This is a genomic window from Streptomyces niger, from assembly GCF_000718305.1.
GTDB lineage: Bacteria > Actinomycetota > Actinomycetes > Streptomycetales > Streptomycetaceae > Streptomyces > Streptomyces niger.
In genome coordinates this window covers 342,526-452,958 of record NZ_JOFQ01000002.1, presented here as the reverse complement: position 1 = coordinate 452,958, position 110,433 = coordinate 342,526, and the positions used below count along the sequence as shown (strand labels likewise).

Below are 110,433 nucleotides of genomic sequence, written 5' to 3'. Positions count from 1 at the left end.
TCAGGCCGCCGGACGTGGCCGCCTCCGGGGTCCGTACGGACAGTCCGATCAGCGCGCCGATCCACGAGAAGGCGTAGCCGAGCAGGAGCAGCAGGCCGAAGCCGGCCAGCACCTTGCCGAGGTTCTCGTGCGTGCGCCAGCCGATGATCAGCGCGACGACGGCGAGCACGACGAGGGTGAGCGCCGTCTGCACGAGGTCGGCGAGGGTACGGCCGGTGAGGACCGCGCCGCGGGCCATCGGCAGCGATCGGAAGCGGTCGATGAGGCCCTTGTGCATGTCGTCCGCGATGCCCGCGCCCGCGCCCGCCGTGGCGAAGGTGACGGTCTGCGCGAAGATGCCGGCCATCAGGAACGCGCGGTACTGCGCGGGGTCGATCGGCCCCTGCTGGCCCGGGAGCGCGATGGCACCGCCGAAGACGTAGCTGAACAGCACCACGAACATGATCGGCTGCACCAGTCCGAAGATCACCATCTCCGGGATGCGCGCCATTCTGATCAGGTTGCGCCGGGCGACCACCAGCGAGTCCCGTACGGACCTGATCGTGCCGCCGCCCGGCCGCGGGGCTCCGGCCCGCCGTGCCGCTTCCGTCACCGTGCTCACTTCGCCGCCTCCCGTGCCGCCCGCCGCTCGCCGCCCTGGTCCGCGGCCTTCTTCCCGCGCTTCCGCCGGCCTCTGCCGCGGCCGGTGGCCCCGGCCGCGGCGGCGTCGCCGTCCCCCGTGCCGTCGCCGTCCCCCGCGCCCTCGGCGGGCGTCTCGGCCGCGTGGCCGGTCAGCGAGATGAAGACGTCATCCAGGGTCGGTCGGCGCAGCCCGACGTCGTCCATCTCGACACCGCGGAGGTCCAGTTCGCGGATGACCTCGGCGAGCAGCTTCGCGCCACCGGTGACCGGCACGGTGATCTTGCGGGTGTGCGGCTCGATCTTGGACGCGCCCTTGCCGAAGCCGCGCAGCACCTCGTCGGCCGTGCCCAGCTGCTCGGGCGTGTGCACGACGACCTCGACGCGTTCGCCGCCGGTCTGCGCCTTGAGCTGGTCGGAGGTGCCGCGCGCGATGACCCGGCCGTGGTCGACCACGCAGATGTCGTGCGCCAGGTGGTCGGCCTCTTCGAGGTACTGGGTGGTGAGCAGCAGCGTCGTGCCGCCCGCGACCAGCTCCTGGATGACGTCCCACAGCTGCTGGCGGTTGCGCGGGTCCAGGCCGGTGGTCGGCTCGTCCATGAACATCACGGGCGGGCTGACGACCAGCGCGGCGGCCAGGTCCAGCCGGCGCCGCATGCCGCCGGAGTAGGTCTTCGCGGGCCGGTCGCCGGCGTCGGCGAGGTGGAACCGGTCGAGCAGCTCCCCGGCCCGCGCCTTCGCCTCCTTCGCGCCCATCTGGTACAGCCGGCCGACCATGGTGAGGTTCTCCCGGCCGGTCAGGTACTCGTCGACGGCGGCGAACTGGCCGGACAGGCCGATCGCGCGCCGTACGTCGTCGGGGCGTTCCAGTACGTCGATCCCGGCCACTTCCGCCCGGCCGCGGTCGGGCCGCAGCAGGGTCGTCAGGACCCGGACCGCGGTGGTCTTCCCGGCCCCGTTCGGACCGAGCAGACCGAGGACGGTCCCTTCGGGGACGTCGATGTCGACGCCGTCCAGAGCCCTCACATCGCCGAAGGTCTTCACAAGGCCCTCGGCGTAAATAGCGCCTGGCATCCAGGCCCTCCCGGAGTTGGGGAATTCGAGGTAAATCTTACGTTTGCCGGTTTTCACCCGCGCGGCGGACGGCCGGCGGGCGACCAGCGGTACGGAACGCCACGATTGCGCCACAGGGACTCCCGCGCCGGGCGGCACTTACGGCGACCGTCCCCCGGATGTTACGCCGGACGCGATACAACGCGTTAGGGCTTGAGTGTGGGGAGGTGAACGCGACGACGGCCGGTGCCTCCGTGAGGCACCGGCCGTCGGTACGTACGCGTCGTCTCCGGGCGGCGCGCCCGGGCCGGCGAGCGGTCAGGTGATCACCGTGTAACCCGCCTCCCGCAGCGCCGTGCCGACCTCCGTGCAGTGCTCCGGACCCTGTGTCTCCAGGTGCAGCTCGACCTCGGCCTCCGTGATGCCGAGCCGCGGATCGGTCCGTACGTGCTGGACGTCCAGCACGTTCGCGTCCGCTTCGGACAGCACGCCCAGCAGGGTCGCCAGCGCGCCCGGACGATCGGTCAGGCGCAGCCGCAGCGAGAGGTAGCGGCCGCCGGCGGCCATGCCGTGGCGCAGGATGCGCTGCATGAGCAGCGGGTCGACGTTGCCGCCGGACAGCACCGCGACCACCGGGCCCTGGAAGGCCTCGGGCGCGGCCAGCAGCGCGGCCACCGGGCTGGCCCCGGCGGGCTCGACCACCATCTTGGCCCGCTCCAGGCAGAGCAGCAGCGCGCTGGAGAGCGCGTCCTCGGAGACCGTACGGACCTCGTCGACCAGGTCGTCGATGATCTCGAAGGGTACGTCGCCCGGCCGCCCGACCTTGATCCCGTCCGCCATCGTCGCCGGCGACGGGATCGCGACCGGGTGCCCGGCGGCCAGCGAGGGCGGGTACGCGGCGGCGCCCGCCGCCTGCACGCCGACGATCCGCACATCGGGACGGACCGCCTTCACGGCCACCGCGATGCCCGCGGCGAGCCCGCCGCCGCCGATGCCGACCACGATCGTGCGGACCTCGGGGCACTGCTCCAGTATCTCCAGGCCGACCGTGCCCTGACCGGCGATGATGTCGCGGTGGTCGAAGGGGTGGATGAAGACCGCGCCCGTCTCGCGCGCGTACTGCTCCGCCGCGGCCAGCGTCTCGTCGACGACCTGGCCGTGCAGCCGCACCTCGGCGCCGTACTCGCGGGTCGCGGCGACCTTGGGCAGCGGCGCACCTTCGGGCATGAAGACGGTGGAGCGGACGCCGAGCAGGGAGGCGGCCAGCGCCACGCCCTGGGCGTGGTTGCCCGCGCTCGCCGCGACCACCCCGGCGGAACGTTCCTCCGGCGACAGCCCGGCGATCCTGACGTACGCACCGCGGACCTTGAACGAGCCGGTCCGCTGGAGGTTCTCGCATTTGAGGTGGACCGGCGAGCCCACCAGGCCGGACAGGTAGCGGCTGCCCTCCAGCGCGGTGGACCGGCTCACCCCCGAGAGCAGCTTCTGCGCACCGTGGACGTCGTCAAGCGTGACAGCGGGAAGCACCCCTGTCTCTCCTGCGGCCCCCGTGGCAGGAGCGGCCATCGCGGAACCGGCGGCACCGGGAGCGGCGGAAGCGGGTGTCTGCGGCGTGTGGTCGGCCATGGCGCCAGTCTTACAGCTCGCGCCGGGGCGGGCGTCCACAGACCGCGTACCCGCCCGCAGCCGTACATCTTTGGTCAGCGCCGGTACGGTCCTCGCGCGGGCCGCGTACTCTGTCCCCCAATCCGTACGCACCTCCATGAAGCGAGCAACCGGCCATGCCCACCTCTTCGGACATGACGACCCACATCGATTCCGCTCTCCTCGACGCGCTGCAACACCAAGTGGCCGTCTTCGCCCGCCGCGCCGAACAGAGCCGGCTCGGCGGTGTCGGGCAGGCGCGCAACTCCATGGACCGCGCCGCCTACCTGCTGCTCAACCGGCTCGACCAGGAGGGCGCGATGGGCGTCAAGGCCCTGGCCGCCGGCATGGGCATCGACTCCTCGACGGTCACCCGTCAGGTCGCGCCGCTGGTCGACGGCGGACTGGTCACCCGCGCCTCGCACCCCGAGGACGGGCGCGCAGTCGTCCTGCAGCTCTCCGAGCGCGGCCGCGCCCGCCTGGAGGAGGTGCGTGCCTCGCGCCGTGAACTGATGGCACTGGTCACAGAGGAGTGGAGCGAGGAGGAGCGCAACGCCTTCACCACGCTCCTGACGCGCTTCAATGTCTCGCTCTCGACGGTGACGGCCTCGCTGTCCCCGGGGACGCCGGCTTCCTGAGCCCTCCTGGGGCGCGCCCCCAGGACCGCGCCGCCTGCCGCACGGCTCTTGACCGCCGTGCCCGCGCTGCCGTGCCATGGAGCCATCGCCGGGCCGCCGGGCCCGCGAGGCCCTGGGCCGGCCCCCTGGGCCGGGCCCCTAGGCGGGAGGCGCTGTGCGAGAGCGGCAGTCTGCTCGGGAGTGCCGTCGTGCCCGGGAGTTCGAAGCCTTCGTGGCGGGCGCGGCGGGCCGGCTGCTGCACACGGCCACGCTGCTGACCGGCGAACCGCCCGGCGCCCCGGCCCCGGTCGCCGAGGAGCTGCTGACCGTCGCGCTGTCCCGTACGTACGCGTACTGGGACCGGCTGCGCGGCGAGGATCCCTACGACCGCACCCGCCAGGAGCTGGCCGCGGAGTTCACCCGTACGGCCCGGCGCCACCGGCGACCGCGCGGCGGCCTGCTGGACCGGCTCCCGCCCCAGGAACGGCTCGTTCTCGTCCTCCGGCTGTACGAGGGCGTGGCCGAGGAGCAGACCGCTGCCCTGCTGGGCCTGCCCGCCGAACGGGTGCACGCGCTGTGCTTACGGGCGATCGCCGAGATGCGCAGCATCCGGCGCTCCACCGCGCCCCCGGCCGCCTCCCCGGGCGCCGGGGCGGTGGCGCCGTGAGCCCGCCCGACCGCAAGGAGGCCGAGGTGCGGCGGATGCTCGACGGGCCGCACCCCCTCGTCCCGCCCGACCTCGCGCTGCGCGCCGCCGTACGCGGGCGCCGCCTGCTGGCGCGGCGCCGCGCACTGAGCCGGGCCGGCTGGCTGCTGCTGTTCCTGGCGGCCCTGGCCCTCACGGTCTGGGCCGCCACCCAGCAGCCGTGGACGCCGCCGCCGACACACACCACACCGCCGCTGGAAGGGTGGTGAGGGGCGCGCCGGGACGACCGCTCCCCGGGACGACCGGCTTCCGGGGCGCTGCCGCTCGTGGTGCGGCGCCCCGGAGCACCCGTCACGCCGCACGGCCGGTGCGCCCCGGAGCACCGTTTCCGGTACCTCCTGGGTCACCCCAGGCCCTGCGTCCTGAAGGGTCAGCCCAGTGCCTGCGTCAGGTCCGCGAGCAGATCGTCGACGGACTCGATGCCGACCGAGAGGCGGACCAGGTCGGCCGGTACCTCCAGCGCGGAGCCCGCCGCCGAGGCGTGCGTCATCCGGCCGGGGTGCTCGATCAGCGACTCCACGCCGCCCAGCGACTCGCCCAGGGTGAAGAGCTGAGCGCGGTCGCAGACGTCGACCGCGGCCTGCTCGCCGCCCGCGACCTGGAAGGACACCATGCCGCCGAAGGACCGCATCTGCTTCGCCGCGATCTCGTGGCCGGGGTGGTCGGGCAGGCCCGGGTAGTAGACCTTGGTCACCTTCGGGTGCGCGGTCAGCAGCTCGGCGACCCGCGCCGCGTTGGCGCTGTGCCGGTCCATCCGTACGGCGAGCGTCTTGATGCCGCGCATCACGAGCCAGGCGTCGAACGGCCCGGCGATCGCGCCCATGGCGTTCTGGTGGAAGGCCAGCTCCTCGCCGAGCGCGTCGTCGTCGACGACCAGCGCGCCACCCACCACGTCGGAGTGGCCGCCCATGTACTTGGTGGTGGAGTAGACGACCACGTCGGCACCGAGGGCGAGCGGCTGCTGCAGATAAGGGCTGGCGAAGGTGTTGTCGACCACCAGCTTGGCGCCCGCGGTGCGCGCCACGTCGGCGAGGGCCGCGATGTCGGTGATGCCGAGCAGCGGGTTGCTGGGCGTCTCGACCCAGATGGCCTTCGTACGCGGCCGGATCGCTTCCCGTACGGCCTGCGGATCGGAGGAGGAGGCCACCGACCACTCCACGCCCCAGCGCTCGGCGACCTTGGCGAAGAGGCGGAACGTGCCGCCGTAGGCGTCGTCCGGGATGACGACGTGGTCGCCGGGGACGAGCAGGGTCCGCAACAGGCAGTCCTCGGCGGCGAGTCCCGAGGCGAAGGCGAGGCCGCGGCGGCCGCCGTCCAGGGCCGCGAGGTTCTCCTCCAGGGCCGTACGCGTCGGGTTGGCGCTGCGGCTGTACTCGTAGCCGCCGCGCAGACCCCCCACTCCGTCCTGCTTGTACGTCGAGACCTGGTAAATGGGCACCGATACCGCGCCCGTCGTCCGGTCCGCTTCCTGCCCCGCGTGGATGGCGAGGGTTTCGAAGTGCTGATGGCGCTGTCCGCGCTGATCACTCATGTCTGCCGAGGGTAGTCGTACCGGCGCCGGCGCACGCCCAGGAACTTTCTGGTTCGCTGGAGAGTGGATACAAGTGGACACCCACGAGCCCGCCCCCACGGGCCACCGCCCCCCGCCACCGACCACCGCCCCCGCCACCGACCGCCGACCACCGACGAGCCCGGAAAGCCACCGCACCGCCCGCGCCGCCCGGCGCCGCGCGCCTGACGACCCGATCGGGAAACCACTCCTCATGGACGTACTGCTCCTTCTCCTCGCCCTCCTCGCCTTCGCCGGGGTCGTCGGCTACCCCCTGCTCCGGCGCCGGCGCGCGTTGCAGCAGGCCGGCCGGGGCATGGCGGCGGCCGCCGACCCGATGGCGGACTACGGCTTCGTCCCCGCCGAGCAGCTGGACGTACGGCTGCCGGGGCCCGACCCGGAGCTGGCGGAGACGCTGGCCGAGATCGCGCGTACGCAGGACTGGCAGCCGGCGTCCCGGCTGCTGGCGGGCACGCCGGAGGGCGACGAGCGCCGGTGGCAGCGCGTGCAGACCCTGGCGGGCGCGGCGGCCTTTGCGGCGGCGCCCGCACAGGACGGCGCGCCGGGTCCGCACACCGACGCACCGGGCGGCTCCCGCGGCGGCATCTGGCTGCGCACCTGGCGCTCCGAGAAGCCCAAGGACTCCGGCGGCGCGCAGACGCACGCGCAGTTCCTCGTCGTCCAGGCGCTCCGCGACCCCGGCTCCCAGGACTTCCGCATGATCCTCGAGGAGGCTCGCACGGTCTGCCAGGAAGCCCGCCTGCTGGCGCCCGGCAGCCCGGTCCCGTACATCATCGAGCTGGCCGTGGCCCGCGGCCTCGGCGACCGCCGCCCCGACTACGAAGAGCTGTGGTCCAAGGTCGTCCAGCGCGCACCGCACCACATGGGCGCGCACCTCGCCGCGCTCCCGTACTGGTCGGAGAAGTGGCACGGCAGCAAGGAGGACGCGGACGCGTTCACCGAGCGCGCCGCCGCGGGCGCCCCCGCGAAGTCGCTCCTCCCCGCCCTCCCCCTCTTCTCCGTCTTCGACCACCTCCCCGAGGCCAACATGGTCCGCAGCCTCTTCCAGAGCGCGGTGGTCGAGCGCGCCATCGAGGGCGCGCACTACGCGCTGCGCCAGGCGCCCGCCGACCATCCGGTGGCACCGCACGTACGCCATCTCCTGGTCTGGTTCCTCGTCCAGGCGGAGCGGTACGCCGAGGCCATGGAGCAGCTGCGTCACGTCGACGGCCACGTGGGCGCCGTGCCCTGGTCGTACGCCGCGCAACCGGCCGCCGTCTACGCCACCTACCGGGCGCTGGCCGTCGACGGCTGGGAGTCCCAGGGCGGCTCCCCGGCCACCCTCCCGCCGTCCTGACGCCCGCCCCTGGGCTCCCACCCGGGATTTCCGCCCTGGAATTCCCGCCCCGCCCGGAACGTTCCCGGAACGACGCCCGTCCCTCCCTCTCTTCTCCGGAGCCTGATCGCGATGCTGTTCTCCCGCTTCAAGAACCACCTCCCCTCCGCCGAGGAGGCACTGAAGGGCCGCGCCGAGCCGGAGTTCACGGTCCCCGAGCGCCACACCGTCCTCGGCAATTCCCTTCTCGGGCCGTACCCGGAGGGCTTCGAGGTGGCCGACTTCGGCCTGGGCTGCTTCTGGGGCGCCGAGCGCAAGTTCTGGCAGACCGACGGCGTGTGGACCACCCTCGTCGGCTACCAGGGCGGCCACACCCCGAACCCCTCGTACGAAGAGGTCTGCAGCGGCCACACCGGCCACACCGAAGCGGTCCGCGTCGTCTTCGACCCGTCGAAGGTCTCCTACGAGACCCTCCTCAAGGTCTTCTGGGAGTCCCACGACCCCACCCAGGGCTTCCGCCAGGGCAACGACGTCGGCACCCAGTACCGCTCCGCGATCTACACCCACTCCCCCGCCCAGCAGCAGACCGCCGAGGCCTCCCGCGACGCCTACCAGAAGGTCCTCGCGGCCTCCGGCTACGGCGACATCACCACCGAACTCCTCCCCGCGGGCCCCTTCTACCCCGCCGAGCCCTACCACCAGCAGTACCTCGACAAGAACCCCGCGGGCTATTGCGGCATCGGCGGCACAGGCGTCTCCTGCCCGGTGGGAGTGGCCCGCGCGGACGGCTGACAGTCGCCCCGCCCCTCGGTCCGGTCCTGTGCCTCACAGCGGGCACGGTGCCGACAATTCGCCCCTGAACCGAACATGGCGATAAAGGGCCCCATAAGGGCCCGAAAGTCAGCCGGCAGCTCCCCTCTGTCGTGCGCAAGGCATCGGCACCGCCTGCGATCCGAAGAATAGGAATGCGGCATTGGTAGGGTCGGTGCCCGCCGTCCATGTCGGCTGCGGCTTCCATGCGGCGAGTTCGGCGAGCCACGAGCCTTACCACCGCAGGGAATTGCCACTCCATGTCGGAAACATCACCACAGGGCGCTTTGCACGACCCGGATACGCTGCGGGCATGGCGCAGAGCAAGGCGGCAAGTCCTGTGGTCGTTGATCCTCTTGACCGTCGCGACCTTCGTGCTCCTGGTTGTCGCGGTGGAGATCGGCGGTGATGCGAGCCCGCTCATGTACCTGTACTGCCTGCTGGCCGTCCCGCCGGTACTGTGCATAGCTGCGCTCTCGCGCCGCCAGGACCAGTTGAAGGGCATGAAACGGGTCCTGGCGGCCTACCCCTGGCAAGACGTCACGCCCGCACCCGTCCGCATGGCGAAAGCGGGCGGATCGGGCCACGGGGACGAGTACAAACGCCTTCACATCCCCAATCCGGACGAGCCTGAGAAGAACGTCACGGTGATTGCCCGGCGGTCCACACCGGGACCGAAATGGCGCCGCACCTTGAGCAAGGCGTCCGAGCAGGGTTTCCAGTTTGCCGGCGACCCTCGATTCGGCGGCGTCATCACGCTGCGCGGGCGACCGGATTACCTCATCGCCGTACTTCCGCGGCACGAATTCTTGAACGTGCAGGGGCGCCCGAAGGGCGTGAGCGAAGCGGCGTGGCACCGCGCCAGGTCGGCCTGGATCAGCGGCGAGCCCATCACCGAGGAATTGGTCCGAGAATTCGACCGCAAGGGTGGCCACAATGCCTGAGTTCCGCTTCACCGTACATCCCGATCAGGACGACATCGCCGACGGAATGTTCATGGGCCATCTCGACGTGATGGGTAATTCAGGGAAAATCACGACCCGGCGATCATCGAGCGCGGTCACGGAACATGGCGCGGTTGGGGTGCCGGTCACCCTGGGCGGCCGCCGACAACCGCGATGTCGCGATCACCACGGTGTCGCGGACGCCGGTGTGGCCCGGATGCTCGGGTCGGTGCGGCTCAGGCGGGCGGCCGGGAGGTGGTGCCGGTGGGGGTGAGGGTGGTCTCGGGTGGGGTCCGGCGGTCGTGCAGTGCGTAGTAGTGGTCGCCGAGGGTGTCGGCTGCTTCCGGGGTTTTCGGTGGGGCGGTCAGGGTGACGGTGCCGACGTGGATGTCGTGCGGGGCGAGTTCGGCGTGGAGTGAGTGGGCGTAGTTGCGCAGCGCGGCCATGGCGAGGCCGGCGTTGGCCTCGGACGGGGCCGCGGTGGTGGCCGCGGGGCCGGTGGTGAACAGGAGGGTGCCGGAGCCGCGGGCCAGCATGTCGGGGAGGACCTGGCCGACGGCGGTGATCGCGCCCAGGGTGTAGAGGGTGAACTGGGCGGTCGCGGAGGCCGCGGTGGTCTGCACGGCGTGCGTGATCGGGCCGGACGGGCCCGGGCCGTAGTCCAGGACGTCGGGCGGGCCCAGCGTCTCGGTCGCCTGCGCGAGCGCGGCGGCGAGCGCGTCCCGGTCCCGGATGTCGGCGGGGAACGCGGCCGCGGGGATGTCCAGCCCGGCGAGCTCGGCGACCTGGGTGTCCAGCCGGTCCTTCGTGCGGGCGATGAGGGCGATGCGGAAGCCCTTGCGCCCGAAAGCGCGGGCCACGCCCATGCCCCGTCCCGGCCCGGCACCGACCACCACGAGTGTCCTGGCCACCGCTGCTCCTCTCCGCGCCGGCGGGGACCCGGAACTGCCACGGCCGCGCCGGCTGATCACTTGTCGGGTGCGCTCCCTTTGTGTGCCCGGGCGGGTGCGTGCGTACGCGTCCTCACGGCCGATAGGGCTCGGTGGCCGGCGCGGAGGGCGGCGCCGGCGTACGCGAGGAGGACGTGTGCGGGGACTCCGCGGAGCCGGAAGGGTTCGAGGGCCCGGAGTACGCGGGGGCGGGGCGGATACCCGTGCCGTCGTCCCGGCAGGCCGCCAGGGTCAGCGCCGCCACGGCCAGCACCGAGGCCAGGGCGGTGCGGCGGGCGCGGGAGCCGCTGCGGGCGGGGACGGTGATCGGCATGGCGGCAGCCTGGCCGGGGCAGCTGGTGATCCACTAACGCCTCGCTAACGCCCGCACCCGGGCCCCCGGTTGGCATCCCGCCGGTGGGCGCACCGGCCGCGCGTCAGGGCTTGCGGGCCACCAGGGCGTACTGGGCGACCTCGGGCGGCTCGACGGAATCGCCGTCGGAGGCCGGGTCCGGGCGCCAGCGGGTGCAGGAGACCAGGCCGGGCGGGAGCAACTCCAGCCCCTCGGCGAAGCGGACGATCCGCTCGCCGGTGCGGGCGGTGATCGGCGGGGTGGCGTTCTCGTTCCAGAAGCGCATGGCCTCGGCGTTGCCCGCGCCGCCCAGTTCGAGGGTGGGGTGGGTGAGGACGAGGTGGCTGCCGGACGGCACGGCGGCGAGCAGCCGGTCCACGGTCCGCTGCGCCTGTTCGGTGTCCACGATGAAGTTGAGGATGCCGAGGAGCATGACCGCGACGGGCCGGGAGAAGTCCAGAAGGTGGGCGGCCTCCTGGAGGATCGCCTCCGCGTCCCGCGCGTCGGCGTCGATGTAGTCGGTGGCGCCGCCGGGTGCGCTGGTGAGCAGCGCGCGGGCGTGCGCGAGGACGATCGGATCGTTGTCGACGTAGACCACGCGGGCGTCGGGCGCGACGCGCTGGGCGACCTCGTGGGTGTTGTCGGCGGTGGGCAGGCCGGTCCCGATGTCGAGGAACTGCCGGATGCCGGCCTCCCCCGCGAGGTGGCGCACGGCGCGGCCGAGGAAGGCCCGGTCGGCGCGGGCCACGTCGCCGATGCTCGGGTACAGCCCCGTGACGTGGTCGCCGACCTGCCGGTCCACGGCGTAGTTGTCCTTGCCGCCGAGCCAGTGGTTCCAGACCCGCGCGTTGTGCGCGACCCCGGTGTCGATCCGGGATCCCGACTCCGCCTGCCCGCCGCCGTCCGCCATGCCGCGTCCGTTCCCTCCCGGCCGGCACCGCGCGCACCGGCTCATCGGTAAGTGACGTTACCAGTGGGGTAGTTGGTGTGGGTGTGGTAATTGGGGTGGGAGAGACAACTAGGGTCGGTGGGGCTGTTGGGGTTGGTGTGGCTTTCGAGTCGGGGAGTCAGCGCTCGCGGGGGTGCAGGCGGGCGCGGTCCGCGGCGGCCATGCCCTGGTACAGGCCGTCCGCGTCCCGTACGCCGCGCATCCGTACGGCGGTGGTCTCGGGGAAGAGCGCGCCGGTCCGTTCCTGGACCGCGAGGTCCCGGGCGGCGAGCACCGGGAGCAGGTCCGGCGTCTCCTCGGCGGCCTCGGCGGTGACGTGGTCGGTCGCGTCGGTGAGGCGGTCGCGGATGCGGGACGCGTAGCCGGCGAGGAAGGACTGGCGGAAGTCCTTGGTACGGCGGGACCGGCCGCCGCGCTTGTGCTGCACGTCGGCCGCGCGCTGCATGGCGGCGGTGGCCTGTACGAGCAGCGAGGTGTAGAGCAGCTCGGCGGCGTCCAGGTCGGGCGCGAAGCCGACCAGGGTCGTGAAGGCGGCGTCCTGGGACCAGACGGCCTGGCAGCGGTTGGCGAGGGCCACCGCGTCCAGCAGCAGCGCCTTGGTGCTCTCGTACGGGCCGTCGATGCCGATGCGCAGGGTGTCGGGTCCGTCGTCGGCGGCGCCGGCGAGCAACGCCTCGGAGACGCTGTGCCGGGCCATCAGCTCCTGGGCCTTGGCGGAGAGCGCCTCGGCCTCGTCGGGGAACTCGGTGGACTCGGCCTTGGCGAGCAGGCCGCGGATGCGCCCGAGGACGCGGGGCTCGCCGGCCGCCGGACCGGCGTCGGCGGCCGTACGTGCCGTGCGTGCCGTGGCGGTCCGAGCGCCCGGCTCTCCTGGCAGCGGACCGGACGGCGTGATCCGGGGCAGCCGGCCGAGGACGCGCAGGACCTCCAGGACGTCGCAGAGCGTCTCGAAGCGGGTGGCGCGGCGGCGCCGGGCCAGCGCGTCCAGGTAGCCGCCGTCGTCGGGCCACCACACGTCGGCGTCCGCCTCGCGCAGCTGGGCGGCCCAGCGGGGCGGGAGCCCCTCGGCGGGGTAACGGCGCAGCTCGGCGGCGAGGAGGTCGGTGGCGAGCTCCGGGGCTGCACCCGCGCGCCGTACCAGGCGTACCAGGTCGGCGGGGTGCCAGCCGCCCTCCCAGCAGCCGCGTACGGTCGTCGCCGCTGCGGTGAGCAGGGCCCGGCTCACGGCCTCGGGACCCGCCGGGTCCGCGCTGAGCACGGAGGCGCCGGTCTCCACGGTGTCCTCGGCGGCCCGGCCGTCGGCGGCGTACCGGACCGTGCCCAGCACGCGTGCCACGGCCTCCGCCGTCGCGTCCCCGGTGGTGTTCTCCCGGCGCCCGCCGCGCCCCGTGTTCTTCTCGCCCACCGGGTCACTGTACGTACACGTACGGTGCGGCGCGGAACGGCGGCGGGCGGCACCCGGACACCGGTCCGGAGTGCCGCCCGCGTACGGCCGTGGAAGCCGTCAGGTCTTCAGCCGCCGGGGCCCGGCGGACATCCGGGCCCCGGCCGGGTCCTCAGGTCGTCCGGGTCACTGGAGGGCGCTGCCCGCCTTCCACTGCGTCCAGTCCATGTTCCAGCCGTTGAGGCCGTTGTCGGGCTGGACGGTCTTGTCCGGGGAGTTCTTCATGACGACCACGTCACCGAGGAGGGAGTGGTCGTAGAACCAGGCGCCGTCGGTCTTGGCGTCCTTGGCGCCCTTGGCGTCCTCCAGGCCGATGCAGCCGTGGCTGGTGTTGGCCTTGCCGAAGATGCCCTTCCCCCAGTAGTTGCCGTGGATGAAGGTGCCGGAGTTCGACAGCCGCATGGCGTGCGGGACGTCGGGGATGTCGTACTCGCCCTTGCCGTCCTTCTTCTTGAAGCCGACCGTCGAGCCGTCCATGCGGGTCTGCTCGAACTTCTCGGAGATCACCAGCTGACCGTTGTAGGTCGGGTTCTCCTTGCCGCCCGCGGAGATCGGGATCTGCTTCACCGTCCTGCCGTCGCGCTGGACGGTCATCCGGTGGGTCTTGGCGTCGACCGTGCTGACCTGGGAGCGGCCCACGTCGAAGCTGACGGTCTTGTCCTGGATGCCCTGCACGCCGGGCGACGCCTCGGCGCCGTCCAGGTCGAGGTCCATGGTGACCTTCGTACCGGCCTTCCAGTACTCCTGCGGACGGAAGTCCAGGCGGGTGTCGCTGAACCAGTGGCCGACGACCTTCTGGTTGCTGCTCGCCGCGACCTTGATCTTCGATTCGATGGCGGCCTTGTTCTTGACCGGCTTGTCGAAGTTCAGGGAGACCGGCATGCCGACGCCGACGGTCGAGCCGTCCTCGGGCGTGAAGTTGGCGATGAAGCTGTTGGTGGGCGAGACGGTGGTGAAGGTGGAGTGCTCCACCGCCTTGCGGCCCTTGGAGTCCTCGGCGTGCGCGGTGATCTTGTACTGCGTCGAGCGCTGCAGCGGGGACTGCGGCTTCCAGGACTTGCCGTCGGCCGCGAGGGTGCCGGCCACCTTCTCCTTGGTGGCGAGCGAGGTCATCGTCACGTCGGTGAGCTTGCCGTGGGCGACGGTGACCTTGGTGTCGTTGTTGATGCCCGCGTTGGCGGCGCCGCTCTTCGGGGCGATCTTGATCGTGGCGTCCGAGGCGTCCTCGGCCGCCGCGCGGTCGACCTGCTCCTGCTTCTGGTGCTTCTCGGGTGGCCCCGAGCCGCCGCTGTCGCCGCTGGCCTTGCTGCCGCCACCGCAGGCGGCAGTGAGCGTCACCGCCCCGCCTAGCAGCGCGGCGCCGGCTATGAAGCCCTTGCGGCGCTTGCTGTCCGTCATCAGTCACTTCTCCATTGCTACGGAACCTGAGGTCCTCCCCGAGCCATCTGGGCACACTTGGTCCCAGTCGCTCCCATGATGAACGCCTGTTCCCTTTTTGCCGTTCCATGCACGGGAAAGTGTGGGAAAGGACACCTCAGGTTCCGCACGCCGGAGGCGGACGTCAGACCTCTTCGTCGTCCCCCGCGTCCCCGAGGTCCCACTCCTCCGCGTCGGGGTCGTAGTCGATCTCCTCGCTGCTCCACGACGCCTGCGCGAGCTCGACGCCCGGCACGTCGTTGACCAGGTCGAACGGGTCGATGAGGTGCGCGACGGCCTCGGCCGGCTCGGCCTGCACCGCCTCCCGCGCGTAGCTGCGCTCCTGGTCGGTCATGTGCTCCTCGCCACTGATCCCGTCGAGAGCCGCGCCGGTCAGCAGATCGGGCTCCGTGATCTCCATGACCAGCTCGACGGTCAGGCGGACAAACCGTGATGTGTCACCGTTGCTCATGCCACGGAGCGTAAGCACGTCGGGGCCCTGGCTTCCCCGCGACCCGCGGCTGTTACTAACATCTGCGTAACGGCCAACGCGCCGAGCCGTGAAGGGGGATCGTTCCGTGACCGCACGCCGACCACTGGTGACTGCAGCTGCGGCGGGCTCGGTGCTGATCGCGCTGTGTTTCGTCCCCTCGGCCAACGCCTCGGTCGAGCACCACACCGGCAGCCACGCCGCCGCCCCCGCGGTCGGCCAGGACGCGCCGGCCGGCTCGGGCACGACGGCCGGGAGCTCCACCGCGTCCGGCGAGCAGGCGCGCGCCGTGCCGGGCACGCAGACCGTCGGCACGGCCGGCACGCAGGGCGCCGACGAGGTCCGGCTCGCCGACTCCGGCTCGATCGACACCACCCCGTACGCCGTCGGCGGCACGGCCTTCCTCGGCATCGGTGCCGCCCTGGTCACCCTCGCCGTGCGCCGCTCCCGCGGCGAGACGGCCTGAGGCCGGGCCCGCTGCAGGCTTGAACACGCCGAGGAGCCCGCGTCCCCCTGGAGGGCGGACGCGGGCTCCCGCCGTACCGGGCGGCCCGGCGGCGCCGCGAATCAGTCCAGCGGGCCCGTGACCGGCTCCACGGCCGCGACCAGCTTGCCGCTCCGCACGAACTCGTACGCCGCCGCCAGGTCGGGCGCGAGGAAACGGTCCTGACCCGGGCCCGCCACGCCGTCGGCCCGTACGGCGGCCAGCACCGCACGGGTGGCCGGGGACGGCGTCAGCCCCTCGCGCATCTCCACCGCGCGGGTCGCGGCGTACAGCTCGACGGCGACGACGCGCGTGAGGTTGTCGACCGCGGTGCGCAGCTTGCGCGCCGCCGACCAGCCCATCGAGACGTGGTCCTCCTGCATGGCGGAGGACGGGATGGAGTCCACCGAGGCGGGGGCCGCGAGCCGCTTCATCTCGCTGACCAGCGCGGCCTGCGTGTACTGGGCGATCATCAGGCCCGAGTCCACGCCCGGGTCACCGGCCAGGAAGGCGGGCAGGCCGTGGCTGCGGTTCTTGTCCAGCAGCCGGTCCGTGCGGCGCTCGGCGACCGAGCCGAGGTCGGCGGCGGCGATGGCGAGGAAGTCCAGCACGTACGCGACCGGGGCGCCGTGGAAGTTGCCGTTGGACTCCACCCGGCCGTCCGCCAGGACGACGGGGTTGTCGACGGCGGCGGCCAGCTCGCGCTCGGCGACCAGCCGGGCGTGCGCCAGGGTGTCCCGGCCCGCGCCCGCGACCTGCGGGGCGCAGCGCACGGAGTAGGCGTCCTGGACGCGCGGCGCGCCCTCTTGTCCATCAAACCCAGTCTGGTGGTGGCCGGTGAGCTCGGAGCCGTCCAGCACCTTGAGCATGTTGGCGGCCGAGGCGGCCTGACCGGGATGCGGGCGGATGGCGTGCAGCTCGGGCGCGAGGACCTTGTCGGTGCCGAGCAGCGCCTCCAGGGAGAGGGCCGCGGTGATGTCGGCCGAGGTGAAGAGCCGGGCCAGGTCGGCGCAGGCCATCACGAGCATGCCGAGCATGCCGTCGGTGCCGTTCAGGAGGGCCAGGCCTTCCTTCTCGCGCAGTTCGACGGGCTCGATGCCGTGGGCGGCCAGCAGCTCGCCGGAGGGCCGTATGACGCCGTCCGGGCCCTCGGCCTCGCCCTCGCCCATCAGGGTCAGCGCGCAGTGCGAGAGCGGCGCGAGGTCGCCGGAGCAGCCGAGCGAGCCGTATTCGTGGACGACGGGGGTGATGCCCGCGTTCAGCAGCGCCGCCATGGTCTCCACGACGAGGGGGCGTACACCCGTACGGCCCGAGGCGAGCGTCTTCAGGCGCAGGAACATCAGCGCGCGGACCACCTCGCGCTCCACGCGCGGGCCCATGCCGGCCGCGTGCGAGCGGACGATGTTGCGCTGCAGCTGGGCGCGGAGCTCCGGGCTGATGTGCCGGACGGCCAGCGCGCCGAAGCCGGTGGAGACGCCGTAGACCGGGTCCGGCTTGGCGGCGAGGTCGTCGATGAAGGCGCGGGAGGCGGCGACGGCGGCGAGCGCGTCGGCGGACACCTCGACGCGCGCTGCGCCGCGGGCCACGTCGATGACGTCCTGAGCGGTCGTGCCGGTCGTGTCCAGCACCACGGTGTGCATATCCATATTCAGGCACCCTAGAGAGTGAAAGCACAGATGTCATCAGCGGGGTACGGGAGCACCCCTTACCTCGCGGGACGCGTGCGGCCCCGGCCCGGCGTCGGCCCGACATCGGCCCGGCATCGGCCCGGCACGGCCGCGCCCGGCTCAGCGGCGGAAGCGCCGCCGCTCGCCGCCCGCGGCCGCCGGGCCGCGCTCCGCCGCGTCGGCCATCCGGACCACCGGGTCGTCCGCGCCGCCGTCCCGGCCCGCGACCACCGGGCCCGGCGAGCGGGCGGCCTTGGCCCGGTACTGCGCGGCGTCCGCGAGCCGGAAGAGGCGGCGCGCGGACGGCACCGGGCCGATCGGATCACCGGTCGAGGCGACGCCGACCGCCACGCCCTCGCCGAGGTCCGACGTGCCGGCCCGGCGGCACAGTTCCGCCGCGACCCGCACCACGTCGTCGGCCGGCGGCCCGGCCGCCAGCAGACAGAACTCGTCGCCGCCGAGCCGGGCCGCGAGCGCGCCCGGCAGTATCGCGCCGCACAGGGAGAGCACCGAGCCGAACCGCTCCAGCAGGCGGTCGCCCGCGGTGTGCCCCTGGGTGTCGTTCACCCGCTTCAGCCCGTTGAGGTCGCAGATCACCAGGCTGACGACCGTGCCGTCGACACGGTGCCGCTCCAGCGCCTCGTCCAGCCGCATGTCGACCGCGCGCCGGTTGGCCAGCCCGGTCAGCGCGTCGGTGAAGGCCAGCCGGCGCGCCTCGGCCAGCCGCTCGGTCTGGGCGATGCCGGCCGCGGCGACCGCGGCCAGCACGGTCGCGAAGGCCGCGTCGTCCGGGCCGAAGACCGACGCGCCCCGCGGCCTGGCGACGTACAGCTCGCCCCATGCCCGGCCGTGCAGCACGAGCGGCGCCACCACGCAGCTGCCCCGGCCGCGGCGGCGCAGGGTGGCCACCCGGCCCCCGCCGCCGGACGGCGCCCCCGGGCGGCGGTACCCGGTCTCCGCCGGCGGCCCGTCGGCGGTCTCCACCCAGGCCTCGGGCTCGCCGCCGCCCGCCCAGCGTTCGTGCAGGAAGCCGACGATCTCGGGGAACTCGTGCACCGGGTAGGACTCGTCGTCCGGGTACTCCTGCTCGCCCTCGGCCAGGTCGCCGACGTTGACCAGCACCCGGAGCCGGCCGCGCTGGCGCTCCCACACGGAGACCGCGGCGAAGGAGCCGCCCAGCGCCCGGCACGCGCCGTACGCGGCGGCCCTGGCCGACTCCCTGGGGTGGTGCGCGGCGGCCAGGGACTGGGCGAGCGCCACGACGGCCCGCAGCCGGGCGTCGCACCCGCCCTCGCCACCGCCCACCGCTTCGCCCGTCACCGGCCTCACACTCCGTCGCCGTCGGCGCGCCCTGACCTTACAGAGTAGGAAGGTATGCGGGATTTCGCCCTTTATGAGGTGACGGAGCGTGCTGCTCGGCCCGGAGGTCGCTCCCCGGGCCGGGGCGCGGGCCGGTGCGGGCCCGCCGTCACTCCCCCGGCCAGTCCGGGGTGCGCTTCTCGTTGAACGCGGCCACGCCCTCGGCCCGGTCGCCGGAGAACGCGACGCTGCGCCAGGCGCCGTCCTCCACGTCCAGCCCGGTACGCAGGTCCAGGCCGTGCCCCAGGCGCATGGCGCGCTTGGCGGCGCGCAGCCCGACGGGCGAGTTGCGGGCGATCCGCGCGGCCAGCTCCAGCGCCTCGCCGCGGTCCTCGCCCGCCCCGACCAACTGGTCGACCAGGCCCAGCTCCGCGGCCTCGGCGGCCTCGACGCGGCGCGCGGTGAAAACCAGCTCGGCGGCGCGGGCCGCGCCCACCCGGCGCGGCAGCAGCTGCGTACCGCCGCCGCCGGGGATCACGCCGACCGACACCTCCGGCAGGCCCACCACGGCGGTGCGGTCGGCCACGATCAGGTCGCAGGAGAGCGCCAGCTCGAAGCCGCCGCCGAGCGCGAAGCCGTGCACCGCCGCGATGGTGGGCATCGGCAGCTCCAGCACGCCGGTGTAGGCGGCGCGGGTGTACGGGCGCTGGCGCATCAGGTCGGCGTCGGTGAAGGAGTTGCGCTCCTTGAGGTCGGCGCCGACGCAGAAGGCGCGGTCGTGGGTGGAGGTGAGCACGACGACCCGTACGGAGCGGTCGGCGGCGAGCGCGTCGCAGGCGGCGGTGAGGGCGCGGGCCATGTCCGTGGAGACGGCGTTCATCGCCTTGGGGCGGTCCATGGCCAGTTCGGTGACGTGGTCGCCGTGGCGCCGGACCACTACGTGCTCGCCGTACCGCTGCTCATCCTGGTCGGCCATGGGTATCGCCCCTCCCGGTTAACGATCGCTTACGGGGCGATCGTAGCCGGGAGGGAGCGGCCGGCCGCGGTCAGGACTTCGGTGGACGCCGCGTCAGCAGCCACGGCTCGACGACGCCCAGGCCGCGGACCGGGCGCTGCCACATCGGCTGGAGCGCGAACCGGTACGCGGGGACCGGGCCCTCGCCCTCCTTCTCCGCCGCTGCCGCCTCGGCCTCGGAGACCGGTGCGTCGCCGTTCCGGCTCAGCTCCTCGGCGAACGCCTCGTCGACCAGGACGGTGTCCTTGGGGGCTATGGAGGTGAGCCGGCTGGCCAGGTTCACGGTGTTGCCGAAGACGTCGCCCATGCGGGTCGTGACCGTGCCGAAGGCGATGCCGACGCGCAGCTCGGGCATGGTCTCGTCGTTGGCCATGGTCTCGATGAGGCGCAGCCCGATCTCGGCGGCGGTGCCCGCGTCGTCCGCGGAGTACAGCACCTCGTCGCCGAGGGTCTTGATGAGCCGGCCGCCGTGCGCAGCGACCAGGTCGGCGGCCGTGGTCTCGAACGCCTCGACCAGCTCGCCCAGTTCCTCCTCCTCCAGGCGGCGGGTGAGGCGGGTGAAGCCGACCAGGTCGGCGAAGCCGACGGCGAGCCGCCGGTCGACCATCTCCGCGTCGTCCTGGGCCTGGACGACGCGGCCGGTCGCGGCGGCGAGCTGCCGGCGCCAGACGTAGACCAGGAACTCCTCCAGCTCGGGCAGGAGCAGTTCGACCAGCGGGTAGGTGATCTCCGTACGGGTCAGGCCGGAGTCCTGGGGTTCGGTGAGCCCCTCCAGGAACGAGTCGATCTGCCAGTCGGCGAGCCGCGCCGTGGTCTGGCCGGTCGAGCGCGCCACCTGCACCGCCATCGCCTCGCTCAGCAGCCCGGCCTCCACGAGGCCGGAGAGCCGGCGCAGGGCCAGCACGTCGGCCTCGGTGAGCGCCTTGACCTGGCCGATGTCCGCGAAGCCCATGGCCCGCCAGAAGCGGGACGCCAGGTCCATGGAGACGCCGGCGCTGCGGGCCGCCTGGAACGGGGTGTAGCGCCGTTCGGACCCGAGGATCAGCTGTTCCAGGCGGATGGCGATGGTGTCGTCGCCGGACTCCCCGTCGGAGCCGTCGGCGGTGTCGGCGTCACGCGGTACCGCTTCCGCGTCGCGCGGCGATGCGCCCGAGTCGTCGAGGGTCACCGCGCCCTCCTCTTCCGATCCCTGCGCACTGCCCTTCCGATCACTGTTCGCCCGCGGCCCGCTGCCGGACCGATCGCGTCAACGATACGGCAGGTGTGTGCTGGCTCACTCTCACATTCCACACATAACGCACCATTCGCATGTGTGGAATGTCGTCAACAGCCACCCACCGCCTCCGGTGGTACCGCACCGGCCCCGGAACCCGACAGGCCGGCCGCCGGCTGCGGCCGCCCCGGCTACCCGGCCGGCCGCAGATGGACGATGTCGCCCGCCGAGACCGGCCGCTGCACCCCGTCCCCGGTGGCCAGTACCAGCCGTCCGTCGCCGTCCACGGCCACCGCCTCGCCGCGGATCTCCTGGTCGCCCGGGAGAATCGCGCGGACCGCGCGGCCGAGGGTGGCGCAGCCCGCCGCGTACGCCTCCTGCAGCCCACAGGCCGCCGGGTCACCGTCGGCCGCCCGCCAGTCGCCGTACCACTTCTCCAGCGAACGCAGCACGGCCCGCAGCAGCGGATCGCGGTCGGTGCCCTGCGCCCCGGCCAGCGCGAGCGAGCCCGCGGTGGGCACCGGCAGCTCGTCGGCGCGCAGCGAGACGTTCAGGCCGATGCCGAGGACGACGCCGTCACCGGCCGCCTCGGCGAGGATGCCGCCCGCCTTGCGCTCCTCCCCCTCCACCGTGAGAAGGAGGTCGTTGGGCCACTTCAGCGCGGTGTCCACGCCGGCCGCGCGGGCGAGCGCGGTGGCGGTGGCCACCCCGGCCAGCAGCGGCAGCCACCCCCAGCGCGCTGTCGGCACGCCGGGCTCCAGGTACACGGAGAGGAAGATGCCCGAGCGGGGCGGCGCCGACCACTGGCGGTCCAGCCGGCCGCGGGCCGCCGACTGCTCCTCCGCGAGGAGCACGCTGCCCGCTTCCGCCTCGCCCTTGGCCGCGCGGGCCGCCAGGTCGGTGTTGGTGGAGCCGGTGGCCTGGACCACGTCCAGGGAGGTCCACAGGGAGCCGGGCCGGACGAGCGCCTTGCGCAGCGCCGCCTCGTTCAGCGGGGGACGGTCGAGGTCGGTCCACCGGCCGCCACGTTCTTTGTCTGAGTTGGCAGAGCTGTCGGAGTTGTCGGGGTTTTCGGGTGGTTGAGGCGTCATGGTGCCCAGCCTATGAGGCTCCGCGGCCCGGCAAGTGTGGTCAACGACGCAGTGCCGCTGAGCAGCCCCGCGGATACGCTACGAGTCGGTAGGCAACTCCCCCGTTACGAATCGGTCCCCCCGTACGAGCACCAGTCCAGGACGAGCAGGAGCCGCATCCCGATGCCCGAGCCGGAAGCACCCTCGTTTGACAATGCAGCCAGCCACACCACAGCGGGCAAGCTGGCGGATCTTCAGCGCCGCATCGAAGAGGCCACGCACGCCGGTTCGGCGCGCGCCGTGGAAAAGCAGCACGCCAAGGGAAAGTTGACCGCCCGTGAGCGGATCGACCTGCTGCTGGACGAAGGATCCTTCGTCGAGCTGGACGAGTTCGCGCGGCACCGCTCGACCGACTTCGGAATGGCGGAGAACCGCCCCTACGGCGACGGCGTGGTCACCGGCTACGGCACCGTCGACGGCCGCCCGGTCGCGGTGTTCAGCCAGGACTTCACCGTCTTCGGCGGCGCGCTGGGCGGCGTCTTCGGCGAGAAGATCGTCAAGGTGATGGACTTCGCGCTGAAGAACGGCTGCCCGGTCATCGGCATCAACGACTCCGGCGGCGCGCGCATCCAGGAGGGCGTCGTCTCGCTCGGCGCGTACGGTGAGATCTTCCGCCGCAACACCCACGCCTCCGGCGTCATCCCGCAGATCTCGCTGATCGTCGGCCCCTGCGCCGGCGGCGCGGTCTACTCCCCCGCGATCACCGACTTCACGGTCATGGTCGACCAGACCTCGCACATGTTCATCACCGGGCCGGACGTCATCAAGACCGTCACCGGCGAGGACGTGGGCTTCGAGGAGCTGGGCGGCGCCCGCACCCACAACGCCACCTCCGGCGTGGCCCACCACATGGCGGGCGACGAGAAGGACGCCGTCGAGTACATCAAGGCGCTGCTGTCCTACCTGCCCTCCAACAACCTCTCCGAGCCCCCCTCCTTCCCCGAGGAGGCGGACCTGGAGACGTCGGACGAGGACCGCGAGCTGGACACGCTGATCCCGGACTCGGCGAACCAGCCGTACGACATGCTCTCCGTCATCGAGCACGTGCTGGACGACGGCGAGTTCCTGGAGGTCCAGGCGCTGTACGCGCCCAACATGGTCACCGGCTACGGCCGCGTCGAGGGCCACTCGGTGGGCATCGTCGCCAACCAGCCGATGCAGTTCGCGGGCACGCTGGACATCAAGGCGTCCGAGAAGGCCGCGCGCTTCGTGCGCACCTGCGACGCCTACAACATCCCCGTCCTGACCTTCGTGGACGTGCCCGGCTTCCTGCCGGGTACGGACCAGGAATGGGACGGCATCATCCGGCGCGGCGCCAAGCTGATCTACGCGTACGCCGAGGCCACCGTGCCGCTGATCACGGTCATCACGCGCAAGGCGTTCGGCGGCGCGTACGACGTCATGGGCTCCAAGCACCTGGGCGCGGACCTCAACCTCGCCTGGCCGACCGCCCAGATCGCCGTCATGGGCGCCCAGGGCGCGGTCAACATCCTGCACCGCCGCACCCTCGGCGCGATCGAGGACCCGGCCGCGCAGGAGGCCCGCCGCCAGGAGCTGATCGCCGAGTACGAGGAGGCGCTCCTCAACCCCTACGCGGCGGCCGAGCGCGGCTACGTGGATGCGGTGATCATGCCGTCCGAGACCCGCCGGCACATCGTCCGCGGCCTGCGCACGCTGCGCAACAAGCGCGAGCAGCTGCCCCCGAAGAAGCACGGCAACATCCCGCTGTAGGACACACGCGCCCGACGGATCAGAGGAGGCTGACGGTGATCAAGGTCGTACGGGGCAACCCGACCCCCGAGGAACTGGCCGCCGCGGTCGCGGTGGTACAGGCCCGCGCGGCGGCCGCCGCTGCCGCCGCGCCCGGCGGCCCGGCGCAGGGCGAGGAGTGGTCCGACCCGGCGTCCGTCGTCCCGCGGCGGATTCCGCACCCGGGCCCGCGCGCCTGGCGGACCAGCTTCTGGCCACGCTGACGAAACGGCGGGAACGCCTCTTGTGGCCGCCGGGTGGACGCCCGGCGGCCACGGTTCACCGCGGCGCTTGAGTACGCGTACTCAGGCGCCGCGGCCGGTCCGGGCGCAGGATCGGAAGCATGCTCTGGTCCGACCCGTCCGACGATCCCTCCGAGGAGCTGCGCAAAGCAGAAGCCATGCTCCGTCGGGCCGGCATCGTGCTGGCGGTCGCCGCCGTGCTGTTACTGCTGCTGCTCGGCCTTTCCGGCTGACCCTGCCGCCTCGCGCGCCGGCACGACCGTGCCGCTGACCTCGCCGAACCCGATCCGCACCCCGTCCGCGCCCGGAGCCGTGGCCCGCAGGATGACGGTGTCCCCGTCGGCCAGGTAGGCGCGGGTGGAGCCGTCGGCGAGTTTGACCGGTTCGGTGCCGTTCCAGCCCAGTTCCAGGAACGAGCCGCGCTCGTCCGCCGCCGGGCCCGAGACCGTGCCGGAGGCGTAGAAGTCACCCGTGCGCAGGCTCGCCCCGTTGACCGTCATGTGGGCGAGCATCTGCGCCGCGGTCCAGTACATGGTGCGGAACGGCGGCCGGGACAGCACCGTGCCGTTGCACTCCACCTCCAACGCCAGGTCCAGCCCCCACGGCGCGTCCTCGCGCAGATACGGCAGCGGCTCCGGCTCCTGGGCCGGCGGCGCCACCCGCGCCTCCGCCAGCGCGTCCAGCGGCACCACCCACGGCGAGACGGAGGTGGCGAAGGACTTGCCGAGGAACGGGCCGAGCGGCACGTACTCCCACGCCTGGATGTCGCGCGCGCTCCAGTCGTTGACCAGCACCACGCCGAAGACGTGGTCGGCGAAGTCCGCCGTGGCCACCGGCCGCCCCAGCTCCGAGGGCGTGCCCACGACGAAGCCGACCTCGGCCTCGATGTCCAGCCGTACGGACGGGCCGAAGCCGGGCGCCTCGGCGTCCGGCGCCTTGCGCTGCCCGCACGGCCGCACGACCGGCGTGCCGGAGACCACGACGGTGCCGGCCCGCCCGTGGTAACCGACCGGCAGGTGCTTCCAGTTCGGCATCAGCGGCGGCTGGTTCGGGCGGAACACCCGGCCCAGGTTGGACGCGTGGTGCTCGGACGCGTAGAAGTCGACGTAGTCGGCGACCTCGAACGGCAGGTGCAGGGTCACCGTGTCCCGCGGGACCAGATGCGGCTCGACGGCCGGGCGGTGCGCCTCGTCGGTCAGCAGCTCGGTGAGGCGGGCCCGCACCTCCCGCCAGGCGTCCCGGCCGCGCGCCATGAAGGGGTTCAGGGTCGGCGCCGCGAAGTCCGCCGCGTACGGCAGCCCGCCGGCCTCGCCCAGTCCCGCCAGGTCCAGGACGTACGCGCCGATCGCCACGCCCGCGCGCGGCGGCTCACCGGGCTCGCCCGCGCGGGAGAAGATCCCGTACGGCAGGTTCTGCACGGGAAAGTCGGAGTGCTCCGGTACGGGCACCCAGGATCGGGTCGTCATGCGTCCAGCTCCCTGTCGGTCGAGGTCTTCGCCGTTTTCGCGGTCTTCGCGGTCTTCGGATGCGGGCGGGCGCCGGCCAGCCCCAGCGCCCGCAGGTCGGCCAGCGGCTCGCGGGTGCTGCACGAGCCGTACCCGGTGAACACCGTGCGGGTGCGCGCGGCGAGCGCCGGGGTCACCGCGCGGGCCTCGGCGGCCAGCGCGACGGGGTCGGTGGAGCGCAGCACCGCCTCCACGCCGTCGACCGCCGCGCCGTCCGCCGCCCGGCACGCCGCGAGCAGCAGGTTCAGGAAGCCGTGGTGGGTGAAGCCGGTGACCGCGTCGCGGTACCGCACGGCGTGGTGCAGTCCGGCGGTCGCCTTGAACGGCAGCCCGCGGCGCACGCACGCGCAGACGAACGCCGCCAGCTGCGCCACCGAGGGGAACAGCTCGGCGCGCACGCCGCCGCAGCGCACCTTGGCTGCGAGCCCGGCCGTCACCAGCTCGTCCAGGGCGGCCTCCCAGCCGTCGGTGAGCGGAACCTCGACGTGCTGCGGGAAGCCCGGCGGCGGCCCGTACGGCAGGTTCTTCAGCGCGTCGGCGGCCTGCCGGACGGCGGTCACCAGGTCGGGTCCCGCCGGCAGCGGGCCCTCCAGGGCGACCAGCCGCAGCCGGCCTTCGGCGCTGATCCGGCGGTGCGCGTCGACCAGCGTCTGCCACTCCAGCGGGCTGATCAGCCCCAGCCGGAAGCGGTCGTCCTCGGCCAGCTCCGCCGACAGCTCCGGCAGCCGCCCCGCGGGGCAGAGGAACCGGTGGCTGAGCACCGGATCCCCGTCCGCTGCGTCGGCCCGGTGCCGCGCGACGGCCGCCGCCATGTCCAGCTGCTCGGGCGGGAAGAGCCCGGCATCGTCCACGAGTCGTCCGTACAACGCGGATGTGGTCATCGCTCACGCCTCCTGAGGTCCGTGGCCGCCTGCCCACGTCCACGCATACCCGCGCCCGCGCGTGTGCAGCGGGACGGGAGCCGTACGGGGCGGCAACTCCTCGTCGTACAGGCCACCGTGGAGGCGGCGGCGCCGAACGCGACGTCCGGATATCGGACATGATTCTTTGCTATCCGAACGCGCCACTGCACTGTGGCCGCAGGCCGCACGCCTGTCAATAGCCGCCGCCTACGATGAACCGCATGACCGAACAGCGCCGCCGCCTCGTGCTCGCCTCCCAGTCCCCCGCCCGCCTCGGCCTGCTGCGCCAGGCCGGCCTGGCCCCCGACGTCGTCGTCAGCGGCGTGGACGAGGACGCGATCACCGCCGACACCCCGGGCGAGCTGGCCCGCGTACTGGCCGAGGCCAAGGCCGACGCCGTCGCCCGCCGCGACGAGGCCGCCGGCGCGCTGGTCGTCGGCTGCGACTCGGTACTGGACCTGGACGGGCGGGCGCTGGGCAAGCCGGCCGACGCCGAGGACGCCACCACCCGCTGGAAGTCGATGCGCGGCCGGTCCGGCGTGCTGCGCACCGGGCACTGCGTCATCGACACCGAGAACGGCCGCCGGGTCTCGGCCACCGCCGCCACCACCGTCCGCTTCGGCGAACCGTCCGACGCGGAGATCGCCGCCTACGTGGCGAGCGGCGAACCGCTCCACGTGGCGGGCGCCTTCACCCTCGACGGCCGCTCGGCCCCCTTCATCGACGGCATCGACGGCGACCCGGGCAACGTCATCGGCCTGTCCCTGCCGCTCCTCCGCCGCCTCCTGGCCGACCTGGACGTGCGGATCACCGACCTGTGGGCCTAGCCCAGGGACGGCTCGGCGCCGGGGGTCCCCGCCTCGGAGGTCTCGGCCTCCGGGGCCGCGGCAGCCGGGGAGTAGGCGACCAGCGTGTGGATGAGCAGGCCGAGCACGACCAGCGCACCGACCAGGGCGACCCAGCTGACCAGCCCGTAGACGAACGCGCCGACCACGCCGTGGACGACCGCACAGCTGATCAGGACGATACGGGCGAAGGTGCCGGGCGCCCGGTCGCGCACCGCGCAGCGGGCCACGAGGAACGCGCACCACAGCAGGTAGAGACCGAAGACGAGGCCGGCCACGACCGCGCCCTTGGACATCGCGTCCGCGTCCAGCCCGGCCAGTGACATCTTCTGCCGGTCGACGAAGACGCTCAGGATCCAGTTGAGCAGCACGATTCCGGCCGCTTCCAGGACCAGTACCGCCGCCGTCACCCCGGCCACCGGCCTGCGTGCCGCCACCGCGCCCACCCACTTCCGCTGAGTTCCGACGCGTTCGCGCGCCTGTTACCGCGAGTACAGAAGACGGGTGCACGCTACTGCTGGGTAATAGCCAGGACAAGGGGCGTGCAGCGGGCGACTTTCCCGTACGCCACACCCGACACCCACTCGGCAAAGTTTCACTCCGCCATTAGTGGGATCCCCACAAAGAAACGGTGCCGATCGGGGATCGAGTGAGGCGAGACGTTGCCCACACCGATCCTCGATCGTGCGACCGAACTCCCGGGCATACCCTGGGAATGGAGGGGACTTCGGCGTGCGGCCGGCGTCGGACGGTGACGCCTTGTGGGCAAGCTCACCCGCTGGGGCGACTCGGCACGTGGTGTCGTCAGTCCCTAAACTCAGCTTGTTTCGAGGAGGGAGCCATCGTGCGCAAGGTGCTCATCGCCAACCGTGGCGAAATCGCTGTCCGCGTTGCCCGTGCATGCCGGGACGCCGGGATCGGAAGCGTAGCCGTCTACGCCGAGCCGGACCGGGACGCCCTGCACGTCCGCGCGGCGGATGAGGCATACGCCCTGGGCGGTGACACTCCTGCCACCAGCTACCTGGACATCGCCAAGGTGCTTGCCGCCGCGGCCGATTCCGGTGCCGACGCGATCCACCCGGGCTACGGCTTCCTCTCCGAGAACGCCGAGTTCGCCCAGGCCGTGCTGGACGCCGGACTGATCTGGATCGGGCCGCCGCCGCACGCCATCCGCGACCTGGGCGACAAGGTCGCCGCCCGGCACATCGCCCAGCGCGCCGGCGCCCCGCTGGTGGCCGGCACCAAGGACCCGGTCTCCGGCGCCGAGGAGGTCGTGGCCTTCGCCGAGGAGCACGGCCTGCCGATCGCCATCAAGGCCGCCTTCGGCGGTGGCGGCCGCGGCCTGAAGGTCGCCCGCACCCTGGAGGAGGTCCCCGAGCTGTACGACTCCGCCGTGCGCGAGGCGGTCGCCGCCTTCGGCCGCGGCGAGTGCTTCGTGGAGCGCTACCTGGACCGCCCGCGGCACGTGGAGACCCAGTGCCTGGCCGACAAGCACGGCAACGTGGTCGTCGTCTCCACCCGTGACTGCTCGCTGCAGCGCCGCCACCAGAAGCTGGTGGAGGAGGCCCCGGCGCCGTTCCTGACGGCGGAGCAGAACGCCGAGCTGTACCGCGCGTCCAAGGCCATCCTGAAGGAGGCCGGCTACGAGGGCGCCGGCACGTGTGAGTTCCTGGTGGGCCAGGACGGCACGATCTCCTTCCTGGAGGTCAACACCCGCCTGCAGGTCGAGCACCCGGTCACCGAAGAGGTCACCGGCCTGGACCTGGTCCGGGAGATGTTCCGGATCGCCGACGGCGAGGAGCTGGGCTACGACGACCCGCCGGTGCGCGGCCACTCCTTCGAGTTCCGCATCAACGGCGAGGACCCGGGCCGCAACTTCCTGCCGGCCCCCGGCACCGTCACCAAGTTCGAGGCCCCCGCCGGCCCGGGTGTCCGCCTGGACGCGGGCGTCGAGTCCGGCAGCGTCATCGGCCCGGCCTGGGACTCCCTGCTGGCCAAGCTGATCGTCTCCGGCGCCACGCGTGAGCAGGCGCTGCAGCGCGCCGCCCGCGCGCTGAACGAGTTCACCGTCGAGGGCATGGCCACCGCCATCCCCTTCCACCGGACGGTCGTGAAGGACCCGGCCTTCGCGCCGGAGCTGACCGGCTCCACCGACCCCTTCCAGGTCCACACCCGCTGGATCGAGACCGAGTTCGTCAACGACATCAAGCCGTTCGCCGCGCCGGCCGCCGACGAGGCCGAGGACGAGGCCGGCCGCGAGACCGTCGTCGTCGAGGTCGGCGGCAAGCGCCTGGAGGTCTCCCTGCCCTCCTCGCTCGGCATGTCGCTGGCCCGCACCGGGCTGGCCGCCGGCGCCAAGCCCAAGCGCAAGGCCGCCAAGAAGTCCAGCTCCGCCGCCTCCGGCGACAGCCTGGCCTCCCCGATGCAGGGCACCATCGTGAAGATCGCGGTGGAGGAGGGCCAGGAGGTCAAGGAGGGCGACCTGGTCGTCGTCCTGGAGGCCATGAAGATGGAGCAGCCGCTGAACGCGCACCGCTCCGGCACCATCAAGGGCCTGTCCGCCGAGGTCGGCGCCTCCCTCACCGCCGGCGCCGTCATCTGCGAGATCAAGGACTGATCAGGAGCGAGGGCGACACGGCCTCGCCCGTACGCACCGTCCCGAGGGGCGCCCGGCCGACCGTGCCGGGCGCCCCTCGGCCGTACGGGCTTCGGCCACGGACCGGGTCCGGATGTTCGGCCACCCGATACCGTTGAGGCGAGCCCTGCCTACGGAAGGGCAGGTACAGGAAGGACGGCGATGGCCACCGAAACGGCGCCCACCGATTCCGCACGCCCCATGCGGGCCGACGCGCGCCGGAACTACGAGCGGCTGCTGGCGGAGGCCCGGACGGCCTTCACCGAGCGCGGTACGGACGCCTCGCTGGAGGACATCGCACGCCGTGCCGGTGTCGGCATCGGCACGCTCTACCGCCACTTCCCGAACCGCACGGCTCTGATGGGCGCCGTCTTCCAGTGCGAGGTGGACACCCTGCTGGCCCGCGCACGGGACCTGGGGGATGCGCCGCAGCCCTGTGCCGCGCTGGTGGAGTGGCTGCGTGCGATCATCACGCACGCCAGCACCTACCGCGGGCTGTCGCGCGCGCTGATGGCGGCGCCGGCCGACGAGAGCTCCGGGCTGGCCAGATGCAGCCGGCCGATGCGCGAGGCGGGCAGCGTCCTGCTCACCCGGGCCCAGGAGTCCGGGGCCGTACGTCCGGATGTGGACATCCGGGACCTGATGCAGCTGACCAACGGCATCGCGCTGGCCGCCGAGGAGTCGCCGGACGACCCGGAACTGGCCGACCGGCTGCTGACACTCACCCTGACCGGCCTGAAGGCCGGCCGGTGAGCGACGTCGTCGTACGGAGGTACGTGCCGAGCGGCTGAGACCCCGCGGTCCTCAGCGCTCAGCGCCGTCGTGGCGCCAGGTCGGCGACCCGGCCCGACTGCGGGTCGGGGGCGAGCGCGGCCGAGCGCAGCTGTGGCGCGGTGCCGGGGGAATGGCTGCGCCGCTGTCCCGGCAGTGGTACCTCCCTTCTCGGACCCCGGCGGTCCGCCGCCGGGGTACCTTCCGCACTCCCCTGGCCCTGGGCGGTCGCCGCCGCGGCCCCGCCGGCGACCGTGATCTGCACGCCCTGGTCGGCCAGGGCCTGCAGTTCGGTAGCGGCACGGTCGTCGTGGCCGGGCGGTTCGTCCGTCACCAGGCGTGTGATGACATCGGTCGGCACGGTCTGGAACATGGTGTCCGTACCGAGTTTGGTGTGGTCGGCGAGGACGACCACCTCCGCCGCCGCCTGCACGAGCGCTCTGTCGACGCTGGCGGAGAGCATGTTGGAGGTGGAGAGTCCGCGCTCGGCGGTCAGACCGCTGCCCGACAGGAAGGCTCGGGACACCCGCAGCCCCTGGAGGGACTGCTCGGCGCCGCTGCCGACCAGCGCGTAGTTGGAGCCCCGGAGCGTGCCGCCGGTCATGACGACCTCGACGCGGTTGGCGTGCGCCAGGGCCTGGGCGACCAGCAGGGAGTTGGTCACGACGGTCAGACCCGGGACCCGGGCGAGCCGGCGGGCCAGCTCCTGTGTGGTCGTCCCCGCGCCGACGACGACGGCCTCGCCTTCTTCGACGAAGCTCGCGGCGAGATCGGCGATGGCCGTCTTCTCCGCGGTTGCTAGATGGGATTTCTGCGGAAAGCCGGATTCGCGGGTGAAGCCACCCGGCAGCACCGCACCGCCGTGCCGGCGGTCGAGCAGTCCTTCCGCCTCCAGTGCCCGCACGTCCCGCCGTACGGTCACTTCTGAGGTCTGGACGACGCGGGCGAGTTCACGGAGCGAAACCGCTCCGTTTGCTCGCACCATTTCAAGGATCAATTGGCGACGTTCTGCAGCGAACACGAAACTGACAGTAACGCCAACGACCGTCTGTTTTCAGCAGGTTGCACCAATTATCGGAAGTTGTTCGTCTGCGACACCCGCGAGTGATATAGGGCGGTCGTTCGTGCGAAACCGCTGACCGCGGGCCGCCGGGGTCACTCCCCGGCGGACTTGCGCGTGTGCAACTGCCGCGCGACCTCGGCGATCGAGCCGGAGAGCGAAGGATAGACCGTGAAGGCGCTGGCAATCTGCTCAACCGTCAAGTTGTTGTCCACCGCGATCGAAATCGGATGAATCAGTTCGCTCGCGCGCGGTGATACGACCACACCGCCGACGACGATGCCCGTGCCGGGACGGCAGAACAGCTTGACGAAACCGTCGCGAATGCCCTGCATCTTTGCGCGCGGGTTACGCAGCAGCGGCAGTTTCACGACCCGTGCGTCGATCTTGCCGTTGTCCACGTCGGCCTGGCTGTAACCGACGGTGGCGATCTCCGGGTCGGTGAAGACGTTCGCGGAGACGGTCTTCAGGTTGAGCGGGGCCACCGCGTCGCCGAGGAAGTGGTACATCGCGATGCGGCCCTGCATGGCCGCGACCGAGGCGAGCGCGAAGACACCGGTGCAGTCGCCGGCCGCGTACACGCCGGGGGCCGAGGTGCGGGAGACCTTGTCGGTCCAGATGTGGCCGGAGTCCTTGAGCTTGACGCCCGCCTCCTCCAGGCCGACGCCCTCCGTGTTCGGGATCGAGCCGACGGCCATCAGGCAGTGCGTGCCGGAGATCGTACGGCCGTCCGACAGGGTCACCTCGACGCGGTCGCCGACGCGCTTGGCGGAGGCGGCGCGGGAGCGGGACATCACGTTCATGCCGCGACGGCGGAAGACGTCCTCCAGGACGGCGGCGGCGTCCGGGTCCTCGCCCGGCAGCACGCGGTCGCGGGAGGAGACGAGGGTGACGCGGGAGCCGAGGGCCTGGTAGGCGCCGGCGAACTCGGCACCGGTGACGCCGGAACCGACCACGATGAGCTCCTCGGGGAGCTCGTCCAGGTCGTAGACCTGCGTCCAGTTCAGGATGCGCTCGCCGTCGGGCTGCGCGTCGGGGATCTCGCGCGGGTGCGCGCCGGTGGCGATCAGTACGGCGTCGGCGGTCAGCGTCTCCTCGCTGCCGTCCGCCGCGGTGACCGTGACCTTGCGGGAGCCGTCCACGGCCTGGCCCGGCTCCAGCCGGCCGCGGCCGCGCATGACCCGGCCGCCGGCGCGGGTGACGGAGGCGGTGATGTCGTGCGACTGGGCGAGCGCGAGGCGCTTCACCCGGCGGTTGACCTTGCCGAGGTCGACGCCGACGACGCGCGCGGGGCGGTCGATGTGCGGGGTGTCGTCCTCGACGATGATGCCGAGCTCTTCGTACGACGAGTCGAAGGTGGTCATCACCTCGGCCGTCGCGATGAGCGTCTTCGAGGGCACGCAGTCGGTGAGCACCGATGCGCCGCCGAGGCCGTCGCAGTCCACGACGGTCACCTCCGCGCCGAGCTGGGCGCCCACCAGCGCCGCCTCGTAGCCGCCGGGTCCGCCACCGATGATCACGATCCGGGTCAAGGGATTACGCCTCGCGCTCTCGTTTCCGGCCCAACCGGCGCGCTTTCGGCCGGGGGTCCGGGGGTCGCCCCCCGGGAGATGCAGTACGTACTCCATTGTCCCGCACCCGCCTCCCGCGTTCAGCGTGGGGGCCGCCGTACGGACCGGCGTCCACGGGAGCGCAGGCCGGACGCGGTGGCCCCGGCGGATCCACGGGGCACGCGCCGCCCTCCCGTACCCTCTGAGCCATGTCGCTCTACGCCGCCTACGCCGGCAACCTCGACGCGCGGCTGATGTCCCGCCGCGCCCCCCACTCACCACTGCGCGGCACCGGCTGGCTGAACGGCTGGCGGCTCACGTTCGGCGGGGAGCAGATGGGCTGGGAGGGCGCGCTCGCCACGCTGGTGGAGGCACCGCGTTCCCAGGTCTTCGTCGCGCTGTACGACATCGCTCCGATGGACGAGGAGTCGATGGACCGCTGGGAGGGCGTCGGGATGGACATATACCGCCGGATGCGGGTGCGCGTGCACACGCTGGACGGCGACGAGGCGGCCTGGCTGTACGTCCTGAACGGCTACGAGGGCGGGCTGCCCTCGGCCCGGTACCTCGGCGAGATCGCGGACGCGGCGGAGTCGGCGGGCGCACCCCACGACTACGTGATGGAGCTGCGCAAACGGCCCTGCTGAGCGGGGCCGGGGCCGGCGGCGCGGGGGTGGGCGCGCCCGGTTCATAGGAAGACACGAATCGGACCGTGGCACCTCCGTGACGATCCACATCTACGCGCGTAGGCGATTACCGGCTACCCTCGTCCGCGTGAACGCATCTGTTACCCCGGACCTGGCGAGCGACCCGCGTACCGCCGCCACCGACGCCGCCGACCGCCTGCGCGAGCTGACCGGCGCCGAGACCCACGACGTTGCCCTGGTCATGGGCTCCGGCTGGGCTCCGGCCGCCGAGGCGCTGGGCGAGCCCGAGCACGAATTCCTCGTCACCGAACTGCCCGGCTTCCCGCCCCCGGCCGTGGCGGGCCACGGCGGCAAGATCCGCTCCTACCGCCTCGGCGACAAGCGCGCGCTGGTCTTCCTCGGCCGGACGCACTACTACGAGGGCCGCGGAGTGGCGGCCGTCGCGCACGGCGTCCGTACCGCCGTGGCCGCCGGCTGCAAGACGGTCGTGCTCACCAACGGCTGCGGCGGCCTGCGCGAGGGCATGCGTCCCGGCCAGCCGGTGCTCATCAGCGACCACCTGAACCTCACCGCCACCTCCCCCATCGTCGGCGCGAACTTCGTCGACCTGACCGACCTGTACTCGCCGCGGCTGCGCGCGCTGTGCAAGGAGGTCGACCCGACCCTGGAGGAGGGCGTCTACGCCCAGTTCCCCGGGCCGCACTACGAGACCCCCGCCGAGATCCGGATGATCCGCACGCTCGGCGCCGACCTGGTCGGCATGTCCACCGTCCTGGAGGCCATCGCCGCACGTGAGGCGGGCGCCGAGGTGCTGGGCCTGTCGCTGGTGACCAACCTCGCCGCGGGCATGACCGGCGAGCCGCTCAACCACGAAGAGGTGCTGCAGGCCGGCCGCGACTCCGCGACCCGCATGGGCAGCCTGCTCGGCCAGGTGCTCGGCAAGATCTGACGCGGTGACCCGGCGGGGAGCCGGCCGGTGGCCGGTTCCCGCCGCTCGGGCCGGGCGCAGGGTATGGGTGACATGCAGGGGCGTACGCGGGAACCAGGGCGTACGCCGGTCCGTCCGTACGGCACCGTGCGCGCGGCGCCGCGGCCGCCGGACGTCGTGCGCGCCGCCCGGCACGGCTCCCGTACCCCCGGCGCCCGAGCACCGGTCCCGCACCCCGCGCACCGCACCGCACCGCACCCAGAGGCACCTCTCACGCACCCCACAGGCAGGAGCATCACGTGGCAACCGTCCCCGCGGAGCTGATCGGCCGGGCGAAGGCCTGGCTGGCCGAGGACCCCGCCCCCGAGACCCGCGAAGAGCTGGCGAAGCTCATCGAGACCGAGGACATCGACGAGCTGGCGGACCGGTTCGCCGGCACCCTGCAGTTCGGCACCGCGGGGCTCCGCGGCGAGCTGGGCGCGGGCCCGATGCGGATGAACCGCGCCGTCGTCGTCCGGGCCGCGGCCGGCCTGGCCGCGTACCTCAAGGACCAGGGTCAGGGTGACGGCCTGGTCGTCATCGGTTACGACGCGCGCCACAAGAGCGCCGACTTCGCCCGGGACACCGCCGCCGTGATGACCGGAGCCGGCCTGAAGGCCGCGCTGCTGCCGCGCCCGCTGCCCACCCCCGTGCTCGCCTTCGCGATCCGGCACCTGGGCGCGGTGGCCGGCGTGGAGGTCACCGCCAGCCACAACCCGCCCCGCGACAACGGCTACAAGGTCTACCTCGGCGACGGCTCGCAGATCGTGCCGCCCGCCGACGGTGAGATCGCGGCCCGCATCGACGCGGTCGGCCCGCTGGACGGCGTGGCGCGCCCGGAGAGCGGCTGGGACGTGCTCGGCGAGGACGTGCTCCAGGCGTACCTGGACCGTACGCAGGCGGTGCTCACGCCGGACTCGCCGCGGGACACCCGCGTCGTCTACACGCCGATGCACGGCGTCGGCCGTGAGGTGCTCGTCGGCGCCTTCGAGCGGGCCGGTTTCCCGGCGCCGGTGGTGGTCGCCGAACAGGCCGAGCCCGACCCGGACTTCCCCACGGTCGCGTTCCCCAACCCCGAAGAGCCGGGCGCGATGGACCTGGCCTTCGCGGCGGCCCGCGAGGCCGCGCCCGACATCGTGATCGCCAACGACCCGGACGCGGACCGCTGCGCCGTGGCCGTACCGGACCCGGCGGCGGACGCCGGCTGGCGGATGCTGCGCGGTGACGAGGTCGGCGCGCTGCTGGCCGCGCACGTGGTCGGCGCGGGCGCGCAGGGGACGCTCGCGACGACCATCGTCTCCTCCTCGCTGCTCTCCCGGATCGCCGCCGCGGCCGGCCTGCCGTACACCGAGACACTGACCGGCTTCAAGTGGCTGGCCCGGGTGGACGGCCTGCGGTACGCGTACGAGGAGGCGCTGGGGTACGCGGTCGACCCGGCCGGGGTGCGGGACAAGGACGGGATCACCGCCGCGCTGCTGATCACCGAGCTGGCGGCCGTCCTCAAGCGGGACGGCCGGACGCCGGCCGACCTCCTGGACGACCTGGCGGTGGAGCACGGGCTGCACGCCACCGACCAGCTCTCCGTGCGCGTCGAGGACCTGTCGGTCATCTCCGACGCGATGCGCCGGCTGCGCGAGCAGCCGCCGGCCGCGCTGGGCGGGCTCACGGTGACCGAGGCCGAGGACCTGTCGCAGGGCTCGGCGTCGCTGCCGCCGACCGACGGCCTGCGCTACACCCTCTCCGGGGCCGGCGAGGTGGCAGCGGGCCGGGTCGTCGTCCGCCCGAGCGGCACCGAGCCGAAGCTCAAGTGCTACCTGGAGACCGTGGTGCCGGTCGCCTCCCGGGACGCCCTCCCGCAGGCCCGCCGCACGGCCGCCGAGGCCCTGGCCGCGGTGAAGACCGACCTGTCGGCGGCGGCAGGTCTCTGACACCGGGCCTCTGGGAGGCGGGCCGCCGGGCCCGCCTCTCCAGGGGCGCGGGGAACCGCGCGACCGGCCACGACGGCGCCGCAGCCGCCGACGGCCCCAGGGGGCTCCCCGCCGGGCGTTCCCGGCGCTCAGCCGCGCGTCAGAGCGCGAGCAGCACCACCAGCGCCACCGCGCCCACCGCGAGCGGCGCGAGGATCTCATAGGACCAACGGACGGCGACGGCGCCCTGCGCCTCCTCACGCCCCGCGTTGCGCTCCCGCAACTCCCGCAACTCGTCCAAGGACTGGTCGGCCGAAGCGCGCTGCACGTCCACCGGCTCGGCGCCGCGGACAGCGGCCCCCACCTTGGCGGCCCTCCGGTTGGCGCGCTTGCGCTGGCGCAGCGAGACCGGGATCGACCACAGCTGGTACTTCTTGTCGCCCGCGAACACCTCGCAGGAGAAGGACGCGCGCAGGTCCTCGACCGAGCCCCAGGGCAGCGTGATGGTGCGGAAGGGGTTCCGTACGGTCAGCCGCTCCGCGTTGGCGCGCACCACGGGCCGCAGCGTGAACGCGGTGATCAGCGGCACGCCGAGGAGCAGCCCGGCCACCGCCAGCAGGCGGGTCCTGGCGACGCCGTTGACCAGCGCGTCGATGCCCAGCCAGGCGAGGAGCGCGAGCAGCAGGACGCCGCAGACCAGGGCCGCGGGCGACCGGTAGCTGCGGTCCGCGTAGGTCTGCGCGGGCCGGCTGGGGGAGTTGTCCGGGCTCGTCATACCGGCGATTGTGCCCGAGAGTCCGGCATCCGGACGTTGCGGTCCGGCATCGATGCGCGGCCGCCGGGCCGGGGCGGCGCGGCTCCGCCCGGAATTCCCGGTCCCATCTGGAGGGGTGACACACCGCTACGCGCGTAGATATGCTCCCCTCGTGACCATGCCCTCAGCCTCTGCCTTTCCGGCAGTCCCCGCATTCAGCAAAGAAGCCGCGGGCCGTCTGGCGACGATGGCGGACGTGACCGCCGACGACCGGGCGCTGCGCCGCTTCCTGCACGGCCTCCCGGGCGTCGACGCCGTCGGGCTGCAAGCCCGCGCCGCCGCGCTCGGCACCCGCTCGATCAAGAACACGGCGAAGGCGTACGCCATCGACCTCGCCATCTCGATGATCGACCTGACGACGCTCGAAGGAGCGGACACCCCGGGCAAGGTCCGGGCCCTGTGCGCCAAGGGCGTCAACCCCGACCCCACCGACCGCACCGTGCCGAAGGTCGCCGCGATCTGCGTCTACCCGGACATGGTGGCGACGGCCAAGGAGGCGCTGGGCGCCTCCGGTGTCCACGTCGCCTCCGTGGCCACCGCGTTCCCCGCGGGCCGCGCCGCGCTGCCGGTGAAGCTCGCCGACACCCGGGACGCGGTCGCGGCCGGCGCCGACGAGATCGACATGGTGATCGACCGGGGCGCGTTCCTCTCCGGCCGGTACCTGGAGGTCTTCGAGGAGATCAAGGCCGTCAAGGAAGCGTGCGTGCGCGAGGACGGCAGCGCGGCGCACCTGAAGGTCATCTTCGAGACCGGCGAGCTCCAGACGTACGACAACGTGCGCCGCGTCTCCTGGCTCGCGATGCTCGCGGGCGCCGACTTCATCAAGACCTCCACCGGCAAGGTCGGCGTCAACGCCACTCCCCCGGTCACCCTGCTGATGCTGGAGGCCGTCCGCGACTTCCACGCGCAGCTCGGCGTGCAGGTCGGCGTGAAGCCGGCCGGCGGCATCCGCACGTCCAAGGACGCGATCAAGTACCTGGTCATGGTCAACGAGACGCTGGGCGAGGAGTGGCTGACCGCGGACTGGTTCCGGTTCGGAGCCTCCAGCCTCCTCAACGACCTGCTGATGCAGCGCCAGAAGCTCAGCAGCGGCCGGTACTCCGGCCCCGACTACGTGACGGTGGACTGAGAGCCATGGCAACGGACAAGCAGATTTTCGAGTACGCCCCCGCCCCCGAATCGCGTGCGGTCGTCGACATCGCCCCGTCGTACGGGCTGTTCATCGACGGCGAGTTCGCCGAGGCGGCCGACGGCAAGGTCTTCAAGACCGTCTCGCCCGCGAACGAGGAGGTTCTCTCCGAGGTCGCGCAGGCCGGCGCCGCCGACGTGGAGCGCGCGGTGAAGGCCGCCCGCAAGGCGTTCGAGAAGTGGTCGGCGCTGCCGGGCGCCGAGCGCGCCAAGTACCTCTTCCGCATCGCGCGCATCATCCAGGAGCGCTCGCGCGAGCTGGCGGTGCTGGAGTCGCTGGACAACGGCAAGCCGATCAAGGAGTCGCGCGACGCCGACCTGCCGCTGGTCGCCGCGCACTTCTTCTACTACGCGGGCTGGGCCGACAAGCTCGGCCACGCGGGCCTCGGCCCCGACCCGCGGCCGCTGGGCGTGGCCGGCCAGGTCATCCCCTGGAACTTCCCGCTGCTGATGCTGGCGTGGAAGATCGCCCCGGCGCTGGCCTGCGGCAACACCGTGGTCCTCAAGCCCGCCGAAACCACCCCGCTCTCCGCGCTCTTCTTCGCGGACATCTGTCGCCAGGCCGGCCTGCCCAAGGGTGTCGTCAACATCCTGACCGGCGACGGCTCCACCGGCGCCGAGCTGGTCGCGCACCCGGACGTCAACAAGGTCGCCTTCACCGGCTCCACCGAGGTCGGCAAGGCCATCGCGCGTACGGTCGCGGGCACGGACAAGAAGCTCACCCTGGAGCTGGGCGGCAAGGCCGCGAACATCGTCTTCGACGACGCGCCGATCGACCAGGCCGTCGAGGGCATCGTCAACGGGATCTTCTTCAACCAGGGCCACGTCTGCTGCGCCGGCTCCCGGCTGCTGGTCCAGGAGTCGGTGCAGGACGAGGTGCTGGACGCGCTCAAGCGCCGGATGGCGACCCTCCGCGTCGGCGACCCGCTGGACAAGAACACCGACATCGGCGCGATCAACTCCGCCGAGCAGCTGGCCCGGATCAAGGAGCTGGCCGCGGCGGGCGAGGCCGAGGGCGCCGAGCGCTGGGCGCCGGCCTGCGAACTGCCCGGCGAGGGGTACTGGTTCGCGCCGACCCTGTTCACCGGCGTCACGCAGGCGCACCGCATCGCCCGCGAGGAGATCTTCGGTCCGGTGCTGTCCGTGCTGACCTTCCGTACGCCGGAGGAGGCCGTGGCCAAGGCGAACAACACGCCGTACGGCCTGTCGGCGGGCATCTGGACCGAGAAGGGCTCCCGGAGCCTGTGGATGGCGGGCAAGCTGCGCGCGGGCGTCGTCTGGTCCAACACGTTCAACAAGTTCGACCCGGCCTCGCCGTTCGGCGGCTACAAGGAGTCGGGCTTCGGCCGCGAGGGCGGCCGGCACGGCCTGGAGGCGTACCTCAATGTCTGATCGTCTGCGCGTCTTCAAGACCTACAAGCTGTACGTCGGGGGCAAGTTCCCCCGGTCCGAGAGCGGGCGGGTGTACGAGGTGACCGACGCAAAGGGCAAGTGGCTCGCCAACGCCCCGCTGTCCTCCCGCAAGGACGCCCGGGACGCGGTCGTCGCGGCCCGTAAGGCGTTCGGCGGCTGGTCGGGGGCGACCGCGTACAACCGCGGCCAGATCCTGTACCGCATCGCCGAGATGCTGGAGGGCCGCCGCGAGCAGTTCGTCTCGGAGGTCGCCGACGCCGAGGGGCTGTCGAAGTCCAAGGCGGCGGCGCAGGTGGACGCCGCGATCGACCGCTGGGTCTGGTACGCGGGCTGGTCCGACAAGATCGCCCAGGTCGCGGGCGGCGCGAACCCGGTCGCGGGCCCGTACTTCAACCTCTCCACGCCGGAGCCGACCGGCGTGGTGGCCGTGCTGGCGCCGCAGGAGTCCTCGTTCCTGGGGCTGGTGTCGGTGATCGCGCCGGCGATCGTCACCGGCAACACCGTCGTGGTGGTCGCTTCGGAGCGGGCGCCGCTGCCGGCGCTGTCCCTGGGCGAGGTGCTGGCCACCTCCGACCTGCCGGGCGGCGTGGTGAACGTGCTGTCGGGCCGTACGGCGGAGATCGCCGGGCCGCTGGCCGCGCACCAGGACGTCAACGCGATCGACCTCGCGGGCGTGTCCGGCGACGCGGAGGAGGCGACCGCGCTGGAGACGGCCGCGGCCGACAACCTCAAGCGCACTCTCCGTCCACAGGCTGTGGACTGGTCCGCCGATCCCGGCACCGGCCGCATGCTGGCCTTCCTGGAGACCAAGACGGTCTGGCACCCGATGGGCGTCTGAGCCCGTCGCAGCACGCGCTGCAGGGGCGCCCGCGAGCCGTACGGACGGCCGCGGGCGCCCCTGCCGTCCGTAGGGCGGTCACCCGGGCAGGGTCTGCGTCACGGGGCCCACGACGGGCAGCTGGCCGAGGGCCGCGCCGTGGGAGAGCGGGGCGGTCAGGGCCGCGGTGCTGAACGGCTTGAAGTCGGCGATCTGGGTGCCGACGGCGTTGTCCAGCGGGTCGCTGCCGGTGCCGGAGAGAGGATTGAGGTGGAGGCTCTTGACCGTGCCGAGGCCGCTGGAGGTGGCCTGCTGCAACGCGCCCACCGTGGAGCTGGTGGCCGCCTTGATGTCCTCCAGGCTCGCCGGCTTCGACTTCCCGTCGGCGGCCGTGGCGGTCGAGGCGCCGGCGGCCAGCGCGGCGCCCGCCACGGACACCGCGAGCCCGGCGCGCAGCAGCCCGCGGGCCGTACGGCTCTGCTGGGGAAGACGTGCGTGAGAGGGCATGAGCACCTGCCTGTGGAGTCCGTCGCGGCGGCGCCGACGGCCGCACCGCCGCCGCTGAGCCGATTGTCTGTAATGGGTCGGATGCGAAGCGTAGTTGACTGATGTGTCCACATTCCACCTTGTGCGGCCGGGGTAGCTCACACGGGCGAATGCGGGACAATGACTACCCGTGAGCTTTCTCCCCAGCGCGCCGCCCGCCCGCGTCATCCTGCTGACCGGCCCCTCCGGCTCCGGAAAGTCCTCCCTCGCCGCCCGCACCGGCCTGCCCGTGCTGCGCCTCGACGACTTCTACAAGGAGTGCACGGACCCCTCCCTGCCACAGCTCCCGGACGGCGGCGGCACCGACTGGGACTCGCCGCTGTCCTGGGACGCGGCCGCCGCGGTCACCGCGATCGAGGAGCTGTGCCGTACCGGCCGCGCCGCCGTCCCCGTGTACGACCTCGCCACCAGCGCACGCGCCGGCGAGGAGAAGCTGGAACTGGCGGGGGCGCCGCTGTTCATCGCCGAGGGCATCTTCGCCGCGGAGATCGTCACGGCCTGCCGGACGGCGGGCGTGCTGGCCGATGCGCTGTGCCTGCGCGGCAGACCGACCACGACCTTCCGGCGGCGGCTGCTGCGCGACCTGCGCGAGGGCCGCAAGCCCGCCGGATACCTGGTGCGCCGGGGGCTGCGGCTGCTGCGCGCCGAGCGGTCGGTGGTGGCCCGGCAGACCGCCCTGGGCGCGTACGCCTGCGCGAAGGCCGAGGCGCTGGCCCGCATCACGTCGGCGGGGTCGGACAGCGCCGCCCCGGTACGGAGCTGACGCGGCAGGCGCCCGCTCCGGGCGGCGGAACCCGAAAAGGCCGGGACGGAACACGAAGAAGCGGGAATCGACAGCCCCCCCCGGCTGCCGGTTCCCGCTTCCTCTTCCCCCGTGTCCCCCGTGTCCCCCCTGCGTTTCCCCCGTGTTCCCCCGTACCGCGGTCCCCCCGGACCGCTTCCCCCGTGGGTCCCCGCCCCTCAGGCCACCAGCTCGCCGAAGGACTCTTCCTGGTCGCGGCCGAAGCTGAGGACGTCGTCCTCGCGCAGCCGCCGCAGCGAACGCCAGATGCTGGACTTCACCGTGCCGACGCTGATGTTCAGTATGTCGGCGATCTCCGGGTCCGTCCGGCCCTCGTAGTAGCGCAGGACGAGCATCGTGCGCTGCGTCTCGGGCAGCTTGACCAGCGCCTGCCACAGCACGGCGCGCAGCTCGGTGCCGCGCATCGCGTCGTGGTCGCCGGCCGTCTCCGGCAGTTCCTCGGTGGGGTACTCGTTGAGCTTCCGCCGACGCCAGGCACTGATGTGCAGGTTGGTCATCGTGCGGCGCAGGTACCCACCGACCGCCCCCTTGTCGCTGATCCGGTCCCACGCCCGGTAGGTCGAGAACAGCGCGCTCTGCAGCAGGTCCTCGGCCTCGAAGCGGTCGCCGGTCAGGTGGTAGGCGGTGGCGTACAGGGAGGCGCGGCGCTCCTGGACGTAGGCGGTGAACTCGGCTTCGCTGTCCACCGCCGGCGCGGCGCTCCGCTCCTCCGTGGCCTCCCCGTACGTGCGTCCCCCGTCGGTTCCCCCGTCCGCGGCCGGGGCCGCGGCTCCCACGACGGTGTCAACGGCCTCGACCGGCGTCATGAAGAACGCGGCCTGGCGCTGACGCCCGGTGCCGCGAGCGCACCCCCGCCCGCTCACGGCACCGGACTTCTCCCCGGCTCGCCCGACATCGTGGAGACGCGTGATTACTGCGCTGTTGGCGGTGCTGTGCAGTGTGTTCATCTCGCGCCCCCCGTCGGTTGAGCCGGCTCGTTCATCTGCGGTTCCGGGCCGTTCTCACCCGGTGCCAGAAACTCTGCCGCGGCAGTTTCATCGCGGTGTCCGCCGACTGTCACAGCCCTGTCACAGGGCTCGGCGGGAGGTTCACAAAGGGCGTCCGGGGCGCACGCCAGGGCGTGCGCGACGACGCTGCGGCCGGGCGGGCGGCCGCCGCCGGTCGAAGTCCGGCCGCGCCATGGGCCAGAATGGCGCACGTGCCTTTCCTGTTGCTGATCGAGGACGACGACGCCATCCGCACGGCCCTCGAACTCTCGCTGTCCCGCCAGGGTCACCGTGTGGTGACCGCGGCGACGGGCGAGGACGGCCTGAAACTGCTGCGTGAGCAGCGCCCCGACCTGATCGTCCTGGACGTGATGCTGCCGGGGATCGACGGTTTCGAGGTGTGCCGGCGGATCCGCCGTACGGACCAACTGCCCATCATCCTGCTGACCGCGCGCAACGACGACATCGATGTGGTCGTCGGACTGGAGTCCGGCGCGGACGACTACGTCGTCAAACCGGTGCAGGGGCGGGTGCTGGACGCCCGTATCCGGGCCGTCCTGCGGCGCGGCGAACGCGAGTCGAGCGATTCGGCGACGTTCGGCTCGCTGGTCATCGACCGCTCGGCGATGACCGTCACCAAGAACGGCGAGGATCTGCAACTGACGCCGACCGAGCTGCGGTTGCTGCTGGAGCTGAGTCGCCGGCCCGGTCAGGCGCTGTCCAGACAGCAGCTGCTCCGCCTGGTGTGGGAGCACGACTACCTCGGCGACTCGCGCCTGGTCGACGCCTGTGTGCAGCGGCTGCGGGCCAAGGTGGAGGACGTGCCGTCCTCGCCGACGCTGATCCGCACGGTCCGCGGGGTCGGTTACCGGCTGGACACGCCGCAGTGAGCGAACCGGCCGCGGGCCGGCTCCGCGGCGTCGCGTCCGGCCTGCTGCGCTGGACCAGCCTGCGGCTCCGTCTGGTCGTGGTCTTCGCGCTGGTGGCACTGACCGCCGCCGTGTCCGCCTCCGGCATCGCGTACTGGCTCAACCGCAACACCGTGCTGGACCGTACGCAGAACGCCGCCTTGAAGGACTTCCGTACCCAGCTGGCGGAGCGTACGCGGTCGCTGCCGCTCCACCCGGCCTGCGAGGAACTGCGGGACGCCGCGCGCCGGATGGCCGCCGGGCCGCAGAACTACGACGTGCTGCTGCGCGCGAAGGACGGCGCGGGCAAGACCTGCACGGCCACCACCGATCCGGACCTGCTGAACCTGAAGACCGTGCCGAAGTCGCTGCAGAAGGCGGTGGAGCAGCGGCGTCCCGTGGACGAATCGAACAAGGCGCCGTACCACCTGTACTGGCAGCGTCAGGAGATCGAGGACGATCCGTACTTCGTGGCGGGGGCGCGGCTGAACGGCGGCGGACCGACGGGATACATGGTCAAGTCGCTGGCCACCGAGCGCCAGGACCTGAACTCGCTCGCCTGGTCACTGGGCGTGGCCACCCTCCTCGCGCTGGTCGGCTCGGCGCTGCTGGCCCAGGCCGCGGCGACGACCGTGCTGCGCCCGGTGCAGCGGCTCGGCACGGCCGCGCGCGAGCTGGGCGAGGGCAAGCTGGACACGCGGCTGCGGGTGACCGGCACGGACGAGCTGGCCGACCTCTCCCGTACGTTCAACCGGACCGCCGAGCGGCTGCAGCAGCGGGTGGAGGAGCTGAGCACGCGGGAGGCGTCCTCGCGGCGGTTCGTCGCGGACATGTCGCACGAGCTGCGGACCCCGCTGACGGCCATCACGGCCGTCACGGAGGTCCTGGAGGACGAGGCCGACTCGCTGGACCCGATGATCGCGCCCGCGGTGCAGCTGGTGGTCAGCGAGACCCGGCGGCTGAACGACCTGGTGGAGAACTTGATGGAGGTCACCCGCTTCGACGCGGGGACGGCCCGGCTGGTCCTGGACGACGTGGACGTCGCGGACCAGGTGACGGCGTGCATCGACGCGCGCGCCTGGCTGGACGCGGTGGAGCTGGACGCCGAGCGGGGCATCATGGCGCGGCTGGACCCGCGCCGCCTGGACGTGATCCTGGCGAACCTCATCGGCAACGCGCTCAAGCACGGCGGCTCCCCGGTGCGGGTCTCGATCCGGACGGAAGCCTGCGCGGACGGGGACTGGCTGCTCGTCCGCGTACGGGACCACGGGCCCGGCATCCCCGAAGAGGTGCTGCCGCACGTCTTCGACCGCTTCTACAAGGCCAGCGCGTCCCGGCCCCGGTCCGAGGGCTCGGGCCTGGGCCTGTCCATCGCCGTGGAGAACGCGCACATCCACGGCGGCGGGATCACGGCGGCCAACTCCGACGAGGGCGGCGCGGTCTTCACCTTGCGGCTCCCGCGGGACGCCTCGCGGCTCGCGGCGGGCGGCGACGGCGGACCCGAGGCGGAGAACGGCTCCGGGACCGGCCCGGACGCTGCCCGAGGTGGCTCCGGGGCGACCGCCGAGCCGCGGAAGCGGGCCGGCGGGGGCGACGGCCCGGCGTCGGAGGACGAGCGATGAGGCGGGCCACGGTACGGCGGGTCCGGCGGACCGCCGCCGCCCTCGCGCTGCTCGCGACCGCCACCGGCTGCGGCATCCGCGGTACGTCGGTGCCGGTGGACGCGGGCGGCGCGCCCTCGCGGGTGAGCTGCAAGGCGCAGGACGCGGCCGGGGTGCCGGAGGTGCCGGTCGGGGTGCCGGTCCGGATCTACCTGGTGTGCAGTTCGGGGCTGGTGCCGGTCGAGCGGACCGTGTCGCTGCCCAAGGGCGGTACGGCCGAGGACCGGCCCCAGATGGCCCGTACGCTCCTGACCGAGCTGCGGCAGCAGCCGGCGCCCGGCGAGTCCCTGGCGGGCTTCGAGACGTCGGTACCGGAGGACCTGACCGTGTCCGGGCCGCGGGACGGCGACCCGAAGGACGCGCTGCGGCTGAACGTCCGCCCGGAGGACCTGCCGTCGTTCGCGCTCGCACAGCTGGTGTGCACGTACGGGACGCGGATGCCGGTGGACGGGGAGCGGGCCGCGGTGCTCGGCGGCCCGGACGATGCGGCGCCGCGCCACTACGAGTGCTCCGACGCCGTGCTCCGGCACCCGGACACCGCGCGGAACGCGGCCTGGGGCAGCCGGCTGCCGGACGCCGGCAAGAACTGAGCCCCGGCCCGTCGCCCGGTGTGACGGCCCGCACGGAACCGCCGCCGCCGGTCACGGCGTCTGGGCGGGTGTGCAGCATCATGGCCCCGGCACGACGGCCGGTTTCCGTATGCGCGCCGCGGGCTTCGTGCTTCTTCTGGCGCATCTGTCGGTCGTCTACTGGCTGACGCTGCGACCACGGACGGTGCCCTGGGTGCCCGAGGCGAATCTCCGCCCGCTGGAGACGATCCGTACCGAATTGGCGCTGGGCCCCTGGGAGGCCGTGCAGCACCTGGGCGGCGCGGTGCTGCTGATGGCGCCGCTGGGGGTGCTGCTGCCGATGGCGGGCGGCCGGCTCACCGCCTCCGCGCTGGGCTCCTTCACCCGTACGGTCTTCACGGGCGCGATGATCGCCTTCGTCGTCGCGCTGCTCCAGGGCACGGTGCCGGGGCGGGTGCCGGACGTCGACACGGTGCTGCTGAACACCCTCGGGGTCGTACTCGCGCACCTGGTGGTCGTCCCTGCGTACCGGGCCCGGCTACGCCGCCGGGAGGACCCCCGGCGGGGGCGTACCCCGACGATCGCCAGGGTCGGTATCGCACCGCAGGCCGACGTGCTGTCCGGCTCGCGGACCTAGCGTGGAAGGCATCGGGTCGCACCGGAAGCGGCCCGGAGACCAACCGAGGAGTCGAGCCCCATGGCCGCCGCACTTGTCCGCCCCCGCAACAACAGGATGATCGCCGGAGTCTGCGCGGGTCTGGCCCGGCGCTTCGGCACGACGCCGACGACGATGCGCGTGATCTTCGTGCTGTCGTGTCTGCTGCCCGGCCCGCAGTTCCTGCTCTACCTGGCCCTGTGGATCCTGCTGCCGTCGGAGAAGACCTACGGCGAAGCCTGGTGAGCCGCCCGCCGCGGCGGCAGGTCCGGCGACCGGCCGCGTGCCGCGGCGGCCGCGCGACACACCCGCCGGCACACGCCCGCGCCCCGGACCGTACGACGCGTACGGTCCGGGGCGCGGTGCGTGGCCGTGCCTCAGCCGATGGGGAGGGCCTTGGTGAGGCCGCCGGTGGGCAGGCCGCCGAGGAGGTTGCCCTTGGCGTTCGTGTGAGCGCCTTCGTCGGCGGCCGGCGCGGCCTTGCCGGTGACGCTCTGCAGCGCACCGCTGGTGGCACCGGTGACCGGCTCGGCCGCGGAGGCGGTGCCGGCCGCGGTGGCGGCGAGGGCGGCACCGAGGGCCGCGGCACCGATGATCTTGACGGTTCCCTGCTTCATCAACTTTTGTCCTCGTGACGGGGTTTTGTCCGGCACCCGACGCTAAAGACATGATCGCCGAAGCCGCAAACATCCCACATGCCCGGTTCGCCGCCGTACGCGCCGCCCGGCGCCCTCCGCCCCAGCGCCTCACCGAGCGTCAGGACGCCCTGCTCACGCCGAGTCCGCGGGCCCCTTCGGGAAGAGCCATTCCGATTTCAGTTCGGCGTAACCGGGCTTGATGACGTCGTTGATCATGGCGAGACGTTCATCAAAAGGAAGGAAGGCGCTCTTCATGCCGTTGACGGTGAACCACTGCATGTCGTCGAACGTGTACCGGAACGTCTCCACCAGGTGCTCGAATTCGCGCGACATGCTGGTCCCGGACATGAGCCGGTTGTCGGTGTTCACGGTCAGCCGGAACTGCAGCCGGCGCAGCAGCCCGATGGGGTGCTCGGCGTACGAAGGGGCCGCGCCGGTCTGGAGGTTGGACGTCGGGCACATCTCCAGCGGGATGCGCTTGTCGCGCACGTACGACGCCAGCCGGCCCAGCTTCACGCCGCCACCGTCGTCGTCCACTTGGATGTCGTCGATGATCCGCACGCCGTGGCCCAGCCGGTCGGCGCCGCACCACTGGAGCGCCTGCCAGATGGACGGCAGGCCGAACGCCTCGCCCGCGTGGATGGTGAAGTGGTTGTTCTCGCGCTTGAGGTACTCGAAGGCATCCAGGTGGCGGGTGGGCGGGTAGCCGGCCTCGGCGCCCGCGATGTCGAAGCCGACGACGCCCAGGTCGCGGTAGCGGTTGGCCAGCTCGGCGATCTCCAGGGCGCGGGCCGCGTGCCGCATCGCGGTGAGCAGCGCGCCGACGCGGATGCGGTAGCCGTTGGCGCGCGCCCGCCGCTCGCCCTCCCGGAAGCCCTCGTTGACCGCCTCGACGACCTCTTCGAGGCTCAGCCCCTTCTCCAGGTGCTGTTCGGGGGCGTACCGGACCTCGGCGTAGACGACGCCGTCGGCGGCCAGGTCCTCGGCGCACTCCGCGGCCACCCTGACCAGCGCGTCACGGGTCTGCATGACGGCGCAGGTGTGCGCGAAGGTCTCCAGGTAGCGCTCCAGCGAGCCGGAGTCGGCGGCCTCGCGGAACCAGCTGCCCAGCTTTTCGGAATCCGTCTCGGGCAGGCCGTCGTACCCCGTCTCACGGGCGAGTTCGACGATCGTGGCGGGCCGCAGGCCGCCGTCGAGGTGATCGTGGAGGAGCACCTTCGGCGCGCGGCGGATCTGCTCTGCGGTCGGGAGGTTGGTGGTCTCGCTCGTCATTGCCGCACTGTAGCCCCTACGCGCGTAGAACGCACTAGTGATCCGGCCGTTCCACCCACCCACCCCGACCGCCGCGCACGGGCTCCCCCGACGCTCCCGTACGGCCGCGGGCGACGCCTCCCCGCTGCTCCCCGCCGTCGACCGGCACCGATACGGAACAGTGACCCGTACACGGGGTGGGCCCCGGTCCCCCGTTCTGCCATCGTGTCGCCCATGGATGGCCGATCGGTGTCCGGGCGCACGGCCCGGCTGGGGAAACGACTGGGCTCGGGAGCGGGTACGGGGACGGCGGACGGCGCGGTGAACGCGGTCGCCCTGTTACTGCCCGAGGGCTGCGAGACGAGCACCGCGCGCACCTCGCCGGTGGCCGCGCTGACGGCGCGCTCGCTGGCGACGACGCTGGCGCGGGCCGGCCGCGGACACGGGCTGACCACCCACGTCCTGCACTTCCGCTGCCGCGGCTGGAACGGCGAGGCGGCCCATCCGGCGGCGGACGCGGAGTGGGCGGTGGCCGAGGTCGTCCGCCGGTACGGCGACGTCCCGGTCTGCCTCGTCGGTACGGGCACGGGCGCGCGGGCCGCGCTGCTCGCCGCCGGCCACCCCGCGGTCAACTCCGTCCTCGGCATCGCCCCCTGGCTCCCGACCGGCCCGGACACCACCCCGCCCGACCCGGTGAAGCAGCTGGTCGGCCGGCGCGTCCTGCTCGTCCACGGCACCAACGACGCGCGCGTCTCCCCCGACCTCTCCTACCGCTACGCCGAGCGCGCCAAGAAGATCAACCGCGACACCTGTCGCTTCGAGGTCCACTCCGACGGCCACGGCCTGCACCAGCACCGAACCGAACTCCGCTCCCTCACCACCGACTTCGTCCTCGGCTCGCTCTTCCACCGCGGCTACTCCCGCCCCGTCCAGGACGCCATGGCCGCACCCCCACCACTGGGCCTCCGCATGCCCTTGGCGGCGGGCTTCGGAGCCACGTTGGGGAAGTGAGGCGCAACATCAACTGCGGTGCGCACCACAGCGGTTGTGGGTAACCTCCCGAGGGCGAAGCAGACGAACGGGGGATACGGGGATGCCGATCGGGCCGCGATACCGGAGAGTGCCCGCGCTGCAACGGCAGTTCTTCAACAGGGAATCCGTACTGACGGCCTATGACGAGGAACTGCGGAACGCGGCCCCGGACGCGGGGCCGCGCATCCTGAACGTGGTGGGCGTCGGCGGGATCGGGAAGTCCCGGCTGCTCCAGGAGTTACGGAACAGGACCGGGCCCGGATTCCGCACCGCCCGCCTCGATCTGCAGATACCGGCGATGCGCCAGCAGGAGGACGCGCTGGCGGTGCTGCGCACCGAGTTCGGGGCGCAGGGGATCAAGTTCGACCGGTTCGACATCGCCTACGCGGCCCTTTGGCAGCGGGTCCACCCGCAGCTGCGCATGGACCGGGCGAACACCCCGTTCGCCGAGGAGAGCGACATCCTGTCGAAGATTCTCGACGATGCGATGGGGTTCCCGGTCTTCGGCACCGCGGCGGGACTTGTCCGGCTCGCGGGCCGGGCGATCTCCAACCGGCACCGCAAACACCGCATCGCCACCGACCCGACCCTGCAGGACCTCGACAGCCTCTCCAACGCCGAGCTCGGCTACGCGGTGACGTATCTGCTCGCCGAGGAGCTGCGCGAGGCGAGCACGGAGCAGCCGTTCGTCCTGTACGTGGATGCGTACGAGGCGCTCGTCCCCACCCCGCTCCCCGGCGGCAAGAGCTTCGGCGCGGACGCGTGGCTGCGGGACCTGCTCAGCCAGCTGCAGGGCGGCCTGACCGTCGTGGCGAGCCGCGAACCGCTGCAGTGGGCGACGTACGACCGGGACTGGGCCGCGGTGATCCGGGAGGCGGTCGTCGAGGGCCTGCCGATGACCGCACGCATGGAGCTGCTGACCGCCGCGGGGATCACCGAGCTGCCCCGGCAGCGGTCCATCGCCGAGGCCAGCGCGGGCGTGCCGTTCTACCTGCACCTCGCGGTCGACACCCAGGCGCAGCACTCCGCGCGGCTGGAGACGGCGCGGACGTCCGAGCAGATCGTCCAGCGGTTCCTGCAGCACGTCGCGCCGGACGAGGTGCGGATTCTGGAGCTGCTGAGCATCGCCCGGACCTTCGATTTCGAGACCTTCCGGGCCCTCGGCCGGGCTTTCGACCTGCCGGCCCACCTGCTGACGTGGGAGTCCCTGACCGCCTACTCGTTCACCTATCCCCTGCCGCACGGCAGCTACCGGCTGCACCAGCTCATGGTCGCCGCGCTGCAGACGCACCTGTCGCCGGCGATACAGCGCGGCGTCCACCGCCTCCTGCACTCCCACTGGGAAGGCATCGCCGGGCAGGCCTCGGCCGCTCGGGACGGGGGCCGGGCCAGCCGCACCTCACCGCTGCGCGAGGCCGTCTACCACGGTCTGCACGCCGGTGACCTGTCCGCGGCGGACATCCTCGACGCGGCCGACCGTGGTCTGACGGCGGGTGGCCGGCAGACGGTCGACGGCATCGTCCAGGACATACGGGACTACCTGGCCGGCCGCAGCGGGGGCGCCGGCGGCGGCCCGGACGACGCGATCAAGGAAGCGGCCGACTGCCTCGAGGCGGAGTCCCTGCTCGCACTCGGCAACGCACGGGCCGCGATCGATCTCGCACCCGAGGTGACGCGGCGCGCCGGTACCACCGTGTCGGCCCGGCTGTCCCTCGCGGCGGCCAACGCCCGCCGTATCGCGGGCGAGAGCCGGGTGGCCGCGGACATCTTCCAGCAGGTGTGGGCGGAGCAGGACGGGCCGGTCCAGCTCTCGGCCGGGTTCTGCCTCGCCGACATCCGGATGTGGCAGGGAGACTTCGTCGGCGCGTTCGCGCTGGCCGAGGACGTCCTGCGGATGTGCCCGGCAGAGCGCGGCGTCGTCCGCGCGGATGTGAAGCGGCTGCTCCACCTCGGGCACCGCTTCCTAATGCAGTACGACGAGGCCGCCGAGTTGCTGGAGCAGGCGCAGGCCGAGTACCGCCGGGCGGCCGACCCGTTCGGCCTGGCGAACATCCTCACCAACCGGGCCGAGCTGCTGGTGTTCACCGACCCGCCGGCCGCCGTCGCGGCGGCCGGCGAAGCCCTGGCTGCCCAGCGCGATCTGGGCGCCCAGCACGAGATCGGCAAGGTCTACACCGCGATGGCCATGGCCCAGATCCGGCTGGGCGAGTTCGAGCGCGCCGCTTCCTCTTTCCTGAGCGCCCACGCCGCCCTCGATCGCGCCGGCTACCGATCCGGCAAGGCGCGGGCCGAGATGTTCCGGGCGCTCCTCCTGGCACGGCAGGCCGACCCGGACGGTGCGCTCGCGGTGCTGCGCGGGGCGGCTGCCGAGTTCGAAGCGTGCGATGTCTATCCGTCCCTGGTGCTCGCCATCCAGCGGGCGGCGGAACGGCTCGGGCTCGACGACCCGGAGCTGGTCGCGGCGGCGGCCCGGGCCCGTCCGTACGTACAGCCGCCGGGCACCGTCGAGGCCCTGGAACGCCGGACGGACGCCATGCTGACGCTCTTCCTGGAGGCCGGGGCGTGAACTGGCCGGAACTGTACGCGGCGGCGCTGGCGGCCACCGGCGCCGCGGCCGGCTACTACAACCGCAACATCGGCGTGCCGTCCCCCGAGGGCAAGGTCAACGTACGCATCCCGCTCCCGGCCGCACAGATCATGGACGTACGGCTGTGGCGTGAGGAGGACGTGCTCACCGCCGTCCGTCCCTACGTCGACCGGGCCCCGGGCCTGCGGCACGTGTCGGAGGAGCCCCGGTACCAGATCCAGACCTTCATCGAGGGGAACCTCCTCGACGGGTTCTCGCCCCGCGGGAGCGCGGTGCCCGGCCACGTGATCGGCGACACGGTCCAGGTACTGCGCCAGTTGACGGCCGTCCCGCAGGAGAAGGTGCCCGCACTGCCGGAGGACTGGCCCGCCTCCGGGGACTCCCCCTCGTTCGGGCTGCGGCTCGCCGCGCTCACACGGGAGATCCATGCCACGCACCGCACGGAGTACGCGGCAGTCTTCGCCGCGTTCGGCTTCCCGGCGGACCCGCTCGCCCCCGTGAGCGACCGGTGGGCGGGGCTCACGCCGCGGCCGTTCGCCGTCCTCCACGCGGACCTGCACCGCAAGAACATGATCGTGTCGTCCGGTGCGACGTGGTTCCTGGACTGGGAGCTGGCACTGTGGGGCGACCCGGCCTACGAGGTCGCCCTCCACCTGCACAAGATGGACTACCCGGAACACCAGCGGGAGACGTTCCTGCGCCGCTGGCTCGACGGACTGCCACCGGAGTCGACGCGCGGCTGGGAACCGGACGTCCGCCTCTACCGGCAGCACGAACAGATCAAGTCGGCGATCGTCGACACGATCCGGTACTCGCAACAGCTGACCGACCCCGGCACCAGCCCGACCACCCACGACTTCCTGGTCACACGACTGGCCAAGAAGGTGAACGCCGCACGCCTGCACTGGGGCCTGTCCCCCGACCTGACCCCGCAGCGCGTCCGGACGGGTCTCCTGGAGTTGCCGGCGTACGCGCGCGGACGAAAGGCAGTGACCGGCGGATGAGGAACGCGATCGCCCTCTACGAGGAAGCGTGCAAGCGGGACGACGCACACAGCGGGTACTACAACCGCAACGTGCGCGTACCGTCCGACGACGGTGCGGTCATGGTCCGCATCCCCACGCCCGGCTCGGACTCGATGGACCTCACGATGTGGCGCGAGCAGGACCTGCTCGACGCCATCCGTGCGTATGTCGGCTCCGCGCCCCAACTGCTGCACGCCCAGTCGGACCCGCCCTTCCAGATCCACGAGTTCATCGAAGGGGACCTGCTGGACGACGTCTGCCCGGCCGGCACCCCGATTCCCGATCGGGTGTTCCACGGCATCCAGGACCTGTTCGGGCAGCTGCTGCGCGTCCCGTCCGGAAAGCTGCCCGGCGCGCCGGAGGGCTGGCCCGAGGACGGTGACACCGTGGGGTTCGCCGGGCGGTTGTTCGCTCTCGTCCGGGACATCCGCGCCGCCGGGGACGGACCTACTCAGGAGCTGTACCGGGAACTGGGCGTGCCCGAGGACCCCTGCGCCTTCCTGGTCCGTGCCGCCGGCGACCTGCAGTCGCGCCCGTTCCGGCTGCTGCACGCGGACATCCACCGCAAGAACATCATCGTCGGCCCGGCCCGCACCGTCTTCCTCGACTGGGAACTGGCCTTGTGGGGTGACCCCGTCTACGACCTGGCCGACCACCTGCACAAGATGGCCTACCTGCCGGACGAGGAGAAGCGGATGCGGGCCGCCTGGGCAGCGGCGGCCCCCGCCGAGTGCCGGGCGGGCTGGGCGGCGGACGTCCGCTTCTATCTGGCGTACGAGCGGATGAAGTCGGCGGTGGTGGACACGGTGCGCTGGGCCCGGTTGATCTCCGCCGCCACGACCGAGGCGGAGCGGCGGACGTTCGCCCGGGAGCTCGGCGCGAAGTTCGACGCGGCGCGGCCCTTCTGGGGCCCGGACGCCCGCACCGCCTCGCAGCCGGCGGACTTCGAGCGGGCGGCGGCGCGCTGGGCGCGGCGGACGGCCCGGCACCGCAGCTCCGGCTCAGCACCGCACCCGCCGCCCTCGGGGCAGTGACTGCCCTCTCAGTGCAGCAACTGCCCCCGGCGGCTGAGGAGGAACTTTTTGAAGGCGGCCACCGGGGGTGTGTCGACGTGGCCGTCGAGCCAGGCGACGCCGATCTCGCGGACGGCGCGGGGGGCGGTGACGGTGAGTTCTACGACGCCGGGGCGCGGCACCGGCGGGGGTGGCAGCAGGGCGACGCCCAGGCCCGCGGCGACCAGGCCGCGCAGCGTCTCCGCCTCCTCGCCCTCGAAGGCGACCTTCGGGGTGAAGCCGGCCTCGGCGCAGAGGGCGTCGGTGATGCGCCGCAGCCCGAAGCCCGGCTCCAGGCTGACGAACAGCTCGTCGGCGGCCTCGGCGAGGCGGATGCGCTTGCGGCCGGCGAGCGGGTGGTCGTCGGGGACGACCAGGCGCAGCTTCTGCTCGTCCAGCCGGCGGGCGACCAGTTCCGGCGCGTCCGGCACCGGGGAGGTCAGGCACAGGTCGAGGTCGCCGGCGCGCAGCCGGTCGAGCATCGCCTCGCCGTAGGTCTGCACGAGCTGGAAGCGGACCTTGGGGTGGTCGGCGCGGAAGGTGCGCAGCAGGCCCGGTACGGTCTCGGAGCCGAGGGTGTGCAGGAAGCCGAAGGCGACCTTGCCGGCGGTCGGGTCGGCGTCGGCGCGCACGGACTCCGCGGCCCGCTCGATGTCGCTCAGCGCGCGTTCCACGGAGGCGAGGAAGGCGCGGCCCGCGGGGCTGAGGGAGAGGGTGCGGCCGTGCCGGGCGAAGAGCGCGACGCCCAGCTCCTCCTCCAGGCGGACGATGGCGCGGCTCAGGGTCGGCTGTGGCATGCCCAGCTCGTACGCGGCGCGGGTCACGTGCTCGTGCCGGGCCACCGCCTCGAACTGGGCGAGGCGCGGCGCCAGCGCCAGCGCCCAGGACGAAATGGGGATGTCTTTTCTGTTGCGAAGCTGCAACAGGGCCCGCTGTGAGCTGTACTCATGCCGCATGGAATCGATTATGGCGTTTCAATGCATTGGACGCATGAACTGAGCCAGTCGTACGTTCGAGCCATGCCTCCTGCTGATACCAGGGCGTCCGCCACCACCCGCGCGGACGCCTCTGACCAGTCGTCCACCACCGTCGATTCCGCCGCGACCGCTGCCGACCCCGAAGCCGGCAAGCTGCGGCCCGGGGGCCCCGGTTACCGCCGGATGAGCTTCGCGCTCTTCGCGTCCGGCATCTCGACCTTCGCCCTCCTCTACTCCACGCAGGCGCTGCTGCCCGCCATCTCCGACGACCTCGGGGTGACGCCGGACCAAGCCAGCTGGACCGTGTCTGCGGCGACCTTCGGCCTCGCGCTCGCGGTGCTGCCGCTGAGCGCCTGTTCGGAGCGGTTCGGCCGCCGCACGATGATGACCGTGTCGCTGAGCGTCGCCGCCGTGATCGCGATGCTGGTGCCCTTCGCGCCCTCGATCGGTGCGCTGATCGCGCTGCGCGGCATCCAGGGCGTGGCGCTGGCCGGCGTGCCGGCCTCGGCGATGGCCTTCCTGGCCGAGGAGGTACGGGCCAAGGCGCTGGTCGCCGCGGTGGGGCTGTTCGTCGCCGGCAACAGCATCGGCGGCATGTCGGGCCGGATCGTGACCGGCTGGGTCGCCCAGGCCTGGGGCTGGCGCGCGGCGCTGGCAGCGGTCGGCGCGATGGCCGTGCTCTGCGCGGTGGTCTTCCGGCTGATGGTGCCGAAGGCGCGGCACTTCGTACCGAAGGCGGTCGGGCCCAAGGCGCTCGGCAGGACGATCCTCGGGCACCTCTCCGACCCGCTGCTCTGCCGGCTGTACGCCATCGGCGCGCTCTTCATGACGGTCTTCGGCGCGGTCTACACGGTGATCGGCTACCGCCTCGTCGGCGCGCCGTTCTCGCTGCCGCAGGGCATCGCGGGCTCGGTCTTCCTGGTCTACCTCGTCGGCACGGTCTCCTCGGCAGCGGCCGGGCGCCTGGTCGGCCGGCTGGGGCGGCGCGGGGCGCTGTACCTGGCCGTGGGCACGACGGCGACGGGTCTGCTGCTGTCGCTGGCCGGCATCCTGATCCTGGTCGTCCTCGGCCTGGTCCTGATCACCGCCGGCTTCTTCGCGGGCCACGCGGTGGCGTCGTCGGCGGTCAGCCGTACGGCGAAGACGGCCCGCGCGCAGGCCTCGGCGCTGTACCAGAGCGCGTACTACATCGGCTCCAGCGTCGGCGGTGCGCTCGGCGCCGCGGCCTTCCACGCGGGCGGCTGGGCCGCCACGGTCGCCCTCGGCCTGCTGGCCATGGTCGCGGCGGCGTCGGTCACGCTGTACGCCACGCGCAAGGCGGTCGCCGAGCGCCGCGTCCTGCAGATGCAGAAGGCCGCGTAACGCGGCCCAAGAGCCCGGAGGGGCCGCCCCGCCACCTGTCCTGGCGGGACGGCCCCTTCGTCTTCGTGCCGCGTCAGTCGGTGGGGAAGATCCCGGTGTCGAGGGTGAGACCGAAGGGAGCAGGGAGCTCAACCGGATCGCCGAACTTGCCACTCCACAGGACGCGATAGACGTCGTCCGTCGGCTCGCCGAAGAGGGTGATGGTCGGTCCACCAGGGGCCCATCGGTCGACGAGCAGGTAGAGCGGGACACCGGCCGTGGCATATCCTGCGGCCTTCGCGATCCGATCGTGACTCGCGTTGGACTTCGAAGTGACCTCGACGATCAGCTCAGCAGCGGATGCCGGTACGTAGTCGCCCGGTTCCCTGCCAAGGACGACGTCGTCCGGGACCACTGCGAGATCCGGGATGTAGTACCCCCTACGCGGAGGAACCGCAGTTCCCAGGGTCTGGTAAATGTCCCAGTCCTCCGGGAGCACGGAGTACAAACGCCGCTGAATCTTCACGGCGATGAAGTTGTGGTGCTCGCTGGGTGCTGGCGACACGGTGACGATCCCCTCGATGATCTCCACCTTGCAGCCCTCGGGTGCGTCCGTCTGCTCCCAGATGCGGACGAGCTCGTCCCACTCGGGGTCGTTACTCGACGCATGGTCGACGGTGAGTGCGCTCATGGCGGTCTCCTCTATCGGTACGTCACCGATCCCAGCATGCCGAACTGGACCCGAACCGGTCCACCGATCTCGTTCACCCGAATGAGGAAACCGCAGGTCAGGCGGTACGTTTCTGCTCACGCGCCTATTTCTTCAGCGGGTCGTGGCCCCAGTTCATCAGGGAGTGGCGCCAGGTGGAGTCCTCGACGTCGCCCTTGGGGCGCTGGGCCATGTGCCGGTGGACGTAGCCGGTGACCTTGCGCATGTGGGCGTAGTCGCCGTCGGAGAGGTCGTCGCGCTTGGTCTTGAGGATGCCGACGATCTTCCGGCCGGAGTCGTGGCCGACGGACTCGCCGCCGTCCTTGTGCTGGCCGGCGTCCTTGGACTCGTCCGTCTTCAGCCACTTGTCCAGCTCGGACGGGGACATGTTCACCGCGTCCTTGAAGTCGCGCCAGGTCGCGTCGTGGCCGTCGTGGTCGTCCTGTTTCGCCACGGCGTCACTTGCCCTTCTTCTTGAGGGCGCCGGGCTTGTGCACAGCGGAGCCGCCGGACTTCTCGCTGCGGACCTTGTACTGGGGGTCGTCCGGCGAGGCGTCGACCGTGCGGCCGGCCTCCTCGGTGCGCTGGGTGATCTTCTTCTCGACCTCGCCGACCGCCTCGCTGCCGTGGCTCTTCCAGGTGACCTTGTCGCCCTTGCTGAGGTCGTCCTGGCTCTTCCGGCCGCTCTTGTGACTCTTCTCGTTCTTCTTCGCCATGCGGTCAGGAGAACACCGGAGCGCCGGCGGCGCGCGGCGGGCGCGTCCGCTCGGAGCACGCCCGCCGCCGTCCGCCCCGAGGGGGTTACGCGATGCGGTCCAGGACGATCGGATCCGGGGTGAAGTCCGTGCCGGGCGGGGCGATCAGTACGCCACCGTCCAGGGCCTCGATGGCGGACGCGAACTTCTCCGGGGTGTCGGTGTGGAGGGTGAGCAGGGGCTGGCCGGCCTGGACCGCGTCGCCGGGCTTGGCGTGGAGCTCGACGCCGGCGCCGGCCTGTACCGGGTCCTCCTTGCGGGCGCGGCCCGCGCCGAGGCGCCAGGCGGCGAGGCCGACGGCGTAGGCGTCGAGGGTGGTGAGGACGCCGGTGGTGGCGGCGTTCACGACGTGCTGCTCGCGGGCGACCGGGAGCGGCGCGTCGGGGTCGCCGCCCTGGGCCTGGATCATGCGGCGCCAGTGGTCCATGGCGGAGCCGTCGGCGAGCGCCTTGGCCGGGTCGGCGTCGGGGAGGCCGGCCGCGGTGAGCATCTCGCGGGCGAGCGCGAGGGTGAGTTCGACGACGTCGGCGGGGCCGCCGCCGGCCAGCACCTCGACGGATTCGCGGACTTCGAGGGCGTTGCCGGCGGTCAGGCCGAGGGGGGTGGCCATGTTGGTGAGCAGCGCTGTGGTGCGTACGCCGTGGTCGGTGCCGAGTTCGACCATGGTGGCGGCGAGCTCGCGGGCGTCGTCGAGGTTCTTCATGAAGGCGCCGGAGCCGACCTTCACGTCCAGGACGAGGGAGCCGGTGCCCTCGGCGATCTTCTTGGACATGATGGAGGAGGCGATCAGCGGGATCGACTCGACGGTGCCCGTCACGTCGCGGAGCGCGTACAGCTTCTTGTCGGCGGGGGCGAGGCCCGCGCCCGCCGCGCAGATGACGGAGCCGACGTCGTGCAGGATGCTCAGCATCTCGTCGTTGGTGAGGTCGGCGCGCCAGCCGGGGACGGCCTCCAGCTTGTCCAGGGTGCCGCCGGTGTGGCCGAGGCCGCGCCCTGAGAGCTGCGGCACGGCGGCGCCGCAGGCGGCGACCAGCGGCGCGAGCGGGAGGGTGATCTTGTCGCCGACGCCGCCGGTGGAGTGCTTGTCGGCGGTGGGCCGGGTCAGGGACGAGAAGTCCATCCGCTCACCGCTGTTGATCATCGCGGCGGTCCAGCGGGCGATCTCCTTGCGGTTCATGCCGTTGAGGAGGATCGCCATGGCGAGGGACGACATCTGCTCGTGCGCGACCTCGCCGCGGGTGTACGCGTCGATGATCCAGTCGATCTGGTCGTCGGTCAGTTCGGCGCGGTCGCGCTTGGCGCGGATGACGGAGATGGCGTCCATCGGCTTCCTTTCCATGGCTGTTCCCCTGCCTGCACACACGTCGGTTCCCTGTCTGCACGCTCATGTCTACACGCATAGACGCGGTGCGGGAAACGCTTCAGCGCGACAGGTGTTCCGGCCCGAAGGCGTCCGGGAGGAGGTCGTTCAGCGGGCGAATGCCGGCCTCGGTGTCGACCAGCAGGTCCGGGCCGCCGTGCTCGTAGAGCAGCTGGCGGCAACGGCCGCAGGGGATCAGCACCTTGCCGTACCGGTCCACGCAGGCGAACGCGGTGAGCCGGCCGCCGCCGGTCGCGAACAGCTCGGAGACCAGGCCGCATTCGGCACACAAGCCGAGGCCGTACGAGGCGTTCTCCACGTTGCAGCCGGTGACGGTGCGGCCGTCGTCCACGAGGGCCGCCGCACCGACGGGATAGTCGGAGTAGGGCGCGTAGGCCCGGGACATCGCGTCCCGGGCCCGCTCGCGCAGCTTCTCCCAGTCGGGAGCATCGATCACGTGCGACGGCCCCCTCGGGTTCCGCAGACCTCGTTCGTCATGTGCCCTGGCCCCTTCGGTACGCCTTGCCGATGGCTTTCGGTGCCCGTAGCCGCTGCGCCGACAGCGACAGGACCAGCAGCGTAGCGATGTAGGGCGCGACGGAGACGATTTCCAGCGGGACCGTGTCGGTCGTGGCGTACCAGAGGGCGAGCAGGACGGCGACGGCGATGCTGGCGATGCCCTGGATGCGGTGGCCGCCGCGCAGCTTCCAGATCGCGAGGCCGACCAGCAGCACCGCGAGCAGGAGCAGCAGCGCGTGCACGGTCTCGCCGCCGCCGCGCAGTTGGAAGGCGTCCATGAAGCCGAAGAGGCCCGCGCCCATGGCGACGCCGCCGGGCCGCCAGTTGCCGAAGATCATGGTGGCGAGGCCGATGTAGCCGCGGCCGCCCGTCTGTCCGTCCTGGTAGATGTGCACGTAGATGGCGAGGAACGCGCCGCCGAGGCCGGCCAGCGCGCCGGAGGTGACCACCGCGGCGTACTTGTACGTGTAGACGTTGACGCCCAGCGACTCGGCCGCGATCGGGCTCTCGCCGCAGGAGCGCAGCCGCAGTCCGAAGGACGAGCGCCAGAGGACGAAGAAGCTGGCGGCGAAGACGGCGAGCGTGGCGACGGTCAGCCAGGAGACGTTGGTGACCAGCGAGCCGAGGATGCCGGCCAGGTCGGAGACCAGGAACCAGTGGTGTTTCTCGACGGACAGCAGCCAGTCGGAGAGGCCGGGCACCGTGAAGGTCGGCATGTCGGCCATCGGCGGGGACTGCTTGTCGTTGCCGCCCGCCTGCGCCGCCGCGCTGCCCTCCGCGCCGAACCACAGCTTGGCCAGGAACTGCGTGAGGCCCAGCGCCATGATGTTGACGGCGACGCCGGAGATGATGTGGTCGACGCCGAAGGTGACGGTGGCGATGGCGTGGATGAGCCCGCCGAGCGCGCCGCCGAGGACGCCGGCCAGCGCCGCCGCCCAGGGGCCGTACTGCCAGCCGATCCAGCCGGCCGAGAACGCGCCGAGCATCATCATGCCTTCGAGGCCGATGTTGATGACGCCGGAGCGCTCGGCCCACAGGCCGCCGAGGCCCGCGAGGCCGATCGGCACGGCGGCGTTCAGCGCTGCCGTGTACTGGCCGGAGCCGGTGAGGTCGGTGGCGCCGGTGACGACGCGCAGCAGGGAGAGCAGGACGAGGGCGCCCGCGAGGATCAGCAGGACCTTGGGGTAGGTCAGCTTCGTACGGACGGCGGCGAGCCGGCCGCCCTTGCCGCCGGGGTCCTTCGTGGCCGGGGCCGTGAGGTTCTGGCTCACGCGGACACCTCCGCCTTGTCGGTCTTGCGGGCCTGCGCGGCGAGCTCCTCGCCGACCTTGCGCTGCTGGAGCCGCTGGCCGTAGCGGCGTACGACCTCGTAGGCGATGACGACGCACAGGACGATGACGCCCTGCATCACGCCGACGATCTCCTGCTCGTAGTCCTCGAACTCCAGCTGGGTGCCGGTGCGTTCCAGGAAGCCCCACAGCAGCGCGCCGGCGGCCATGCCGAGGGGGTGGTTGCGGCCGAGCAGCGCGATGGCGATGCCGGTGAAGCCGATGCCGACGGGGAAGTCGGTGCCGTAGTTGTACGAGACGCCGAGCAGCGTCGGCATGCCGATCAGGCCTGCTGCCGCGCCGGAGAGCAGCATGGAGGTGACGACCATGCGCTTGACGCTGACGCCGCCGGCCTGCGCGGCGGACTCGGACTGCCCGACGGTCCGCAGGTCGAAGCCGAAGCGGGTGCGGCCGAGCACGAACCAGTACGCGACGCCGGCGATCGCCGCGACGACGAGGAAGCCGTCGAGCGGGTCGGGCTGGGTCGGGATGGTGAAGAAGTGGCTGGAGGCCGGCAGGTTCGGGGTGTGGAAGAGGTTGCCGTCCTTGACCGCGAGCCGGCCTTCCTGGAGGAAGTAGCCGATCACGGCGGCCGCGATGGAGTTCAGCATGATGGTCGTGATGACCTCGCTGACCCCGCGGGTGGTCTTCAGGATGCCGGCGATGCCCGCCCAGACCGAGCCGACCAGCATCGCCACGATGATGATCAGCGGGATCTGGAGGAAGCCGGGGAGGGTGAGGGCGCCGCCGACGACCGCGGCGAAGAAGGCCGCGATGCGGTACTGGCCGTCCACGCCGATGTTGAAGAGGTTCATCCGGAAGCCGATGGCCACGGCCAGCGCGGAGAGGTAGTACGGCACCGCCTTGTTGATGATCCAGACCTGGCTGTCGCTCTTGGAGCCGAAGTCCACCATCACGGTGTAGGCGTGGAGCGGGTCCTTGCCGGTGGCCAGGATGATCACCGAGGTGATGACCAGGGCCGCGACGATGGCGAGGACCGGCGCGGCGATGCCCAGGGTGAGCTTCGTACGGTCGATCTTCTTCACTCCGCCGCACCTCCCCCGGTCTCCGTGCCGTCCTCGACGTGCTCCAGGTGGCCGCTGGCGGCGCCGGTCATGGCCGAGCCCAACTCCTCGGGGGTGACGGTGGCGGGGTCGGCGTCCGCGACCAGTCGGCCCCGGTACATCACCCGCAGGGTGTCGGACAGGCCGATCAGCTCGTCCAGGTCGGCGGAGATCAGCAGCACGGCCAGACCCTCGCGCCGGGCCTCGCGTATCTGGTCCCAGATCTGCGCCTGCGCGCCGACGTCCACGCCGCGCGTGGGGTGCGCCGCGATCAGCAGCTTGGGGTGGTGGCTCATCTCGCGGCCGACGATCAGCTTCTGCTGGTTGCCGCCGGAGAGCGAGGCCGCGGTGACCTCGATGCCGGGGGTGCGGACGTCGTACTCGGCGACGATCCGCTCGGTGTCGGTACGGGCCGCCTTCAGGTCCAGCAGCCGGCCGCGGGAGTTGGGCTTCTCGGTGACGTGGCCGAGGATGCGGTTCTCCCACAGCGGGGCCTGCAGCAGCAGGCCGTGCCGGTGCCGGTCCTCGGGGACGTAGCCGATGCCGTCCTCGCGCCGCTTGCGGGTGGGCGCGTGGCTGATGTCCGCGCCGTCCAGGGTGATGGTGCCGCCGTCCGGGTCGCGCATGCCCATGATGGCCTCGACCAGCTCGGCCTGGCCGTTGCCCTCCACGCCCGCGATGCCCAGGACCTCGCCCTTGTGGATGGTGAAGCCGATGCCGTCCAGGACCGCGCGGACGACGCCGTCGGGGTCGGTGGCGCTCAGGTGCAGCGCGTCGACCGTCAGCATCGGGGTGTCGGTGACGGTGGACTCGCGGGTCTCCGGGGAGGGCAGCTCGCTGCCGACCATCAGCTCGGCCAGCTGCTTGGGGGTGGTCTCCCCCGGCGCCACGGAGGCGACGGTGGTGCCGCGCCGGATGACGGTGATGTCGTCGGCGACGGAGAGCACCTCGCCCAGCTTGTGCGAGATGAAGAGGACGGTGAGGCCCTCGGCCTTGAGCTCGCGCAGGTTGTCGAAGAGCGCGTCGACCTCCTGCGGGACCAGCACCGCCGTCGGCTCGTCGAGGATGAGCGTACGGGCGCCGCGGTAGAGGACCTTGAGGATCTCCACGCGCTGCCGGTCGGCGACGCCCAGGTCCTCGACCAGCACGTCGGGCCGTACGTTCAGCCCGTACCGGTCGGAGACCTCGACGACGGCCGCGCGGGCCGCGGCGCCGATGCCGTGCAGCTTCTCGGCGCCCAGGACGATGTTCTCCAGGACGGTGAGGTTGTCGGCGAGCATGAAGTGCTGGTGCACCATGCCGATGCCGCGGGCGATGGCGTCGGCGGGGCTCGCGAAGGAGACCTGCTCGCCGTCGATGGTGATGGTGCCCTCGTCCGGCTTCTGCATGCCGTAGAGGATCTTCATCAGGGTGGATTTGCCCGCGCCGTTCTCGCCGACCAGGGCGTGCACGGAGCCGCGCCGGACGGTGATGTCGATGTCGTGGTTGGCGACGACGCCGGGGAACCGCTTGGTGATGCCGCGGAGTTCGACGGCGGGGGCACGCTCCGCCGGGGGGCTGCTGGACGCTGTGATGGCGCACTCTCCTGGGAGAGAAGGAAAGAGGGAGGGCGGGGCGGCCGGGCGGCCCCGCCCTCGGACCGGGCTCGTGGAGCCCCGGACGGATTCTTACTTGGCGGGCGTCTCGGGGACCTTGACGTCCCCGTCGACGATCTTCTTCCGCGCGGCCTCGATCTTGTCCTTGATGTCGTCGATGTAGCCGCCGGAGGTGGCCAGCTTGACGCCGTTCTGCTTGAGCGTGAGGTGGGCGGTGCCGGTCAGCGGCTTGCCGTCCTTGACGCTCTTGATCACGTCGTAGACCGCCACGTCGACGTTCTTCACGACGGAGGTGAGGATGTGGTCCTTGTACTTGGCCAGGCCCGGCTGCGCGTACTGGTCGGAGTCCACGCCGATGGCCCAGGTGCCCTTCTTGCCGGCGACCATCTCGATCGAGCCGGCGCCGGACTGGCCCGCCGCGGTGTAGATGACGTCGTTGTTGCTGTCGAGCATGCCCTTGGCCTTGCCCTTGGCGGCGGCCGGGTCGTTGAAGCCCTTGTCGTCGTTGGCGTAGAGGTACTGCGCCGTGACCTTGACCTTGGGGTCGGTGTCCTTGACCCCCTGCTCGAAGCCGGCCTGGAACTTCTGGATCAGCGCGTTGTTCACGCCGCCGATGAAGCCGACCTTCTTGGTCTTGGTCTTCAGCGCCGCGGCCACGCCGGCGAGGTAGGAGCCCTCGTTCTCGGTGAAGTTGATGCCGTAGACGTTCTTGGCGGCGGACGGCGCGTCCACCACCGCGAAGGTGGTCTTCGGGAACTTCTTGGCGACCTTGTTGACGGAGTTGCCGTAATTGAAGCCGACGCCGATGACGGGGTTGTAGCCGGCCTCGGCGAGGGAGGTGAGCCGCTGCTCGCGGTCGGCCTCGGTCTCGCCGTTCTTGGCGGTCATGAGCTTGGACTTGACGCCCAGGTCCTTCTCGGCCTTGTCGGTGCCGCGGGCCGCGGCCTCGTTGAACGAGTGGTCGTCCCGGCCGCCGACGTCGAACGCGAGGCCGACGCCCTTGTCCTTGCCGGCGGCCTCGGTGGAGGATTCACCACAGGCGGTGAGCGAGAGAGCGAGAGCCGCGGAGGCTATGCCCGCGGCAGCGATCTTGGTAACCCGGCGCACGAGGGGTCCCCTTCGACTCGTAGCGCCTCCTACGGCGCTGATTCCGCCGCATCGTAACGCGCGTAGATGCCAGCGAAAGGGGTGTCCGGAAGCCGTTATCGGATCGTCGCGAAGCGGGCGCTACGGGTGCGTTTACAGCGCGTTTCGATCGAGCAACGCGGCGGCTGTGAACAGCTCGACGCCCACCCGGACCGCCTCCTCGTCGACATCGAAGTCGCCCTGGTGAAGGTCGCGTCCGACCGGGTCGCCGACCGGCTTCACGCCCAGCCGGGCCATCGCGCCGGGCACCTTCTCCAGGTACCAGGAGAAGTCCTCGCCGCCGAGGGACTGCTCGGTGTCCTCCACCGACTCCGGGCCGCGGCGGGCCGCCATGGCGTTCTGCAGCAGCTGGGTGGTGAGCGGCTCGTTGACCACCGGCGGCACCCCGCGCACGTACGTGATCTGGGACTTGGCGCGGTGCAGCGTGGCGACCTCGTCGATCGCGGAGTACACCAGGTCCGGGGCGCGCCGCCAGGCCTCCAGGTCCAGGCAGCGGACGGTGCCGGACAGCTCGGCGCGCTGCGGGATGACGTTGCACGCGTGGCCGGTCTCCAGCCGGCCCCAGGTCACGGCGAGGCCGGCGCGGGCGTCGACCCGGCGGGCGATCAGCGCGGGCACGTCGACGGCGACCCGGGCCGCGGCGGTGACCAGGTCGGTGGTCAGGTGCGGCCGCGCGGTGTGGCCGCCGGGGCCCTCCAGCGCGACCTCCAGCCGGTCGCAGGCGGAGGTGATCGCGCCGGTCCGCAGCCCGATCCGGCCCACCTCGACCTTGGGGTCGCAGTGCACGGCCAGGATCCGGCCCACCCCCTCCAGCACGCCGGAGTCGATCGCGTCGGTGGCGCCGCCGGGCAGCACCTCCTCGGCGGGCTGGAACAGCAGCCGCACGGGCCCGGGCAGCAGCCCCTGCGCCGCGAGGTCGGCGAGCACCAGGCCGGCGCCGAGCACGACGGTGGTGTGCACGTCGTGGCCGCAGGCGTGCGCGCGGTCGGGCACCGTCGAGCGGTAGTCGACGGTCTTGGTGTCCGGGATGGGCAGCGCGTCGATGTCGGCACGCAGTGCCAGCATGGGGCGGTCCGCGTTCGGTGTCGTACCGGGGTCCCGGCCGATGTCGCAGATCAGTCCGGTACCGGTGTCCAGGACACGGGGGGACAGGCCGGCCTTCTCCAGTCGCGCCTTGAGCGCCGCCGTGGTGCGGAACTCCTGGTTCCCGAGCTCCGGATGCATGTGCAAGTCCCGCCGGAAGGCGATGAGTTCGGCGCGCAACTCCTCGGTGAGCGCTCCGGGCAGGGTCCCCCGTGCGGGGCTGGCATCGGCTTCGGGTCCGCGGGACATCAGTTGGTTCACCCGCTGAAGGTTACGGGGCCGAGCGGGGCAACTGTCCGTCGATCAACAAAAGTTCAGCCCGTTAGGGGAAGACAATCTAGGCCGCCCGGCGCATGGACAGGTCATCAAGGGGGTATGACGTAGGGTTTCACGTACCGGCGAATCCCAAACCCCGATCGTGCGGCCGGCCCTGGCCCCCGGCCCCGTCAGCAGGACCCGGCGAAGGTGAGTCGCTGCACGTCACGGGCGGTCCCGGTGACCCCGGAGAGGAAGCCCTGGGCGCGCGGCGAGGCCTTGGTGGTGAGCCAGGCCGGGTCCACGTCGCAGACCGCGACCTTGACCCCGGTGCCGGCCAGCGCGAGCGGCAGGGTGTGCACCACGGTGGACGGGAAGCTGAGGATCGTCCGTCCTATGGGTCCGCGCCGGGCGATCAGTTCGAGCGGCAGGTCGGGCCGGACGATCTCCAGGCCGGTGGCGGCGGCCAGCGCGTGCAGCTTCTCGGCGCTCTCTCTTCGGTGCGCGAAGTAGCGGGTGGCGCCGTGCGTACGGGCCAGGGCGCGGACGGCGGCGAGGTAGTGGTCCGGGTCGACGACGCCGGTCTCGACCAGGGAGGTGCCCACGATGTCGGTGCCGCGGGTGAGCCGGGGCGGGCCGAAGCGGGCCCGGGTCCAGGCGAACTCGTTGGCGGTGACCGGCACGCCCGGCGGCGGCTCGACGGGCATCGAGGAGAAGACACCGACGGTACGGCGGTCGCTGTCGGGTACGGGCGTCAGCCGGCGGCGCGCGGCCGCGGAGAACGGCGCGAAGACCAGGTCGCGCGGGCTCCGGCTGCCGCCGCTACGGTGCCAGCGCACCAGCTGCTCGCCGCGCGCGAGCTGGGAGATGAACTCCATGGTGGCGGTGCCGTCGTCGACGACGACCAGGTCCCGCGCCCGGGTGAGGGTCAGCAGGAGCTGGACGTAGCGCGAGAACGGGTCGCCGATGACGATGCGGCGGGCGCGGCGCAGCAGCGGGGTGAGGCCCCCGATGGTCCGCAGGGGGGCGGCCGCGCCGCCGCGCGCCTCCTCCCAGCGGACCGTCCATCCCTCGTCCCGCGCCAGCTCCGCCATCCGGCGCAGCTGGCCGCGGGTCATCGGGTCGTGCGGGGAGAGCACGACGACCGTGAGCCGGCCGGCCTGTACGGCCTGGTGCAGGTGCGCCCATTCCAGGACGTTGAGCAGCTGCACGGGGCTCTCGACGAAGGCGAGGGTGGCCCCGGTGGCGTCCGAGTGCTGCCGGGGCTCCCCCCTCCGCGTGCGGCGGGCGGCCCTGCGGGAGTCAGGGCGTGCCGCCGCCTCCTGGGCCGGGCCCCCACGCCCGGCCTCGGGGACAGGGCCCCGGGCCCCGTCTGCTGCGCTCACGGTGTCGTCGCGCTTTCTGTTCAGACCGAGACCGGCTCGCGGTCGGCGGCCTCGGCCTCGGCGACGACGCCCGCGACGCGGCGGAGCTTCTTCATCGGGCCGAGCTCGCTCTCGTAGACCTTCTTGACGCCGTCACCGAGGGACTCCTCGATGGTGCGGATGTCGCGGACCAGCCGGGTCAGGCCCTGCGGCTCGACGGAGGCGGCCTGGTCCGAGCCCCACATGGCGCGGTCGAGGGTGATGTGGCGCTCGACGAAGGTGGCGCCGAGGGCGACGGCGGCGAGGGTGGTCTGCAGGCCGGTCTCGTGGCCGGAGTAGCCGATCGGGACGTTCGGGTACTCGTCCTGCAGGGTGTTGATCATCCGCAGGTTCAGCTCCTCGGCCTTGGCCGGGTAGGTGCTGGTGGCGTGGCAGAGCAGGATGTTGTCGCTGCCCAGGACCTCGACCGCGTGGCGGATCTGCTTCGGGGTGGACATGCCGGTGGAGAGGATGACCGTGCGGCCGGTGGCGCGCATGGCCTTCAGCAGCTCGTCGTCGGTCAGCGAGGCGGAGGCCACCTTGTAGCAGGGCACGTCGAACTTCTCCAGGAAGGCGACGGACTCCACGTCCCACGGGGAGGCGAACCACTGGATGTTGCGCTTCTTGCAGTAGTCGTCGATGGCGCGGTAGCCGTCCTCGTCGAACTCCACGCGGTGGCGGTAGTCGATGTAGGTCATCCGGCCCCAGGGGGTGTCGCGCTCGATGTCCCACTGGTCGCGCGGGGTGCAGATCTCGGGGGTGCGCTTCTGGAACTTCACCGCGTCGCAGCCGGCGTCGGCGGCGGCGTCGATGAGCGCGAAGGCGTTCTCCAGGTCTCCGTTGTGGTTGATGCCGATCTCACCGGTGACGTACACGGGGTGGCCGGGCCCGGCGATCCGGTTGCCGAGGGTGCGGAGGCGGTTGTTGCTGGTCATGACGGAGAGTTCCTTCGTTGTCGGGTGTCTCTCGCAGAGACGGGGACGGTTGTTCCGGAGGGGTCCGGCGGGTGTGTCCGGGTGGGTTCCGGGACGGGGTGCCTCAGAGAGACGGGCCGAGGAGCCAGGAGGCGATCTCGCGGATCGCCCCGCTGCCCCCGGGAGTCGAGGTGACGGCGCGGGCTGCGCCGCGTACGACGTCGTGGGCGTTGGCGACCGCCACGGGCCAGCCGACGAGGCCGAAGCACGGGAGGTCGTTGGCGTCGTTGCCGACGTAGAGCACGCGCTCGGGCGCGATGCCCTGGTCCTCGCACCACTGCTTGAGGGCGAGGTCCTTGCGGTCGATGCCGTGCAGGACCGGGATCTGCAGTTTCCGGGCCCGCGCGGCGACGACCGGGTTCTGTTCCGTGGACAGGATGAGCATCTTCAGCTGCCCCGACTTGCGCAGGGCGCCGATGCCCAGGCCGTCGCCGCGGTGCACGGCGACGATCTCCCGTCCGTCGGCGTCGATCAGCACCCGGTCGTCGGTCTGGGTGCCGTCGAAGTCGAGTACGACCGCGTCCACGTCGTCCACGGTGGGCAGCGCCCCGGGCCGCGGGGCGTCGAGGAGGGGCGCGAGGGCGCGGGCGCGGGCCAGGTCGTGCGGGTCGTCGACCTCCAGCACGCGGGCCGGGTCGGTGCGCACCAGCTCGGTACGGCCGAAGAACCGGTGGTTCGCGGTGCGGAAGCCGGCCGCGTCCATGGCGTAGGCGGCGCCGGTCTCCAGGAGGTCCTGGGGCCGGTCCTGGCGGCGCGGCCGGAAGGATTTGTCGTGGTTGACGCCGTAGCCGCCCTCGGTCGTGGCGACGGTGGCCACCGGGGCGTCCGGACCGTCGGCGGTGCGCGCGTCGCGGTCCGCGCCGATGCCCGAGGAGGCGTCGTCGGCGGCGTCGCGCCAGACGAAGCCGTGGAAGGGGGCGACGGTCAGGGCCGAGTCGGCGCCCTGCTCGACGACCGCCGCCGCCACCCCGTCGATGTCCTCGCGGACGATGAAGGGGCTGGTGCACTGGACGAGGAGGACCGCGTCGACGGCGGTGCCGTGCTCGGTCTCGTAGGCGTCCATGGCGTGCAGGACGGCAGCCTCGCTGGTGGCGGTGTCGCCGGCGATCGCGGTGGGCCGGCGGACGATCACCGCGCCGGCGCCGCGGGCCGCGGCGGCGATCGCGTCGTCGTCGGTGGAGACCACCACGTCGGTGATCAGGCGGGCCGCCAGGCACTCGCGCACCGCGCGGGCCACCAGGGGCACGCCGCCGACGGCGGCGAGGTTCTTGGCGGGGACGCCCTTGGATCCGCCTCTGGCGGGGATGACGGCGATGACAGTGGGCCGGTCGGTCGGCGGCATGTCAGGCTCCTTCCGGAGGCCGGTCGAGGGGGAGGTCACAGCTGGCCCCAGCGGCGGATGGCGGGGGCGACGCGCTGCACGCCGTGCCGGTAGGCGCCGCGGGCCGCCTCGCGGACGGTGTCGCGGGCCACCCGGCGCAGTCCGGTCGGCCCGGCGGCCTCGGCCTCGTAGCCGGGCAGCGGGTCGCCCTGGGGGTCCAGGCCGTGCCGGGCGAGGATGCCGGGCAGGTAGCCGGGGGCCGTGCGGGGTGTGTAGTACGGGGCGAGCGGCGGCAGCGTGTCGGCGTCCAGCAGCTCGGTGACGCGGGCACGGGCCGCGTCGAAGGCCTTCTCGTACGACCCTTCGGCGCACACGCCCTGCGCGGCGACCCACTCCGGGTCGGGCTCGGGCAGGTACCCGGCGTCCAGCTCGTCCCAGGAGGCCAGGCAGCCGGAGCCGAGGAAGTGATGGTTGCCGAGGGCCTCGCGGATGCCGAGGTCGGTGAGGACGGCGGTGGGGACGCCGCGGTGCAGGGACTCCAGCGCGGCGGTCGAGGAGACCGTGACCATCAGGTCGGTGCGGTCCAGGACCTCGCCCATGTTCCCGTAGACCAGGCGGCAGTTGGCGGGCAGCCCGCCGGGGACCTTCGCCGCGAGCTTCTGGTACGGCAGTTCCTCGATGTGCGTGGTGTGCTCGCCCGGCTTGCTGCGGAGCTTGATGAGCACCTCGCGGCCCGGGTGGCGGCGGGCGTGCTCGACGGCGCGGCGCAGCAGGTAGGCGCGGTCGTTCCGGTTGTCCGGCACGGAGGGCTGGACGGCGAAGACGACGGTGCGCACCTCGTCCGTGCGGTCGTGCGGGGCCCCGCCGAGGAAGGGCAGCGCGCACTCCACGACGCTGCGGTCGTCGGCGTGCACGCCTCGGTAGACCGCGCGAAAGCGGTCCGCGTCGTGCCGCGAGTTGGCGAGCACCACGTCGGCGCCGTGCCGCAGCAGCAGCCCGTCGGCGAGCTTCTCGTAGACCACGCCGACGTAGCCGGTGACGACCACGGGACGGCGGCCGCTGCCCTCCCAGGCGCGGGCCAGGCCGTGCAGCATCGCCTGCACCGCGCCGCCCACGCAGGACAGCAGCACCACGTCGTAGGCGGTACGGTCGACGGACCGCACGAAGTCGACCCCGCGGATCTCGCGCAGCGCGTCCGCCCGGGCCCCGACCTCGTCGAGCTGCCGGACGGTGGGCGTGGCGCGGCCGCGGAGCAGGAAGCCGTCGAGCCGGCAGCCGGGCTGGAGGCGGTGCGCCGTGAGGGCGCCCCACTTCCACCGGGTGTCCGAATCGGCGAGGACCGCGACCCGCGGCGTGGAAGGTGTACGTGATGGCACGTCGAAGACGCTAGGAAGGCATTTCGATTCGTGGGCCAACTGAGGCGCAACAAAGGGTTAACAGCACATCGACGAACGGCGAACCGGCAGGCCGGAAAGGGTGGTTAACCATTCCGCCATTCTTCGTTCACCTTGACGTACGCGGGCGGTAAAGACGAATGCCGGAGCCGCACCTAACGTCACGTGAGTGGTTAAGCTCTCCGTCATCGTGCCGTTCTACAACGTGCAGACATACGCGCCCGACACCCTGAGAAGTCTCGCGGCCAACGCGCGGGACGACTTCGAATTCCTCCTCGTCGACGACTGCTCGCGCGACGAGACGCCGCAGATTCTGGAGCGCGCCGAACGCGAACTGCCGGGCGCGCGGCTGCTGCGGCACGAGCAGAACGGCGGCCTGGCCACCGCCCGCAACACCGGCCTGGACGCGGCCCGCGGTGAATACATCGCCTTCCTGGACGGGGACGACTGGCTCGCCCCCGGCTACTACCAGGAGCTCCTCGGCGCGATCGAGGAGCTGGGCTGCGACTTCGTCCGCACCGACCACGTGCAGTGCACCGCGCGGGCCCGCTCCGTGCACCGGGTGCCGCACGGCCGGCGCGGCGTCGTCCTGGACCCGCGCGATTTGATCCTGCCCGCCGACCGCTCCACCTCGGTGGACTACGCCTTCGCCTGGGCCGGGATGTACCACCGGCGGCTGCTGGACGACGGGGTGCTGCACTTCCGGCACGGGCTGCGTACCGCGGAGGACCGCCCCTGGATCTGGCGGCTGCACCGCGAGGCGAAGTCCATGGCGGTGCTCGGCATGCTGGGCGTGTTCTACCGCCGCGGGGTGGCCTCGTCCCTGACCCAGATCGGTGACGTCCGCCAGCTGGACTTCATCCGGGCATTCGACCAGGTCATCGAGGAGACGGCGAAGGACCGGGACGCGGCGGCACTGCTGCCGAAGGCGGTCCGGACGTATTGCGCCATCATTTCCCACCACCTCGGTTCCATCGAACGTTTCGAACCGCCGGTGGCCCGTAAATTGCGTTCGATGAGTGCCGCGGCATTGAAGCGAATGCCGCAGGACGTATTGAAGGAAGCTCTGGATTCCATGGATGTACAGCGCGCTTCCCGGCTGCGTCGGCTGCGCCGCAAGCCGGTCCCGGTGGAGGTGGCCGCCTGATGTCCGCCGCCGGATTCTCCACACGGTCCGCCGGGCCGCGTACGCAGATCTTCTTCGCGTCCACCCTGTACGGCGCCGCGACCCTGGCCGCGGCGCTGGACGCCGACCGATTCGAGCCGGCCGGCCGCCGCATTCTGCTGGTCAGCAACAATGCCGCCATTCCCGAGACCACTCCGGCGCTGGACGCGATGCCGGGCTTCGAACGGCTGCGGGGGCGGTTCGACGAGGTGCGGTCCTGGAACGAGACGATCTCTCCGTTCCACCCCGGCGGCTGGTCCCCGCGCACCGACGACGCCCCCCTGTGGGAGCGCCACCTCCGGCTGCTCTGGGGCCTCGATGACGCGCCGGTCGAGCTGTTCGTCGAATCCATCCAGGTCAACCCGGCCCTCGCGCTGTGCCAGATCTTCCAGGGCGCGCCCGTCGAGGTCTACGCGGACGGCCTGATGAGCTACGGGCCGACCCGCTCCAAGCTCGACCCGCTGGTCGGCACCCGCATCCGCCGCCTGCTCCACCTGGACCTCGTCCCCGGCCTGAAGCCCCTCCTCCTCACCGAGTTCGGGGTGCCCGCCGAGACCGTGCCGACCGAGCCGTTCCTCGCGGTGCTGGCGGAGCTGGCCGAGGAGGCGGGGCGGCACACGGAGACGGTGTCCGTGCCGGCCGAGGGCGGCGCGCTGCTGCTGGGCCAGTACCTCTCCGCGCTCTCCATCCTCACCCCCGAGGAAGAGGAGGAGCTGCACGTCCAGATGTTGCGCGGGGCCGTGGACCTGGGCCACCGCCGGGTCGTCTTCAAGCCGCACCCGACCGCGCCCGCGCGCTGGTCGCGGGTGCTGGAGGCGGAGGCGGAGCGGCTGGGTGCCGAGCTGACCGTGGTGGACACGCCGCTCCTCGCCGAGGTGCTGTACCAGCGCATGAAGCCCGCGCTGGTCGTCGGCTGCTTCTCCACCGCGCTGCTGACCGCCACCGCGTTCTACGGCCTGCCCGCGGCCCGGATCGGCACGGACCTGCTGCTGGAGCGGCTGGCGCCGTACCAGAACAGCAACCGCGTCCCGGTCACGATCGTCGACGCGCTGCTGCCGCCGCTGACCGACGCGTCCGCGGTGGCCCGCTGGACGCCGCCCACCGAGGGCGCGGTGGCGCGCGAGCTGACCGGCCTGGTCAAGGCGGTCGGGTACGCGATGCAGCACCAGATCTACCCGGACCTGCGCCCGGCGGCCGAGCGTTACCTCTCGGCCCACCTGGACGACTCGACCTGGCGCTACTTCAAGCGCCGCCGGCTCACCGCGCTCGCGCTGCCCGGCGGAGTCCCGGTCCAGCTCGCGTTCATCCCGCGCAATCCCACGGTCCGCCGGGTCGCCAGGCAGGCCCGTGCGGTGCAGCGCCGGCTCAAGAAGCGGGCCGCGTTCGGATGACCACCGCACCGGCTCCCCCCTCCCTCCCCGCCCACCGGCAGCCGGGCGCACCCGTGCCGCTGCGCGCCGTCGGCCCGCCCCGGCTGCGCGCGCTGGACGGGCTGCGCCTGCTCGCCGCCCTGATGGTGGCCGCGTACCACTACGGCGGCCGGGACGGCGAGATCAGCGACGCCTGGGGCGGTTCGCCCACCCACCAGTTCCCGACCGCCTCGCAGTTCTTCGCGTACGGCTGCCTGGGCGTGCAGATCTTCTTCGTCATCAGCGGCTTCGTGATCTGCATGAGCGGCTGGGGGCGGCCGCTCAGGGCGTTCTTCGCCTCCCGCGTCTCCCGCCTCTTCCCCGCCTACTGGGCCGCCGTCATACTCGTGACCGCCGTGTTCGCCCTCCCCTGGGTGGCGTACGAGGCGGTCTCCCCCACCGACGCGCTGACCAACCTCACCATGCTGCAGATGCCGCTGGGCGTGGACCGGGTGCTCGGCGTGTGCTGGACGCTCTGGGCCGAGATGCGCTTCTACGCGCTCTTCGCGCTCTGCGTCGTGCTGCCCGGCGCCACCCGCGGCCGGGTGGTGATGTTCTGCGCCGGCTGGACGCTGGCCGCCGTGGTCGCCGAGGCGGCGAACAACTCCGTCCTCGACATCGTGCTGATGCCGGAGTACGCGCCGTTCTTCATCGGCGGCATCGGCTTCTACCTGATCCACCGCTACGGCCCCCGGGACACCACCGGCTGGGCGATCGTCGCGGTCAGCTGGCTGCTCGGCCAGCACTACGCGGTCACCCGGCTGTGGCACGCGGCGGACCTGCCGAACGCGTTCTCCTACCGCTCCTCGTTCGGCATCATCGCCGTCGTCACCGTCGGCTATCTGCTGGTCGCGGCCGTCGCGCTGGGCAAGCTGCGGTGGGCGAACTGGCGCTGGCTGACCGTCGCCGGCGCGCTGACCTACCCCTTCTACCTGATACACGAACACCTGGGCTGGGTCACGGTGCACTGGCTGCACGTGACCCTCGGCCTCCCCGCTGCGGCCACCCTCCCCCTGACCGTCACGCTGATGCTCGCCCTGGCCTGGTGTCTGTACCGCTTCATAGAGCGCCCCCTGACCCCCCGGCTGAAACGATCCCTCATGGGGTGAACCGAGCGGGCCGGCCGGCCGGTCAGTCCGCGTTCCGGGGTTCCAGCACGGCCTCCAGGTGATGATCCAGAACCACGGCGGCCGCGTCGACGTCGCGCTGTCCGAGCGCGACGTCGCCTCCGCCCCCGCGATGAGGCCTGCGAGCCGGCGCGCCCCTCTCCCCGCGTACCGTCACCGACGATCCGTCGCGCGCGGGTGAGCCGTGCCGGCGTAAGTGATCCAGCACGTGTCGCGCGTGGTGTCGGCGAGATACCAGACGCGTCCGCCGCCGGTCCCCTCGATCTGCCACTGCTCGCAGGCATGTCCACGGAACGCACCGTGGGCCAATGCCCCTTTCAGCCGGTGATGCCGTGGAGTCTCCGTCGTCGGCCTGGGGTCCGTACGCATGGTCAGCCAGGCCCGGTACGTGTTCTCGCGAGCCTGCTGGGCGAGACAGTCCCAGCCCTTGGCCGCAGCCGCGTCGGCGAACCGGACGTCCCACTGGCCCTCCGGAGCGGGTGGGGCGGCACGATCGCCTCGGCCCGGCGTCACGAGGCGTGCCGCGGCGTGTGCGCCTGACCGTAGTCGTCGTCGTGGTGTCCGGTCAGTGCGGCCAGCAGTTCCGGGTCGGAGTGCGCCTCCGCGGTGTGTTGCCAGGCGACGAGCAACTGGGCAACGGAAGCACTGTTGTCGACCGAGTCGGCGGCACGCATGGTGTCGACCAGTTCGACGGCGAAGGCATGGATGTCCGGCTCCGGCAGGAAGCGGACCCAGGGAAACGCCTCCGGCAGTATGTCGAGGAGGAGCTCCAGGCTGCCCGGTTCGCGCCGTGCGAATGCGGCGAGCATGCGGGTGGCGGCCGACACCACGGTCCGGTCCTGTTCGGCCCGCGTCGCCGTGGTGAGGAGGAGGTCCTCACCGTCCCGGCGATGGAGCAGCAGCCGGGGCGTTTCCCGCAGACGAGCAAGCGTTTGCTTGTTCTTGTTCACCAGCTCGGAGAAGTTCACGGCAGCACGTTCCGGGGCCATGACTTTGAAAGTACTTCGAAACTTCGACCTCGACCATCACCCGAAGCGGTGATCCGGTGCCACGTCGGCGACCGCGGGAACGTCAGGGTGTTTCGTCGGCACCCCCGCGCGGCACCGTCGCCTCCACCCCCGCGATGACGATGCGCAGGCCGCCCTCGAAGGCGCGGTCGAAGTCGTCGAAGAACTCCCGGCCCACGGCGGCCGCGAGCGGATACCGGTCCGCGAGCCGGCGCTCGCGGTCGCCGAGGTCGTAGGCCGGGTCCCGGGAGTCCGGGGTGCGTTGCTCCGGCGCGCCGGGCTCGGGGAAGACCGACTGCTCCTCGATGACCAGGCCGATCGTGAAGTTGTACGCGGCCCACCAGGCGTGCGCCGCCTCGCCGAGCGTGAAGCCGGCATCCGTCAGCGCCCGCAGCAGGGCGTCCATCGGCGCGGCGTAGCTGTCGTCGGTCATCCGCGTACCGGAGAAGACCTTGCCGCCGTCGCGGTAGCCCAGGAGCGTACGGCGCAGCGTGCGGCAGCTCACCCGCAGCATGTCCTGCCAGTTCGCGTCGGAGCCGCCCGGCGGGGCGCCGGCGAACTCCGCGGCCATCCGCCGGAACATCTCGGTGGCCATCTCGTCGAGCAGTTCCTGCTTGTTCTTGAAGTGCCAGTACAGGGCCGGGGCCTGGACGTTCAGCTCCTTCGCGATGCGGCGCAGGGTGAGCCCGTCCAGTCCCACCTCGTTCAGCAGCCGCAGAGCGGTGTCCACCACCTGTGTCCGGTCCAGTCGCGAAGCCATGTTGACAATTTAACACCGTTAAGCCCATGCTCGGGAACAGACCACTTAACAGCGTTAAGGACAGGGGAACGGGGATGGACACGACCGTGGACGTACTCATCGCAGGGGCCGGCCCGACCGGCCTGGCGCTCGGCATCGACCTCGCCCGCCGGGGCGTGCGCGCGCTGGTCGTCGAGCGGCAGGACGGCCTCTCGCCCGGTGCCCGCGGCACCGGCCTGCAGCCGCGCACCCAGGAGGTCTACGACGACCTGGGAGTGCTGGCCGCCGTGCGGGCAGCGGGCGGCCTGTACCCGCCCATGGCCACCTGGCAGGACGGGCAGATCAAGGAGACGTTCGAAATGGTGGAGCGGGTGGCGCCGACGCCGGGCACCCCGTACTCCAACACACTGATGGTCCCGCAGTGGCGCAACGCGGAGCTGCTCCACGAGCGGCTGGCGGAGCTGGGCGGGAGCGTCCGGTTCGGGACCGAGCTGACGGGGTTCCGGCAGGACGCGGAGGGCGTCGGCGCGGAGCTGACCTCGCTCGCGGACGGGACGGTGCGCACCGTACGCGCCCGGTACCTGGTCGGCGCCGACGGCGGCCGCAGCGCCGTCCGCCGGCAGCTCGGCACCCCGATGAGCGGCCCGGACCTGGAGCCGGGCGCCGCGCTGCTCGCCGACGTACGCGTCGACGGCCTGGACCGGGACCACTGGCATCTCTTCCCGCAGCCGGGCGGCGGCTTCGTCACGCTGCTGCCGCTCGCCGGGACGGACAGCTTCCAGACCATGGCGGCGCTCTCCGCCGACGCCCCGGACACCCGTCACGAGGCCGTCCGCGCGACCCTCGCGGCCCACACCCACCTCACCGCCGGACAGGTCCGCGAGGTGCTGTGGACCTCGGTCTACCGGCCCCGCGCCGGGATGGCCGAGCGGTTCCGCGACGGCCGGGTCTTCCTCGCCGGGGACGCCGCGCACATCCACTCCCCCGCCGGTGGCCAGGGCCTGAACACCAGCGTCCAGGACGCCTACAACCTCGGGTGGAAGCTCGGCCAGGTACTGCGGCACGGCGCGCCCGAAGCGCTGCTGGACACGTACGAGGCCGAGCGGCTGCCGGTCGCCGCCGGAATCCTGGAGACCAGCACCCGGCTGCACCGCTCCCGCTCGCTGCGGCGCGGCCGCGACCTGCACCAGCTCACGCTGGGGTACCGCGAGTCGCCGCTGACCGGCGAGCACCGCGACGGCCTCGCGCCGGACGCGCTGCGGGCCGGCGACCGGGCGCCCGACGCGCCGTGCACCACCCCCGACGGCGCGCCGTTCCGCCTCTTCGACGCCTTCCGCGGCCCGCACTTCACCCTGCTCGCCCTCGACGGCGCCGAGCCGCCGCGGCCGGCCGCCGAGTGGGCCGCGCACGTCCGCACGTACCGGATCGGCGGCCCCGCGCCCGACCTGCTCGACGCCGCGGACCACGCCCGGCAGGCGTACGGCGACGGCGGCCTCTTCCTCGTCCGCCCCGACGGCTACGTCGCCGTGGCCGCAGCGGGGCCGGGCCCGGTCGCCGCGGCGCTGGCCCGGCACTTCCCGGCGGCCCCCGGCACCGCCCGCGCGGCCTGAGCGCCCGGTACAGGGCACTCCTGAGTGCCCTGTACCGGCCCCGGTTCCGGCAATCCGGATGCGCGGGCACCCGCCCGTGCACGAGAGTGCTGCGCCATGGACGAGACGAGAACGGAACGCGCCGTCCTGCGGCGGGCCGGGCCGGCGGACGCGGCAGGCGTGGCCGAGGTGTGGCTGCGCTCGTACGACGCCGCGCTGCCCGGCGTCGTACGGCCGCACACCGACGACGCGGTACGGGCGTGGTTCCGCACGGTGGTCGTGCCGGAGCGGGAGACCTGGGTCGCGGACGCCAGCGGCGAGATCGTCGGAATGATGGTGCTGCACGGCGCGGTAGAGCTGGACCAGCTCTACCTCGCCCCGGAACGGCGCGGCCAGGGCCTCGGTGACCGCTTCGTCGCGCTGGCGAAGGAGCGCCGCCCCGGCGGCCTGGCGCTGTGGACCTTCCAGGTCAACCGGCCCGCACAGCGCTTCTACCTGCGCCACGGCTTCCGCGAACGGTTCCGCACCGACGGCCGGGACAACGAGGAGCGGGAACCGGACGTGCGTTACTCCTGGCTGCCGGAGGGCTGACCGGGCGCCGCGGTCGCCGGCCCGCCCTCCGCTCCGTCCTGCTGCTCGGCCGCCACGTACGCCACGGGCAGCAGCGCGCGGACCGGCAGGGCGCGGCGGTCGTCCCCCGCGCCGACGATCACGGTGAGGTCCGGGTGGTAATCCAGCAGCACCTGGCGGCAGCGGCCGCAGGGCGGGAGCACGCCACGCCCCCCATCGGCGACCGCCACGATCTGCCGGAGGTCGTACGCGCCCTGCGCGGCCGCGGCCCCCATGACGACCAGCTCGGCGCAGGGGCCACCGGTGAAGTGGTGGACGTTCAGGCCGGTGACGATCCGGCCGTCGGCGGTCCGGGCCGCCGCCGCCACGGTGTGGTCGTCACCGCGCGCGTACGCCGCCACGGCCTCCTCGGCGGCGCGCACCAGCGCGTGGTCGACCGCCGGGTCCTCGCCGGTGCCGGGATCGGTGGTCATGGGTCGCCTCACACCTCTCGTACGGGAAGCCGCGAAGGGCAGTACGGACGCTATCCGTCCGTACGGCCCTTCGCGACGCGATATCTCCTACCGGGTCCCGTGCCCGGCTACACCACCAGCGACAGCAGCAGTACGCAGATGATCGAGACGACGGAGATCACCGTCTCCATCAGGGACCAGGTCTTGACCGTCTGACCGACCTTCATCCCGAAGTACTCCTTCACCAGCCAGAAGCCCGCGTCGTTGACGTGGCTGAAGAAGAGCGAACCGGCACCGACCGCGAGGACCATGAGCGCGGCGTGGGTGGTGCTCATGTCGGCGGCCAGCGGGGCGACGAGGCCGGCGGCGGACACCGTGGCGACGGTGGCGGAGCCGGTCGCGAGCCGGATGGCGACCGCGATCAGCCAGGCCAGCAGCAGCGCGGGCAGGCCCCAGTCCTTGGACAGGTCCAGGATCATGTCGCCGACGCCGACGTCGACCAGGGTCTGCTTGAAGCCGCCGCCCGCGCCGACGATCAGCAGGATGCCGGCGATCGGGGCGAGGGACTTCTCCACGGTCGAGGAGAGCCGGCCCATGCTGAAGCCCGCGGCCTTGCCGAGGGTGAACATGCCGACCAGCACCGCGACCAGCAGGGCGATCAGCGGCGAGCCGATCACGTCGAAGATCCGCTGCACCTGGGCCTCGGGGTCGTCGACGATGATGTCGACCAGCGCCTTGGCCAGCATCAGGACGACCGGCAGCAGCACGGTGGCGAGGGTCGCGCCGAAGCTCGGGCGCTTCTCCAGCTCCTCGGACGGCCGCTGGGGGATCATCTTCTCCGGCGGGGCGATGTCCACCCAGCGGGACGCGAAGCGGGAGAAGACCGGGCCGGCCAGGATCGCGGTGGGGATCGCGACGATCACGCCGAGGCCGAGGGTGACACCCAGGTTGGCCTTGATCGCGTCGATGGCGACGAGCGGGCCGGGGTGCGGCGGGATCAGGCCGTGCATGACGGAGAGGCCCGCCAGCGCCGGGATGCCGATCCGCATGAGGGAGAAGTTGCCGCGCTTGGCGACCAGCAGCACGACCGGGATCAGCAGCACGATGCCGACCTCGAAGAAGAGCGGCAGGCCTACGATCGCGGCGATCAGCACCATCGCCCACGGCATCATCCGTCTGCTGGACTTGGCGAGGATGGTGTCGACGATCTGGTCGGCGCCGCCGGAATCGGCGAGCAGCTTGCCGAGGATCGCACCGAGCGCGATGAGGACGCCCACGCCGGCGACCGTGTCGCCCAGGCCGTTGGTGAAGCTGGTGATGGCCTTGTCCAGCGGCGCGCCCGCGACCGCGCCGAGCACCAGCGAGCCGATGGTCAGTGACAGGAAGGCGTGCAGCTTGAACCGGGTGATGAGCAGAACGATGACGGCGATGCCGACGAGTACGGAGATGCCCAGCTGAGCGTTGCCTGCCGAGGTGATCGGCTCGGCCGCGTCCGCTGCCATCATCTCGACGCTGAGATGGGTCACGGCTTGTCCTTCGGTTGGAGCCCGGTCTCGCGATCGGAGCTCGGGGGTACGGCTCGGGACCGGAGCCCCGGGGAAGGGCGCCGGTTCAGAGCTCGGGGGTGCGGCTCCTGATCAGAGCTCGGTGGTGGCCGGGGAGGGGCCCTCGTCGAGCTGCCGCAGCGCTGCGACGGCCCGCTCGGTGATCTCTTCCGGGGTGCCGGCGACGTCCACCACCACGCCCCGCTCGTCGTCGGCGAGCGGCTGCAGGGTGGCGAACTGGGAGTCCAGCAGCGCGGTGGGCATGAAGTGGCCCTTGCGCTCGGCCATGCGGCCCGCGATCAGCTCGCGCGAGCCGGTGAGGTGCAGGAAGACGATGTCGGGGGCGGCGGCCCGCAGCCGGTCGCGGTAGACCCGCTTCAGCGCGGAGCTGCTGACCACCCCGCCCTTGCCGGCCCGGCCGTGCGCCCAGGCGCCGATGGCGTCCAGCCACGGCTCGCGGTCGGCGTCGTCGAGCGGGTGCCCGGCGGACATCTTGGCGATGTTGGCCGGGGGATGGAAGTCGTCGCCCTCGGCGTACGGCACATCCAGCGCGTCGGCGACGAGCGGTCCGATCGTCGTCTTGCCGGTGCCGGCGACTCCCATCACGACGATGACATGGGGGGTGCTCATCGCGGTCTACCTCGCTCGCTCGTCCTCATTGACTTGGCGTGACGAGCCACCTCGGTGGCTCGAATGCATCGCTCCACTGAAACTCATTAGGTACGACGTATTCAAGAGTCTGTGACGCAAACGTCATACTTAATCTTCCCGAGACCCGGGAACGTAGGCTTATCGCATGGATAACGCGGGGCAGGGACTGCATGCACGGGTGCTGGAGTCTCTCGGGCCGGAGATCGCGGCCGGCGAGCACCGGCCGGGCACGGTCCTGCGCACCGACGAACTGGCCCAGCGCTTCGACGTGTCCCGCACGGTCATCCGCGAGGCGGTACGCGTCCTGGAGTCCATGCACCTGGTGGAGTCCCGGCGCCGGGTGGGCGTGACCGTACGCGCCACCGAGGAGTGGAACGTCTACGACCCGCGGGTCATCCGCTGGCGGCTGGCCGGCGCCGACCGCCCCCGCCAGTTGCGCTCCCTCACCGTCCTGCGCTGCGCCGTCGAGCCGGTCGCGGCGGGCCTGGCCGCCCGGCACGCCTCGCCCGAGCAGTGCGCGGCGCTCACCGAGCACGCCATGGGCATGGTGGCCACCTCACGCGGCCAGCAGCTGGACGCGTACCTCGTCCACGACACCGCCTTCCACAAGACGCTGCTGACGGCCTCGGGCAACGAGATGTTCGCGCGGCTGCACGAGGTGGTCGCGGCGATCCTGGCCGGCCGCACCCACCACCACGTGATGTTCACCGACCCCGACCCGGCGGCGGTCACCCTGCACGTCCAGGTCGCCGAGGCGATCCGCACGGGGGACGCCGCCCGCGCCGAGGAGCTCACCCGCGAGATCACCGTCGGCGCGATGGCCGAACTGGACATCCTGGCGCCCTGACGGGCGCGGTCCCGTCAGGGCCCGCCGCTCAGAACAGCGGCTGCTGCCCCGGGAACGGCGGCTCCTCCGGGTCGAACAGCTTCTCCGCGGGCGCCATCATGGGCGCCATCCGCCGCGACCCGGGACACGAGATCAGCTCCAGGCCGGTGCGCCGCCCCGGCGGGTCGTGCCGGGCGAACCGCCCGTTGACCACGGCGATGTCTCTGGTGCACACGGGACACTTACGGCGGGGTGAGGACATGACACCAGTCTGACTGCTCCCCCGGCCGACTGTGACTCAGGGCGCGGACACCGCCCGCGCCCCGCATCCGTACCGGCCGCCCGCGACGCTCAGAACGCGTCCGTGGGCACGTAGGCACCCCAGACCTCGCGCAAGGTGTTGCAGACCTCGCCGACCGTCGCCCTGGCCTTCAGCGCCGTCCTCATCGGGTACAGGACGTTGTCCGTGCCCTCGGCGGCCTTCTTGAGGTCGGCCAGCGCCGCGTCCACCGCGGCCTGGTCGCGCTCGGCGCGCAGCTTCTTCAGGCGCTCGGCCTGCTGCGCCTCGATGGCCGGGTCGACGCGGTGCGGCTCGTACAGCTCCTCCTCGTCGAGCTGGAAGCGGTTCACGCCGACGACCACCCGCTCGCCGGAGTCGGTCTCCTGGGCGATGCGGTACGCGCTGCGCTCGATCTCGTTCTTCTGGAAGCCGTGCTCGATGGCGGCGACGGCACCGCCCAGGTCCTCGACCCTGCCCATCAGTTCGACGGCGGCGGCCTCCACGTCGTCGGTCATCTTCTCCACGACGTAGGAGCCCGCGAACGGGTCGACGGTGGCGGTCACATCGGTCTCGTACGCGAGGACCTGCTGCGTACGCAGCGCCAGCCGCGCCGACTTGTCGGTCGGCAGCGCGATGGCCTCGTCGAAGGAGTTGGTGTGCAGCGACTGGGTGCCGCCGAGGACGGCGGCCAGCCCCTGGACGGCGACGCGGACGAGGTTGACCTCGGGCTGCTGGGCCGTCAGCTGCACGCCGGCGGTCTGCGTGTGGAAGCGCAGCATCATCGACTTCGGGTTCTTGGCGCCGAACTCCTCCTTCATCACCCGGGCCCAGATCCGGCGCGCGGCACGGAACTTGGCGACCTCCTCCAGGATCGTCGTCCGCGCCACGAAGAAGAACGACAGCCGGGGCGCGAAGTCGTCGACGTCCATGCCCGCCGCGACGGCGGTCCGTACGTACTCGATGCCGTCGGCGAGGGTGAAGGCGATCTCCTGCGCGGGCGAGGCACCGGCCTCGGCCATGTGGTAGCCGGAGATCGAGATGGTGTTCCACTTCGGGATCTCGGCCTTGCAGTACTTGAAGATGTCCGCAATCAGCCGGAGCGAGGGCTTGGGCGGGAAGATGTACGTACCGCGGGCGATGTACTCCTTGAGCACGTCGTTCTGGATGGTGCCGGTGAGCTTGGCCGGGTCCACGCCCTGCTCCTCGCCGACCAGTTGGTACAGGAGCAGCAGCAGGGCGCCCGGCGCGTTGATGGTCATCGAGGTGGAGACCTTGTCCAGCGGGATGCCGTCGAACAGCACCCGCATGTCCTCGATGGAGTCGATCACCACGCCGACCTTGCCGACCTCGCCGGAGGCGATCGGCGCGTCGGAGTCGTGGCCCATCTGGGTCGGCAGGTCGAAGGCGACCGAGAGGCCCATCGTGCCGTTCTCGATCAGCTGCTTGTAGCGCGCGTTGGACTCCTTGGCCGTACCGAAGCCGGCGTACTGGCGCATCGTCCACGGGCGTCCGGTGTACATCGAGGGGTACACGCCGCGGGTGTAGGGGTACGCGCCGGGCTCACCCAGCTTCTCCGCGGCGTCCCAGTCACCGAGCGCGTCCGGCCCGTAGACGGGTTCGATGGGCAAACCGCTCTCGGTGTGCCGAGCACTGCCGGTCTCGCGCGCCATGGTGCCTGCCTCCCGCTGCGCTACTGATCAGTAATGAACTGCTCTGCGACGGACTGTAGTGGCGGCCGTGCGCCCCGTGGAGAGGCCCGGCCTGGGACCTTGCTCACAGCATGCCCGCAGGTTCCGCCGGCCGCAGTGCCGGGAATGATGAGGAGGGGCGGGTGAGACCACAGGGGTGGGACATGCATCGGCACACGCAGCGCAGCAGGGCGTTCCGCACGGCGACCGGCACGCTGGCGCTGGCCGCCGTCCTGGTGTCGACGGCGGGTTGCAAGGAGATGCGGATACGGGTCGACGACGGCAAGGGCGCCGGACACACCGCCGCGGCCCCGCGCACGGCGCTGCCGACGACGCCGGCCGCGCCGCCCTCGTCCCGTACGGCGAAGCCGCCGGCCGCGAGGCCGACGCACGCCGCGCCGAAGCCGGTGCTGGCGCCGGGCGCCCGGAGCGAGCGGGTCCGCGATCTTCAGGCGCGGCTGCGCCAGGTGAAGCACTTCGACCGGAATCCGACGGGCTACTACGGCTCCGTCACGGCCGCCGCGGTCTCGGACTTCCAGCGCGCCCAGGGCCTGCCCCGCACGGGCACCGTGGACGCGGCGACGCTCAGCGCCCTCCGGGTGCGGACGCACCCGCCGACGCGGAGCGAGCTGTACCCGCCCACGGCCCGCCCGGTCGCGGCGCTCGACAAGCGCTGCCTGACGGGGCGGGTGATCTGCATCAGCAAGAAGAGTGACACGCTGGCCTGGATGGTTGACGGCAAGGTCGTCTCGGCGATGGACGTGCGCTTCGGTTCGCAGTACTCGCCGACCCGCGAGGGCACGTTCGCGATCACCTTCAAGAGCCGTCACCACGTCTCGACGATCTACGACTCGCCGATGCCGTACGCGATGTTCTTCAGCGGCGGCCAGGCGATCCACTACAGCAGCGACTTCGCCGCCCGCGGCTACTCCGGCGCCTCCCACGGCTGCGTGAACGTCCGCGACAAAGAAAAGATCGCCACCCTGTTCCAACAGGTCGAGCCGGGCACCAAGGTCGTCATATACAAGTAGCCGCCCACAAGACGCCCTGCTCTGACCGCCACCACCAATTGAGCAACCCCCACGGCGAGCAACCACGTCCGCGAGAGCGGCGGCGGTTCAGCCGCAAAAAAAGGGCGCGAGCGGGGCCGGGGGAACGTGCCCCGCTCGCGCCGATGCGCGGTGCCGTAGGTACGGGGGGAACCCCGGCGCCCGCGCAGCCGATGACCAGTCGGCTTCAGTACGTACAGCGTCACGGGCCCGAAAAACGTCACACCCGATGGCCAGGAGGGGTGTCAGCCGGTCGGGGAGGGGGTGGTGGAGGGCGTCGGCGTGGCGCTCGAAGGCTCCGGTGACGGGGTGGTCGTCGTGGGGGCCGGGGTGCCGCTCGGCGCGTAGCTTGGGTGGCTCTCGTCGTCGCCCTGGCTGCCGCCCGTGGTGCCGCCACCGGAGTCGCTGCCCCCGCTGGAGCCGCCGTCGCCCGACGTGCCGTCACCGGAAGAACCAGAGGAACCAGAGGAACCGGAGGAGCCGGTGGATCCCGTGTCGCCGGCGGAGTCGCCGACCGTGGTTCCCGAGCCGCCGAGCCCGCCGGTCAGGCCGTTCTGCTGGAGGTACCGCCGGCAGAAGGCGTGCAGCCGGTCTGCGCCGCCGGCCGCGCGCTCCATGCGGCGCACCCGGTCCTCGGAGTCGGTGCGGCCCGCTTCGTAGTCGCGGCAGAGGGCGAGGGCGGCCGCCCGCCGCTTGGCCTGGCTGCCGCCGTCCGTCCCCTTCCCACCCGGGGTGAGGTCCGGTACGGGCAGGTCCACGGCTGCGTCGCCGTCGCGGCCGGGCGTCGGCCGCCCGTCGGGACGTGCGGGCGTGGTGGGGGTCGCGGGGTCCGCGGAGTCGGCGTCCGCGTCCGGTGATCGGGTGGCGCCGTCCGAGGCGTCGGGCGCCGGGTCGCGGCTCTCCAGCGTGCTGGGGGTGACGGCGGCCGAGACGCTCGGGGACGGGTCGGGCCCGCGGTGGAAGGGGGTGGGGAGGACGCCGGTGCCGGCGGCCACCGCGACGCCGCCGAGGGCGCAGCCGGCGAGGGCGACGGCGAGGCCGCGCCGGAAGGGGCGGCCGAGGCGGTTGCGGTCGGAGGTGCGGGACGCGCCGCCGGACACGGACCGCACCACGGGTATGCCGTCCTCCGCCGCGCTCTCCGCGGCGCCGCCGGCCGTGGCCGTGTCGCGCGTAGATCTGCCCGCCGAAGCCTGCCGGAAGGCGGCGACGGCGGCCTCCTCACCGGGGAGCACGGTGTCGGCGGAGGGGGCGGCAGCCGTTCTGGCGGCCGCGTCGAGCAGGTCGTCGAGTTCTTCCGCGCCGCGGCCGCGTCCGGCATCGACCCGTTCGCCACGCAGCAAACGCTCCGCGGCGTCCTCGTCGAGCCAGTTGTACCGGTCGTCGGCCATCACATGTCCTTCTGCGTACGTGCGGCCGTTTCCGTCACACCAGGTACGCACGGTTCCGTTCCGCCGCTGCGGCGTGCACGGCCCTGGGAAGGTGGCGCGCCCACAGGCCCGTCGGCCGGCCGCTCCCCTGCTACAGGACGGTCGGGAAGGCCTTCCGGTTGCTCCGGCGGAACATCTGCTTCACCGGGCACCGCGTCCTCCCCCCGCCCGGTGATCAGCTCCGCGAGGCGGCGCAGTCCGCGGTGGGCCGCGGTGCGCACGGCGCCCGGCCGCTTGCCGAGCACGCCGGCCGCGCTCTTGGCGTCGAGCCCGACGACCACCCGCAGCACGACGGCCTCGGCCTGGTCCTGCGGCAGCTGGGAGATGAGCCGGAAGGCGCGGCCCGTGCCGAGCGACTCCAGGGCCTCGTCGACCGTGTCGGACGAGCTGGGCTTGTCGGTCAGTTCGCTCTCGTCGCCGCCGATGGCCGGGCGGCGGCCGCGCATACGGATGTGGTCCAGGGCACGGTTGCGGGCGATCCGGGCCGCCCAGCCGCGGAAGCGGTCGGCGTCGCCGCTGAAGCGGGCGAGGTCGCGGGTGATCTGCAGCCAGGCCTCGGAGGCGACGTCCTCTGCGTCCGCCTCGCCCACCAAGGTCCGCACATATCCCAGAAGACGCGGATGTACGGCCCGGTAGACGGTACGGAAGGCCGCCTCGTCACCGTCCTGTGCCGCCTGTACGGCGACCGTCAACCGGCTGTCGTCCGGCTGAGTGTCGTCCCCTTGCACGGGTCCATCCTGTCGCACGCGGAGCATCCGCTGCCCGGTCGTTGCTGCCTACGTCGGCCGCCGGCATCCGGCTACCGCAGGTAAATGAACTTTCTGGCGCCGACGGTATCCCGTCGGGCCACCTACGCCGAAGTAAGTACGTCCGGCCCGCCCGCCGGCCCCGGCGGGCCGCCGCATGACGCGTGACGAGCGCACCGACCGGCGCGGACCTGCACGTTACGGGCATCGGCTGCCCTGCGTCCAGAGTCATCGGGATGCGGTCGTCCGTACGGCGTGTGACGCCGCTGTGACGCTTTCGGCCCTGCCGACGCTGTAGGGAATGAGGGCCCGGTGCGGCCCTCCCGAGAACGACGGCCGGGGCCTCTCCTGTGGGGGGTGGCGGCCCCGGCCGTCCCCCTCCCTCACCTCTTCCAGGCCTGGCGCGCCTGTGGTGCCTGTCGCTCCTCCCGGGTCTCGCCCGGCTTCCACGGCTTACCCGGCTGCTTGTGCGGGTGCCCCGTGCCGCGGGCGTGACGCCGCTCGCCGTCGGAGCCCTGGCCGCTGCGCCCCTCGGCCGTGCGGCCCTTGTTCTCCTGACCTTCACCTCCGCGCCCGTGGTTCGCCTCCCCCTCGTTCCCCGGGCCCTTGCCCTGGTGGCTCTTTCCGCCGTGCCACTGGCTGTCGTGGCTCTTGTCGTGGCGCTTGTCGTGCGGGCCGTGGTGGTCGGTCGGCTTGCCGGGGCGCCGGGGTGGCTCCGGGTGGGTGTGCGGGGGCTCGATGAGGGGCGCCACGGGGCCCGTGGGCGAGTCCGGGCGGAGGGACGGGGGTGTCGCGCGCCCGGGCGCCGTGGGCGACGGGCGGGGGCGCTCCGGGGCGCTGCCGGGGAAGTGGCCCATCGACGCCACGGCGACGCCGCCCAGCGTCAACGAGGCCAGCAGCGCCCCCAGCGCGGCGCGTACGGGCCGTCCGACGCGCCGGGCCGCGCGCGGGCGCCGGTCGCCCCGCCGCCGGACGTCCGTCGCGTGCTCCCGGGCGTTCCGGGCCGCGTGGAACGCGGCGACCGCGCGTTCTTCTCCTTCGGGGGTGACGGCGGAGCCGGCCCGCACCGCGGCGCCGAGCAGCTCGCCCAGCGCGGCGGGGCCGCCCCCGTCGTCGTCACCGGGCGCCGCACCGACGCTCCTGGAACCGCCACCCATGCGTGGCCCCTCACCTTCTCCTCTTGTCCCTCGTGCCGCTTCGGTCTTCCCCGTTTCCCCGTGCGTCCAGCCGTGCCGCCAGCCGCCGCAGCCCCTGGTGGGCCGACGACCGTACGGCGCCGGGCCGCTTCCCCAGGACGCGGGCGGCCGCCGGGCCGTCGAGACCGACCACGACACGCAGCAGCACCGCCTCGGCCTGGTCACGCGGCAGCCCCGCGATCAGCTCCAACGCCCGCTCGGCCGACTCCGGTCCACCCGGCTCCGGCCCGTCCGGCTCCGGCCCGGACACGGCCTCACGCTGTCCCGCTTCCGGGTGGCGCGGCGTGGCCAGCGCCCGCCGCCGGGCGATGGCCGCGGTCCAGCCGCGGAACCCCGCGCCGTCCCCGCGGAACCGTCCGAGGTCCCGGGCGATCTCCTGCCACGCCTCGGCGGCCACGGTCTCGGCCGCGTCGCCGACGAGTCCGCGCAGGTAGCCGAGGAGGCCCGGGTGCACCAGGCGGTACGCGGTCGCGAAGGCGGTCTCGTCGCCTTGTTGCGCCCGTGCCACGGCCGCGCCCAGCTCCCCGTCGTGCGCCGATGCGCGACGGGGTCCCGCTCTCCGGCCCAACCGCTGTCCTCTTCATGCGTCCATGCCCGTGTCACCCGTCGTGGCATGGCACGCAGCAGGGCGTCCGCGCCCCCCTTGTCATCAGCGTGGGGCGGGACGGAAATGTCACAGTGTCGCGGGCGCCGCACCGCCGGCACCCCGGCGACCAGCACGGACGCTCGTACGCCGGACGCTCGTACGCCGGACGCTCGTACGCCGGCGACCCGTGGCCGACCGGCGTACGGTCCCGCGGCTCAGGCCGTGCCGCGGGCCTGGCGGGAGACCACGGCGCGCACCACGCGGCGGCCTTCGGCGGAGACCTCCACCGCCTGCCGCAGACCGGCCGGGCCGCGCGCGGAGAGCGCCTCCAGGATGGTCGTCTGCCGCCGGAGTTCGGCCTCGACCAGCGGCGTCATGCCGTCCGTGCGGCCCGCGCGGCGGTCCTCCAGGGTGTACGTACCGTCTTCCGCCCGGCCGGGGTCGAGCAGGTGGTGGATGTGGAGCGCCGCGAGCGAGCAGTCGTCGGCCCAGGCCCGCAGCGCGTCCTCGTCGTCGCGGCCGGCCGGTGCGGCGTCCACCATGCGGCGGACCAGCCCGGCCGGTTCCGCGGTGTCCGGCGCGGCGTCCGCCGGTGCCTGCGGCAGCAGGGCCCGTACGGCGGTCAGCTGGGCGCCCCACGCCGTGCCGTCCGCCGTCAGGCTCGCCCAGAGCGGGCGCAGCGCGTCGTCGTCGGCGCCGAGCAGCGGCAGGCAGCGGTCCAGGCAGGCGAGGCCGCTCGCCGCCAGGCCGCGTGCGTCGGCACGCGCGACCAGTTCCACCAGGCTCATGACGTACGCCTTCCCCTTCGCGACCCGGCACTTCCTTGCTGCGCCGTACTGCGTGCCGGGGCGCCGGAACGTCACAGCGGACCGTGTCATACCGGGGCGAAGGCGTACGTCAGGGCCGTTCGCGGGGTCGTTCAGCGGGCGGGCGCCACCGTCGCGGCCCGGGCCTTGAAGTCGGTCCAGGACAGCTGCGGCTTCCGCGGGTCCCAGACCTTCTGGGAGAGCGCGGCGAGCGGGAGCCGGATGCCGCGGGCGACCTGTTCGGTGGTCTGGGACTGCGGGAGGTCGCCCCAGACGCCGAAGCGGGCACCGGGCACGCGGTCGGGCCCGGTGAGCGAGGCGGTCACCGGGGTGGTGCCGCGCAGCACGGCCGGGGTCCACTGCTTGTAGATGCGCTCGCCGGTCGGGTAGGTGAAGTCGTTCGGCTGGCCGAGCACGTAGTAGAGGAACTCGTCGTTGAGGTTCACGACCGTGCGGCCCTCCTTCAGGAAGCCGGCCGGTTCGTTCGCGCCGATCTCCTTGCCGGTCCAGTACGCCACCGTGCGGTCCTTGGCGGGGGTGACCACCTTGCTGTCGTGGAAGCCGTCGTTCCAGGCCTCGACGTGCTTCACCCCCGCGTCGCGCAGGGTCTTCTCGCGGTCGTTGAGCCAGCCGGTCGTCAGGTCCTGCACGGTCGCCTTCGCGCCGTACTTCTTGGTGGCGGCGCGGGCGAGCTGCGGGTAGCTGGTGCCGGGCGACTTCACGGTGAGGGCGCTGTACTCGTCGCCGCCCAGGTGCCAGCGCGGTCCGGGCACGCCCTCCTCGGCGAACAGCTTCGCGTACTCCCGCATCAGGTCGTCGACGATCTGCGCGGCCTTGGGCTGCGAGATGTCGACCGCGCCGCGCGGGGCGGTGCCGGCGGCGCTGCGCAGCTGGAGCGAGGGGTGCTTGTCGATCACCGCGCCGAGGTGGCCCGGGGAGTCCAGCTCGGGGATGACGGTGATGTGCAGTTCCCGGGCGAGCTTCACCAGGTGGCGGACCTGCGCTTTGGTGAGGTGCTCCGGCGAAACGATTTCCGGGTGGCTGGAGCTCTCGATGCGGAACGCCTGGTCGTCGGAGAAGTGCAGCTGGAGCTGGTTGAGCTTGAGGTCGGCCAGCTCCCGGATGCGCTTCTCCAGCCAGTCGGCGGTGTAGTGCTTGCGGGCGATGTCCATGAGCAGGCCGCGCTGGGCCCGGTCGGGGCGGTCCTCGATGGTGCCCTCGGGGACGCCGTGGGCGGCGCGTACGGACTGCAGGACCGTGCGGGTCGCGTTGAAGATGCCGGTGTCGGTGGGCGCGGTCAGGGTGAGCCGGGTGTCGCGGGCGGTGATCGTGTAGGCCTCGTCGGCGGTGCTCGTGGGGGCCGCGTTGTTCGCCTTCGCGGCCTCGCCCTCCCCGGTGATCTTCAGTTCGACGTCACCAGGTCGCGCATCGTCCTGCCAGGACAGCTTCAGGCCGCCCAGGTCGGCGGCGAGCCGGCGGGCCTCGTCGGCGAGCGGGCTGTCCCGGCCCGCGGGGACGACGACGCGGGCGTTCTTCGAGACGCGCCAGCCGGTACCGTCGGCCGCCTTGAAGGAGCGGACGGCGGGGACCGTGCGGGGGGCTCCCTTGACCGCGGCCCAGCGGGGCGTGGGCGCGGCGGAGGACGCGGCGGACGTGGGTGACTTGGAATCCTGGCTTTCGTTCCCGCTGCCGCTGCCGTGCTGTCCGGACCCGCCGGAGCAGCCGGTGATGGTCAGGGCCGAGGCGGCCAGTGCCACCCATGCCGTCAACTTCCTCATCTACGCAAACCTCCCTTTCCAGGGCGAAGTATTGCCAGCTGGAGAAACTTCCCGTCCACTACGCGCGCGAAAGCTCTCTCATCCGGGTGAAATTCGCGCATCCGTCGGACAGATCCCGTCTCGCGTCGTTACGGTGGCGGCTGCTCACCCACCTCCCCTTCCCCAGGGCTCTCGCCACCCCCCAGCGTGTGACACTCCCGGCGCGTGGCGTTCCCGGCGCACGGCGCCGCCCCTGGCCGTCCGAGGAGATCCCCCTGTCCGACGAGTCCCCCGCCCGGCCGACCACTCTGCCCACTCCCCGGCCCGGCATACCCTCGCAGACCTGCCGGCCGCAGCGGCGGCAGCAGGACGGCGCGTCCGGACTCGACCGCCTGAATTCGGCCGCCGCCGGCGCCGCCGAGACCGCGCTGCTGGCCTGCTGCGGCAGCCGCCGCTGGGCCCGCCGGATCGCCGCGCACCGCCCGTATCCCGACCTGGAAGCGCTGCAGGCCGCCGCCGACGAGGCCAGTTACGACCTGAGCCCCGCCGATCTCGCCGAGGCGCTGTCCGAGGAATCCGTCTCGCCGCAGCCGCTCGCGGGCGCCCGTGGCCGCGGCACGCTCGCGGCCCACACCGCGCTGCGCGCCGCGCACGCGGAGTACGAGCGCCGCTTCCGCCATGTCTTCGTGATCTGCCTGGACGGGCTGCGCGAGGAGGAGCTGCTGAACCACGTGCTGAGCGGCATCCGGAGCCGGCTGGCGCACGAGCCGGACGAGGAGCGCGCCGTCGCCGCCGAGGAGCTGCGCCGGATCGCCCGTGGGCGCCTCGCCCATCTTGTCGGGCAAGGGCCGTGATGGGCCGTTTCCTCCCTGTCCGATAGTCCGTCCGTGCTTGTTTGATCACACCTGAGGACCCCGGCGGGAGGAACCGACAAGTCGTCGCTACGATGGCCAGGGCCGGTGGACCGTACCCGGCCGGGCCAGACCGACAGTGAAGCCGGCAGGCCCCAGTCCCCGCTCCCGGAGGGTTTTTCCGTGCCGGCTGGAACGCTGTATCGCGGCCGGGAAGGTATGTGGTCCTGGGTGGCTCATCGAGTCACCGGCGTCCTCATTTTCTTCTTCCTGTTCGTGCACGTGCTCGACACCGCTCTCGTTCGCGTCTCTCCCGAGGCTTATGACGACGTCGTCGCCACGTACAAGACGCCCCTCGTCAACGTGATGGAGTACGGCCTCGTGGCCGCCATCCTCTTCCACGCGCTCAACGGCCTGCGCGTCGTGGCCGTGGACTTCTGGTCCAAGGGCACGCGGTACCAGAAGCAGCTGCTGTGGACCGTTGTCGGTGTCTGGCTGGTCCTGATGGCCGGCGCCTTCTACCCCGTGCTGCAGCACACCCTGCGCACGCTGTTCGGGAGCTGATGAAGCGCGATGTCCTCTGCTGAGACGACTCCTGTGAACGACTCCGTGTCCCTGTACGACGTGGACAACCCGGCTCCCGTCATCGAGCCGCCCCGCGCCCGTACCAAGAAGACTCCGCGGTCGACCCGGACCAACTTCGAGCTGTACGGCTGGCTGTTCATGCGGCTGTCCGGCATCGTGCTGGTCGTCCTGGTCCTCGGCCACCTGCTGGTCCAGCTGGTGCTGGACGGCGGCGTGAGCAAGATCGGCTTCGCGTTCGTCGCCGGTCGCTGGGCCTCGCCGTTCTGGCAGGCCTGGGACCTGATCATGCTGTGGCTCGCGATGCTGCACGGCGCCAACGGCCTGCGCACGGTCATCAACGACTACGCGCAGCGGGACAACACCCGCTTCTGGCTGAAGATGCTGCTGTACGCCGCCACGGTGTTCACCGTCCTTCTGGGCACGCTGGTGATCTTCACCTTCGACCCGAACATCCGCTAAAGCCGGGGCTGACTGGAACAATGAAGATCCACAAGTACGACACCGTCATCGTCGGCGCGGGTGGCGCCGGCATGCGCGCCGCCATCGAGGCGACGAAGCGCAGCCGCACCGCCGTCCTGACGAAGCTCTACCCGACCCGCTCCCACACCGGCGCCGCACAGGGCGGCATGGCCGCCGCCCTCGCGAACGTCGAGGAGGACAACTGGGAGTGGCACACCTTCGACACGATCAAGGGTGGCGACTACCTGGTCGACCAGGACGCCGCCGAGATCCTCGCGAAGGAGGCCATCGACTCCGTCCTCGACCTGGAGAAGATGGGCCTGCCGTTCAACCGCACCCCGAACGGCACGATCGACCAGCGCCGCTTCGGCGGTCACTCCCGTAACCACGGCGAGGCCCCGGTCCGCCGGTCCTGCTACGCCTCGGACCGCACCGGCCACATGATCCTCCAGACGCTGTACCAGAACTGCGTCAAGGAGGGCGTGGAGTTCTTCAACGAGTTCTACGTCCTGGATCTGCTGCTGAACGATGTGGACGGGGTCAAGAAGTCCGCCGGTGTCGTCGCCTACGAGCTGGCGACCGGCGAGATCCACGTCTTCCAGGCGAAGTCGATCATCTTCGCGTCCGGCGGCACCGGCAAGTTCTTCAAGGTGACCTCCAACGCGCACACCCTGACCGGTGACGGCCAGGCCGCCGCCTGGCGCCGCGGGCTGCCGCTGGAGGACATGGAGTTCTTCCAGTTCCACCCGACCGGCATCTGGCGGATGGGCATCCTGCTGACGGAGGGCGCCCGCGGTGAGGGCGGCATCCTCCGCAACAAGGACGGCGAGCGCTTCATGGAGAAGTACGCGCCGGTCATGAAGGACCTCGCCTCGCGTGACGTCGTCTCGCGCTCCATCTACACGGAGATCCGCGAGGGCCGCGGCTGCGGTCCCGAGGGCGACCACGTCTACCTCGACCTCACGCACCTGCCGCCGGAGCAGCTGGACGCCAAGCTGCCCGACATCACCGAGTTCGCGCGGACCTACCTCGGCATCGAGCCCTACACGGACCCGATCCCGATCCAGCCGACCGCGCACTACGCCATGGGCGGCATCCCGACCAACGTCGAGGGCGAGGTGCTGGCCGACAACACCACCGTCGTGCCGGGCCTGTACGCCGCCGGCGAGGTCGCCTGCGTGTCCGTGCACGGCGCCAACCGCCTGGGCACCAACTCGCTGCTCGACATCAACGTGTTCGGTCGCCGCGCGGGCATCGCCGCCGCGGAGTACGCGCACAAGAACGAGTTCGTCGAGCTGCCCGAGGACCCGGCCAAGCAGGTCCAGGACCAGGTCGAGCGGCTGCGCGACTCCAACGGCACGGAGAGCGTCGTGGCGCTCCGCACCGAGCTGCAGGAGTGCATGGACGCCAACGTGATGGTGTTCCGCACCGAGCAGACGATCAAGACCGCGGTCGAGAAGATCGGCGAGCTGCGCGAGCGGTACCTGAACGTTTCCGTGCAGGACAAGGGCAAGCGCTTCAACACCGACCTGCTGGAGGCCATCGAGCTGGGCAACCTGCTCGACCTGGCCGAGGTCATGGCGGTCTCCGCGCTGGCCCGCAAGGAGTCCCGCGGCGGTCACTACCGCGAGGACTACCCGAACCGCGACGACGTCAACTTCATGCGGCACACCATGGCGTACCGCGAGGTCGGCGCTGACGGCAAGGAGTCGATCCGTCTCGACTACAAGCCGGTCGTCCAGACCCGCTACCAGCCGATGGAGCGTAAGTACTGATGAGCACCCCCACGCTTGACAAGCACTCGGCGGCGCTGGACGCGGCCGAGAGCACCGCTGCCCAGAAGATCACCGTCACCTTCCGGATCCGCCGGTTCAACCCGGAGGTCTCGGCGGACGCGCAGTGGCAGGACTTCCAGCTGGAGCTGGACCCCAAGGAGCGCGTGCTCGACGGTCTGCACAAGATCAAGTGGGAGCAGGACGGCACGCTGACGTTCCGCCGCTCCTGCGCGCACGGCATCTGCGGTTCCGACGCCATGCGGATCAACGGCAAGAACCGACTCGCCTGCAAGACGCTGATCAAGGACATCAACCCTGAGAAGCCGATCACGGTCGAGGCCATCAAGGGCCTGACGGTCCTGAAGGACCTCGTCGTGGACATGGAGCCGTTCTTCCAGGCCTACCGCGACGTGATGCCCTTCCTGATCACGAAGGACACCAACGAGCCGACGCGCGAGCGCCTGCAGTCCGCCGAGGACCGCGAGCGCTTCGACGACACCACCAAGTGCATCCTGTGCGCCGCGTGCACGTCCTCGTGCCCGGTGTTCTGGAACGACGGCCAGTACTTCGGCCCGGCGGCGATCGTCAACGCGCACCGCTTCATCTTCGACTCGCGTGACGAGGCCGGTGAGCAGCGCCTGGAGATCCTGAACGACAAGGACGGCGTCTGGCGCTGCCGTACGACCTTCAACTGCACCGACGCGTGCCCCCGTGGCATCGAGGTGACGAAGGCGATCCAGGAAGTGAAGCGCGCGCTGATCACGCGGCGGTTCTGACGGCCCGTAAGGCCTGATTCCGCGCGAGGGCCCCTGTCCGGTTTTGGTACCGGGTGGGGGCCCTTGGCGTAGGTACGGCGTTCGTCCCGGGGAATGCTCTCCCGTATGACGAACGACACCGCCCCCCTCTCCCCGCACCGACCCCTGCCTCCGCTCTCCGCCACCGTCACCGGTTCCGGCCCCGGCATCGTGCTCGCCCACGGCGCCACCGGCAGCATCGACGACAACTTCGCCCGACTCTTACCGGCGCTCGCCGACTCCGGCCACACCGTCGTCGCCCCCGACTACCCCGGCTCGGGCCGCACCCCGCGCGCGTCCGGACCGCTGACCCTGGACGCCCTCACCGACGCGGTCGTGGACGGCGCGGTGGCGGCCGGCCTGGAGACGTTCACCCTCATCGGCTACTCGCTCGGCACGGCGGTCGCCGTCCGCGCCGCGACACGCTACCCGCGCCGGGTCAGCGGCCTCGTCCTCACCGCGGGCCTCGCCGCGCCCGACCGCCGTACGGACCTCTGGCTGGCGCTGTGGCAGCGGCTGCTGGAACAGGACGACTACACGGGCCTCGCGCTGGCCCGCACGCTCAGCGGCTGGGCCCCCGGCCATCTCGACGGGCTGCCGGCCGGCGACGTCGAGACGCTGCTCGACCCGTGCCCCGAACTGGTGCCGTCCGGCTCGGCCGACCAGGCGGCGCTGGTGCGGGCCCTGGACACCCGCGCCGACCTGCCCCACGTCGCCGCGCCCACGCTCGTCATCGCCACCCTCCACGACCAGCTGGTCGATCCCGCGCACTCCCGCTACCTCGCCGACCGCATCCCCGGCGCGCGGTACGCCGGGCTCGCCGCCGGCCACGTGCCGATGCACGAGTGCCCCGAGGAGTGGGAACGGCTGATCGCCGACTTCCTGGCCGAGCACGGACTCTGACGCCCCGCGGAACGCCTCGGCAAGCCAAGGCGGCCGGGGCGTTCGACATCCACTTGAACATGTTCAAGAACAGGTCTACTGTCGACGACAACGGGGAATTGAACACGTTCAGAAAGGCCGTCCCATGGACCTCACCGTCGTCGCCTACGCGGTATACCTGCTGGTCAGCATCGCCCTGACCGTCTGGGTCGCCCGCACCCTCAGCCGGAACGGCCAGATCTTCCTGGCCGACGTCCTGCGCGGGAACGAAAAGCTCGCGGACGCCGTGAACCACCTGCTCGTCGTCGGCCTCTACCTGGTCAACCTGGGCTTCGTCGCCCTGTACCTGCGCGCCGCCGACGCCGTCGCCACCGCCCGCGGCCTGGTCGAGACGCTCTCGGTCAAGCTCGGCGTCGTCCTGCTCGTACTGGGCGTCCTGCACCTGGCGAACGTCTACGTCCTCAGCCGCATCCGGCGCCGTGGCGCCATGGAGCGCGAGCAGCTGCCGCCGGTCGAGCCGCAGGGCTTCACCGCCCCGGCGCAGGCCTGAGCCATGCCGACCCCGGCCCCGGCTCCGACTCCGGCCTCGGCAGCGCGACCGCGGACCCCGCTCCGGTCGATCACCGTGCTCTACGACCCGGACTGCCCGCTCTGCGCCTTCGTACGGGACTGGCTGACCCGGCAGCGGCAGCTCGTCCCCCTCGTACCGGTCCCGGCCGGCTCGGCCGAGGCGCGGCGCCGCTTCCCCGAGCTGGACCACGACACCACGCTGCGCGACATCACCTGCGTCGGCGACGGGGGCCAGGTCTACCGGGGCGCCGCCGCCTGGATCGTCTGCCTCTGGGCGCTGGCCGCCCACCGCGCCACGGCCCACCGCCTCGCCACCCCGGCGGGCGCGCCGCTGGCCCGGGCGGCCGTGCTGGCGGCGGCGAAGTACCGCGCGGCGCACCACCCCACGGGACCCGCGCGGGAGCGGGCCGACGGCTGGACGTACGACCGGGCACGGGGCTGGTCGTACGTCCCGGAGCGACGGGCCGGCGGGGGCCGACCGGCCCCCGGCTAAGGTCGGACCCTGTGAGCGACGAGACGACCGGGACGCCCCGGCCCGCCAAGGGCGAGCAGACCCGCACCCGCATCCTGCAGGCCGCGATGGACCTGTTCGAGGAGCGCGGGTACGACAAGACCACCATGCGGGCGATCGCCCAGGAGGCCGGCGTCTCGGTCGGCAACGCCTACTACTACTTCTCCTCCAAGGAACACCTGATCCAGGGGTTCTACGACCGGATCGCCGACGAGCACCGGGCGGCCGCCGCCCAGGTCCTCGCCACCGAGACCGACCTGTCGGCCCGCATCCGCGGGCTGCTGCTCAGCTGGCTGGACGTCGCGGCCCCGTACCACCGGTTCGCCGCGCAGTTCTTCAAGAACGCCGCCGACCCGGACAGCCCGCTCAGCCCCTTCTCGGCCGCCTCCGAAGGCCCCCGCGAGGCGGCCATCGCCCTGCACCGGGAGGTACTGGCCGGCGCGGACGTGAAGTCGGCGCCCGAGCTGGCCGACCAGCTCCCCCGCCTGCTCTGGCTCCAGCAGATGGGCCTCGTCCTGTACTGGGTCCACGACCGCTCACCGAACTGCGCCCGCAGCCGCGCCCTGGTCACCCGCACGTCCCCCCTGGTCGCCCGCCTGATCGCCGCTTCCCGCTTCCGCGTCCTCCGCCCACTGGTCCGCGAACTGACAGAACTCCTGGACGACTTCCTGATGCCGGGGGCGAAGCGGGGGGACGGTCGCTGAGGAGCGCTGCGGCAATGACGAGCACGGTCTGAACGGTCAGCCCAAGGAGCAGCCGGCGCCCTGCGTCGACAGCGGCACCGTGACGCAGTACTTCGTCTTCGGCCGGAGCGCGAGAACGTCGTGTGGCACGGTGAACACCACCACCCGGGAAGCAGGCATGACGACCGTGCCGATCTGCCGGACGAGCACGGCGTCCAGCGACTGGTCCACGGCGTACAGGCCGACCGGGACGCGCTCACCCCGTCCGAATCCGTAAACCACGAGATGGCGGGGGCTTCCCTTCACCTGCAGCCAATTCCGCTCCGGCTCGCGCGGAAGCGTTACCGTCTGGACACGGGAGGCAGCGGCGCCGCCCTGGAACGCGGTGATCCGTAGGGCACCGGCGGCGGCAAGACGCTCTCGTACGGAGTCCGGGGGCACGAAGTGCCATATCCGGCTCTGTACCGACTCCTCCCCGACGCCGTAGACGTTCAACGCTGCGCCGTCGAACAAGGTGCCGGGGGGCGCATTCTCTTCCGGCCCCTCGGAGACCGGAAGCGTACCCGGTACAGGTGTCACCTCGACCGCGTGATCCTGACCTCCCACCGTGACATTCACCGTAATCGGCAGATCATTGGCGAATCCCTGCAGGCAGAGAGCGACCTCATCGACCAAGGGAGCTTCCCCCGGGCCGGAAGAACTGGTCAGCCACACGGCCGGCGAGCTGCGGAGGTCATCCGGGTACTCCGTCAGGTCGTTCTCGCAACTCATCAACTTCCCGTCCCCCTGGCCGAGTAACGTGATCTGCTGGGCCAGCAGGTAATCAGCTTGCGCCTGGGACCGGGACGGCGTGGACTTTCCGCCGCCTGCTGTCGCTGTGGCGGATTCGTCTCCCGTGCCCGAGCCGCGGTCGGCACCCGAATCGCCAGGTGAGGTCGGCTTGCTTTCCGAGCCTGTGCCACCTGCCGGCTCCGATCCCGTGTGACTCGTGTCCTCACCCGAGGCCGACGTCGGAGGCCGGTTACCGCCCTCCGACGTGCAAGAGCACGCAGACAGGGCCAGGCATAAGAGCAGTAGTACCGCCAGTATCCCTTTGGTTTTCACGTGCACCACAGCCTCTCAGTCGGACCGGTCGGCTGCCCCGCCGCCCGCTCCGCACCTGGCGTGCGCGGCAGACCTTTCGTCATCGAATACCGCGTGATATTCGGTTAGTTTCCGGGCCGGTACCTCCCCACTGCTGACTGCCGCTTCGAGCTGGCTGATCGACCTGCGTTGAGCTCCGTCGCCGTCCGCGACGGCACACAGCCGGTAGCTCCAGGAAGCCAGCAGTCCCTCCCACAGGGCACGGGTCGCGAAGCGCCTTTCGTCCTTGAGTGCTTCCTTCATGGTCATGACGGCCTCGGCCAGTTCTCCCTCGGCAGCCGAGTGCGTTGCCGCGACCGAAGCGGCAAGTGCGCGCAACGGTTGCCCGCCGTCGACATGCCTCGCCGCGCGCACCCGCGCGGTCAGCCGGTCGACGGAGCCGTCGTCCGGTGTCAGGCCGGCTGTGATCAGGCACTGCTTGACCTGGGCGAGGTTCACCGACGCCTTGAGCCGTCCGATGTCGGTGAAGGCGGCATCGCTCGCCAGCCGTTGCAAGGAGGCTGCCGCGGTCTTCAGCCCCGCCGGCTGCACGGTCTTCACCCGGCAGGTGGGGGCCGGACCGACCGACGTGAGGTAGGTGTTCCCGGCCAGGCTCAGGCGGGCCCTACGGTGGATCGGGGACCCACGCGGCACAGCCTCGTAGTCGGCGCGGGCGGCAGTCAGTGCCGCCTTCCAGCCGGCCGCGTTCTCCCCGAGCGCCATCTGCTCCAGCGCGTGACCGCGGAACAAGTGGAGTAGGTCGCTCCCGACAAACTGCTTGTTCAGCGAGCGGCCCGCGGAATCGTCATCGCGCAGCAGCCTGTCGAACTTCTCCGCTGCCTCGTTGCCTCTGCCGTTGCGCCACAGGTCGAGTGCCGTCACGAATTCGGCCAGCCCGCGCGTACGGGCGACGAGCTGCGAGACGACCGCGTTCCGGCCGGTGGACGACTCCCAGCCAGCGTCCATCACGATGTCACCGCCCGCGTACCAGCCGGAGAGCTCCGGGGCGTCCGGCACCTGGTCCGGTCGCACGTATATCGCGGGCGTGACCTTCGTCTGCCCCGTCGTATCGGTGTTCACCAGCGCGCTGATCACCAGAGCCGCGTTCGACCGGCGCACGAAATCGCTCGTGCGATTGTCGAGTTGCCGTCGGTCCGAACCGGTCAGTCCGCTCAGCGGCAGGCGGACGTCCGAGACATAGCCGTGCACCTCCGTACCCTTCAGGGTCCTCCGCAGTGCACGGGTGAAACTCGTCGCGACGTCGTCCAGCACCTGAGGGTCCTGCTCGTCGCCCCGGCCCTCGAAGCTGACGACACCGGCATTCGGCAGGCCGCTCATGCGGTGGATGGGCGGTGCTTCCGGCGGGATGGTGTACGCGATGACAAGGCTCACGCCGGTGGCTACGACGACGAGCGCGCCTGCCCTCAGCGCAGGCGTCCTGATTTTCGCCCGCCGTACCGCACGCGCGGTGACCTTGTGCAGACCCGAGATCAGTCCCAGGGCTCGCAGTGGTGCGAGACAGCCGGCAACGGGGGCCGCCGTGAGCGCACTGACACCGTGCCGGGCGACGGGCGCCCGGGTGATCACACCGACGAGCCACGGACCACTGAAAAGCGCGGCTCCGGAAATACCGGACCACAGCGTGCCGCCGGGCAGCTCCTTCGGTAAGGAACTGTCCTTGACGTGGAGGGAAAGGTTGCCCGATTTCACACCGGTCAGCGGCTCGATCACTCCCCGTATCTCTTTTGTGTCGCGCACGTTGCCGCTCGACCGTTCCGCGTCGGGGAACCCCACGGCAATGCAGGGGACCTGCTCATCGGCACCGGCCAGCCGTCCCCACCGCACCGGCCTGAGCCGCTGACGTGTCCACCCGGAATCCCGTATGTGCAGCACGGCGATGTCCGACGCGCCCTCCGGCGCCATCCACAGCACTTCGGCCCGGTGCCATTGTCCGGTACCGGTTCTGGCAACGCGCCGCACGTCCACGACGGCCTCGGCGAGGTTCACGCAGTGCCGCGCGGTGAGTACGAGATCGGTCGATACGAGATATCCGCTGCCGGCCTTGGGCTGCTCGTCATCGCGGGAAGAGCGGCACCAGATCTCCATGACGCGGGTGATGTCCATCGCGGCCACCACACGTCTTATCGCGGCCGTTCACGGGACGCCGCGGCGATTTCGACGTCGGCCCCCTGACTGTCGACCGGCTGCAGCGTCACCTTCAGCCGGTGGGTCGCCCCTCTCGCATACGAAGCCTGGACGTCCGCAGACCAGGGCAGCACCATGACCCGCACTTTGGCACGGGCATCGAGATTCACCGCCACGGTGAACTCGAGTTCCACCGGTCCCGTAGTGAACCGAATGGCCTGCCCCGCCCCCTCAGCGACCGCCTGCTGCAATTCACCCCGTACGGCAGCCACGGCATCAGCCAGCCCGATCCAGGATTGCTCGCCCATCTGGCCCCCGCCCTTCGAGCAACAACTCCTCGAGGAGTTCCCCGCCACCATCCCACACCCGAACTGCGGACAGCAGCCCGGGAAATGGGAATGGGGGGTGTGCCGATGGATTGAGGAATCAGTGCTCGCCGGTGACCTTCGCGAGGAACGCGTCGAGGTTCGTCGTCATCCGGGCGACCTTCTCCGCCACGCCGAGCTGCTCCTCGTAGCGCGCGGCGAGGTCGGGCTGCTTCTTGCCGCGGAGGTAGAGCGAGCAGGCGAGGTCGGCGCAGACGTACGCACCGACGGTGTTGCCCTGCCGGCCCGCCGCCCCGGCCCGGGGCGCGGCGAGCAGGCTCACCCCGGAGCCGCCGTGCGCGGTCAGGCAGAGCGAGCAGACCGTGGTCTTGGTGAACGTCCGGCGGATGTTCTGCGGCCGGCGCAGCGTGACGCCGAGCGGTCCGCCGTCCCGGGGCGCGACCAGGTAGGCCCGGTCGGGCGCCTGCGGATCACGCCAGCCGAGGAAGTCCAGGTCGTCCCACGGGAGCCCGTCCAGTCCCGCCGGTATGTTCAGCCGCTTCGCCTCCCCCTTCGAGCAGTTCACGAAAGAGGCACGGATATCGGATTCGGACAGCGGTTCCATGGTTCCGGAAGCTAACAGCCCGGTCGGCCGGGCGTCGCCCGATTTTCGTGCACCTCGCGGTAGTGGTGGCGCAGCAGGACCCGGGCGTCCGTCTCCCCGCTGCGGTCGTGGGCCGCACGGGCTGCCCGGCCCATCCCCTCCAGGCGCATGCACTGCTCGCAGTCGGGCCGCGGTCGGGGGTACGGCAGCGGAAAGGACGAGGGCGGCTGTACGGCCATCATGCGGAAGCGCTCCTTCGAGGGGTGGGGCCGAGCTCTTGCCCCACAGCTTGGCCCGGCCTCCCTACGCTCGGCAGCAGGTGACACGTGACACCCGGTCCGTCACCGAAGGGGGTTGGGCACATGCACGGCGAGGGGATCCCGGAATCACGTTCGGCGTACGGATGCGAGCTGCGGCAGCGACGCGAGGCGGCCGGCCTGACGCAGGAGGTGCTGAGCCAGCGCGCGATCATGTCCCGCACGCACATCGCCCACATCGAGGCCGGCCGACGAAAGCCCTCGCTTGAGGATGCGCGACGGCTGGACCAGGTGTTGGAAACGGGCGGGTTCTTCGAGCGGTTCCTGCCGACGTTGGACGACCGGTCGATGCCGAACTATTTCGCGCTGGTTGCCGAACTCGAAAAGCGGGCCACGATGATCCGCGAATACGCGTCGTCCCTCGTACCCGGGCTGCTGCAGACCCGGGCGTATGCGTGGGCGGTCATCCGGCACTACTACCCGCCCAAGACCGATGAGGTCTGTGACAAGATCGTCGTCACCCGACTGGAGCGGGCTCGCATCCTGCAGGACCCCACCACGCCGGTGATGTGGTGCCTGCTGGACGAGGCAGTTCTGCGACGCCCCGTCGGTGGTCCGGCCGTCATGGCCGAGCAGTTGCGGTACATCACGGAACTGGGCGAGAGCGAACGCATCCGCGTGCACGTCCTCCCCTTCGCGGTCGGCGTGCACCCATTGATGGAGGGCTCGGCCATGCTGATGTCGTTCGACGACGCACCGCCCATTACCTACGCTGAAGGCTTGGCAACGGGCCACCTCATCGACCAGCCGTCGGTGGTGCAGCAGTGTCACCTGAACTTCGAACTGACCCTGGGCGACGCGCTGTCACACTCTGCATCGCTGGCCCTGATCAGAGCTGCTGCGGAGGAGTACGAGCATGTGGCGTAAGTCGAGCTACAGCGGCGGAAACGGCGCCAACTGCGTGGAGATAGATACCGGTCGATCTGTCGGCGTCCCCGTGCGCGACAGCAAGAACCCACAAGGCCCGGCGCTGATATTCGGGGACGCCGCCTGGGCCGCGTTCATAGACGGGCTGGTCACGCGTCCCGGGACGCGAGCCGCACGACCGTGACGTCCGGTGGGGCGCCCACGCGGACCGGTGGGCCCCAGGCTCCCGCGCCGCGGGTGACGTAGAGCTGGGTGTCGCCGTAGCGGTCCAGGCCCGCGACGGTGGGGTTGGCCGCTGCGGCGATCAGGTTGCCGGGCCAGAGCTGGCCGCCGTGGGTGTGGCCGGAGAGCTGGAGGTCCACGCCGTGTCGTACGGCCTCGTGGATCATCACCGGCTGGTGCGCGAGGAGGACCGACGCGCGGGACGGGTCGCGGTCGCCGAGGGCGCGGGCGTAGTCGGGGCCGTCGGCGTGGTTCTCGCCGGAGATGTCGTTGACGCCGGCGAGGTCGAAGCCGGGGAGTTCGACGCGGGCGTTGCGGAGCGGGTGGACGCCCAGTTCGCGTACGTGGTCCACCCACTCCTGCACGCCGGAGAAGTACTCGTGGTTGCCGGTGACGAAGAAGGAGCCGTGCCGGGCCTCCAGCCGCCGCAGCGGCTCCGCGGCCGGGCCGAGGTCGGCGACGGTGCCGTCGACGAGGTCGCCGACGATGGCGATCAGGTCGGGGTCGGTGCGGTTGACCGCCGCCACGACCCGCTCGGTGTGCGCGCGGCCGAGAGTCGGGCCGAGGTGGATGTCGCTGACGACGGCGATGCGGTAGCCGTGCGCGGCGCGCGGCAGCTTGGCGAGGGGGACGGTGATCCGCTTCACGCGCGGGCCGCTGAGCACGCTGTACGTGCCGTAGCCGACGGTCGCGGCCGCGGCCGCCGTCGCGCCGACCGCCACCGAGCGGGCGACGAAGAGGCGCCGGGAGGGGGCCGGGGACGGGGGCGGGGAAACCTCGGTGGCCGGGGTCTCCGCGGCGGTCGGGGCTCCCCCGGTGGCCGGGGGAGCCACCGCGGCCAGGGACGCCACCGCGGCAGGCGCCGCCGCCCGCTCCTCCGCGTCCGGCCCGGCGGACGGCCCGCGTGCCGGCACCCGTAGCCAGACCGCCCGTACGACCTCGCCGACGAGCAGCGCGAGCGTGAGGTAGAGGACGAGGGCGAGCCAGAGGTAGCCCGGCCAGGCGATGGCCTGCTGGAGGGGGAACGGGGCGCCCGCGCGCGGGGCGACGAACGCGCCGAGGATCAGCAGCGGGAGCACGACGGCGAACGTCGTGCCGGTGCGGCGCGCGACGCTGCCGGGGGTGGTCGTGTCGCGGACGAGGCGGCGCCAGAGGTACCAGTGCACCGCGCCGAGCAGCGCGAAGATCGCCGCGATGACCAGGACGAAGATCACGTAGCGGACTTCTCGTCCGCCGGGGCCGCGGCGCCGCCCCGCAGCGCCCGTACGCCACGGAACCCGATCACCCCGATCGCCGTCCCCAAGAGAAAGGACGTCACGGCGAGCGCCAGATGCACCCAGAAATAGGCAGTCGGGTCACCTGCGTCATCGAAGGCGAGACCACTTCCGTCCTTGACCAGATTCTTGACGAAAGTGATCCAGATGAACCAGCTCCAGACCCCGAAGGCGAGCAGGAACCAGGACACGGGGCGCGAGAGCTTCATACCTTCCAGTATGAGCGGCGGGGGTGCGGCGCCGTCGCGAGGGGCCGCCGTTCGCGGGGTGGCGGCTGCGGTTCCGGACGCTGCGGGTACGTTCACCGACGTGCCGACGATTTCCCCCTCCCCCGCCCCTGCCCCTGCCCCGCGCGCCGCCCGCCGCCGTACCGGCCGCCGGGCCGCGGCCGCCGCCCTGGTGTGTGCCGCGCTGACCGCGCCGCTGGCCATGGCCGTACCCGCGTACGCCGACGAACCGAAGCCCTCGAAGACGCCCGAGCCGCCCGCCACGATGTCCGCGGTCGGCGGTGACCGGCTGGCGAAGCCCGGTACCCAGGTCGAGCTGAAGGAGGGCGCCCCGAAGCTGCCGAAGGGGCTGTCCGGACGCTCGTGGATCGTCTCCGACCCGGAGACCGGCGACGTGCTCGCCGCGCACAACGCGCACTGGCGGCTGCCGCCCGCCTCCACGCTGAAGATGCTCTTCGCCGACACCCTGCTGCCGAAGTTCCCCAAGACCCAGAAGCACACGGTCGAGCCGGAGGACCTGGCGGGCATGGGCGAGGGCAGCAGCCTGGTGGGCATAAAGGAGCACCAGACCTACACGGTCCACGACCTGTGGCTGGGTGTCTTCCTGCGGTCGGGCAACGATGCGGTGCACACCCTCGCCCACATGAACGGCAGCGTCGAGCAGACCGTCCGGGACATGCAGAAGCAGGCGGACCAGCTGAACGCCCACGACACGCACGTCGTCACCCCGGACGGCTACGACGCGAAGGGGCAGGTCTCCAGCGCGTACGACCTGAGCCTGTTCGCCCGCTCCGGACTGCAGAACGCCGACTTCCGGGAGTACTGCTCGACGGCGTTCGCGCAGTTCCCGGGCGAGGCGAAGAAGGGCAAGAAGCGGCCGACCTTCGGCATACAGAACACCAACCGGCTGCTGACCGGTGTGTACGGCGGGAAGCCGTACGAGGGCATCGCGGGCGTGAAGAACGGCAACACCACCAACGCGGGCTCGACGTTCACCGGCGTCGCGCAGCGGGGTGACAAGGTCCTCCTGGTCACGGTCATGAACCCGGCCAAGAAGGAGCTGAACGAGGTCTACAAGGAGACCGCGGCGCTGTTCGACTGGGGCTTCGCGGCACGGGACAAGGTCGAGCCGGTGGGCCGGCTGGTCGGGCCGAAGAGCAAGGAGGGCGACGCCAGCAAGCACAGCGCCACGAAGAGCGACGGCAAGCACTCCGCCGCGCACCTGGCCGCGACGGACGGCGCCGACGGCCGGAGCGGCGCGTGGACCGCGCTGGGGATCGCGGGCGGCGCGGTGGTCGTCCTGGGCGGCCTGGCGCTCGCGGTGCACCGCCGCTGGCCGCTCCCGGACCTGGTACGGCGCCGCGGCCGCTGACCGCTGACCAGGGACGGCCGCCCGCAAGGGCGTCACACGGCGGGGAGGGGGTCGCGCGGCGTCCTCCCCGGGAAGAGCGTCACGCGGCGTCCTCCCCGGTGAAGGGCGTCACGCGACGTCCTCAGCCGCCCCGCTCTCGCCGGCCGGCGGGGCGTCCGGCACCTCGACCGGCTCGTCGGCCGGTTCCTGGGTGGCCGTCCAGGCCGCGCAGAAGACCAGCAGCTTCGCGGTGAAGTTGATCCACAGCAGCAGCGCGATCGGCGTGCCGAACGCGCCGTACATGCTCTTCGCCGCGACGCCCTGGAGATAGCCGCTGAGCGCGTACTTCAGGAGCTCGAAGCCGACCGCTCCCATCAGTGCCGCGACCACCACGGAGCGTGGTTGCGGCACGGCGCCGGGCAGCTGGGTCAGGACGTACGCCAGCAGCAGGAAGTCGGCGAGGACCGCGATCAGGAAGCCCGCCACTTTCAGCAGGACGCTGCCCACGCCGTCCTCGGGGATGCCCAGCACCTGCGCCACGCGGCCCACCTCGGCCGAGGCCACCGCCGAGCAGGCCAGCGAGGCGACCGCCACGCCGCCGAGGCCCAGCAGCAGCGCCCCGTCCCGGGCCTTGGCCACGAAGAAGTTCCCGTCCTCGTCGTCGGTCTCCCAGACGGCGCGCAGACAGTCGCGGAGCGACTGGACCCAGCCGACCCCCGTGAAGAGCAGCGCGGCAGCGGCGATCACCCCGACCGTGCCCGCGTTGTCCACCAGCGCGCCGACGTCCAGCTGCTGGGCGATGCCGGGGACCTGCTCGGTGAGCTGGTGCTGGAACTGGCGCAGCTGCGCGTCGGTGAGCGTCGCGGCACCGATCACCGCCGAGACCGTGAGCAGCGGGAAGAGCGCCACGAAGCTGGTGAACGTGAGGGCCGCGGCCAGCCGGGTCCAGTGCACGCGGTCCATCCGCTGATACGCCCGCCACAGGTGCGTGCGCATCAGCCACACCACGGCCGGGCCGATCAGCGGCAGCCTGGTCAACCACTCCATGAGCCGTGTGTACCCCCTCCGGCCGGCGTCCCGTCCGGCGGAACACTATCCTCCGGATGGCGGTACGCCAGGGAGGACGCGCGCGGGGCGCCGCAGGTCGGGAGAGGCTAGCGGGACGGGGCCGGTGGCCGGGTCAGGTCGGCCTGCCGGGGCACGCCCGCGACCGGCGCGCCGAAGGGGTACTCGCGCTCCAGCCGCCAGACGCCGTCGGCGCCCTGCTGGTACAGCGCGAAACCCCCTATCGTCCAGGCCGCCTCGAAGTCCGCCAGCTCCCGCTGCGCCCGGTCCATCGCCTCCTCGGAGGTGCCGTGCGCGACGGTGACGTGCGGGTGGTACGGGAACTGCAGCTCACGGGCGCACGGCCCGGACGCGGCGCGGATGCGCTCCTGCAGGGCCGTGCAGCCCGCCATGCCGTCGACGAGCTTGACGAAGACGACGGGCGAGAGCGGGCGGAAGGTGTCCGTGCCCTTCAGCCGCAGCGTGAAGGGCCGGAAATCCGCCGCGACCGCCGCGAGGTACTCCTCGACCCGGGGCAGGTCGGCGGGGTCGGTCTCGGTGGGCGGGAGGAGGGTGACATGGGTGGGGATGGCATGCGCGGCCGGGTCCCCGAAGCTTGCGCGCTGCTCCTGGAGGAAGCGGCCGTACGGCTCCGGGACCGCGATCGAAACGCCGAGCGTTACGGTCCCCACTGCGTTCTCCTCCCTGAAAAGGATGGTTTCCCCGATTGCCAGTGTGCCGGGTGCGCCGCCGTTCCGGCGAGCGTCCTCGGTCCCGCGCCGCCGGGACCTCCGGCCCCCTCCGCGGGGCCGGGGCGGTCCCGGACGCACCTGTCAGTGCTTGGCGGGCAGGAAGCCGATCCGGTCGTACGTCGTGGCCAGCGTCTCGGCGGCCACCGCGCGGGCCTTCTCGGCGCCCTTGGCCAGGATCGAGTCCAGCGTCTCGGGGTCGTCGAGGTACTCCTTCGTACGGTCCCGGAACGGTGTGACGAAATCGACCATCACCTCGGCGAGGTCGGTCTTGAGCGCGCCGTACATCTTGCCCTCGTAGTCCTTCTCCAGCTGCGGGATGTCCGTGCCGGTGAGGGTGGAGAGGATGGACAGCAGGTTGGACACGCCCGGCTTGGCCTCGCGGTCGAAACGGATCACCGTGTCCGTGTCGGTCACCGCGCTCTTGATCTTCTTGGCCGTGACCTTGGGCTCGTCGAGCAGGTCGATGATGCCCTTCGGCGAGGACGCCGACTTGCTCATCTTGATCGTCGGGTCCTGAAGATCCTGGATCTTCGCGGTCTCCTTGACGATGTACGGGTTCGGGATCGTGTACGTGTCACCGAAGCGCTGGTTGAAGCGGTCCGCGAGGTCCCGGGTCAGCTCCAGGTGCTGGCGCTGGTCCTCGCCGACCGGGACCTGGTTCGCCTGGTACAGCAGGATGTCGGCGACCATCAGGACGGGGTACGTGAAGAGGCCGACCGTCGTGCGGTCCTGGCCCTGCTTGGCCGACTTGTCCTTGAACTGGGTCATGCGCGACGCCTCGCCGAAGCCGGTGAGGCAGTTCAGCACCCAGGCGAGCTGCGCGTGCTCGGGGACGTGGCTCTGGACGAAGAGGGTGCAGCGCTCGG

At 72.1% G+C, this 110,433-nt stretch carries 112 protein-coding genes (2 of these 112 cut by a window edge); 49 read left to right on the top strand and 63 right to left on the bottom strand.

The annotated features are described in order from the left end of the window. The 3 genes from IF20_RS05880 to ilvA all read right to left on the bottom strand — a co-directional run. Window positions 1-601, bottom strand: partial view of an ABC transporter permease gene (locus IF20_RS05880; protein ID WP_052863873.1) — the 5' portion only. Its footprint begins 269 nt before the window's first position; 601 of the gene's 870 nt are visible here — the first part of the coding sequence; its start codon is at window positions 599-601; its stop codon lies beyond the left edge, outside the window. After that, a complete protein-coding gene (locus IF20_RS05875; protein ID WP_052863872.1) occupies window positions 598-1,692 on the bottom strand; it encodes an ATP-binding cassette domain-containing protein in 1,095 nt (364 codons plus the stop codon). The genes IF20_RS05880 and IF20_RS05875 overlap by 4 nt, the downstream gene beginning before the upstream one ends. Before the next feature lie 297 nt (window positions 1,693-1,989). Beyond that, entirely contained in the window at window positions 1,990-3,237 is a 1,248-nt protein-coding gene (gene ilvA / locus IF20_RS05870) for a threonine ammonia-lyase (protein WP_052864060.1), read from the bottom strand. A gap of 215 nt (window positions 3,238-3,452) precedes the next feature. Between ilvA and IF20_RS05865 the strand changes: the two genes are divergently transcribed. The 3 genes from IF20_RS05865 to IF20_RS05855 all read left to right on the top strand — a co-directional run bounded on the left by IF20_RS05865 (window position 3,453) and on the right by IF20_RS05855 (window position 4,847). After that, entirely contained in the window at window positions 3,453-3,953 is a 501-nt protein-coding gene (locus tag IF20_RS05865; protein ID WP_110943842.1) for a MarR family winged helix-turn-helix transcriptional regulator, read from the top strand. Window positions 3,954-4,107: 154 nt separating this feature from the next. Then, on the top strand, window positions 4,108-4,599 hold the full coding sequence (locus IF20_RS05860; protein ID WP_052863870.1) for a sigma factor-like helix-turn-helix DNA-binding protein: 492 nt from the start codon (window positions 4,108-4,110) through the stop codon (window positions 4,597-4,599). Beyond that, entirely contained in the window at window positions 4,596-4,847 is a 252-nt protein-coding gene (locus IF20_RS05855; protein WP_110943841.1) for a hypothetical protein, read from the top strand. Before IF20_RS05860 ends, IF20_RS05855 begins: the two co-directional genes overlap by 4 nt. Window positions 4,848-5,008: 161 nt before the next feature. Here IF20_RS05855 and IF20_RS05850 read toward each other — a convergent pair whose 3' ends face one another. Beyond that, on the bottom strand, window positions 5,009-6,169 hold the full coding sequence (locus IF20_RS05850) for a cystathionine gamma-synthase (RefSeq protein WP_052863869.1): 1,161 nt from the start codon (window positions 6,167-6,169) through the stop codon (window positions 5,009-5,011). A gap of 232 nt (window positions 6,170-6,401) precedes the next feature. Here IF20_RS05850 and IF20_RS05845 point away from each other — a divergent pair, with 232 nt between their 5' ends. The 3 genes from IF20_RS05845 to IF20_RS05835 all read left to right on the top strand — a co-directional run bounded on the left by IF20_RS05845 (window position 6,402) and on the right by IF20_RS05835 (window position 9,277). Then, on the top strand, window positions 6,402-7,544 hold the full coding sequence (locus tag IF20_RS05845) for a hypothetical protein (RefSeq protein ID WP_052863868.1): 1,143 nt from the start codon (window positions 6,402-6,404) through the stop codon (window positions 7,542-7,544). 111 nt (window positions 7,545-7,655) lie between these two features. Then, window positions 7,656-8,315 (top strand): peptide-methionine (S)-S-oxide reductase MsrA, encoded by a 660-nt coding sequence (gene msrA / locus IF20_RS05840; protein WP_052863867.1) that lies wholly within the window; start codon window positions 7,656-7,658, stop codon window positions 8,313-8,315. Window positions 8,316-8,593: 278 nt separating this feature from the next. Beyond that, entirely contained in the window at window positions 8,594-9,277 is a 684-nt protein-coding gene (locus IF20_RS05835) for a hypothetical protein (RefSeq protein ID WP_052863866.1), read from the top strand. A 236-nt stretch (window positions 9,278-9,513) separates the two neighbouring features. On the opposite strand, the gene IF20_RS05830 is transcribed toward IF20_RS05835, so the two are convergent. The 6 genes from IF20_RS05830 to IF20_RS05805 form a co-directional block, all read right to left on the bottom strand. Further along, window positions 9,514-10,188, bottom strand: coding sequence for an SDR family NAD(P)-dependent oxidoreductase (locus tag IF20_RS05830; RefSeq protein ID WP_052863865.1), 675 nt, complete (start codon window positions 10,186-10,188; stop codon window positions 9,514-9,516). 112 nt (window positions 10,189-10,300) lie between these two features. Continuing rightward, on the bottom strand, window positions 10,301-10,540 hold the full coding sequence (locus tag IF20_RS38970) for a hypothetical protein (RefSeq protein WP_199896501.1): 240 nt from the start codon (window positions 10,538-10,540) through the stop codon (window positions 10,301-10,303). A 103-nt stretch (window positions 10,541-10,643) separates the two neighbouring features. After that, complete coding sequence (locus IF20_RS05820; RefSeq protein ID WP_052863863.1) at window positions 10,644-11,468, bottom strand: SAM-dependent methyltransferase; 825 nt, start codon at window positions 11,466-11,468, stop codon at window positions 10,644-10,646. A 157-nt stretch (window positions 11,469-11,625) separates the two neighbouring features. Further along, window positions 11,626-12,912, bottom strand: coding sequence for a DUF2786 domain-containing protein (locus IF20_RS05815; protein ID WP_324605556.1), 1,287 nt, complete (start codon window positions 12,910-12,912; stop codon window positions 11,626-11,628). Window positions 12,913-13,077: 165 nt separating this feature from the next. Next, on the bottom strand, window positions 13,078-14,349 hold the full coding sequence (locus IF20_RS05810; RefSeq protein WP_052863862.1) for a L,D-transpeptidase: 1,272 nt from the start codon (window positions 14,347-14,349) through the stop codon (window positions 13,078-13,080). Between the two features lie 163 nt (window positions 14,350-14,512). After that, the gene (locus tag IF20_RS05805) at window positions 14,513-14,839 is read right to left on the bottom strand and encodes a hypothetical protein (RefSeq protein ID WP_052863861.1); all 327 of its coding nucleotides are present in this window, start codon (window positions 14,837-14,839) and stop codon (window positions 14,513-14,515) included. 124 nt (window positions 14,840-14,963) lie between these two features. Here IF20_RS05805 and IF20_RS05800 point away from each other — a divergent pair, with 124 nt between their 5' ends. Beyond that, window positions 14,964-15,323: a hypothetical protein gene (locus IF20_RS05800; protein ID WP_110943882.1), complete on the top strand. Its 360-nt coding sequence runs from the start codon at window positions 14,964-14,966 to the stop codon at window positions 15,321-15,323. A 101-nt stretch (window positions 15,324-15,424) separates the two neighbouring features. On the opposite strand, the gene hutH is transcribed toward IF20_RS05800, so the two are convergent. The 5 genes from hutH to IF20_RS05775 form a co-directional block, all read right to left on the bottom strand. Further along, complete coding sequence (hutH, locus tag IF20_RS05795) at window positions 15,425-16,981, bottom strand: histidine ammonia-lyase (protein ID WP_052863859.1); 1,557 nt, start codon at window positions 16,979-16,981, stop codon at window positions 15,425-15,427. A 147-nt stretch (window positions 16,982-17,128) separates the two neighbouring features. Then, window positions 17,129-18,328 (bottom strand): GGDEF domain-containing protein, encoded by a 1,200-nt coding sequence (locus IF20_RS05790; protein WP_234426515.1) that lies wholly within the window; start codon window positions 18,326-18,328, stop codon window positions 17,129-17,131. A gap of 148 nt (window positions 18,329-18,476) precedes the next feature. Further along, the gene (locus tag IF20_RS05785; RefSeq protein ID WP_052863858.1) at window positions 18,477-19,283 is read right to left on the bottom strand and encodes an enoyl-CoA hydratase/isomerase family protein; all 807 of its coding nucleotides are present in this window, start codon (window positions 19,281-19,283) and stop codon (window positions 18,477-18,479) included. Window positions 19,284-19,353: 70 nt separating this feature from the next. Further along, window positions 19,354-20,490, bottom strand: a complete 1,137-nt coding sequence (locus IF20_RS05780; RefSeq protein WP_052863857.1) for an adenylate/guanylate cyclase domain-containing protein — start codon at window positions 20,488-20,490, stop codon at window positions 19,354-19,356. A 236-nt stretch (window positions 20,491-20,726) separates the two neighbouring features. Then, window positions 20,727-21,626: a biotin--[acetyl-CoA-carboxylase] ligase gene (locus IF20_RS05775; protein WP_052863856.1), complete on the bottom strand. Its 900-nt coding sequence runs from the start codon at window positions 21,624-21,626 to the stop codon at window positions 20,727-20,729. Between the two features lie 162 nt (window positions 21,627-21,788). On the opposite strand from IF20_RS05775, the gene IF20_RS05770 reads away from it, so the two are divergent. The 3 genes from IF20_RS05770 to mmpB all read left to right on the top strand — a co-directional run bounded on the left by IF20_RS05770 (window position 21,789) and on the right by mmpB (window position 23,889). Further along, entirely contained in the window at window positions 21,789-23,396 is a 1,608-nt protein-coding gene (locus IF20_RS05770; RefSeq protein ID WP_052863855.1) for an acyl-CoA carboxylase subunit beta, read from the top strand. A gap of 35 nt (window positions 23,397-23,431) precedes the next feature. Beyond that, window positions 23,432-23,638, top strand: coding sequence for an acyl-CoA carboxylase epsilon subunit (locus IF20_RS05765; protein ID WP_052863854.1), 207 nt, complete (start codon window positions 23,432-23,434; stop codon window positions 23,636-23,638). Window positions 23,639-23,757: 119 nt separating this feature from the next. Further along, the gene (mmpB, locus tag IF20_RS40435) at window positions 23,758-23,889 is read left to right on the top strand and encodes a morphogenic membrane protein MmpB (protein WP_263301601.1); all 132 of its coding nucleotides are present in this window, start codon (window positions 23,758-23,760) and stop codon (window positions 23,887-23,889) included. Here the strand turns inward: mmpB and fahA are convergent. Both fahA and IF20_RS05755 read right to left on the bottom strand, forming a co-directional pair. Then, window positions 23,860-25,122 carry a fumarylacetoacetase gene (gene fahA, locus IF20_RS05760; protein ID WP_052863853.1) on the bottom strand — a complete coding sequence of 421 codons (1,263 nt, stop codon included), beginning with the start codon at window positions 25,120-25,122 and terminating at the stop codon, window positions 23,860-23,862. The two genes, mmpB and fahA, sit on opposite strands and share 30 nt — an antisense overlap. Beyond that, window positions 25,119-26,042 carry a hypothetical protein gene (locus IF20_RS05755; protein WP_052863852.1) on the bottom strand — a complete coding sequence of 308 codons (924 nt, stop codon included), beginning with the start codon at window positions 26,040-26,042 and terminating at the stop codon, window positions 25,119-25,121. The genes fahA and IF20_RS05755 overlap by 4 nt, the downstream gene beginning before the upstream one ends. 242 nt (window positions 26,043-26,284) lie before the next feature. On the opposite strand from IF20_RS05755, the gene IF20_RS05750 reads away from it, so the two are divergent. Then, on the top strand, window positions 26,285-26,890 hold the full coding sequence (locus IF20_RS05750) for a Maf family protein (protein ID WP_052863851.1): 606 nt from the start codon (window positions 26,285-26,287) through the stop codon (window positions 26,888-26,890). Here IF20_RS05750 and IF20_RS05745 read toward each other — a convergent pair. Continuing rightward, a complete protein-coding gene (locus IF20_RS05745; RefSeq protein WP_407702452.1) occupies window positions 26,887-27,345 on the bottom strand; it encodes a hypothetical protein in 459 nt (152 codons plus the stop codon). The two genes, IF20_RS05750 and IF20_RS05745, sit on opposite strands and share 4 nt — an antisense overlap. Before the next feature lie 407 nt (window positions 27,346-27,752). Here IF20_RS05745 and IF20_RS05740 point away from each other — a divergent pair, with 407 nt between their 5' ends. After that, complete coding sequence (locus IF20_RS05740; protein WP_052863849.1) at window positions 27,753-29,525, top strand: acetyl/propionyl/methylcrotonyl-CoA carboxylase subunit alpha; 1,773 nt, start codon at window positions 27,753-27,755, stop codon at window positions 29,523-29,525. 180 nt (window positions 29,526-29,705) lie between these two features. Beyond that, complete coding sequence (locus tag IF20_RS05735; protein WP_052863848.1) at window positions 29,706-30,296, top strand: TetR/AcrR family transcriptional regulator; 591 nt, start codon at window positions 29,706-29,708, stop codon at window positions 30,294-30,296. A gap of 58 nt (window positions 30,297-30,354) precedes the next feature. On the opposite strand, the gene IF20_RS05730 is transcribed toward IF20_RS05735, so the two are convergent. Together IF20_RS05730 and IF20_RS05725 are read right to left on the bottom strand one after the other, a co-directional pair. Next, window positions 30,355-31,335, bottom strand: a complete 981-nt coding sequence (locus IF20_RS05730; protein ID WP_110943839.1) for a DeoR/GlpR family DNA-binding transcription regulator — start codon at window positions 31,333-31,335, stop codon at window positions 30,355-30,357. A gap of 134 nt (window positions 31,336-31,469) precedes the next feature. Further along, window positions 31,470-32,906 (bottom strand): NAD(P)H-quinone dehydrogenase, encoded by a 1,437-nt coding sequence (locus IF20_RS05725; RefSeq protein ID WP_052863846.1) that lies wholly within the window; start codon window positions 32,904-32,906, stop codon window positions 31,470-31,472. Window positions 32,907-33,133: 227 nt separating this feature from the next. On the opposite strand from IF20_RS05725, the gene IF20_RS05720 reads away from it, so the two are divergent. From IF20_RS05720 to IF20_RS05710, 3 genes are all read left to right on the top strand, one after another. Further along, entirely contained in the window at window positions 33,134-33,571 is a 438-nt protein-coding gene (locus IF20_RS05720) for a gamma-glutamylcyclotransferase (RefSeq protein WP_030254019.1), read from the top strand. A gap of 127 nt (window positions 33,572-33,698) precedes the next feature. Beyond that, window positions 33,699-34,520: a purine-nucleoside phosphorylase gene (locus IF20_RS05715; protein ID WP_052863845.1), complete on the top strand. Its 822-nt coding sequence runs from the start codon at window positions 33,699-33,701 to the stop codon at window positions 34,518-34,520. A gap of 278 nt (window positions 34,521-34,798) precedes the next feature. After that, window positions 34,799-36,466 carry a phospho-sugar mutase gene (locus tag IF20_RS05710; protein ID WP_052863844.1) on the top strand — a complete coding sequence of 556 codons (1,668 nt, stop codon included), beginning with the start codon at window positions 34,799-34,801 and terminating at the stop codon, window positions 36,464-36,466. 139 nt (window positions 36,467-36,605) lie between these two features. Here the strand turns inward: IF20_RS05710 and IF20_RS05705 are convergent, their stop codons facing one another. Beyond that, window positions 36,606-37,220, bottom strand: a complete 615-nt coding sequence (locus IF20_RS05705) for a PH domain-containing protein (RefSeq protein ID WP_052863843.1) — start codon at window positions 37,218-37,220, stop codon at window positions 36,606-36,608. A gap of 226 nt (window positions 37,221-37,446) precedes the next feature. Between IF20_RS05705 and deoC the strand changes: the two genes are divergently transcribed. The 3 genes from deoC to IF20_RS05690 are packed head-to-tail and all read left to right on the top strand — an operon-like array spanning window position 37,447 to window position 40,698. Beyond that, window positions 37,447-38,388, top strand: coding sequence for a deoxyribose-phosphate aldolase (gene deoC, locus IF20_RS05700; RefSeq protein WP_110943838.1), 942 nt, complete (start codon window positions 37,447-37,449; stop codon window positions 38,386-38,388). A 5-nt stretch (window positions 38,389-38,393) separates the two neighbouring features. After that, window positions 38,394-39,839 (top strand): aldehyde dehydrogenase family protein, encoded by a 1,446-nt coding sequence (locus IF20_RS05695; protein WP_052863841.1) that lies wholly within the window; start codon window positions 38,394-38,396, stop codon window positions 39,837-39,839. Then, window positions 39,832-40,698 (top strand): aldehyde dehydrogenase family protein, encoded by an 867-nt coding sequence (locus IF20_RS05690; protein WP_052863840.1) that lies wholly within the window; start codon window positions 39,832-39,834, stop codon window positions 40,696-40,698. Before IF20_RS05695 ends, IF20_RS05690 begins: the two co-directional genes overlap by 8 nt. Before the next feature lie 78 nt (window positions 40,699-40,776). On the opposite strand, the gene IF20_RS05685 is transcribed toward IF20_RS05690, so the two are convergent. Next, window positions 40,777-41,184: a hypothetical protein gene (locus IF20_RS05685; RefSeq protein WP_052864056.1), complete on the bottom strand. Its 408-nt coding sequence runs from the start codon at window positions 41,182-41,184 to the stop codon at window positions 40,777-40,779. Between the two features lie 169 nt (window positions 41,185-41,353). Here IF20_RS05685 and IF20_RS05680 point away from each other — a divergent pair, with 169 nt between their 5' ends. Continuing rightward, entirely contained in the window at window positions 41,354-41,986 is a 633-nt protein-coding gene (locus IF20_RS05680; protein ID WP_052863839.1) for a uridine kinase family protein, read from the top strand. A gap of 197 nt (window positions 41,987-42,183) precedes the next feature. On the opposite strand, the gene IF20_RS05675 is transcribed toward IF20_RS05680, so the two are convergent. Continuing rightward, window positions 42,184-42,972: a SigE family RNA polymerase sigma factor gene (locus tag IF20_RS05675; RefSeq protein WP_052863838.1), complete on the bottom strand. Its 789-nt coding sequence runs from the start codon at window positions 42,970-42,972 to the stop codon at window positions 42,184-42,186. Window positions 42,973-43,223: 251 nt separating this feature from the next. Here IF20_RS05675 and afsQ1 point away from each other — a divergent pair, with 251 nt between their 5' ends. From afsQ1 to IF20_RS05650, 5 genes are all read left to right on the top strand, one after another. Further along, window positions 43,224-43,901 carry a two-component system response regulator AfsQ1 gene (gene afsQ1 / locus IF20_RS05670; protein ID WP_131124765.1) on the top strand — a complete coding sequence of 226 codons (678 nt, stop codon included), beginning with the start codon at window positions 43,224-43,226 and terminating at the stop codon, window positions 43,899-43,901. Continuing rightward, the gene (locus IF20_RS05665) at window positions 43,898-45,541 is read left to right on the top strand and encodes a sensor histidine kinase (protein ID WP_052863837.1); all 1,644 of its coding nucleotides are present in this window, start codon (window positions 43,898-43,900) and stop codon (window positions 45,539-45,541) included. Before afsQ1 ends, IF20_RS05665 begins: the two co-directional genes overlap by 4 nt. After that, entirely contained in the window at window positions 45,538-46,170 is a 633-nt protein-coding gene (locus IF20_RS05660) for a hypothetical protein (protein ID WP_052863836.1), read from the top strand. The genes IF20_RS05665 and IF20_RS05660 overlap by 4 nt, the downstream gene beginning before the upstream one ends. A gap of 109 nt (window positions 46,171-46,279) precedes the next feature. Continuing rightward, complete coding sequence (locus IF20_RS05655; protein ID WP_199896510.1) at window positions 46,280-46,786, top strand: VanZ family protein; 507 nt, start codon at window positions 46,280-46,282, stop codon at window positions 46,784-46,786. A 60-nt stretch (window positions 46,787-46,846) separates the two neighbouring features. Next, window positions 46,847-47,050, top strand: a complete 204-nt coding sequence (locus IF20_RS05650) for a PspC domain-containing protein (protein ID WP_052863835.1) — start codon at window positions 46,847-46,849, stop codon at window positions 47,048-47,050. 131 nt (window positions 47,051-47,181) lie between these two features. Here the strand turns inward: IF20_RS05650 and IF20_RS05645 are convergent, their stop codons facing one another. Both IF20_RS05645 and IF20_RS05640 read right to left on the bottom strand, forming a co-directional pair. Beyond that, entirely contained in the window at window positions 47,182-47,421 is a 240-nt protein-coding gene (locus tag IF20_RS05645; protein WP_052863834.1) for a hypothetical protein, read from the bottom strand. Window positions 47,422-47,574: 153 nt separating this feature from the next. Continuing rightward, window positions 47,575-48,714: an adenosine deaminase gene (locus IF20_RS05640; protein ID WP_052863833.1), complete on the bottom strand. Its 1,140-nt coding sequence runs from the start codon at window positions 48,712-48,714 to the stop codon at window positions 47,575-47,577. A 213-nt stretch (window positions 48,715-48,927) separates the two neighbouring features. Here IF20_RS05640 and IF20_RS05635 point away from each other — a divergent pair, with 213 nt between their 5' ends. The 4 genes from IF20_RS05635 (at window position 48,928) to IF20_RS05620 (ending at window position 54,371) form a co-directional block, all read left to right on the top strand. Beyond that, window positions 48,928-49,704, top strand: a complete 777-nt coding sequence (locus IF20_RS05635; protein ID WP_052863832.1) for a dienelactone hydrolase — start codon at window positions 48,928-48,930, stop codon at window positions 49,702-49,704. Window positions 49,705-49,813: 109 nt separating this feature from the next. Then, window positions 49,814-52,291, top strand: coding sequence for a tetratricopeptide repeat protein (locus IF20_RS38965; RefSeq protein ID WP_052863831.1), 2,478 nt, complete (start codon window positions 49,814-49,816; stop codon window positions 52,289-52,291). Continuing rightward, window positions 52,288-53,316, top strand: a complete 1,029-nt coding sequence (locus IF20_RS05625; protein ID WP_052863830.1) for an aminoglycoside phosphotransferase family protein — start codon at window positions 52,288-52,290, stop codon at window positions 53,314-53,316. The genes IF20_RS38965 and IF20_RS05625 overlap by 4 nt, the downstream gene beginning before the upstream one ends. Next, complete coding sequence (locus IF20_RS05620) at window positions 53,313-54,371, top strand: phosphotransferase family protein (RefSeq protein ID WP_052863829.1); 1,059 nt, start codon at window positions 53,313-53,315, stop codon at window positions 54,369-54,371. Before IF20_RS05625 ends, IF20_RS05620 begins: the two co-directional genes overlap by 4 nt. Before the next feature lie 8 nt (window positions 54,372-54,379). On the opposite strand, the gene IF20_RS05615 is transcribed toward IF20_RS05620, so the two are convergent. After that, window positions 54,380-55,345 (bottom strand): LysR family transcriptional regulator, encoded by a 966-nt coding sequence (locus IF20_RS05615; protein WP_234426514.1) that lies wholly within the window; start codon window positions 55,343-55,345, stop codon window positions 54,380-54,382. A gap of 63 nt (window positions 55,346-55,408) precedes the next feature. Between IF20_RS05615 and IF20_RS05610 the strand changes: the two genes are divergently transcribed. Next, entirely contained in the window at window positions 55,409-56,728 is a 1,320-nt protein-coding gene (locus IF20_RS05610; protein ID WP_052863828.1) for an MFS transporter, read from the top strand. 73 nt (window positions 56,729-56,801) lie between these two features. On the opposite strand, the gene IF20_RS05605 is transcribed toward IF20_RS05610, so the two are convergent. The 14 genes from IF20_RS05605 to IF20_RS05540 form a co-directional block, all read right to left on the bottom strand. After that, a complete protein-coding gene (locus IF20_RS05605; protein ID WP_052863827.1) occupies window positions 56,802-57,398 on the bottom strand; it encodes a Uma2 family endonuclease in 597 nt (198 codons plus the stop codon). A 124-nt stretch (window positions 57,399-57,522) separates the two neighbouring features. After that, on the bottom strand, window positions 57,523-57,870 hold the full coding sequence (locus IF20_RS05600) for a DUF3140 domain-containing protein (RefSeq protein ID WP_110943837.1): 348 nt from the start codon (window positions 57,868-57,870) through the stop codon (window positions 57,523-57,525). 4 nt (window positions 57,871-57,874) lie between these two features. Next, a complete protein-coding gene (locus IF20_RS05595) occupies window positions 57,875-58,132 on the bottom strand; it encodes a hypervirulence associated TUDOR domain-containing protein (protein WP_052863826.1) in 258 nt (85 codons plus the stop codon). Window positions 58,133-58,217: 85 nt separating this feature from the next. Beyond that, window positions 58,218-59,495 carry a thymidine phosphorylase gene (locus tag IF20_RS05590; protein ID WP_052863825.1) on the bottom strand — a complete coding sequence of 426 codons (1,278 nt, stop codon included), beginning with the start codon at window positions 59,493-59,495 and terminating at the stop codon, window positions 58,218-58,220. A 97-nt stretch (window positions 59,496-59,592) separates the two neighbouring features. Continuing rightward, window positions 59,593-59,937: a cytidine deaminase gene (locus IF20_RS05585; protein WP_234426538.1), complete on the bottom strand. Its 345-nt coding sequence runs from the start codon at window positions 59,935-59,937 to the stop codon at window positions 59,593-59,595. Window positions 59,938-60,025: 88 nt separating this feature from the next. Next, complete coding sequence (locus IF20_RS05580) at window positions 60,026-61,321, bottom strand: ABC transporter permease (RefSeq protein WP_052863824.1); 1,296 nt, start codon at window positions 61,319-61,321, stop codon at window positions 60,026-60,028. Next, on the bottom strand, window positions 61,318-62,424 hold the full coding sequence (locus IF20_RS05575) for an ABC transporter permease (protein WP_052863823.1): 1,107 nt from the start codon (window positions 62,422-62,424) through the stop codon (window positions 61,318-61,320). Before IF20_RS05575 ends, IF20_RS05580 begins: the two co-directional genes overlap by 4 nt. Then, window positions 62,421-64,016 carry an ABC transporter ATP-binding protein gene (locus tag IF20_RS05570; RefSeq protein ID WP_110943835.1) on the bottom strand — a complete coding sequence of 532 codons (1,596 nt, stop codon included), beginning with the start codon at window positions 64,014-64,016 and terminating at the stop codon, window positions 62,421-62,423. Before IF20_RS05570 ends, IF20_RS05575 begins: the two co-directional genes overlap by 4 nt. 93 nt (window positions 64,017-64,109) lie before the next feature. Further along, window positions 64,110-65,144 carry a BMP family lipoprotein gene (locus IF20_RS05565; protein ID WP_052863821.1) on the bottom strand — a complete coding sequence of 345 codons (1,035 nt, stop codon included), beginning with the start codon at window positions 65,142-65,144 and terminating at the stop codon, window positions 64,110-64,112. Between the two features lie 132 nt (window positions 65,145-65,276). After that, the gene (locus IF20_RS05560; protein ID WP_052864051.1) at window positions 65,277-66,515 is read right to left on the bottom strand and encodes an amidohydrolase; all 1,239 of its coding nucleotides are present in this window, start codon (window positions 66,513-66,515) and stop codon (window positions 65,277-65,279) included. A 197-nt stretch (window positions 66,516-66,712) separates the two neighbouring features. Beyond that, window positions 66,713-67,906 carry a hypothetical protein gene (locus tag IF20_RS05555; protein ID WP_199896500.1) on the bottom strand — a complete coding sequence of 398 codons (1,194 nt, stop codon included), beginning with the start codon at window positions 67,904-67,906 and terminating at the stop codon, window positions 66,713-66,715. Between the two features lie 20 nt (window positions 67,907-67,926). Next, on the bottom strand, window positions 67,927-68,859 hold the full coding sequence (locus IF20_RS05550) for an N-acetylneuraminate synthase family protein (protein WP_052863819.1): 933 nt from the start codon (window positions 68,857-68,859) through the stop codon (window positions 67,927-67,929). Window positions 68,860-68,962: 103 nt separating this feature from the next. Then, entirely contained in the window at window positions 68,963-70,240 is a 1,278-nt protein-coding gene (locus IF20_RS05545) for an acylneuraminate cytidylyltransferase (RefSeq protein ID WP_052863818.1), read from the bottom strand. 35 nt (window positions 70,241-70,275) lie between these two features. After that, the gene (locus IF20_RS05540) at window positions 70,276-71,595 is read right to left on the bottom strand and encodes a DUF6716 putative glycosyltransferase (protein ID WP_052863817.1); all 1,320 of its coding nucleotides are present in this window, start codon (window positions 71,593-71,595) and stop codon (window positions 70,276-70,278) included. Between the two features lie 187 nt (window positions 71,596-71,782). Here IF20_RS05540 and IF20_RS05535 point away from each other — a divergent pair, with 187 nt between their 5' ends. Genes IF20_RS05535 through IF20_RS05525 form a run of 3 tightly spaced genes read left to right on the top strand, consistent with a single transcriptional unit; the run spans window position 71,783 to window position 75,296 of the window. Beyond that, window positions 71,783-72,760 (top strand): glycosyltransferase family 2 protein, encoded by a 978-nt coding sequence (locus tag IF20_RS05535; protein WP_052863816.1) that lies wholly within the window; start codon window positions 71,783-71,785, stop codon window positions 72,758-72,760. After that, window positions 72,760-74,169 (top strand): polysialyltransferase family glycosyltransferase, encoded by a 1,410-nt coding sequence (locus tag IF20_RS05530; RefSeq protein WP_052863815.1) that lies wholly within the window; start codon window positions 72,760-72,762, stop codon window positions 74,167-74,169. Before IF20_RS05535 ends, IF20_RS05530 begins: the two co-directional genes overlap by 1 nt. Then, window positions 74,166-75,296 carry an acyltransferase family protein gene (locus IF20_RS05525; RefSeq protein WP_052863814.1) on the top strand — a complete coding sequence of 377 codons (1,131 nt, stop codon included), beginning with the start codon at window positions 74,166-74,168 and terminating at the stop codon, window positions 75,294-75,296. Before IF20_RS05530 ends, IF20_RS05525 begins: the two co-directional genes overlap by 4 nt. Window positions 75,297-75,823: 527 nt before the next feature. Here IF20_RS05525 and IF20_RS05520 read toward each other — a convergent pair. After that, on the bottom strand, window positions 75,824-76,303 hold the full coding sequence (locus IF20_RS05520; protein WP_052863813.1) for a hypothetical protein: 480 nt from the start codon (window positions 76,301-76,303) through the stop codon (window positions 75,824-75,826). An 82-nt stretch (window positions 76,304-76,385) separates the two neighbouring features. Beyond that, window positions 76,386-77,081, bottom strand: a complete 696-nt coding sequence (locus IF20_RS05515) for a TetR/AcrR family transcriptional regulator C-terminal domain-containing protein (RefSeq protein ID WP_052863812.1) — start codon at window positions 77,079-77,081, stop codon at window positions 76,386-76,388. 74 nt (window positions 77,082-77,155) lie between these two features. Between IF20_RS05515 and IF20_RS05510 the strand changes: the two genes are divergently transcribed. Continuing rightward, window positions 77,156-78,670 (top strand): FAD-dependent monooxygenase, encoded by a 1,515-nt coding sequence (locus IF20_RS05510; protein WP_052863811.1) that lies wholly within the window; start codon window positions 77,156-77,158, stop codon window positions 78,668-78,670. A 96-nt stretch (window positions 78,671-78,766) separates the two neighbouring features. Continuing rightward, complete coding sequence (locus IF20_RS05505) at window positions 78,767-79,240, top strand: GNAT family N-acetyltransferase (RefSeq protein ID WP_052863810.1); 474 nt, start codon at window positions 78,767-78,769, stop codon at window positions 79,238-79,240. Here IF20_RS05505 and IF20_RS05500 read toward each other — a convergent pair. The 3 genes from IF20_RS05500 to IF20_RS05490 form a co-directional block, all read right to left on the bottom strand. Continuing rightward, a complete protein-coding gene (locus IF20_RS05500; protein ID WP_052863809.1) occupies window positions 79,216-79,692 on the bottom strand; it encodes a cytidine deaminase family protein in 477 nt (158 codons plus the stop codon). The two genes, IF20_RS05505 and IF20_RS05500, sit on opposite strands and share 25 nt — an antisense overlap. A 107-nt stretch (window positions 79,693-79,799) precedes the next feature. Continuing rightward, on the bottom strand, window positions 79,800-81,197 hold the full coding sequence (locus IF20_RS05495; RefSeq protein ID WP_052863808.1) for a GntP family permease: 1,398 nt from the start codon (window positions 81,195-81,197) through the stop codon (window positions 79,800-79,802). A 111-nt stretch (window positions 81,198-81,308) separates the two neighbouring features. After that, on the bottom strand, window positions 81,309-81,845 hold the full coding sequence (locus tag IF20_RS05490) for a gluconokinase (protein ID WP_052863807.1): 537 nt from the start codon (window positions 81,843-81,845) through the stop codon (window positions 81,309-81,311). 166 nt (window positions 81,846-82,011) lie between these two features. Here IF20_RS05490 and IF20_RS05485 point away from each other — a divergent pair, with 166 nt between their 5' ends. After that, complete coding sequence (locus IF20_RS05485) at window positions 82,012-82,713, top strand: FadR/GntR family transcriptional regulator (RefSeq protein ID WP_052863806.1); 702 nt, start codon at window positions 82,012-82,014, stop codon at window positions 82,711-82,713. A 28-nt stretch (window positions 82,714-82,741) separates the two neighbouring features. Here IF20_RS05485 and IF20_RS05480 read toward each other — a convergent pair whose 3' ends face one another. Both IF20_RS05480 and IF20_RS05475 read right to left on the bottom strand, forming a co-directional pair. Next, window positions 82,742-82,927 (bottom strand): hypothetical protein, encoded by a 186-nt coding sequence (locus IF20_RS05480; RefSeq protein ID WP_407702450.1) that lies wholly within the window; start codon window positions 82,925-82,927, stop codon window positions 82,742-82,744. A 116-nt stretch (window positions 82,928-83,043) separates the two neighbouring features. After that, a complete protein-coding gene (locus IF20_RS05475; protein WP_052863804.1) occupies window positions 83,044-84,642 on the bottom strand; it encodes an acyl-CoA mutase large subunit family protein in 1,599 nt (532 codons plus the stop codon). A 182-nt stretch (window positions 84,643-84,824) separates the two neighbouring features. Between IF20_RS05475 and IF20_RS05470 the strand changes: the two genes are divergently transcribed. Then, window positions 84,825-85,691 (top strand): L,D-transpeptidase family protein, encoded by an 867-nt coding sequence (locus tag IF20_RS05470; protein WP_052863803.1) that lies wholly within the window; start codon window positions 84,825-84,827, stop codon window positions 85,689-85,691. A gap of 263 nt (window positions 85,692-85,954) precedes the next feature. Here IF20_RS05470 and IF20_RS05465 read toward each other — a convergent pair whose 3' ends face one another. From IF20_RS05465 to IF20_RS05440, 6 genes are all read right to left on the bottom strand, one after another. Continuing rightward, window positions 85,955-87,097, bottom strand: a complete 1,143-nt coding sequence (locus IF20_RS05465) for a hypothetical protein (RefSeq protein WP_052863802.1) — start codon at window positions 87,095-87,097, stop codon at window positions 85,955-85,957. Then, the gene (locus tag IF20_RS05460) at window positions 87,097-87,891 is read right to left on the bottom strand and encodes an RNA polymerase sigma factor (RefSeq protein ID WP_052863801.1); all 795 of its coding nucleotides are present in this window, start codon (window positions 87,889-87,891) and stop codon (window positions 87,097-87,099) included. Before IF20_RS05460 ends, IF20_RS05465 begins: the two co-directional genes overlap by 1 nt. Before the next feature lie 374 nt (window positions 87,892-88,265). Beyond that, window positions 88,266-89,039 (bottom strand): hypothetical protein, encoded by a 774-nt coding sequence (locus IF20_RS05455; protein ID WP_052863800.1) that lies wholly within the window; start codon window positions 89,037-89,039, stop codon window positions 88,266-88,268. A gap of 10 nt (window positions 89,040-89,049) precedes the next feature. Continuing rightward, entirely contained in the window at window positions 89,050-89,646 is a 597-nt protein-coding gene (locus tag IF20_RS05450) for an RNA polymerase sigma factor (protein ID WP_052863799.1), read from the bottom strand. Between the two features lie 233 nt (window positions 89,647-89,879). Then, window positions 89,880-90,452: a hypothetical protein gene (locus tag IF20_RS05445; protein WP_052863798.1), complete on the bottom strand. Its 573-nt coding sequence runs from the start codon at window positions 90,450-90,452 to the stop codon at window positions 89,880-89,882. A 131-nt stretch (window positions 90,453-90,583) separates the two neighbouring features. Beyond that, window positions 90,584-92,248: a beta-N-acetylhexosaminidase gene (locus tag IF20_RS05440; protein WP_052863797.1), complete on the bottom strand. Its 1,665-nt coding sequence runs from the start codon at window positions 92,246-92,248 to the stop codon at window positions 90,584-90,586. A 308-nt stretch (window positions 92,249-92,556) separates the two neighbouring features. Here IF20_RS05440 and IF20_RS05435 point away from each other — a divergent pair, with 308 nt between their 5' ends. From IF20_RS05435 to IF20_RS05395, 9 genes are all read left to right on the top strand, one after another. Then, the gene (locus IF20_RS05435) at window positions 92,557-93,081 is read left to right on the top strand and encodes a 2-oxo-4-hydroxy-4-carboxy-5-ureidoimidazoline decarboxylase (protein WP_052864050.1); all 525 of its coding nucleotides are present in this window, start codon (window positions 92,557-92,559) and stop codon (window positions 93,079-93,081) included. A gap of 180 nt (window positions 93,082-93,261) precedes the next feature. After that, window positions 93,262-93,642 carry a succinate dehydrogenase, cytochrome b556 subunit gene (gene sdhC, locus IF20_RS05430; RefSeq protein WP_110943876.1) on the top strand — a complete coding sequence of 127 codons (381 nt, stop codon included), beginning with the start codon at window positions 93,262-93,264 and terminating at the stop codon, window positions 93,640-93,642. Window positions 93,643-93,651: 9 nt separating this feature from the next. Then, window positions 93,652-94,122, top strand: a complete 471-nt coding sequence (locus IF20_RS05425; protein ID WP_030254128.1) for a succinate dehydrogenase hydrophobic membrane anchor subunit — start codon at window positions 93,652-93,654, stop codon at window positions 94,120-94,122. Between the two features lie 20 nt (window positions 94,123-94,142). Further along, on the top strand, window positions 94,143-95,897 hold the full coding sequence (sdhA, locus tag IF20_RS05420; RefSeq protein WP_052863795.1) for a succinate dehydrogenase flavoprotein subunit: 1,755 nt from the start codon (window positions 94,143-94,145) through the stop codon (window positions 95,895-95,897). Next, window positions 95,897-96,673, top strand: a complete 777-nt coding sequence (locus IF20_RS05415; protein ID WP_052863794.1) for a succinate dehydrogenase iron-sulfur subunit — start codon at window positions 95,897-95,899, stop codon at window positions 96,671-96,673. Before sdhA ends, IF20_RS05415 begins: the two co-directional genes overlap by 1 nt. Window positions 96,674-96,778: 105 nt before the next feature. Beyond that, window positions 96,779-97,594 carry an alpha/beta fold hydrolase gene (locus IF20_RS05410; RefSeq protein ID WP_052863793.1) on the top strand — a complete coding sequence of 272 codons (816 nt, stop codon included), beginning with the start codon at window positions 96,779-96,781 and terminating at the stop codon, window positions 97,592-97,594. 124 nt (window positions 97,595-97,718) lie between these two features. After that, a complete protein-coding gene (locus IF20_RS05405; protein ID WP_052863792.1) occupies window positions 97,719-98,123 on the top strand; it encodes a hypothetical protein in 405 nt (134 codons plus the stop codon). A gap of 3 nt (window positions 98,124-98,126) precedes the next feature. After that, window positions 98,127-98,636 (top strand): thiol-disulfide oxidoreductase DCC family protein, encoded by a 510-nt coding sequence (locus IF20_RS05400; protein WP_052863791.1) that lies wholly within the window; start codon window positions 98,127-98,129, stop codon window positions 98,634-98,636. Between the two features lie 11 nt (window positions 98,637-98,647). Beyond that, a complete protein-coding gene (locus tag IF20_RS05395; RefSeq protein ID WP_052863790.1) occupies window positions 98,648-99,358 on the top strand; it encodes a TetR/AcrR family transcriptional regulator in 711 nt (236 codons plus the stop codon). Between the two features lie 36 nt (window positions 99,359-99,394). Here IF20_RS05395 and IF20_RS05390 read toward each other — a convergent pair whose 3' ends face one another. The 5 genes from IF20_RS05390 to IF20_RS05370 form a co-directional block, all read right to left on the bottom strand. After that, window positions 99,395-100,012, bottom strand: a complete 618-nt coding sequence (locus IF20_RS05390; protein WP_199896499.1) for a hypothetical protein — start codon at window positions 100,010-100,012, stop codon at window positions 99,395-99,397. A 444-nt stretch (window positions 100,013-100,456) separates the two neighbouring features. Further along, window positions 100,457-102,583 (bottom strand): S1 family peptidase, encoded by a 2,127-nt coding sequence (locus tag IF20_RS05385; protein ID WP_052863788.1) that lies wholly within the window; start codon window positions 102,581-102,583, stop codon window positions 100,457-100,459. A 17-nt stretch (window positions 102,584-102,600) separates the two neighbouring features. Further along, window positions 102,601-102,912 (bottom strand): trypco2 family protein, encoded by a 312-nt coding sequence (locus tag IF20_RS05380; protein WP_052863787.1) that lies wholly within the window; start codon window positions 102,910-102,912, stop codon window positions 102,601-102,603. A gap of 118 nt (window positions 102,913-103,030) precedes the next feature. After that, entirely contained in the window at window positions 103,031-103,534 is a 504-nt protein-coding gene (locus tag IF20_RS05375; RefSeq protein ID WP_052863786.1) for an FBP domain-containing protein, read from the bottom strand. 11 nt (window positions 103,535-103,545) lie between these two features. Next, complete coding sequence (locus IF20_RS05370) at window positions 103,546-103,755, bottom strand: hypothetical protein (RefSeq protein ID WP_052863785.1); 210 nt, start codon at window positions 103,753-103,755, stop codon at window positions 103,546-103,548. 120 nt (window positions 103,756-103,875) lie between these two features. Here IF20_RS05370 and IF20_RS05365 point away from each other — a divergent pair, with 120 nt between their 5' ends. Together IF20_RS05365 and IF20_RS37400 are read left to right on the top strand one after the other, a co-directional pair. Continuing rightward, complete coding sequence (locus IF20_RS05365; protein ID WP_052863784.1) at window positions 103,876-104,697, top strand: helix-turn-helix domain-containing protein; 822 nt, start codon at window positions 103,876-103,878, stop codon at window positions 104,695-104,697. Further along, window positions 104,687-104,881 (top strand): DUF397 domain-containing protein, encoded by a 195-nt coding sequence (locus IF20_RS37400; protein ID WP_110943833.1) that lies wholly within the window; start codon window positions 104,687-104,689, stop codon window positions 104,879-104,881. The genes IF20_RS05365 and IF20_RS37400 overlap by 11 nt, the downstream gene beginning before the upstream one ends. On the opposite strand, the gene IF20_RS05360 is transcribed toward IF20_RS37400, so the two are convergent. Beyond that, window positions 104,847-106,133, bottom strand: a complete 1,287-nt coding sequence (locus IF20_RS05360) for a metallophosphoesterase (protein WP_052863783.1) — start codon at window positions 106,131-106,133, stop codon at window positions 104,847-104,849. The two genes, IF20_RS37400 and IF20_RS05360, sit on opposite strands and share 35 nt — an antisense overlap. Next, complete coding sequence (locus IF20_RS05355) at window positions 106,130-106,402, bottom strand: SCO4848 family membrane protein (RefSeq protein WP_052863782.1); 273 nt, start codon at window positions 106,400-106,402, stop codon at window positions 106,130-106,132. The genes IF20_RS05360 and IF20_RS05355 overlap by 4 nt, the downstream gene beginning before the upstream one ends. 10 nt (window positions 106,403-106,412) lie before the next feature. On the opposite strand from IF20_RS05355, the gene IF20_RS05350 reads away from it, so the two are divergent. Next, complete coding sequence (locus tag IF20_RS05350; RefSeq protein ID WP_407702448.1) at window positions 106,413-107,792, top strand: D-alanyl-D-alanine carboxypeptidase family protein; 1,380 nt, start codon at window positions 106,413-106,415, stop codon at window positions 107,790-107,792. A gap of 108 nt (window positions 107,793-107,900) precedes the next feature. Here IF20_RS05350 and IF20_RS05345 read toward each other — a convergent pair whose 3' ends face one another. The 3 genes from IF20_RS05345 to trpS all read right to left on the bottom strand — a co-directional run. Next, complete coding sequence (locus IF20_RS05345) at window positions 107,901-108,818, bottom strand: YihY/virulence factor BrkB family protein (protein WP_052863781.1); 918 nt, start codon at window positions 108,816-108,818, stop codon at window positions 107,901-107,903. Between the two features lie 107 nt (window positions 108,819-108,925). Continuing rightward, window positions 108,926-109,507 (bottom strand): 2'-5' RNA ligase family protein, encoded by a 582-nt coding sequence (locus IF20_RS05340; RefSeq protein ID WP_052863780.1) that lies wholly within the window; start codon window positions 109,505-109,507, stop codon window positions 108,926-108,928. Window positions 109,508-109,648: 141 nt separating this feature from the next. Continuing rightward, window positions 109,649-110,433: the 3' portion of a tryptophan--tRNA ligase gene (gene trpS, locus IF20_RS05335; protein ID WP_052863779.1), read on the bottom strand. 229 nt of this gene lie beyond the right edge of the window; only the last 785 of its 1,014 coding nucleotides appear in the window; the start codon falls outside the window, past its right edge; the stop codon is at window positions 109,649-109,651.

What these genes read in the sequence shown, in the direction of transcription:
- IF20_RS05875 (WP_052863872.1), bottom strand. Translation starts at nt 1,692, where the DNA reads ATGCCAGGCGCTATTTACGCCGAGGGCCTTGTGAAGACCTTCGGCGAT.
- ilvA (WP_052864060.1), bottom strand. Translation starts at nt 3,237, where the DNA reads ATGGCCGCTCCTGCCACGGGGGCCGCAGGAGAGACAGGGGTGCTTCCC.
- IF20_RS05865 (WP_110943842.1), top strand. Translation starts at nt 3,453, where the DNA reads ATGCCCACCTCTTCGGACATGACGACCCACATCGATTCCGCTCTCCTC.
- IF20_RS05850 (WP_052863869.1), bottom strand. Translation starts at nt 6,169, where the DNA reads ATGAGTGATCAGCGCGGACAGCGCCATCAGCACTTCGAAACCCTCGCC.
- IF20_RS05845 (WP_052863868.1), top strand. Translation starts at nt 6,402, where the DNA reads ATGGACGTACTGCTCCTTCTCCTCGCCCTCCTCGCCTTCGCCGGGGTC.
- msrA (WP_052863867.1), top strand. Translation starts at nt 7,656, where the DNA reads ATGCTGTTCTCCCGCTTCAAGAACCACCTCCCCTCCGCCGAGGAGGCA.
- IF20_RS05835 (WP_052863866.1), top strand. Translation starts at nt 8,594, where the DNA reads ATGTCGGAAACATCACCACAGGGCGCTTTGCACGACCCGGATACGCTG.
- IF20_RS38970 (WP_199896501.1), bottom strand. Translation starts at nt 10,540, where the DNA reads ATGCCGATCACCGTCCCCGCCCGCAGCGGCTCCCGCGCCCGCCGCACC.
- IF20_RS05820 (WP_052863863.1), bottom strand. Translation starts at nt 11,468, where the DNA reads ATGGCGGACGGCGGCGGGCAGGCGGAGTCGGGATCCCGGATCGACACC.
- IF20_RS05810 (WP_052863862.1), bottom strand. Translation starts at nt 14,349, where the DNA reads ATGACGGACAGCAAGCGCCGCAAGGGCTTCATAGCCGGCGCCGCGCTG.
- IF20_RS05805 (WP_052863861.1), bottom strand. Translation starts at nt 14,839, where the DNA reads ATGAGCAACGGTGACACATCACGGTTTGTCCGCCTGACCGTCGAGCTG.
- hutH (WP_052863859.1), bottom strand. Translation starts at nt 16,981, where the DNA reads ATGCACACCGTGGTGCTGGACACGACCGGCACGACCGCTCAGGACGTC.
- IF20_RS05785 (WP_052863858.1), bottom strand. Translation starts at nt 19,283, where the DNA reads ATGGCCGACCAGGATGAGCAGCGGTACGGCGAGCACGTAGTGGTCCGG.
- IF20_RS05775 (WP_052863856.1), bottom strand. Translation starts at nt 21,626, where the DNA reads ATGACGCCTCAACCACCCGAAAACCCCGACAACTCCGACAGCTCTGCC.
- IF20_RS05770 (WP_052863855.1), top strand. Translation starts at nt 21,789, where the DNA reads ATGCCCGAGCCGGAAGCACCCTCGTTTGACAATGCAGCCAGCCACACC.
- mmpB (WP_263301601.1), top strand. Translation starts at nt 23,758, where the DNA reads ATGCTCTGGTCCGACCCGTCCGACGATCCCTCCGAGGAGCTGCGCAAA.
- fahA (WP_052863853.1), bottom strand. Translation starts at nt 25,122, where the DNA reads ATGACGACCCGATCCTGGGTGCCCGTACCGGAGCACTCCGACTTTCCC.
- IF20_RS05755 (WP_052863852.1), bottom strand. Translation starts at nt 26,042, where the DNA reads ATGACCACATCCGCGTTGTACGGACGACTCGTGGACGATGCCGGGCTC.
- IF20_RS05750 (WP_052863851.1), top strand. Translation starts at nt 26,285, where the DNA reads ATGACCGAACAGCGCCGCCGCCTCGTGCTCGCCTCCCAGTCCCCCGCC.
- IF20_RS05735 (WP_052863848.1), top strand. Translation starts at nt 29,706, where the DNA reads ATGGCCACCGAAACGGCGCCCACCGATTCCGCACGCCCCATGCGGGCC.
- IF20_RS05720 (WP_030254019.1), top strand. Translation starts at nt 33,134, where the DNA reads ATGTCGCTCTACGCCGCCTACGCCGGCAACCTCGACGCGCGGCTGATG.
- IF20_RS05705 (WP_052863843.1), bottom strand. Translation starts at nt 37,220, where the DNA reads ATGACGAGCCCGGACAACTCCCCCAGCCGGCCCGCGCAGACCTACGCG.
- deoC (WP_110943838.1), top strand. Translation starts at nt 37,447, where the DNA reads ATGGCGGACGTGACCGCCGACGACCGGGCGCTGCGCCGCTTCCTGCAC.
- IF20_RS05695 (WP_052863841.1), top strand. Translation starts at nt 38,394, where the DNA reads ATGGCAACGGACAAGCAGATTTTCGAGTACGCCCCCGCCCCCGAATCG.
- IF20_RS05690 (WP_052863840.1), top strand. Translation starts at nt 39,832, where the DNA reads ATGTCTGATCGTCTGCGCGTCTTCAAGACCTACAAGCTGTACGTCGGG.
- IF20_RS05685 (WP_052864056.1), bottom strand. Translation starts at nt 41,184, where the DNA reads ATGCCCTCTCACGCACGTCTTCCCCAGCAGAGCCGTACGGCCCGCGGG.
- IF20_RS05675 (WP_052863838.1), bottom strand. Translation starts at nt 42,972, where the DNA reads ATGAACACACTGCACAGCACCGCCAACAGCGCAGTAATCACGCGTCTC.
- IF20_RS05660 (WP_052863836.1), top strand. Translation starts at nt 45,538, where the DNA reads ATGAGGCGGGCCACGGTACGGCGGGTCCGGCGGACCGCCGCCGCCCTC.
- IF20_RS05655 (WP_199896510.1), top strand. Translation starts at nt 46,280, where the DNA reads ATGCGCGCCGCGGGCTTCGTGCTTCTTCTGGCGCATCTGTCGGTCGTC.
- IF20_RS05650 (WP_052863835.1), top strand. Translation starts at nt 46,847, where the DNA reads ATGGCCGCCGCACTTGTCCGCCCCCGCAACAACAGGATGATCGCCGGA.
- IF20_RS05645 (WP_052863834.1), bottom strand. Translation starts at nt 47,421, where the DNA reads ATGAAGCAGGGAACCGTCAAGATCATCGGTGCCGCGGCCCTCGGTGCC.
- IF20_RS05640 (WP_052863833.1), bottom strand. Translation starts at nt 48,714, where the DNA reads ATGACGAGCGAGACCACCAACCTCCCGACCGCAGAGCAGATCCGCCGC.
- IF20_RS05635 (WP_052863832.1), top strand. Translation starts at nt 48,928, where the DNA reads ATGGATGGCCGATCGGTGTCCGGGCGCACGGCCCGGCTGGGGAAACGA.
- IF20_RS05620 (WP_052863829.1), top strand. Translation starts at nt 53,313, where the DNA reads ATGAGGAACGCGATCGCCCTCTACGAGGAAGCGTGCAAGCGGGACGAC.
- IF20_RS05615 (WP_234426514.1), bottom strand. Translation starts at nt 55,345, where the DNA reads ATGCGGCATGAGTACAGCTCACAGCGGGCCCTGTTGCAGCTTCGCAAC.
- IF20_RS05610 (WP_052863828.1), top strand. Translation starts at nt 55,409, where the DNA reads ATGCCTCCTGCTGATACCAGGGCGTCCGCCACCACCCGCGCGGACGCC.
- IF20_RS05605 (WP_052863827.1), bottom strand. Translation starts at nt 57,398, where the DNA reads ATGAGCGCACTCACCGTCGACCATGCGTCGAGTAACGACCCCGAGTGG.
- IF20_RS05595 (WP_052863826.1), bottom strand. Translation starts at nt 58,132, where the DNA reads ATGGCGAAGAAGAACGAGAAGAGTCACAAGAGCGGCCGGAAGAGCCAG.
- IF20_RS05590 (WP_052863825.1), bottom strand. Translation starts at nt 59,495, where the DNA reads ATGGACGCCATCTCCGTCATCCGCGCCAAGCGCGACCGCGCCGAACTG.
- IF20_RS05585 (WP_234426538.1), bottom strand. Translation starts at nt 59,937, where the DNA reads ATGTCCCGGGCCTACGCGCCCTACTCCGACTATCCCGTCGGTGCGGCG.
- IF20_RS05560 (WP_052864051.1), bottom strand. Translation starts at nt 66,515, where the DNA reads ATGTCCCGCGGACCCGAAGCCGATGCCAGCCCCGCACGGGGGACCCTG.
- IF20_RS05550 (WP_052863819.1), bottom strand. Translation starts at nt 68,859, where the DNA reads ATGACCAGCAACAACCGCCTCCGCACCCTCGGCAACCGGATCGCCGGG.
- IF20_RS05545 (WP_052863818.1), bottom strand. Translation starts at nt 70,240, where the DNA reads ATGCCGCCGACCGACCGGCCCACTGTCATCGCCGTCATCCCCGCCAGA.
- IF20_RS05530 (WP_052863815.1), top strand. Translation starts at nt 72,760, where the DNA reads ATGTCCGCCGCCGGATTCTCCACACGGTCCGCCGGGCCGCGTACGCAG.
- IF20_RS05525 (WP_052863814.1), top strand. Translation starts at nt 74,166, where the DNA reads ATGACCACCGCACCGGCTCCCCCCTCCCTCCCCGCCCACCGGCAGCCG.
- IF20_RS05520 (WP_052863813.1), bottom strand. Translation starts at nt 76,303, where the DNA reads ATGGCCCCGGAACGTGCTGCCGTGAACTTCTCCGAGCTGGTGAACAAG.
- IF20_RS05515 (WP_052863812.1), bottom strand. Translation starts at nt 77,081, where the DNA reads ATGGCTTCGCGACTGGACCGGACACAGGTGGTGGACACCGCTCTGCGG.
- IF20_RS05510 (WP_052863811.1), top strand. Translation starts at nt 77,156, where the DNA reads ATGGACACGACCGTGGACGTACTCATCGCAGGGGCCGGCCCGACCGGC.
- IF20_RS05505 (WP_052863810.1), top strand. Translation starts at nt 78,767, where the DNA reads ATGGACGAGACGAGAACGGAACGCGCCGTCCTGCGGCGGGCCGGGCCG.
- IF20_RS05500 (WP_052863809.1), bottom strand. Translation starts at nt 79,692, where the DNA reads ATGACCACCGATCCCGGCACCGGCGAGGACCCGGCGGTCGACCACGCG.
- IF20_RS05490 (WP_052863807.1), bottom strand. Translation starts at nt 81,845, where the DNA reads ATGAGCACCCCCCATGTCATCGTCGTGATGGGAGTCGCCGGCACCGGC.
- IF20_RS05485 (WP_052863806.1), top strand. Translation starts at nt 82,012, where the DNA reads ATGGATAACGCGGGGCAGGGACTGCATGCACGGGTGCTGGAGTCTCTC.
- IF20_RS05475 (WP_052863804.1), bottom strand. Translation starts at nt 84,642, where the DNA reads ATGGCGCGCGAGACCGGCAGTGCTCGGCACACCGAGAGCGGTTTGCCC.
- IF20_RS05470 (WP_052863803.1), top strand. Translation starts at nt 84,825, where the DNA reads ATGCATCGGCACACGCAGCGCAGCAGGGCGTTCCGCACGGCGACCGGC.
- IF20_RS05465 (WP_052863802.1), bottom strand. Translation starts at nt 87,097, where the DNA reads ATGGCCGACGACCGGTACAACTGGCTCGACGAGGACGCCGCGGAGCGT.
- IF20_RS05460 (WP_052863801.1), bottom strand. Translation starts at nt 87,891, where the DNA reads ATGCTCCGCGTGCGACAGGATGGACCCGTGCAAGGGGACGACACTCAG.
- IF20_RS05455 (WP_052863800.1), bottom strand. Translation starts at nt 89,039, where the DNA reads ATGGGTGGCGGTTCCAGGAGCGTCGGTGCGGCGCCCGGTGACGACGAC.
- IF20_RS05445 (WP_052863798.1), bottom strand. Translation starts at nt 90,452, where the DNA reads ATGAGCCTGGTGGAACTGGTCGCGCGTGCCGACGCACGCGGCCTGGCG.
- IF20_RS05440 (WP_052863797.1), bottom strand. Translation starts at nt 92,248, where the DNA reads ATGAGGAAGTTGACGGCATGGGTGGCACTGGCCGCCTCGGCCCTGACC.
- IF20_RS05425 (WP_030254128.1), top strand. Translation starts at nt 93,652, where the DNA reads ATGTCCTCTGCTGAGACGACTCCTGTGAACGACTCCGTGTCCCTGTAC.
- sdhA (WP_052863795.1), top strand. Translation starts at nt 94,143, where the DNA reads ATGAAGATCCACAAGTACGACACCGTCATCGTCGGCGCGGGTGGCGCC.
- IF20_RS05415 (WP_052863794.1), top strand. Translation starts at nt 95,897, where the DNA reads ATGAGCACCCCCACGCTTGACAAGCACTCGGCGGCGCTGGACGCGGCC.
- IF20_RS05410 (WP_052863793.1), top strand. Translation starts at nt 96,779, where the DNA reads ATGACGAACGACACCGCCCCCCTCTCCCCGCACCGACCCCTGCCTCCG.
- IF20_RS05405 (WP_052863792.1), top strand. Translation starts at nt 97,719, where the DNA reads ATGGACCTCACCGTCGTCGCCTACGCGGTATACCTGCTGGTCAGCATC.
- IF20_RS05400 (WP_052863791.1), top strand. Translation starts at nt 98,127, where the DNA reads ATGCCGACCCCGGCCCCGGCTCCGACTCCGGCCTCGGCAGCGCGACCG.
- IF20_RS05385 (WP_052863788.1), bottom strand. Translation starts at nt 102,583, where the DNA reads ATGGACATCACCCGCGTCATGGAGATCTGGTGCCGCTCTTCCCGCGAT.
- IF20_RS05380 (WP_052863787.1), bottom strand. Translation starts at nt 102,912, where the DNA reads ATGGGCGAGCAATCCTGGATCGGGCTGGCTGATGCCGTGGCTGCCGTA.
- IF20_RS05375 (WP_052863786.1), bottom strand. Translation starts at nt 103,534, where the DNA reads ATGGAACCGCTGTCCGAATCCGATATCCGTGCCTCTTTCGTGAACTGC.
- IF20_RS05370 (WP_052863785.1), bottom strand. Translation starts at nt 103,755, where the DNA reads ATGATGGCCGTACAGCCGCCCTCGTCCTTTCCGCTGCCGTACCCCCGA.
- IF20_RS05365 (WP_052863784.1), top strand. Translation starts at nt 103,876, where the DNA reads ATGCACGGCGAGGGGATCCCGGAATCACGTTCGGCGTACGGATGCGAG.
- IF20_RS37400 (WP_110943833.1), top strand. Translation starts at nt 104,687, where the DNA reads ATGTGGCGTAAGTCGAGCTACAGCGGCGGAAACGGCGCCAACTGCGTG.
- IF20_RS05355 (WP_052863782.1), bottom strand. Translation starts at nt 106,402, where the DNA reads ATGAAGCTCTCGCGCCCCGTGTCCTGGTTCCTGCTCGCCTTCGGGGTC.
- IF20_RS05350 (WP_407702448.1), top strand. Translation starts at nt 106,413, where the DNA reads ATGAGCGGCGGGGGTGCGGCGCCGTCGCGAGGGGCCGCCGTTCGCGGG.
- IF20_RS05345 (WP_052863781.1), bottom strand. Translation starts at nt 108,818, where the DNA reads ATGGAGTGGTTGACCAGGCTGCCGCTGATCGGCCCGGCCGTGGTGTGG.